Origin of the sequence: Streptomyces sp. HSG2 (assembly GCF_016598575.1) — a bacterium.
Taxonomy (GTDB): Bacteria; Actinomycetota; Actinomycetes; order Streptomycetales; family Streptomycetaceae; genus Streptomyces.
In genome coordinates, this window is the sequence record NZ_CP066801.1 from 3,692,116 (window position 1) to 3,807,458 (window position 115,343).

The window sequence follows — 115,343 nt, forward strand, 5'->3', positions numbered from 1 at the left end:
CTCCGTCGTGATCGTCGTCGAGCGGTCGTCCCCGCGCCTGCGGGGGTAGCTCCCGCGCCGGACTATGGGGCCTGACGGCGGGCACGTCGTCCCCGCGCCTGCGGCGGTAGCTCCTCGTGCGGTTCCGCTCGCGTACCTCCGAAACAGTCGTCCCCGCGCCTGCGGCGGTAGCTCCCGGTCGCGGGCGCAGATCGAGACGGCCCGGGAGTCGTCCCCGCGCCTGCGGGGGTAGCTCTTCGCCTCCGTGCTGGGGTGTGCGCGAAGCACCGTCGTCCCCGCGCCTGCGGGGGTAGCTCCTCCGCGACGCTGGACCAGGGGGACCCGGTCGAGTCGTCCCCGCGCCTGCGGGGGTAGCTCCAGGCCGGCCGGTACGCGGGCTCCGCAGGCCGGGTCGTCCCCGCGCCTGCGGGGGTAGCTCGAGGATGACGCCGAAGACGATCACCCAGGACAGGTCGTCCCCGCGCCTGCGGGGGTAGCTCGCGTGTCCCCTGCCCGCACGGTGTACGAACCGGGTCGTCCCCGCGCCTGCGGGGGTAGCTCCTTCCCCTGCGTTCCACAGTTGAGCGGGGTTCTCGGGGGTGCGGCAGGGCATCGGTGCAGGTCAGACGGTTGCGTCTAGTGCGAAAGGCCGAAAACGCCTAGTGGCACGATGTGGTGACCCCATGCCTGCGAACTGCAATGATGTGCGTATCGTCTAGCGGCATGTACGTGAAGACGACGTCCCGGCGGAACAAGGACGGGCAGACGGTCCGGTATCTGCAGCTGGCCCACAACGAGTGGGACCCGGCCGTGGGGCGTTCGCGTACGAAGGTGCTGCACTCCTTCGGCCGGGAGGACGAACTCGACCGCGAGGCGGTGCGCCGACTGGTCGGCGCGCTGTCGAAGCTGCTGGACCCCGCGTCCGCGCTGTCGGCGACCGGCTCGACAGACCTGTCACTGATCGGTTCCAGGCCGTGGGGCGGGGTGCACGCGCTGGACGGACTGTGGCACCGGCTCGGCCTCGACGCTGTCGTGCACCGCCAACTGGCCGGGCGGCGGCTGGATCCGCGCGTCGAGCGGGTGCTGTTCGCGCTGGTCGCCAACCGGGCATTGGCCGCCTCCAGCAAGCTCGCCGCGACCGAGTGGATCGCCGACGACGTCCACATAGACGGCCTGGAGGCGATCGGTGACGAAGCCTGCTACCGGGCCATGGATTACCTGCTGGCCATCGAACCGGCCCTGGCCAAGGAGGCGTGCTTCCAGGTCACCGACCTGCTCAACCTGGAGGTGGACCTGCTGTTCTTCGACACCACCTCCACGTACTTCGAGACCGAGGACGCCGACGATCCTGTCGTCCGCGACGACCGCGGCGAGCGCCTGGCCGCCGACGCGACGGCCGAAGACGCGGTGCGGCACGACGGGTTCCGCACCCACGGCAGGTCCAAGGACTCCCGCGACGATCTGCCCCAGGTCGTCATCGGCATGGCCGTCACCCGGGACGGGATCCCGGTGCGGGTGTGGTCCTGGCCCGGCAACACCGGTGACCAGGCCCTGATCCGGCAGGTCCGCGACGACCTGCGCGAGTGGACGCTGTCGAAGATCGTGTGGGTCGCCGACCGCGGCTTCACCTCCGCCGCCAACCGCCGGGCGCTGATGCGCGGAGGCGGCGGCTACATCATCGGCGAGAAACTCCGCACCGGATCACCCGAAGTCCGCGCCGCCCTCTCACGACAGGGCCGCTATGCGACCGTGCGCGACAACCTCCAGGTCAAGGAGGTCAACATCGGAACCGACGACCGGTTCGTGATCTGCTTCAACCCCGACCAGGCCACCCGCGACGCCGCGATCCGTCAGCGGATGGTCGCCCAGCTCACCGAGGCGATCGAGGGCACTGACAAGCTAGCCAGGCCCGAACGCGACAAGCTGGCCGGGATGTTGTCCACCAAGCCCGGCCTGAAACGGTTCTTGCGCACCACCCCGGGCGGGCTGCTGCGGGTGGACAAGAAGAAGATCGCCGCCGAGGCCAACCTCGACGGGAAGTACCTCCTGCGCTCCTCCGATCCGAAGCTGGCGGCCGAGGACATCGCGCTGGGTTACCAACAGCTCCTGGAAGTCGAGCGCGGCTGGCGCGATATGAAGCAAATTCTCGATCTCCGCCCCGTCTACCACCGCCGCGAAGACCGCATCCGCGCCCACGTCCTGCTGTGCTGGCTCGCCCTGCTCCTGATCCGCGTCGCCGAGACCTCCACCGGCCAGACCTGGAACCGCCTGCGCGCCGAACTCCAGCGCCTGCACGCGGTCACCTACACCGGCCCGGCCGGGACCTTCCGTCAGTCCACCGACCTCACCAAGCCCCAGCGCGACATCTTCACCGCCCTGAACGTCACCCCGCCCAAGAAGATCATCGATCTGACCACAGGCCGCTGACCAGGCACTATCCCCCCGCCTAGTGACACGCCATCTCGGCGTGCTCACAGGCATTTCCGCAGGTCAACCCACGTTTCCGTTCCCTACCCGACACCACCAACTGTGGAACTCAGGCTTCCACCACTTGGCCATGGGTCACTCCCCCCGGTCGTCCCCGCGCCTGCGGGGGTAGCTCCTCACCCTCTAGCGTCCCCTCATACGTCGGCATGTCGTCCCCGCGCCTGCGGGGGTAGCTCCATGGAGGAGGCCCGTGGGCGCACCATCCTCCTGTCGTCCCCGCGCCTGCGGGGGTAGCTCCAGGTCCGGGTCTCCCTCGTCCTTGCAGATGGCGTCGTCCCCGCGCCTGCGGGGGTAGCTCCGCTGTGATCACCTTCTGGTCCACTGCCGACGGGTCGTCCCCGCGCCTGCGGGGGTAGCTCGCCGGGGGCTACGCGGATGTGCACGTTCTGGGTGTCGTCCCCGCGCCTGCGGGGGTAGCTCGGCGGTGATGTGCTTCTTCGAGGTCTCGCCGTCGTCGTCCCCGCGCCTGCGGGGGTAGCTCCCGGGTCACCCAGCCGTACCGAGCGCCGTGGAGGTCGTCCCCGCGTCTGCGGGGGTAGCTCCCCGACCCCGACACCGTCGTGTCCACCGACGACGTCGTCCCCGCGCCTGCGGGGGTAGCTCCGTCACACCCGCCTCCGCCCGGACACCGACAGGGTCGTCCCCGCGCCTGCGGGGGTAGCTCCGCCCACCCGTTCCTGCTCCCACCGCCCGGCACGTCGTCCCCGCGCCTGCGGGGGTAGCTCCGCCCACCCGTTCCTGCTCCCACCGCCCGGCACGTCGTCCCCGCGCCTGCGGGGGTAGCTCCTCCATGACGGGGGCGACTCCGGTGGCGAAGGCGTCGTCCCCGCGCCTGCGGGGGTAGCTCAACCACGGACATGGCTCCGATGGCGAGCGCGATGTCGTCCCCGCGCCTGCGGGGGTAGCTCCCTTTGATCGGTGGGGCCGGAGCATGAAGAGGGGTCGTCCCCGCGCCTGCGGGGGTAGCTCGGGTGCGGCGTCGACCGTCCCCGGGGTGGCCGCGTCGTCCCCGCGCCTGCGGGGGTAGCTCGCTCACGGCGACCGACGTCTGTGCGGGCGCCCCGTCGTCCCCGCGCCTGCGGGGGTAGCTCACGGACGCGGGCTTTGGCTTGTTCTTTAACCTCTGGCCTCGAACAGCGCGTCGTACGAGGTCACTCACCTGTGGATTCGCCGGACAGGCGGACGGCCTTCGCATGATCCTGCGTTCCGCCAAGGAAACAGATTCATACGAAGGCCGCAGGGGTGAGTGTGCTCGACGACGGTGCCCGGCGTGAGGCGTTCGACTTCACGTCACACTTCCGGGAAAACTTCTACGCGTGCCTGACCCGGCGCGGTGACACCCTGTTCGAGCTCGCGGACGCGATGCTCTGCGAGAACGGGCCCGTCACGTCACCGGTCGACCTCACGCTCCTGGCCGAGCACCGGCGCGGGCACGGCGCCCTCTACGACGCGCTGAACAGCGGGAACATCGACGAAGCCGGGCTGCGCCGGGCCCTGGCGATCCTGCCGCAGCCCAAGGCCGCCGACAACCGCCTCGTCCTGGCGGTCGACGTGACGCACTGGCTGCGGCCGGACGCGCCGTGCTGCCCGGAGCGGCTGTTCTGTCACGTCTACGGACGCTCGGGACGCTCCAGCGATCAGTTCGTTCCCGGCTGGCCGTATTCGTTCGTCGCCGCGCTGGAGACCGGTCGCACCTCTTGGTGCCAGCTGCTGGACGCACTCCGTCTCGGCCCGGACGACGATGTCGCCGAGGTCACCGCCGCCCAGGTCCGCCGCGTCGTGACCGGCCTGATCGAGGGCGGCCAGTGGGAGCCGGAGGACCCCGACATCCTCATCGTCTTCGACGCCGGCTACGACGCCCCGCGCATGGCATACCTCCTGGCCGGCCTGCCGGTCGAAGTGCTGGGGCGGATGCGCACGGACCGGGTGATGCGCCGCCCGACCCCGTCCCTCAAGGAGTACGCCCAGACCTATCCCCAGGGCGGGAGGCCGCCGAAGCACGGCAAGGAGTTCCGCTTCGCCAAGCCCGAGACCCGGGGCGAGCCCGACGCGGAGACGGTGCAGGTCACCGACCGCTACGGCACCGCGACGGCCATGGCCTGGGACCGCCTCCACCCCAAGCTGACCACCCGCTCCGCCTGGATCGACCACACCGGCGAACTCCCCGTCATCGAGGGCACCCAGATCCGTCTCTCCGTCGACCACCTGCCCGGCGGCCAGGACCCCCTCCCGGTCTGGCTGTGGTCCTCGAAGACCGGCATGACCGGCGCGGACGTTGACCTGCGATGGCAGGTGTTCCTTCGCCGCTTCGACCTGGAACACACCTTCCGGATGATCAAACAGACACTCGGCTGGACCCGCCCGAAACTACGGACTCCCCAGGCCGCAGACCGCTGGACCTGGATCGTGATCGCCGCCCACACTCAGCTCCGGCTCCTGCGCGAGGCCGCCGCCGACCTCCGCCGCCCCTGGGAGAAGCCAGTCGCGCCGTCCCGGCTCACCCCGGCCCGCGTCCGCCGGGGGTTTCGCAACCTCCGCCCGCACCTGCACTGCCCGGCCCGCGCGCCGAAACCATCAACGCCAGGACCAGGAAGACCAGTTGGCTCGAAGAACCGACACCCGGCCACCCGTCATGACGTGGGCAAAACGACCAGACGCCCCGAGAGCATCACCGAAAGAAACAGGATGAAAGCTAACAAAGGTTAAATTCCAAGCTTAGGCACGTTGTGATCCAGGGTGGCTGGCCAGTGCCGACGAGCGGGTCCGACACGCTTCGCAGACGGTGGTGATCCACGTGTGGTGCTGGTCGCCGCGGAAGTGGGGGCGTCCGGGGGCTCCGCACAGCTCGCATGTGTGCTTTGAGGCGGTTTCGGCGGAGTCGGTGAGGGCGGTGGCGTCATCCATGAAGCCGCCGTCGTACTCGCCGGCCTCGTCGAAGCGGTCCGCGATGTAAATGTGCAGGGCACCGAACCTGATGGTGAGGCTGTCGAGTTGGTAGTCGGGGGCGAGGGCGAGCAGGTCGTGGTGGAGCTGGTCGAGCAGTGCGGTCCAGCCGGGCCCGACCGTGTGAGCCCAGGCGGGAACCTGCCGGTGGCTCCAGATGGAATCGGTGCTCTGGTCCGTCATGTGCCACATCTTGGCGTGTGGCTCTGACATCGGGGGCGGACTGCTTCCCGGTGATCTTTACGCGGTCTGGAGGGCTGCGGATGGCCGTGCGTGGGGTCGGGCTGACATGCTGCGGCGGTTGTCCTCCCCCGGTTCGGTCGGGGGAGGACAACCGCCGTTTGCGCTGATCAGAGCTCTCCGCTCGTCATGGCCTGCCGGAACATGGACCACTCTGCCGCGTCGAACCGCAGCGGTTCGAGGTGGGTGTTCTTCGAGTCCCGCACAGCGATGCCGCCTCCGGGGAGGTCGGTGATCTCGACGCAGTTGTGTTCCGGTCCGCTGGCCTTGGCCTTGCGCCAGCGGGCGGCGGAGAGGTCGTGCGCGTACAACTCCGCCTTGGCTTTGTTCACTTCCGGTGCCCTTCTTCCATCTGTGCGATTCGTGCGAGTGAGTCCTCCACCGACAGGGCCGCGGCACGGATGCGGTCGACCGCGCCTGTGAAGGGTTGCGTGCCGTCGCCCTCAACGTAGGTAGCTCCGCTGAGGTTTTCCAACAGCACGACATCTGGGGTGGGGCCCGGGAAGCTGACCAGGCCGAAGCCGCCGAAGATCCCGGGGTGGGCGGTGGAGTCCAGCGGCATGAGCTGGACGGTGACGTTGGGCATCTCTGCGGTGTCCAGCAGCTTGCGCAGCTGTTCGCGCATGGTGGCTGGCCTCACCTCGAACCGGGTGTGCAGCGCGGCCTCGTGGATGATGACCCACAGTTGCAGGGGATGGCCAGGCCTGGTCAGCACGGCCTGGCGGGCTTGGCGGACCTCAGCGAGTGCCGCGATCTCCTCCGGGGTGCGGGAGTCGCTGGTGGCGGTCATCGTCTCGCGTGCGTAGGCGGCGGTCTGGAGCAGGCCGGGAACGGCGAGAGGTGCCCACTCGCAGATGCGCTCGGCGTCGTCCTCCAGCGAGATGTAGTCGGCGTATGCCGGGGAGACGACGCCGCTGTAGGTCTGCCACCAGCCCTTCTTCCCGGCGTCCTTGGCCAGGTTCTCCAGGGCGGTGAACACCTCCGTGTCCTTCACTCCGTACGTCTTGAGCAGGCCGGTGACCTCGTTCGGGCGGATCTGCTGCCGGGCGTTCTCGATCTTCGACAGCTTCGGGACCTTCCACCCCATGGCGACGGCGGCGTCCTCCAGCGTCATCCCGGCGTCGTTGCGGAGCTTTTTGAGCGTCTGGCCGAGGCGTCGGCGGCGGACGGTCGGCACCAAGGGGGAATGCGGCATATTCGCAGTCTGGCACCGCGCCAGGCCGCAACACGACCCGGTTTCAAGGATTCCTTCACCGGATCGGGTCGAAAGGTTGCGGCCCGATCGAGAAAGGGTACATGTTCGTGGGAAAGGAGCGACGCTCGGTCAACTTACCGTAGCTGTGCGCTACTTGATCCATTGCGGCCGTGGGTCGCGGGTGGGGAGGCTGCCGTGTTCGTGGTGACGCAAGCGCAGGCCGCGGCGAGTGCCGGGTTCTACTTACGGGCCCGGCCGACTGGCTTCGCCGTGCATATGAATGCCTCGGCGGCCCACCTGCGCAGGGTGCGTGAGTTGGCGGACAAGACGCTGTGCGAGGCCGGTGTGGACACCGGCACCAGCGCGAACGTGCAGCTGGTCGCCTCCGAGCTGATCGGGAACTCGGTGCGGGCCTGCGGGGACCACGTCCCCCTGGTCGTCGAGGTCGACGCCGAGGAGGACGGGGTGTCGGTGAAGGTCCACGACCCCGAGCCGGAACTGCTGCCCAGCCGCCGGCCGGTCGCGCTCGACGATGGGGAGGCCGAATCCGGCCGGGGGCTGGGCCTGGTGGACATTCTCGCCCCCGGCTGGCAGGTCCTCCCCACGCCGGTCGGCAAGCAGATCGTGTGCAGCCTTCCATACGACGAAGGAGACGGCCGTGCCTGAAGTCCCCGCCGAACAGCTCCCGTTCCGGGTCGTGTACGACGCGGCGGCCCGCGAAGTGGTCGTGTGGATGACCTTCGGCAACGGGCCGAAGCAGACCACGCGGCGCAAGACGTTCCCCTCGCTGGAGGCGCTGGCCATCGCCGTGGCCGGGCACCGGTACGAAGCCTTCCTGCAGAGCCGTCTGGCGAACACGCTGGTCCAGGCGGCCGTGACGCATCTGGGTGCGGACCCGTCCCGGCTGGAGGCCGCGGTCCGTGCCCTGTCGGACCCGACGAGCACCATGCCGCTGGGCACCCTGCTGTACGGCTCATCGCCCGGTCCGGCGGGACCGCCGCCGGCCGACGGGTGAAGAGGCCGACGGCTGCGGTCATCGGCTCCTGCCTGTCCGGGGTGTCTGCTCCCCGGACAGGCAGGGCCGCCTGGACCAGCGGCGGCGGGTGAACGGTGCCCGGCCTGCTGCCGCTTCCCGCGAGCCGAGCGCGGCTCACGGCAGTGGCCCCGCCGCTTCCCCCGTGCATCGGGCGGCGGGGCCGCCCTGCCCCTCGTACTTTCACCGCCGCCCGCCCCAGCGCGGGCTGTAGCTCTGCCGTCCGCCGATCGAAGGAGGGCGTCATGCCCCGTTCTGTGCACTCGTTACCGTCCGAGAGGATCGTCATCCTCGGGGCCGGGCCTTGCGGCCTGGCCTGCGCGGACGAACTGAACCGGCTTGGCCACCGCGCCTGGACGCTGCTGGAGGCCGCTCCTGTACCTGGCGGCCTTGCCGCGTCTGTGGTAGATCCGGCCGGCTTCACCTGGGACCTGGGCGGGCACGTGGTCTTCTCCCACTTCGGCGAGTTCGACCGCCTGCTGGCCGAGTTGTTCACCACCGACGAGTTGCTGCTTCACGACCGGTCCTCCTACGTCCGCTTCCGTGACCGGTGGGTGCCCTATCCCTTCCAGCAGCACCTCCACCACCTCCCGGCCGAGGACGCCGAGGCGTGTGTGCACGACCTTCTGCTCGCCTGCCAGCGGCGCGAACAGGGGCTGCCCGCCGACGCGGACTTCGCCACCTGGCTGCAAGGGATGTACGGATCGGGCCTAGTGGAGCGGTTCTTCGGCCCGTACAACTCCAAGGTCTGGGCGATGACGCCCGAGCAGATGGCCTCCTCTTGGGTCGCCGAGCGCGTCGCCCCGGTCGATCCCGGTGAGGTCTTGGCGGCCTTCTCGGGCACCGCCCCGGCCGCCCGGCGGTGGGGCCCCAACGCCACCTTCGCCTTCCCCGCCAGAGGCGGCACCGGGGAGATCTGGCGCCGGCTGGCCGCACGTCTCGACGGCGGCCTGCGGACGTCAGCCCGTGCGGTCGCCGTCGACCCGGCGGCCCGTATCGTGACGCTCGCCGACGGCGAGCGCATCGGCTTCGATCACCTGGTGGCCACCGGTCCACTGGACCGGCTGGTCGCCATGACCGTCAGGGCCCCGGCCACGGTGTGGGAGGCGGCCGGACGGCTGCGGCACACCACGGTGGCGATGGTCGGCCTCGGCTACCGGGCCCCCACCACCGATGAGCGGTCCTGGCTGTACTTCCCGCAAGCAGAGGTGCCGTTCTACCGGGCCACGAACTTCAGCAAGTACGCGCCTGCCCATGTCCCCGGCGCCGACACGCAGGCGTTCAGCGCGTGGATGACCGAGACCTCCATGCTTCCGGGCACCCGCCTGGACTACAGCCGGTTGATCCGCGCCTGCGACCAGGCTCTGCGGCGCCACGGCCTGGTACCCGAGCACGCGCCGCTGGCCAGCACTCACCTGGAGCTGATCGAGCACGCCTACCCGGTGCCCACCCTGGACCGTGATGAGGCCCTGGCCGCGGTGGTGCCGTGGCTGCAGGCCCACGGGATCTATCCGCGGGGCCGGTTCGGGACCTGGCGGTACGAGATCGGCAACATGGACCACGCGGTGAAGATGGGCATCGACATCGCCCGCCGCCTGGTCAACGGCACCACCGAGGAACTCCTCACCCCGGCCGACGGTGCCGTTGCGGTGGCAGGGGGCCGGGCGTGAACGGCCGCAGCAACGAGGCGATCCCGTTCGCCGGGCACCGCTTCCACCTCCACACCGACGAGACCTTCCGCATCGACCAAGGCGTCCACCTGCTGAACTTCGCCCCCGAGACCGCCCCGGCCCCGCTGTGCGGGCAACTCACTCAGATCCGCGTCCATCACAGCGAAGACATCTTCCGCGACCGCACGGCCCGCCTGGCCGGTGCACCGTCGGTGAAGGTGGTGCCGTTCCGCGGCGAGCCGTACCAGCTCTCCCGGATCGGGCAGGTCTGCTGGTGGCGGCCCGACCCCACCTCGCACCTACCCCCCGACCACCTGTACACCAAGGACCCGACGGGGCGGCTGCACATCGTGCTGCATACGGGAACCGATCACGGCGAGCGGTATGCCCTGCGGGTGATACGCGAGGTCGTCCTGCGCTGTGCCGAGCACCGCGGCTGGACCGCCTTCCATGCCGCGGCCGGCGCGGTCGACGGGCACGGGGTGCTGATCGCCGGGGCGTCCGGGGCGGGCAAGACCACCGTGCTCACGGCCCTGGCCGCCCACCGCCGCGCCGACCTCATCGGCTCCGACCGTGTGCTGGTCACCGAGTCCGCCGCGAGTGTGGTCGGGGTGCCGATCTCGGTGAGGATCGCCGGCGGAACCCTGTCCGCGCTCGCCCCGAACCGGAACCTCCCGCCGCACAGCGTGCTGCCGACCGATTTCGGCGCCGCCCGCAAAGCCTCGTGCACCCCGCACGACTTCGCCCACGCCTTTGCCGCCCACGTGCGGGAAAGCGCCCCGCTGCGGCTCGTCGTCCTGCCCCGGCTGAGCGACGACGACCAGGAGGTGAGCATCGCCTTCCCCTGCCCGGCGGCGGCCCGTGAAGCGCTCGCCGCCGTGTGCTGCACGCCGCATGACGAGGACTGGCTCCACCCGTGGTTCGCCGACCGCTCCCGCCCCGTGGGCGAACTGGCCCGCCAGGCCGCCGATCTCATGGACGACCTGGTCGCCAGAGCGCCGGTGATGACGGTGACGGCCGGAGTACACACCCCGCACCTGCTGGGACGGATCGCCGACGCCGTCACCCGGAGGCTCCCGTGATACCCAAGCGCATCGCACTGGTCGGCCCGGTGGCGTCCGGCAAGTCCACCCTCGCCGCCGCCATCGCCGCCCACAGCGGCCTGCCCCACCTCGACCTGGACGAGCTGTTCTGGAGACCCCGATGGACCCCGGTCGACCCGCCGGTCTTCCACGCCCACGTCCGTGACGTCTTGGCCGCGGACACCTGGATCGCGGACGGCAACTACGACGGCGAAGCCGCCGAGATCCTGCTGGCCCGCGCCGAACTCGCCATCTGGCTCGACCTGCCGCTGCGGATCTGCCTGCCCCGGCTGATCCGCCGCTCCCTTGGCCGGGCCGCCACCCGGCAGGAGCTGTTCGCCGGGAACCGGGAGACCTTCGGCCACCTGCTCGCCCGCGACTCGATCCTGTGGTGGGGCCCCGCCCACCACCACCGGCACCGCCGCCGCTGGGCGACGCGCCTCCACCCGGACCGGGCAGGTGGCCTGCCCGTCATCCGCCTCGATCATCCCCACGCCGTCGCCGCCCGGCTGCAATCCCTCGGTCTGCTCGCCCCGAAGGAGGCATGACCTGCCGTGATCGCCTCAGTCGTCCGCGTGCCCTGGCACACCGCCCACGGCGGCTACGACCGCCTTCTCGATCACCTTCCCGAAGTCCGCCGCATCACCCCGCCCACCGGCCCGCTCGCGACCAGGACCGCCCGTGCCGCCCACCGCCTGCTCGCCCGGAACTGCCCGCTGCCCTTCTACCCGGCCGAGCACTTCGCCACCGACCTGCGCCTGCTGGCCTCCCACAAGGCCGCGCACGTGCTGTACGGGGACGAGCAGTACTGGTTCTCCCGTCGCCGACTCGGCCTGACCGCCGTCACCTACCACCAGCCGCCCGCCCGCCTCAAGCAGCTCCTGCCGCCCGGGACATGGCGGAAGCTGGCGTCGACGGCCGAGCACATCGTCGTCCTCGACCCGCACCAGCGGGCGTTCTTCACCGACCTGGTGCCCCGCGAACGCGTGCACCTGGTGCCCCACGGCATCGACACCACCGCCTTCACCCCACCGCCCGCCCCGCCGGCTTCGGGCCGGCCGCTGGTGCTGACGGTGGGCTGGTGGCTGCGGGACTGGGACGTGGTGGACGCCGTGCACGAGCGGCTGCACCGCCGCTACGGCGACGGCGTCGAGCTGACCGTCGTCACCCGGCAGGCCCGCAGCCGGCTCTGGCACCCGGCCGCCCGCGTGCTGGAAGGCGTCAGCGAACAGACCCTGATCGGCCTGTACCGGCGGGCCGCCGTGATGCTGCTGCCACTCCTCGACGCGACCGCCAACAACGCGCTGCTGGAGGCGATGGCATGCGGCACCCCGGTGGTCGCCACCGACGTCGGCGGCATCCTGCACTACGCGGGCCAGGGCCGGGCGGCCCAGCTCACCCCGCCCGGGGACGCCGATGCGGCCGCACAGGCGGTGGAGAAGATCCTCGCCGAGACCGGCACCGCCGCGCACGCGGTGCGGCGGGCCTTCGCCCGCGAACGGGCGGAGCTGTTCGCCTGGCCCCTGGTCGCCGACCAGATGCGCGGTGTCTACCGGCTGATGGAGGACGAGCGGTGACCGCGACCGGGGTGTGGCTGCAGGCCGCGGTGCCCGTACTGCTGACGCTGCTGCTGGCCCGCGCGGTATGGGCCTTCATCGCAGTGGAGGTGTCCGCGAGGTGGCTGCTCGCCTCCGCCACCCGCACCACCCCCACCGCTCCGGCGCCCGTGCCGTGGCTGGTGGTGCTGCTGCCGATGCTGCGCGAGCAGACGATCGCCGCGCAGACGGTCGCCGCGTTCACCGCACTCGACTACCCGCCAGGCCGGGCCGCCGTCGTGGTCATCACCACCGAACGCGAAACCTCCGCCCGCGCCGGACACCGCGGCTGGCTGGACACCCTGACCGCCTCCGCCCCTGTGGAGGCCCGGCAGTTGCGGGGCCTGTTCCCCGCCGCCCGCTGCCGCGAGGTCGCCGAGACGGTCAACGCCGCCCGGCCCGCGGACCGGCTGCGGGTGCTGACCGACCTGTTCGACGCCGAGCCGACCACCGCCGACATCGTGGCGGCTCTCGCCGCCGACCCGCCGGGCGGCGGGCTGCCGCTGGTGCACCTGCACCAGCCCGATGTCGGCGGGCGCAAGGCCGGACAGCTCAACTTCGCCCTCGACCGCCTCAAGCAGGTCCTCGGCCCGCTCGGCTGGAAGGAGGACGAGCACGCAGGCGACACGTACGCGGTGGTCTACGACGCCGACGCGGTCCCCGACCGCCGCACCCTTCAGGCGTTCGCCGCCGAGGCCGCCGCCCACCGGGCCCGCGCGGGCAGGGCCCCCACCCTGATCCAGCAGCAGCGGCTGCCGCTGCTGGCCCGCCGCCCCTTCCCCGTCGGCCCGGTCGGTCTGCTGCTGGCCGGGGAATGGGTGTACCAGCTGCGGCGCTCGCTCGGCATCGAACTCGCCCGCGTCCGCCTGCACCGCTTCCTGGCCGCCTCCCGGCTGCCGGAGACGGTGCGGATGTGGCTGCGGCCGATGGTGTACGCCGTGGGCTGCGGCATGGCCGTCCACCTCCCCGCCGTCCGCACGCTCGGCGGCTTCCCCGAACCGATGGAAGACCTCGGCACCGGGCACCGGCTGTCCCTGCTCGGCGCCGACCTCACCACCACGTCGGTCGCCGCCCTGGACGAGCCCTACACCGAGCCGTCGGGGCTGACGAACCTTCACGCCCTTGCCTTCACCGCCTCCGCCCGACCCGACCGCCACGCGGCAGCCGTCGCCCACCTGCCCACGGCTATCTCCCGCCGTGCCAAGGCAGTGCTGGTGGCCCGGGAGTGGGCGGACGAGGCTGCCTGGCTGATCGGCGCCCCGCTGGCCGCGGCAGCCGTCGTCTCCGCCTGGTGGGCCGGACCGGCCTGGACGGCCGTCGCGGCGGCCGGGGTGCTGCTGCACGGCCCCGTGACCACCGCCCGACTGCTGTCCCTGGCCCCGGCCCTGCACGCGGCCGTCACCCCACCGCCCACTCTGGCCCCCTTGCCCCGGACATCCTCAGCACACCCGTCCGCCCTGGTCGCGGCCAGTCCGCTCCAGCCGTTCGTACGGCTGGCCGGGCCCTGGCGGCTGATCTTCACGAAGGCCGCCGGACGCCACCGCGGTTTCGGCAAGACTGAGCGCTGACATCTCCTTCCCCGACCGCGACCGAGAGTTGGAGCCCCCTGTGGCCGAACCCGTCACCCCGACCATCCGCACCTCCGCCAAGGCCGTCGTCCTCCACCACGGCCGCGTCCTGCTCCAGCGGGCCAACTGGGAGGGCCAGGACTGCTACTTCCTGCCCGGCGGCGGCCAACACCCCGGCGAACCCCTCGACCAGACCGCCCGCCGCGAGGTCCACGAGGAGACCGGCCTGACCGTCACCGTCGATCGGATGCTGTGGCTGCGCGAGTACGTCGGCGCCAACCACGAGCACGCCGACACCGAGGCCGGCACCCACCGCATCGAAGCGATCTTCCACTGCACCCCCGAGGGCGACCCCGGCCGGCTCGGCGGACACGCCGAAGACGAGGTGCAGACCGGCCTGGAGTGGGTGGGGCTGGAGAAGGTGCCCGGCCTGAACCTGCTGCCCCACGCACTGCGGCAGCTGATCGCCGCCCTCGCCACCGGGCAGCCCTCATCCGGCTACCTCGGCGACGTCGCCTGAGCCCCATGGCGGCGATCAACGGCCGGATCCCGGACGGCGCCCGGGAGATCACCACCGGACAGGCCAACCGCGTCTGGCACATCAACGACCCCGTGCCGTACGTGCTCAAGCACTACAGCGACCCGGCCCGCGCCGCCAACGAGGCCGCCGCCCTCGCCCTCCTCGCCCAGCACCAAGCCCCGGCCCCCAAGCTCCTGGGGGCCGACCCGGGCGCCAGACCGGCGTGGACCGCGCAAAGCGCGGTCCACGCCGAGCCCGTGACCACCGGCCGGCTCCTTCACGAACTCGCCATCCCCCTGGCCGCCGCCCACCGCATCCCCGGCACGTACGCTGGACGGCTCGCCGGAGCCCGGCGCCACCGCACCTGGCGCGACTACCTGCACAACCGGCTCGACACCTACACGGCCGCCGCCCCCGACCTCACCCCGGCCGCGGCAGCCCTCCGCCGCGAACTCGACGCCACGGACACGGACACCGAACCCAGGCTGCTGCACCACGACCTCCAGCCGGGACACCTCGTCCGCCTGCCCAGCGGCAGGACACTCCTGCTGGACTGGGAACTCGCCGCCTTCGGTGACCCGCTGTCCGACCTCGCCCGCCTCGCCGTCCGCCTCGACCTGCCCGACCCCATGGACGTGCTCCACCTCGCCCACCAGCCCGATCCGGCCGCCGCCCGCCGAATCCGCCTGTACTGGCGCATCCACCAGTTCGCCGACGCCGCCCTCAGCACCGATCCGGCTGTACGACCACGCGACCGGGCTCGCCTTTCGTGAGGGCACAGGCCGGGCCCTACCGTCACCAATGCGAGTGAAGCTCTGCCCCACTCGGGCGGCTGCCCCCGAGGCGACGGCGTACGGAACGACGAGATTGTCGGCCCTGTTCTCCCGAAGCTGCGGCGAAGTGACAAGTAGCTCTCTGTAGCGGATCTGGGGTGTGCTTGCCAGCGTTTTTGATCTTCTGGGCTCATCGGGGGCCGTGCTCGGCGAGGTTGGTCCGGTCATGACGACCGGAAGGAGTCTGGGGTGCGGCAGGAGTGGGAGCCGAAGGACCTGATCGAGGTCTGGACGCTGCTGGAGGAGGACCAGGAGCGGCTGCGGAACAACCGTGTACGAGATGAAGCGGCTCGGCCGCGACGCCGCCGAACTCACCGCGCTCGCCGACCCCCTCACCGCCCACGGCCTGGTCCTGGAAATGCTCGCCGGACCGCTGCCCGGCATCTACGATCCGACCGGGCCGGGGAAGCTGCTGTTTGCCTTCTTCGCGGCGATGGCGGAGACCGAGCGGGAGAACATCCGCGAGTCGACGCTGGAGGGTCTCGACACCGCGGCCCGCAAGGGCAAGCACGGCGGCCGGCCGCCGGTCATCACCGACGACATGCTGCACACCGTGCTGCGGCGCCGCGCGGGAGGCGAGTCCGTCGAGCAGATCCAGCCCGACCTGATCATCCCCAGCGGCAAGCGCAAGGGACAGAACCCGTCCGTCGCGAGCATCTACCGGGCGCTGGCCGAGCACGCCGAGCGCGAGGCGTACCCCGAAGCCGTCGCCCAGGCCCGCGCCGACTTCGCCGCCCTCCAGGTCGGCGAAGTCCCCGGACCCCGCCCCGCTGTCCCTGACCTAGCGTCACGCTGATTACAGGGAGTTACTTGTCACTTCGCCGTAGCTTCGGGAGAACAGGGCCTTGTCCAGGGCACAACTGTGCAACCACACCAGTTCAGAATCGAGAGCGGGTGTACGGACCGATAGCTCCATGCCCCCAGCACAGCGCGGTCGGACAGCCTCCTACCACTTCGCGTGAAAACCCCGCAGGTGAGAGCGCCAACAGCTACCCTGCCCGCCAACCCGAGCGCTCAGCCCCGCCACCTCAGCGGCTCAACCGCCAGCTGAAGGAATCAGTCTCAGAGTGCGGAACGTGAGCTCTTGTCCGTTTCGTGATTGAGGGTTGGGGAAGGACCGCTGGTCGTGGGTTCGGGGTGGCCTTCAGGTCTCGGGGCGGGTGAACAAGCCGGGTTCAGGTTCGACGAGGATGCCGCGGCTGACCAGGCGTTTCAGTTTGGAGCGGATGCCTTCGGTGTTCTTCGGGAGGGTCGGCAGGTCGAGGGCCTGGCAGAGGTCGCGGGCGCGCATCGGTCGGCCCTCGTCGGCCAGGGCGGTGAGGATCTGCTGGTAGGCGGGGTGGTCCGGGATGTCGGGGCGGTCCGGCTCAGTGGCGGGTGTGGGCAGTGGGAGAGCGAGGAAAGGGTCTTGCGGGTGATGCGCAGGTTCTCGCTCTCCGCGTCGATCTCGCCGAGCCGCACTCTGAGCTCCTCGATGCGGTCCCGGAACTGCCCGGCCTGGTCGGCTAGTTCACGCTCGCGGGTTTCGATGTGTTCCAGGATGGCTTTGACCTGTGGGTTCTCGCTCACGTGGTCCTCCAGGAAGCGAGGGTGGCTCCGGTGAGTCGGCGGCTCATCACGGAGGTCATCGCCCAGAAGACGCGGGATCGGGAGGAGGCGGGCCGGTGTTCGTAGTCGCGTACGAGACGGCGGTAGAACATCAGGATCCCGTTCGTCTGCTCCACGATCCACCGCTTGGCCTGCACGACGAAGCCCTTGCCGGCCGGGTTGCGCTCGACGATCTCGACGTCGATGCCCACGTTCTTGCCGTGATCGACGACCTTCTTCTTGAAGCCCTGGGGCCTTGACCCCGGATCCTGGACACCCGAGACACTTGGATCTTGAAGGTCCAGGAGAACGGATGTCCCGTGGTCATGAAGCACTACCCGCCTGAGTTCAAGGCGGACGCGGTCGCGCTGTACGAGTCGCGGCCCGGGGCGACGATCAAGTCGGTCGCCGCTGATCTGGGGGTCAACCCGGAGACGCTGAGGAACTGGATCCGGGCGGCCGGTGCCGCCCGTCCCCGTGGCCGCCGCCCGGAGGGTCCGGCGGTGCCGGAGTCTTCGCTTCAGGCAGAGCTCGCCGCCGCGCGGAAGAAGATCCGCGAGCTGGAGGAGGAACGCGAGCTCCTGCGGAAGGCCGCGAAGTATTTCGCCGGGGAGACGCGCTGGTGAACCGCTTCCAGTTCGTCTGCGACCACCAGCGCCGATACGGCGTGAAGCGGTTGTGCCAGGTCCTGGGCATCGCCCGCTCCAGCTTCTACTACTGGCGCCGGACCGCACCGGACCGGGCGGCCCGCCGGGCGGCCGACGCCCAGCTCGCCGCACGGATCCAAACCGTCCACCGGGAGTCGGACGGCACCTACGGTGTCCCCAGGATCACCGCCGAGCTCCGCGAGGACGGTGAGCGCGTCAACCACAAGCGCGTCGCCCGCCTCATGCGCACTGCCGGTATCGCCGGGACGCGCCTGCGCCGCAGACACCGCACCACGGTCCCGGACCCGGCCGCCGCGAAGGCGCCCGACCTGATCGGCCGGGACTTCACCGCCACGGAGCCGAACACCAGGTATGCCGGCGATATTACGTATCTCCCGCTGGAAGGTGGGAAGTTCCTCTATCTCGCCACGGTCATCGACCTCGCCTCGCGCCGCCTGGCCGGATGGGCGCTGGCCGATCACATGCGGACCGAGCTCGTCACCGATGCCCTGGACGCGGCGATACGGACCCGCGGCAGCCTCGCGGGGGCCGTCATGCACAGCGACCACGGGGCGCAATACACCAGTCGGGCCTTCGCCCACGCCTGCGCGAAGGCCGGTGTCCGCCAGTCCATGAGCGCGGTCGGCAGCTCGGCGGACAACGCGCTGGCCGAGTCCTTCAACGCGACGTTCAAGCGGGAAACCCTCCAAGGCCGCAAGAGCTGGTCCAGCGAGCGCGAAGCCCGGCTCGACGCCTTCCGATGGCTGAACCGCTACAACACCCGACGCCGCCACTCACGACTCGGACAACGCAGCCCGATCGCCTACGAGACGGCACTCGCCGCAACATCAACTACGCTGGCTCAAGCCGCATAGCCCGTGTCCAGGATTCGGGGTCAAGGCCCCTGGTCGACCAGGGCTTCAAGAAGAAGGTCGTCGATCACGGCAAGAACGTGGGCATCGACGTCGAGATCGTCGAGCGCAACCCGGCCGGCAAGGGCTTCGTCGTGCAGGCCAAGCGGTGGATCGTGGAGCAGACGAACGGGATCCTGATGTTCTACCGCCGTCTCGTACGCGACTACGAACACCGGCCCGCCTCCTCCCGATCCCGCGTCTTCTGGGCGATGACCTCCGTGATGAGCCGCCGACTCACCGGAGCCACCCTCGCTTCCTGGAGGACCACGTGAGCGAGAACCCACAGGTCAAAGCCATCCTGGAACACATCGAAACCCGCGAGCGTGAACTAGCCGACCAGGCCGGGCAGTTCCGGGACCGCATCGAGGAGCTCAGAGTGCGGCTCGGCGAGATCGACGCGGAGAGCGAGAACCTGCGCATCACCCGCAAGACCCTTTCCTCGCTCTCCCACTGCCCACACCCGCCACTGAGCCGGACCGCCCCGACATCCCGGACCACCCCGCCTACCAGCAGATCCTCACCGCCCTGGCCGACGAGGGCCGACCGATGCGCGCCCGCGACCTCTGCCAGGCCCTCGACCTGCCGACCCTCCCGAAGAACACCGAAGGCATCCGCTCCAAACTGAAACGCCTGGTCAGCCGCGGCATCCTCGTCGAACCTGAACCCGGCTTGTTCACCCGCCCCGAGACCTGAAGGCCACCCCGAACCCACGACCAGCGGTCCTTCCCCAACCCTCAATCACGAAACGGACAAGAGCTCACGTTCCGCACTCTCAGAAACCGAGTCGGCGGAGCTGTCTGGGGTCGCGCTGCCAGTCCTTGGCCACCTTCACGTGCAGGTCGAGGAAGACCGGCGTCCCCAGCAGTGCCTCGATGTGCCTGCGGGACCTCACGCCGACCTCCTTCAGTCGCTTGCCCTTGGGGCCGATGACGATGCCCTTCTGGCTCGGGCGCTCGATGAAGAGATTGGCGTGGATGTCCAGCAGCGGCCTGTCCGCCGGCCGGTCCTCGCGGGGCAGCATCTCCTCGACCACCACGGCGATGGAGTGCGGGAGTTCGTCGCGCACGCCTTCGAGCGCCGCCTCGCGGATCAGTTCGGCGACCATGACCTGTTCCGGCTCGTCGGTCAGGTCGCCCTCCGGATACAGGGCGGGGCTCTCGGGGAGCAGCGGCACCAGGAGATCGGCCAGCAAGGAGACCTGCTTGCCGCCGGTGGCCGAGACCGGCACGATCTCGGCCCAGGTGATCCCCAGTTCCTGCCCCAGCCGGTCGACGGCGATCAGGCGCTCGGCCAGGGTCTTGGCGTCCACCAGATCCGTCTTGGTGATGATCGCGATCTTGGGTGTCCTGCGGATCCCCGCCAGTTCCTTGGCGATGAAGCGGTCACCGGGTCCGATCTTCTCGTTCGCGGGCAGGCAGAAGCCGATCACGTCGACCTCGGCCCAAGTGGTGCGGACGACGTCGTTCAGCCGCTCGCCCAGCAGGGTGCGCGGCTTGTGCAGCCCGGGGGTGTCCACCAGGATCAGCTGTGAGTCCGGACGGTGCACGATGCCGCGCACGGTGTGCCGGGTGGTCTGCGGCCGGTTCGAGGTGATCGCCACCTTCTGCCCGACCAGAGCGTTCGTGAGGGTGGACTTGCCCGCGTTGGGGCGGCCCACGAAGCAGGCGAAACCGGCCCGGTGGACGGCCTCGGCCGGATCTTCGGATGACTGGGTGCGGACGCTCATGGCGCCCATTGTCCCTGATCCGCCGAGCGCGCCGCACCGCCGCTTCCTCGCGCCCCCCGCGTCCGGGCTGCCCCCGCCGTCCCGGAGGCCCGCCGCCGGGGCCCGGAGGGTCGACCGGGCCGTCGGGGGGCGCGGGACGGCTAGGGGAACGCCGGACGGATCAGTCGAAGACGAACGGACCCGGTGCCTGTGGGCCGGTGGCCGTGCAGGTGATGGTGATGAAGCCGAAGACGGTCATCTTCAGCGTGCCGCCGAAGGCCTCCAGCGAGTCGCCGGGGGCGACGGTGCCGGAGAGCGGCCCGACGGTGACACTCTCCCCGGCCGCGATGGCCGGATTCTCGGTCCCGCCGAACCGTGCGGTTCCGCCGTCCCCGGTGACCATGGTCAGCTCGGAGACGATCGAGTCCTCGCCGAGCGCGATGGGCGCGCTGATCGCGTCCGCAGTGAGGGTGACGGTGGCAGAGGTGCCGTCCTGGGTCGCGGTGAGCGTGCTGGCTCCGCCGCCCCAGCTGCCGCAGTCGGCCGTGATCGTCGCGGTCTCGGGGGTGACGGCGTGGGCGGTGGGGGCGAGGGCGAGCCCGGTGACCGCGAGGGTCCCGGCGGCCAACGCCGCACCTGTTCCGATTCGCTTGCGTCTCATCGGGTCCGGCTCCCTTCCCGTAGCGGGAAAGACGTTTGGGGACGGGGTGACGGACCGTCCGTCACCCGCGGACGCGTGGAACGCGACGTGAGGGGGCGTTTCTGACGGACCGTCGGAACGACTGGGTCCATTGACGCGTCCGGGGCCGGACCCGACAAGGGCGAAATCCGGCCCCGGACGGAACGGCTCGCCGCTCCGTCGCCGTCCAGGCTCCCCGTCCGTCCGGTGTCGCCGCTCGTCGCCGCCGCGCGCACCGCCCGGCCCGTCCGGCGTCAGCCGGCCGTCGCCGCCGCGCGCACCGCCCCGTCCGGCCCCGCCAACAGGACGGCGGTGGCGGGGCCGCCCAGGTCCCTTACCGCCGTCAGGTCCTCGGGCGCCGCCCCCGCGGCCTCCGTGACCACCGCCGCGGCCTCCAGGGACGTGGCGCCGGAGGCCACCGCCATCGCCACCGCCGTGCGCAGCGCGCTCAGTCGCAGCGACTCCAGGGCGACCGTTCCGGCGACGTAGGTCCGCCCCGTCTCGTCGCGCACGGCCGCGCCCTCAGGCACGCCGTTGCGGGCCCGCGCGGAACGGGCCAGCGTGACGAGCTTGCGATCCTCCGGGGAGAGGTCGGCGCTGTCGGTCATCGGGTCTCTCCTTCGTGGATGCCCCGGCCCCGGGTGGGGGAGGCGGTCGGAGACCGAGCATACGGAGCGTCGCGAGGCCGTCCCTGTCGGGGACCTCCCCGGTCGGGGCCGTCCGACGTCCGCCGACGGATCGACTTCGTCGACGGACGTCAGGGACGGTCCAGGCGCAGCCGCTCCGCACGTGGCAGGCCGGCCACCACCAGGTCGTAGGAGTCCTCGACGAGTTCGCGGACCAGGCCGTCCGCGAGGCCCCCGCCCACCGTGACGGTGTTCCAGTGTCGCTTGTTCATGTGCCAGGCGGGGATGACGAGGCCTTCGTGATCACGGCGCAGCCGGATCGCGTCGTCGGGATCGCACTTGAGGTTGACGGTGAGGGGGCTCGCCTCGACGGGCGTCAGGGCGAACATCCTCCCCAGCACCTTGAAGACCCGGTGCTCCGGGCCGAAGGGGAACTCCTCCCGCGCGGCCTCGAAGGACAGACAGAACGCGCGCAGTTCCTCGGGTGTCAAGCCGGCTCCTCCCCACCGGAGGGGGCCGTCCGCTCGACCGGCTCCGCCAGTACCGTCACGATCTTGTTCCGGCGGCCGGAGGCCGCCTCCGCGGTGAGCCGCAGCGTACGGCCGTCGGGGAGGTCGACCGTGGAGGACGCGCCGGCGATGGGGACCCGGCCAAGCGCCTTCGCGAGCAGTCCGCCGACCGTCTCCACGTCCTCGTCGTCGTACGCCTCCAGGCCGTAGAGGTCGCCCAGGTCGCCGATGTCCAGGCGCGCGGTGACGCGAAACCGGGCCTCCCCCAGATCCTGGACGGGGGGCAGTTCGCGGTCGTACTCGTCGGTGATCTCGCCGACGATCTCCTCCAGGATGTCCTCGATGGTGACGATGCCGGCGGTGCCGCCGTACTCGTCGATCACGACCGCCACGTGGTTGCGCTGTTTCTGCATCTCCCGCAGCAGGTCGCCCGCGTTCTTGGTGTCCGGCACGAAGTGCACCGCCCGCATCGCGGTCGACACCACGTCCCGCTCCGCGTCCCGACTGACGTGCGTCCTGCGGGCCAAGTCCTTGAGATAGACGATCCCGACGACGTCGTCCTCGTTGTCGCCGGTGACCGGAATCCGGGAGAAGCCGGAGCGCAGGGCGAGGGAGAGCGCCTGCCGCACCGTCTTGTGACGCTCGATCGAGACCAGGTCGGTGCGCGGCACCATCACCTCCCGCACCAGGGTGTCGCCCAGTTCGAAGACGGAGTGCACCATGCGCCGCTCCTCCGCCTCGATCAGCGATTCCCGCTCGGCGACGTCGACCAGGGCCCGCAGTTCCGCCTCGGAGGCGAAGGGGCCCCGCCGGAAGCCCTTTCCGGGAGTGAGGGCGTTGCCCAGGAGGATGAGGAGCGAGGGGATCGGCCCCATGATCCGGGCCAACGGCAGCAGGACGTACGCCGCCGCCGTCGCCGTGTTCAGCGGGTGCTGTCGGCCGATCGTGCGCGGGGAGACGCCCACGGCGACGTAGGACACCAGCACCATCACGGCGATGGCGACGAGCAACGCCGCGACCGTGTCGGAGATCTCCTGGAGACAGGCGTAGGCGACCAGGGCCGCGGCGGCCATCTCGCAGGAGACCCTGACCAGCAGGGCGACGTTCAGATAGCGGGTGGGGTCCTCGGCCACCCGGGCCAGCTTCTCGGCGCCCCGCCGTCCGGAGCGCACCGCCTCCTCCGCCCGGAAGCCGGAGACCCGGGCCAGTCCGGCCTCCGCGCAGGCGGCCAGCCACGCCACGACGATCAGCGCCACGGCCCCGACGATCAGCGGCGGGTTCATGAGACGGTCGGGGCCGGCGAGGGGCCGACCAGGCCCCTCTCCGCCCGCCAGCCGTCCACGATGGCCGACTGGAGACCGAACATCCGGGCCTTCTCGTCCGGTTGCTCGTGGTCGTAGCCCAGCAGATGCAGCACGCCGTGGACGGTGAGCAGGTGCAGCTCCTCGTCCATGGTGTGCCGCGTAGGGGCCTGACTGCCCTGCCGCTCGGCGACCTCCGGGCAGAGCACGATGTCGCCGAGGAGTCCCTGGGGCGGCTCCTCCTCGTCCTTGGCCGGCGGGCGCAGCTCGTCCATCGGGAAGGACATGACGTCCGTGGGACCCGGCAGGTCCATCCACTGGAGGTGGAGCTGTTCCATGGCGTCGGCGTCCACGACGATCACCGAGAGCTCGGAGAGCGGGTGGATGCGCATCCGGGCGAGAGCGTAGCGGGCGATGTCGAGGATCGCCGACTCGTCGACCTCGGTGCCGGACTCGTTGTTGACGTCGATCGACATGGTGGTACTGATCTACTTCCCTTGGGGTCGCTTGCCGGTCGGCTTGGCGCGGTGCTGGTGACCAGCGCCGGTGCCGGGCCGGCTGTCGTACTGTTCGTACGCGTCGACGATACGGCCCACCAGCTTGTGCCGGACCACGTCCTGCGACGACAGCCGGGAGAAGTGGACGTCCTCCAGCCCCTCGAGGATCTCCTGGACCTGACGCAGACCGGACTTCTGGCCGCCGGGCAGGTCGACCTGTGTCACGTCGCCCGTGATCACGATCTTGGAGTCGAAGCCGAGTCGGGTGAGGAACATCTTCATCTGCTCGGGGCTGGTGTTCTGCGCCTCGTCCAGGATGATGAAGGCGTCGTTGAGCGTCCTGCCACGCATGTACGCGAGCGGCGCGACCTCGATCGTCCCGGCCGCCATGAGCCGGGGGATCGAGTCCGGGTCGATCATGTCGTGCAGCGCGTCGTAGAGCGGACGCAGATAGGGGTCGATCTTCTCGTAGAGCGTGCCGGGCAGGAAGCCGAGCCGCTCGCCCGCCTCCACGGCGGGTCGGGTCAGGATGATGCGGTTGACCTGCTTGGACTGGAGCGCCTGCACCGCCTTGGCCATCGCCAGGTAGGTCTTGCCGGTACCGGCGGGGCCGATGCCGAAGACGACCGTGTGCGCGTCGATGGCGTCGACGTACCGCTTCTGGTTCAGCGTCTTGGGGCGGATGGTGCGGCCCCGGTTCGAGAGGATGTTCTGGGTGAGGACCTGCGCCGGCGTCTCCGGCCCTTCCTCTCCGCCCTTCCCGTTCGCCTTCAGCATGGCGATCGAGCGTTCCACCGCGTCCTCCGTCATCGGCTGTCCGGTGCGCAGCACCAGCATCATCTCGTCGAACAGGCGCTGGATCACGGCGACGTCACCGGCGTCGCCGACCGCGCTGATCTCGTTGCCCCGGGCGTGGATGTCCGCGGCGGGAAAGGCCTTCTCGATCACACGCAGGAGAGAGTCCCCGGACCCCAGGACCGTCACCATGGGGTGTCGGGCCGGGATCGTGATCCGTGCTGTGGCCGGCCCTCGCGAGGAGGGCTGGGCTGTGGGTGTCTGAGTCATGGGCCGGCGCTCGGGGCCTGCGGATCCTCCTCTGCGGCTGGGCCGCGTGACCGGGGCGGACTGATGTCTCCAGCGTACGACCCCGCGTGCGCGGTGCCGAGTCGTTTTCGCCCGGGAGAGCGCCCGCCCGGGGGCTCCGGACGGGTGCCCCCGGTGGCCGCCGCCCCGGCCTTGGTGGGCGGCGGAGATCCCTAGCGGAGCCTCAGCACCCCTCGCCGAGCACCCGCGCGATCAGCGTCCGCTCCTCCTCGGTCAGGTCGGGGTCGGCCGCGTACACCGTCGCGCCGTCGACCGTGATCCGGTAGCCGAAACCGTCCGGCACGCCGACCGGCGGCGCCCCCGCTCCCGACGCCACCACCCGCCGCGCCAGGGCGTGCCACTCGTGCGCGTCCGCGAGGCCCGCGGTGTCCACCTCGGCCAGGCGCTCCAGCCCCGCGAAGCCTCCGCTGCGCCGTACTCGAATCCGCATGGTCCGTGTGTAGTACGCGGCTACGCAGGCCGCACCCCCACCCCCTCCCACGCCTTGTCGACGGCCTCCCGCTCCTCCGCGTCGCCGTAGCGCCGGCGGGCGGCCTCCAGGGTCAGGGCGGCGAACTCCGCGAAAGAGGCGTCCTGTCGAAGCTCCCCGCAGGTCAGCACGTCGTACCAGATCCGCCCGGCGCGCTCCCAGGCATGCCCGCCCAACTCCGTCGCCAGCAGATGGAACGCCCGGTTCGGGATACCCGAATTGATGTGAACACCGCCGTTGTCCCGCCCGGTGCGCACGTAGTCGTCCATCGACCCGGGCTGTGGGTCCCTGCCGAGGACGTCGTCGTCGTAGGCCGTGCCCGGTTCCTTCATCGAGCGCAGTGCCACCCCCGACACCCGGGGGGCGAGCAGCCCCGCGCCGATCAGCCAGTCGGCCTCGGCGGCGGTCTGCCCGAGGGCGTACTGCTTGACCAGTGAGCCGAAGACGTCCGACACCGATTCGTTGAGCGCGCCGGACTGGCCGAAGTAGGCCAGGTTGGCGGTGTGCTGGGTGAGTCCGTGGGCCAGCTCGTGCCCGATGACGTCGACGGGGAGGGTGAAGTCGAGGAAGATCTCCCCGTCCCCGTCGCCGAACACCATCTGCTCGCCGTTCCAGAAGGCGTTGTTGTACTCGCGGTCGTAGTGCACCGTCGCCCGCAGGGGCAGCCCGGCGCCGTCGACGGAGTCCCGGCCGAAGACCGACGACAGCAGCGCGAACGTGGCACCGAGGCCGCCGTAGGCGCGGTTGACGGTGGCGTCGCCGCCCGGTTCGTCGCCCTCGCCGCGGACCCGCCGCCCGGGCAGGGCGGTGCCGCGCAGCGCGTCGTACACCGTCCTGCGCGGGGCGGCCCGCTCGGACTCGGGAGGCGGGAGCGTGCCGCCGGCCCCGAGCACCGTGGTCAGTCGTCGGTGGGTGCGCTCGTAGGCGTCGCGTTGCAGCGTGCGACGCGCGGGCCCGGCGACGACGGGGTCCTCGGCCTGGGCCAGTCGGTCGAGGACGTGGGGAGGCACGATGGCGCAGAAGACGGGCTCGAAGTCCCCGTGGGAGGTCATGAGAAAAACCCTTGCACTGAGTGACCGAACTGTCACGACCCGCAACCTTGATCGGTGAACCGTGTGCCCGATGGGGGTGTCGAGCCTCCGCCGGTGGTATGGAAGGTCCGATTCGTCATCGAAGGGGACTTGGGCAAGGTTTTGCCCGACTCGCGTCGGTGGTCCCGCATACTGATACGGGCCCACGCGTCGCCTGTCGCTCCGCTAGGCTGCGCGACACCATGTGTTTCGGGCTGCTTCTTCTTAGTCGCCGCGGCGAGGGCCTGTAGTCCAGGTCGACCCCCTCCCCGCGGAGATCGGCGTCGCCGTCGGCCGTCCACCCGGATTCCCGCGTCACCGCGGGCACCCAGAGGAGCCCCGCCCCATGGCCAACCGTCAGCAGCCCAGCCCCATGCCCATCGGCAAGTACCGGGGCTACGAACAGATCGACCTCCCCGACCGCGCCTGGCCGCACCGGCGGATCACCCGGGCGCCCCGTTGGCTCTCCACCGATCTGCGCGACGGCAACCAGGCACTGATCGACCCGATGTCGCCCGCTCGCAAGCGTGCCATGTTCGACCTGCTGGTCGAGATGGGCTACAAGGAGATCGAGGTGGGTTTCCCCGCCTCCGGGCGCACGGACTTCGACTTCGTCCGCTCCATCGTCGAGGACCCCGACGCCATCCCGGAGGACGTGACGATCTCCGTGCTGACGCAGGCCCGTGAGGACCTGATCGAGCGCACGGTGGAGTCCCTGAAGGGCGCCCGGCGCGCCACCGTCCACCTCTACAACGCCACCGCCCCGGTCTTCCGGCGTGTGGTCTTCCGGGGTTCGCGCGCGGACGTGAAGCACATCGCCGTCGACGGCACCCGACTGGTCATGGAGTACGCGGAGAAACTCCTGGGCTCGGAGACGGAGTTCGGCTATCAGTACAGCCCCGAGATCTTCACCGACACCGAGTTGGACTTCGCGTTGGAGGTCTGCGAGGCGGTGATGGACGTCTGGCGGCCCGGACCCGACCGGGAGATCGTCCTCAACCTGCCGGCCACCGTGGAGCGTTCCACCCCGTCCACCCACGCGGACCGCTTCGAGTGGATGCATCGCCATCTGTCCCGCCGGGAACACGTGGTCCTCTCCGTCCACCCGCACAACGACCGGGGGACCGCGGTCGCGGCGGCCGAACTTGCGCTGATGGCCGGGGCCGACCGGGTCGAGGGCTGTCTGTTCGGCCAGGGCGAGCGCACGGGCAACGTCGACCTGGTGACACTGGGCATGAACCTCTTCTCCCAGGGGGTGGACCCGCAGATCGACTTCTCCCGCATCGACGAGATCCGTCGCACCTGGGAGTACTGCAACCAGATGCAGGTCCATCCGCGCCACCCCTACGTCGGCGATCTGGTGTACACGTCCTTCTCCGGCTCGCACCAGGACGCGATCAAGAAGGGGTTCGACGCGATGGAGGCGGACGCGGCGGCGCGCGGTGTCACCGTCGACGACATCGAGTGGGCCGTGCCCTACCTGCCGATCGACCCCAAGGACGTCGGTCGGTCCTACGAGGCGGTCATCCGCGTCAACTCCCAGTCCGGCAAGGGCGGCGTCGCCTATGTCCTGAAGAACGACCACAAGCTGGACCTGCCGAGGCGGATGCAGATCGAGTTCTCGAAGATCATCCAGGCCAAGACCGACACCGAGGGCGGCGAGATCACCCCGGCCGACATCTGGAGCGCCTTCCAGGACGAGTACCTGCCCAACCCGGAGAACCCGTGGGGTCGAATCCAGGTCAGGAACGGGCAGAGCACCACCGACCACGACGGGGTCGACACCCTGGCGGTGGAGGCCGAGGTGGACGGCGAGCCGGTCACCCTCACCGGCGCGGGCAACGGCCCGATCTCGGCGTTCTTCGACGCGCTCCAGGGCATCGGCGTCGACGTGCGCCTGCTGGACTACCAGGAGCACACGATGAGCGAGGGCGCCTCCGCCCAGGCCGCCTCGTACATCGAGTGCGCGATCGACGACAAGGTGCTCTGGGGGATCGGAATCGACGCGAACACCACCCGGGCCTCACTGAAGGCGGTCGTCTCCGCCGTCAACCGGGCAACGCGCTGACCAGCCGAATCAGTGCTCTCGGATCCCGCCCGCCGGACACGCCGGGGGCGGGATCCCGTCCGATACCGGCCAAGGCGGCGTCAAGGGCCCTCCGTCGCCCCGGCCGCGGGGCTGACTCCGCCTCCCGGATGTGGCTAACATCACGCCAACGCGGCGACATCGCCGCGTCGCTACGGAGGTGCGACGTGCTGCCTGGACGGGGACGAGACGGTCGAGTCGCTCCGTCGTCGCGCCTCCTGGGTACCCGCACCTCCTGGACGCGCGTGGGCGGCGGCGAGTTCTTCTGCCCGTCCTGCGGAGGCGACCGCGCCTACCGGCGCCTCACGGGCCGCCGCCGGCTCACCCTGTTGGGGCTGCCGCTGCTGTCGCGCGGCGCGTGCGGTCCGGCGGTCGAGTGCGCCGTGTGCCGCCGACGTTTCGGCACCGAGGTCCTGGACCATCCGACCACGGCCCGCTTCGCCGCGATGCTCCGCGACGCGGTGCACACCGTCGCCCTCGCCGTGCTCGCCGCCGGCGGCACCCGTTCGCGCACCGCCCTGCGGGCCGCGGCCGAGACGGTGCGCGCGGCGGGTTTCGACGACTGCACGGGAGAGCGGCTGGCCGCCCTGGTGACGGCGCTCGCCGCCGACACCGGCCGCTTCCAGGGGGAGCCGTGCGCACCGGGTCTGGCCATAGAACTGCACGAGGCGCTCGACCCCCTCGCCCCGTACCTCGCCACCCCCGGCCGTGAGGCCGTGCTGCTCCGCGGTGCCCGCATCGCCCTGGCCGACGGCCCCTACACCCCCGCGGAGCGCGAGACCCTGGTCACCGTCGGCGCGGCGCTCACCATCCCCTCCGGCGACGTCGCCCGCCTTCTCGCGGCCGCCCGTACGCCTTCCTGACCACCCGCCGCTTCCGGGCGCCACCGATCGGCCGGGCGGCGTCCCGATGCCGTCCCACCGGGGCTGCCGCGTGGCGATCGTTCGCCGGGCCACGCTCCGTCGCGCCCGAGGAGCGGTCCTCGGGAGTGGGGGAGAATGGGGGTCATGACACTCTTCCGCGACGACGGCGTCGTGCTGCGCACCCAGAAGCTGGGAGAGGCGGACCGGATCATCACGATTCTGACCCGGGGGCACGGTCGGGTCCGGGCAGTGGCACGGGGCGTGCGGAGGACGAAGTCGAGATTCGGGGCTCGGCTGGAGCCGTTCTCCCACGTCGACGTGCAGTTCTTCGCCAAGGGCGGTGAGCTGGTCGGGCGCGGCCTGCCGTTGTGCACGCAGAGCGAGACGATCGCGCCCTACGGAGCCGCGATCGTCGCCGACTACCCCGGCTACACCGCGGGTACCGCCATGTTGGAGACCGCCGAGCGCTTCACCGACCACGAGGGGGAGCCCGCCGTGCAGCAGTACCTGCTGCTGGTCGGTGGACTGCGAACGCTGGCCCGGCGGGAGCACGCCCCGGGCCTGGTGCTGGACGCCTTCCTGTTGCGTTCCCTCGCGGTCAACGGCTACGCGCCGACCTTCGGCCCCTGCGCGAAGTGCGGGATGCCGGGGCCGAACCGCTTCTTCTCCGTCGCCTCCGGCGGCTCCGTCTGCGGCGACTGCCGGGTGCCCGGGAGCGTCGTGCCCTCGCCCCGGACCCTGCAACTCCTCGGGGCACTCCTTGCGGGAGACTGGGAGACGGCGGACCGTTGCGAGCCGCGATACGTCCGCGAGGGCAGCGGACTGGTATCCGCCTACCTGCACTGGCACTTGGAGCGAGGTCTGCGCTCCCTGCGCCATGTGGAGAAGACCTGACCCGACCCCTGGCGCGGGCGAGACCGAGGAGACGAGAGACGAGATGGCCGGACACGGGATCCTGGGGCGGCGACGTCGGAGCTACGGGACACCGGAGCCGCACCCTTCCGGCGCGCGCCCCCCCAGGCTTCCCCGGGAGCTGGTGCCGGGCCACGTGGCGATCGTCATGGACGGCAACGGCCGTTGGGCCAAGGACCGGGGGCTGCCGCGCACCGAGGGGCACAAGGTCGGTGCCGAGCGGGTGATGGACGTCCTCCAGGGCGCCATAGAGCTGGGCGTGTCCGACATCTCCCTCTACGCCTTCTCCACGGAGAACTGGAAGCGGTCTCCCGAGGAGGTGCGCTTCCTCATGAACTTCAACCGGGACTTCATCCGCAAGTCACGCGACCGCCTCGACGAACTCGGTGTCCGGGTGCGCTGGGTCGGAAGGATGCCCAAGCTCTGGAAGTCGGTGGCCAGGGAACTCCAGGTCGCCCAGGAGCAGACGGCGGGCAACGACCGGCTCACGCTGTACTTCTGCATGAACTACGGCGGAAGAGCGGAGATCGCCGACGCGGCGCGGGCGCTCGCCGAGGACGTCCGCTCCGGAAGGCTGGACCCGGCCAAGGTGACCGAGAAGTCCTTCGCGAAGTACCTCTACTACGCGGACATGCCCGAGGTCGACCTCTTCCTGCGGCCCAGCGGCGAACAGCGCACCTCCAACTTCCTGCTCTGGCAGAGTGCCTACGCGGAACTGGTGTTCCAGGACGTCCTTTGGCCGGACTTCGATCGCCGGGATCTGTGGCGCGCCTGCCTGGAGTTCGCCTCCCGCGACCGACGCTTCGGTGGGGCCGTGCCGAACGAGGAACTGCTCGCGGGGGAGAACCCTCCGCGGTAGGGGTGGCGATCGTCGCCGGGCCCGTCCGGACCTCCGCTCCGGCGACTCGGACGAGGCGGGCCCGAGGCCGCACGGCTGCGAAACGGGTGCTCGGCCGCGTGTCCCCCGTGCCCTTCCCCCGTCCGCGGGGAGGGGCCGCGCACACTGGCCAGATGTCCGAGATCTCCCCGCGGGACGTCCGGCAGACGGCGGTGATGGGCCTGCTCACCGTGGTCGCCGGAGCCGTCGACGCGATCAGTTTCCTGACCATGGGAAAGGTCTTCTGCACGCTGGCCACCGGGAACGTGCTCTTCCTGTCGTTCGCGCTCGCCGGGGCGGGCGACGTCCCGGTGGTCCGTCCGGCCGTCGCCATCGCCGGATTCCTGCTCGGCATCGTGCTGGGCGCGTATGCCGCCCGTCGCCTCCGCTCCGCGCGGCGGCCGTGGTTCGTGCTGGTCCTGGCCGGCGAGGGGGCGTTGTTGGCCGCGGCGGGGGTGGTGGCCCTCGCCCGCTACGGTCTGGAGTCGCCCGGCGACCGGCCGGACGGCGACCTCGTCGGGATGGTCGCGTTCGCGATGGGGGTGCGGGCGGCCAACGCCCTCGCGGCGGGCGTGCCGGGTATGCCGACGTTGCTCAGCCAACCCGCCCTGGCGTCCCTGGTGGGAGACCTGGTGACCCGGACGGGCCGCGACGGGCGGACATCGCGCCGGCGGCTGGCCCGCGGTCGGTGGGGCGCCACGGTGGGCGGGATCTTCCTGGGCGGTGTCCTCGGCGCCCTGTTGCTGGTGCCCCTGGGGACGGGGAGGGCGCTGCTGGTGGTGGCCGGGGCGGTGCTGCTGCTGGCGGCGCTGGCCGAGGTGTTCCGACGGGCGGAGAGCCCCTCCTGAACCTCGCCCGTGTCGGGGCGGGCCCGTCGGTGGCGGTCGGCGCGCCGGTCAGCCTCGTCTCTCGGCCGCCGCGCACTCCGCGCAGGTGCCGAAGATCTCCACGGTGTGCTGCACGTTGACGTAGCCGTGCTCGGCGGCGACCGCCTCCGCCCAGCGCTCCACGGCGGGCCCCTCCACCTCGGCGGCCTTCCCGCACGAGCGGCACACCAGATGGTGGTGGTGGTCCCCGCTGGAGCAGCGGCGGTAGACGGCCTCGCCCTCGGCGGTGCGCAGGACGTCGACCTCGCCGGCGTCGGCCAGGGACTGCAAGGTGCGGTAGACGGTGGTCAGACCGACGGAGTCCCCCTTGTGCTTGAGCATGTCGTGCAGCTCCTGGGCGCTGCGGAACTCCTCGACCTCTTCCAGGGCCGCCGCCACGGCGGCGCGCTGCCGGGTGGCCCGGCCCTTCACGGGCGGTCCAGCGGTGGTCACCGGTTGCCTCCTCACGTCTGCTCCTGCCGGATCATTGTGCCGGCCCGCCGACTTCGCGGTCAGGCGCCGGCTTCGCCCCCCGGCCCCCGAACGGCCGGCACCAGGCACTCGGCCGGGTCCGGCGGCGGTTCCTGCGCGGCGGCGGTCCGCGCGCGTCGCCTGGCCAAGGGTGCGGCGAGCGCGCTCAGTGCCAGGAACGCGGCGATGGTGAGCAGCACGATGGTCGCACCGGGCGGTACGTCCTGGTAGTAGGACGTCACCGTGCCGCCAAGGGCCACGCTCACGCCGATGGCGACGGAGATCGCGAAGGTGGCGGCGAAGCTGCGGCCGAGCTGCTGAGCGGCGGCGACCGGCACCACCATGAGGGCGCTCACCAGCAACAGGCCGACCACGCGCATGGCGACGGTCACGGTGACCGCCGCGGTGATCGCCGTCAGCAGGTTGAGGGCCCGCACCGGAAGCCCGGTGACCCGGGCGAACTCCTCGTCCTGGCTGACCGCGAAGAGCTGGCGGCGCAGTCCGAGGGTGACCAGCATCACGAACGCGGCCAGGACGCAGATCGCGGTCACGTCGGAGGAGGAGACCGTCGACAGCGAACCGAAGAGGTACGAGGTGAGGTTGGCGTTGGAGCCGCCCGGAGCGAGGTTGATGAACATCACGCCGCCCGCCATGCCGCCGTAGAAGAGCATGGCGAGGGCGATGTCCCCGCGGGTGCGCCCGAACCAGCGGATCAGCTCCATCAGGACGGCGCCGACGACGGAGACCAGTGTGGCCATCCAGACCGGCGACCAGGAAAGCAGGAAGCCGAGGCCGACCCCGGTCATGGCGACGTGGCCGATGCCGTCGCCCATCAGTGTCTGGCGGCGCTGGACCAGGTAGACGCCGACCGCGGGCGCGGTGACGCCGACCAGGACGGCGGCGAGGAGGGCCCGCTGCATGAAGGCGTAGTTCAACATTTCCATGGTCAGCTCAGCAGTCCGGTGCGGATCGGCCCGACGTCCGCCGGGGCGTGGGGGTGCACGTGGTCGTGGCCTGGCAGGGCGTGCTGGCCGACCGCCTCGGGGGGCGGGCCGTCGTGCAGGACGCAGCCGTCCCGCAGGACGACGGCACGGTCGATCAGCGGCTCCAGCGGGCCCAGTTCGTGCAGCACGAGCAGGACGGTGGCGCCGGCCGCCACCTGGCGGCGCAGGGTTCGAGCGAGCACCTTCTGGCTGGCCAGGTCGACGCCGGCCATAGGTTCGTCCATGATCAGGAGTTCCGGCTCGCCGGCGAGGGCGCGGGCGATCAACACGCGTTGGTGCTGGCCGCCGGAGAGGGCGTCGACGAGGTCTCCGGCGCGGTCCGCCATGTCGACCAGGTCCAGTGCCCGTCGGACCGCGTCGCGATCGGCGGCGCGCAGTGGTCCGAAGCGGGTCCGGGAGAGTCGGCCGGAGGAGACGACCTCGGTGACGGTCGCGGGGACACCGGAGGCGGCCGTGGTGCGCTGTGGGACGTAGCCGACGCGTTCCCACCGGCGGAAGCGTCGCCGGTCGGTGCCGAACAACTCGACCTGCCCCGCGGACAGCGGGACCTGGCCGATGAGCCCCCGCACGGCCGTGGACTTGCCGGAGCCGTTGGCGCCGAGCAGCGCGACGACCTCACCGCGTCGCACGGTGAGGTCGATGCCTCGCAGGACGGTGCGGGAGCCCAGTTCCGCGCGGACCCCGCGCATGGCTATGACGGGTTCCCCGTCCGATCCGCCCATGGATTCCTCCGGTCTGTCGTTCACGTGGCGCCCAGGGCCTTCCGCAGGGCCGTGAGGTTGGATTCCATCACCGCGAAGTAGTCGTCGCCCCGGGAGGCGTCGGTGATGCCCTCCAGGGGGTCGAGGACGTCGGTGCGCAGGCCGGTGTCCTCGGCGAGGGTCTTGGCCGTGCTGTCGCTGACCAGCGTCTCGTAGAAGACGGTGGTGGCCCCGGCGTCCTGGGCGGTCCGCTGCAGTTCCTTGATCCGGGCGGCGCTCGGCTCCGACTCGGGGCTCAGCCCGCTGATCGCCTCCTGGGTGAGACCGTAGCGCTCGGCCAGGTAGCCGAAGGCGGCGTGGGAGGTGATGAACACGTCCGAGGCGCGGTCCTCCAGCCCCTCGGCGAAGCTCGTGTCGAGGGCGTTCAGCTCCTCGACCAGCGCGGCGGTGTTGCTCTCGTAGTCGGCCGCGTTGTCCGGGTCGGCCTTCTCCAGCGCCTCGCCCACGCCCGTGGCCACCTCGGCGTACCGGACAGGGTCGAGCCAGATGTGCGGGTCCTCGCCGTCGAGTGCGGAATCGTGGTCGTGACCGTCCTCGTCGGCGTGCTCGTGCTCGTCCGCCTCCTCGTGGTCGTGGTCTTCCGTGGTGCCGTGGACCTCCAGGGAGGTCAGCGTGGTGGCGTCGATCTTGGTCTCGATCCCGGACTGGGCGATGGCCTCGTCGACCGAGGGCTGCAGCCCCTTGAGGTAGACGGCCACGTCGGCGTCCTGGAGCTGCGCGGTCTGCTTCGCGCTGATCACCAGGTCGTGCGGCTCCTGGCCCGGCTCGACCAGGTCGGTGACCGACACGTGGTCGCCCCCGATCCGCTCGGCCAGGAAGGCCATGGGGTAGAAGGAGGCGACGACGTCGAGTCGGCCCTCGGTGTCCGCGCTCGCGTCCGCCGAGTCGCTCCCGCATGCGGAGAGGAGGGAGAGGGCGGTGGCAGCGGCCACCGCTATGCCGGATATCCGTCGTCGTCGCGCGTTCATGAGTGTCATTTTCAACGAATCTGGAAACGGTTGTCAACAAGCGTCCGGGGACCTTTCCGGCGATGCCGGACGACGCGGGAAAAACGCCGTCGGGCGGCGGTCCGTACGGCCTCGATTTGGTCGCGGGGGAGACCTCGCCGGTACCCTGAGGCCTTCGCTGGAAGCATCTCGCTCCGTCGCCCGTCGTCGTAATGAAGAGAGCACCGTGGCCGCCGACAAGATCGACACCATCGTCAGCCTGAGCAAGCGCCGTGGCTTCGTATTCCCGTGCAGTGAGATCTACGGCGGCCAGCGGGCCGCCTGGGACTACGGCCCGCTGGGTGTCGAGCTCAAGGAGAACCTCAAGCGCCAGTGGTGGCGCTCCATGGTGACCTCCCGCGAGGACGTCGTCGGCATCGACTCGTCCGTGATCCTGGCCTCCGAGGTCTGGTCGGCCTCCGGCCACATCGACACCTTCACGGACCCGCTCACCGAGTGCACCTCCTGTCACAAGCGTTTCCGCGCGGACCACTTGGAGGAGGCGTACGAGGAGAAGAAGGGGCGCGCCCCGGAGAACGGCCTGGCCGACATCAATTGCCCCAACTGCGGCAACAAGGGGCAGTTCACGGAGCCCAAGCAGTTCTCCGGCCTGCTCGCCACCCACCTCGGCCCCACTCAGGACAGCGGCTCCGTCGCCTACCTCCGGCCCGAGACCGCCCAGGGCATCTTCACCAACTTCGCCCAGGTGCAGACCACCTCCCGACGGAAGCCGCCGTTCGGCATCGCCCAGACGGGCAAGTCGTTCCGAAACGAGATCACGCCGGGCAACTTCATCTTCCGCACCCGGGAGTTCGAGCAGATGGAGATGGAGTTCTTCGTCAAGCCGGGCGAGGACGAGCAGTGGCACGAGTACTGGATGGAGCAGCGCTGGAACTGGTACACGGGCCTGGGGCTCCGTGAGGAGAACATGCGCTGGTACGAGCACCCCAAGGAGAAGCTCTCCCACTACTCCAAGCGCACCGCCGACATCGAATACCGCTTCCGCTTCGGCGGCAGCGAGTGGGGCGAGCTGGAGGGCGTGGCCAACCGAACCGACTACGACCTGGGCGCCCACTCCAAGGCGTCCGGCCAGGACCTCTCCTACTTCGACCAGGAGGCGGGCGAGCGCTGGACCCCGTACGTGATCGAGCCCGCGGCCGGCGTCGGTCGGGCGATGCTCGCCTTCCTCCTCGACGCCTACGTCGAGGACGAGGCGCCCAACGCCAAGGGCAAGATGGAGAAGCGCGTCGTCCTGCGCCTGGACCCGCGCCTGGCGCCGGTGAAGGCCGCGGTGCTGCCGCTCTCCCGCAACCCCGAGCTGTCGCCGAAGGCGAAGGGCCTCGCGCAGACGCTCCGCGGCCACTGGAACATCGAGTTCGACGACGCCGGCGCCATCGGCCGCCGCTACCGGCGACAGGACGAGATCGGCACCCCCTTCTGTGTGACGGTGGACTTCGACACGCTGGAGGACGACGCGGTCACCGTGCGGGAGCGCGACACGATGAAGCAGGAGCGCGTCTCGCTGGACCGGATCGAGGGCTACCTGGCCGCGCGCCTGATCGGCGCCTGACGGAGCCCCGCACCAGGCGGGCCGACGGCCCCCGACGACGGACCGCCTCGGTCCGCCGGCGGGGGCCGTCGCCGTACCCTCGGCGCCTCGGTCCGCCGGTTTCCTCCGGCCGTGGCGTGTCGCCGGGGGCCGGAAGGCGAGCCGGGGCACGGCCGCCGTGCCGGCGGTGTCACCGGGATGAGCGTCCGGCGTGCGACACGCGAGGACATGACGGAAGGTGAGGCTCTCGACGGCGAAATGGTCACGGAGGACGGTCATGGCTCAGCAGTGGTCGACACGCACGCTCCCGAAGCCCCTGCGCACAGCCGTCGCGGCGGTGCGGAAGGTGCCGGGGGCCGGGACGGTCGGCAGGGCGACGGGGGCGGTGCTCGACCGGGTGGGGGCCGTGTCGCCGCGCGGTCGGCGGGTGGCCGTCTACACCGGAGCCGGCGCCTTGGGCATCGCCGGGATCGTGGAGTGGCCCGTGGCGGTGACCGGTGCGGCCGTGGCGTGGCTGACCCAGTCCCGGTCCCGTGACGCCGACGATGCGAGCGAGGCCGCCGCCCCGGAAGGAGCACGGCCCGGGGGTGAATCGCGTCGGACCGGGGCCCCCGGAGCCGACGGGTCCTCCTCCCGGTCCGCGTCGGCCCGGCGGACGGCGCGGGCGAGGACCACCGAGGCGGCGAAGCCCGCCGCCGTGTCCCCGGGACGGCGGAAGACCCCGGCGACCCCGGCGGCGAAGACCTCCGCGGCCAGGAGGGCCACGGCCCGCCGGACCACCACCGAGGCCGCGGCCGAGCCCCCCGAGAGAGGGTCCGAGGCGAGGAAGGCCGCGACCGAGCGGGCACCCGCGAGGAAGACCGGCGCCGTAAAGACGACGGCGAGGAAGACCACGGCCGGGAAGACCGCGTCGAAGGCCGGTCCCGCGAAGAGCGCCACGGCGAGGAGGACTCCGGCCGAGCGGTCGCCCGCGAAGAAGACCGGAGGGGGCGGGACGACCGCGAGCAAGGCGGCGGCGAAGCGGACCGCCGGCGAGCCCACCCCGAGGAAGAGCACCGCGAAGAAGGCCTCCCCCGCGAAGGCCGCCCCCGCCAGGAAGACGACATCCGCGAAAAGGGCCACCCCCGCCAAGCGGACCCCCGCACGCCGCGCCCCGGCCAGGACCGGAGGCAGCGCCCGCGGGACCGGGGCGGCCCGGTCCCGCACCCGCCGACCGAGCGGGAAGGCGGGCTGAGGCCCCGATGGCAGGAGGACGGGGAGTGCTCACGCTGGCCCCAGGGGCACTCGCCGGAGCGGTGTCGGCCGGGCCGCGGCTGGCCGCCGGCGCCGTGGCGCCGGCGATCGGCGTCGTCGCCGGCACCGCGGCCGGCGCCGCGCGGGCCGGGGTTCGCGGCGCGGACTTCGCCGCACGGGCCGGCAGGGCGGCCCGCGCCGCCCTGCCGGGGCGCGGGGACGCGCACTGGCGGGCGGGCGCCCGCGCGCACCTGGCGCTGGCCCCCACCACCTCCACGCGTGGGGCAGCCTCCGAATCCGTCGCCTCGTCGGCCGCGCGGGCCGCGCGCGAGCTGGCCGAACACCCCGACGTCGCCTTCGCCTACTGGGACGCGGGGCTGACCCGGATGGTGGTGGCCGCCGCCGGGGACACCGTCGACGGCGCCCTGGTCTGCCGGGCGGAGCGGATCGCGGCGGCGCACGGGCTGGTCCGCCGAGCCGAGGGCCCGGCGGACCAGCCCCCCCATCCCGGCGACCCGACCCCGGTCCGGGTCGCCGGGATCGCGCTCGTCGCCGACATCCTGGGCGTGGCCGCCGGGCTGACCGGATCCACGCTCCGACTGCCGCCACTGCCCCGGATGTGCACCGCTGTGGCGACATCGCTGCGCGAGAACCCGGCCTTCCGCGCCTGGCTGCGGTCGCGCCTGGGCGCACCCCGCCGGGACGTGGCGCTGGCGGTGGCGAACGCGCTGGTGCACGGAGCCGGACAGTCGCCCGTTTCGCTGGTCCTCGACGGTGCCCTGCGGGCCTGGCAGCTCGTCGAGGCCCTCACCCGCGTCGCCGCCTTCGAGTCCATCCACGACACGCTGTGCGATCCGGCCAGGGTCGGTCCGCCCGCCGCGCCGTCGCCGCGCCCCGCCCCGCGCGTCGCCCCGGCCCAGGAGTACGCCGCCAACGCGGCCGCCGGCAGCGTCGCGGGCGCGTTGGCCACCCTGCTGGTCAAACACGATCTGACGGAGGCGGCCGAGGCGGTGCTGGCCGGTTCGCCCAAGGCCGCCCGATACGGACCGGACGTGTTCCGCACCGTGCTGAGCGCCGCGCTCTGCCGCGGCGGCGTGCTGGTGCGAGAGCCCGAGCGGTTGCGGCAGTTGGAGATGGCGCGCGTCCTCGTGCTGCACGCCGGCGCGCTCCGGCTGCCGGGGCGGGACGCCGACCCGTGGGCCGAGGTGGTCCTGGACGCGGCGCGCCGGGCGGGACTGAGGGTCGTCATGGTGCGCGACCCCGCGTCCGACCGCACGGACTTCGCGGGCCTCGCCGACCACGTGGTCGACGCCGGGCGCCCACTGAGGGATGTGGTGGAGGCGTCACGCGAGGAGGGCGGCGTGATCACCGTCGTCCGCCCCCTGCCGGGCGACGATCCGACGGTGGTGGAGGGGCTGCTCGGCGGCGACCTGGCGGTGGCGCTGGCCGACGGCCCGGCGGCGGTGGCCTGGGCGGCCGATCTGATCGCCCCGCACGGGTTGTCCGATGTCTGGCGGCTGCTGCGGGCCGTGCCGGCGGCTCGGCGGGTCGGCCGCCGCTCGCAGACCCTGGCCCGCTCCGGTGCCGCGCTGTCGGGACTGCTCGTCGCGGTCGGCGAGGCGCGGCGGCGACGCGGTCGGGCCCTCGTCGGGCTGCCGACCGGGCGCCACACGCCCGTGGACGTGGGCGCGGGGGCCGCCCTGTTCACCGGGGTCCGCGCGGCGCTCGGGGTGGCCTTGGCCCGCACCCCTCGCCCCCGGCCCCGGGTGGCCTGGCACACGCTCGACCCGGAGGGGGTCCGTGACCGGATCGACCGACTGCGAGGACCGGGGCCGTCCGCCTCGCGGGAGTGGGCGGGGCGGGCCCGCGGAGCGGTCCGCCGAGCGGGACGGGCCCCGGTACTGGCCCCCGTGACCTGGACCTGGCAGTTGGGCCGTGCGGTTCGGGGAGAGCTCGACGACCCCCTCACCCCGGTGCTCGCGGTCGGTTCGGCGGCCGAGGCCATCCTCGGCTCCGCCGTCGACGCGCTGCTCGTCGTCGGCGCCCTCGATCTGAACGCTCTGGTCGGCGGATTCCAGCGGTTGCGCGCGGAGCGCGCGCTGGCCGGGCTCCTCGCGCGGCAGAAGCGCCGGGCGCGGCTCGTCGTCGGCGAGACGTCCGGGGTGCCCTCGGTGCCTCGCGTCGTGGAGGCCGCCAGGCTGCGCCCCGGCGACATCGTCGAACTGGAGACGGACGACGTGGTGCCCGCCGACGCCCGGCTGCTGTGGGAGGACGGGCTGGAGGTCGACGAATCCGCGCTGACCGGCGAGTCCCTCCCGGTGGGCAAGTCGGTGGAGCCCGTGGCGAGCGCCCCGGTCGCCGAGCGACGCTGCATGGTCCACGAGGGCACCACGGTGGTGGCGGGCCGAGCCCGAGCGGTCGTGGTGGACGTCGGGCCGGACACGGAGGCCGCCCGCGCGGTCGCGCTGGCGGCGCGCGCCCCGGCCGCCCCCGGCGTCCAGGCCCGGCTGCGGGAACTCACCCGCAAGGCGCTGCCACTCACGCTGGCGGGCGGCGCCGCCGTGACCGGGTTGTCGCTGCTGCGCGGCGCGCGGGTGAGGAACGCGGTCAGCGGCGGTGTGTCCGTGGCGGTGGCCGCCGTGCCCGAGGGGCTGCCGCTGGTGGCGACGGTGGCGCAACTCGCCGCCGCCCGCCGCCTCGGCCGCCGCGGGGTCCTGGTCCGCACCCCGCGCACCCTGGAGGCGCTCGGCCGCATGGACACCATGTGCTTCGACAAGACCGGCACACTCACCGAGAACCGGTTGCGCCTGGTCAGAGTGGGCGGCGCCGACGGCGTCGTCCGCCGGCCGGGCGAGGCCGGGGCCGCATCCACCGTCCGCGTGGCGGCCCGCGCCTGCCCCAGGCTCGACGGTGACGGTGGCCGCCGCCCCCGGCACGCCACCGACGGAGCCGTCCTGGACGCCGCCGGAGCCGACCCGGGGTGGGTCCAGGAGGGCGGGCTCCCCTTCGAGACCTCGCGCGGCTACGCCGCCGCCGTGGGACGAGAGGACGGCCGACCGCCCGTCCTGGTGGTCAAGGGCGCCCCGGAGACCGTGTTGCCCGCCTGCGTCGGCATGATGGACGACGCGGAGCGGACGGCGCAGGCGCTGGCCCGCCGCGGCCTGCGGGTCCTCGCGGTCGCCCAGCGCCCCCTCACCGAGGGGGAGGAGGCGGAGGAGGTCCTCGAACATCCTCCGGGCAAACTGGAGTTCACCGGACTGGTCGCGCTGTCCGACGTGCCCCGACAGACGTCACCGGCCCTGGTGCGCGGCCTTCGCGAGGCAGGGGTCCGCCCCGTGGTCCTCACCGGCGACCACCCGCAGACGGCCCGGGCCGTCGCCGCCGAACTGGGCTGGCCCGAGGACGCGGCCGTGATCACCGGGGACGAACTGGCGGCCGCGGACCGGGCCGGGCGCGCGCGGATGGTCCGCGACGCCGATGTCGTGGCACGGGTGGCTCCCGAACAAAAGCTGCTCGTGGTGGAGGCACTCCGGGACGCGGGCCGGGTGGTCGGCATGGTCGGCGACGGCGCCAACGACGCCGCCGCCATCCGTGCCGCCGACATCGGCGTCGGCCTCGACACACGGGGCTCGGCCGCGGCGCGCAACGCCGCCGATCTGGTCGTCGCCGGCACGGACCTGCTGGTGCTCACGGAGGCGATCCGGGAGGGCCGGGCCCTGTGGCGCAGCGTCGCCGACGCCATCGCGATCCTCGTCGGCGGAAACGCCGGGGAGGTCGGCTTCGGTCTGCTCGGCACGGCCCTGGGAGGTGCGGCGCCGTTGTCCACCCGGCAGATGCTGCTGGTGAACCTCTTCACCGATCTCTTCCCCGCCATGGCGGTGGCGGTGACCCCGCCCGAGGAGGACGAACCGGAGGAGGGTGCCGGCGGGGGCGGGGCACCCGCCGCCGCCCCGCTCGGCACGACGGTGCTCGGCGCGCCCCTGGTCCGCCAGATCCGGCACCGCGCCCTGACGACCTGCCTGGGCGCCGTCGTCGCCTGGCTGCTGGGAAGGCTCACCCCGGGCACGGAGCGGCGTGCCACGACCATGGCCCTGTGCGCGGTGGTCGGCACCCAGCTGGCCCAGACCCTCACCGACCGCAGGGGCAGCCGGTTGGTCCGGGCCACCTCCCTGGGGTCCGCCGCCGCCCTGGTGGCCCTGGTCCAGACCCCGGTGGTCAGCGCCCTGTTCGGCTGCACCCCCCTCGGCCCGCTGGCCTGGACGGCCGTCCTCGTCGCCATCGCCGTCGCCCTGGCGGGCCAGCGCGCGGTGCCCCGGGTGGAGGAGGCGCTGGCCCGGTGGTGGCCTCGGGCGGTCGATCGGCTGCCGGAGCCGCTGCGCCTGGTCGCGGGGTGACCGGTGGCGGGTCCGCACCGCCGGCCCCGGATGCCGGCCGACCTCGGGACGGGCCCGGGCGCCGGGGCACGGCACACCGGGAACGCGGCACCCGAGGGGCACGGCACAATGGGGGGATGTCCACGCTCCTCGCCCCTCCCCTCCTGCGGATCGGTCCGCACCTGGTCGGTCCGCCCGTCGTCCTGGCCCCCATGGCGGGGATCACGAACGCGCCGTTCCGCACCCTGTGCCGGTCCTACGCCGAGCGTGGCGCGACGGAGGGGCCCGGGAGCAGGGGACTGTTCGTCAGCGAGATGATCACCAGCCGTGCCCTGGTCGAGCGCAACGAGCGCACCATGCGGCTGATCCACTTCGACGCGACCGAGCGGCCACGCTCGATCCAGCTGTACGGCGTCGACCCGGCCACCGTCGGCAAGGCCGTCCGGATGATCGCGGAGGAGGACCTCGCCGACCACATCGACCTGAACTTCGGCTGCCCGGTGCCGAAGGTGACCCGGAGGGGCGGTGGCTCGGCGCTCCCCTACAAGCGGAACCTGCTGCGGGCGATCCTCCGCGAGGCCGTCGCCGGAGCCGGCCACCTCCCCGTGACGATGAAGATGCGCAAGGGCATCGACGACGATCACCTCACCTATCTCGACGCCGGTCGGATCGCCGTCGAGGAGGGCGTGACGGCGGTAGCGCTGCACGGGCGCACCACGGCCCAGCACTACGGCGGCACGGCCGACTGGGACGCCATCGCCCGGCTGAAGGAACACGTCCCGGAGATCCCGGTGCTCGGCAACGGCGACATCTGGTCCGCGGACGACGCGTTGCGGATGATGCGGGAGACCGGCTGCGACGGCGTCGTGGTCGGACGGGGCTGCCTCGGGCGACCCTGGCTCTTCGCCGACCTCGTCGCCGCCTTCGCGGGGGTCACCGACCACCACCGGCCCGACCTGCGCGAGGTCGCCGAGGTGATGGTGCGCCACGCCACGCTGCTCGGCGAGTGGCTCGGCGACCCCTCCCGGGGCGTGATCGACTTCCGTAAGCACGTCGCCTGGTACCTGAAGGGCTTCGCGGTCGGCTCCGAGGCGCGCCGGAGGCTGGCGATCACCTCCTCGCTCGACGAGTTGCGGGCGGGTCTGGACGAACTGGACCTCGACCAGCCCTGGCCGGCCGGGGCGGACGGCCCACGCGGTCGTACCGCCGGCAACAACCGCGTGGTGCTGCCCGACGGCTGGCTGCGCGACCCGTACGACTGCGCGGGGGTCGGCGAGGACGCCGAACTCGACACCTCGGGTGGCTGACCGGGGCGCGGTCGTGGCCCTCGGTCACTCCCCGCTCGGCCGGGAAGTCGAGCCGTACGCCGTCAGGAACCGGTCCCGGAAGGCGTCCATCCGCCACACCGGCGCGTCGCCCGCGGGGCGGAGACCCTCCGTCCACTCCCAGTCGGCGATCCGGTCGAGCACCGACGGGTCCCTGGCCACGATCGTCACCGGGACGTCCCGGCTCGCGTCGGGTCCGGTGACCCGGGAGCGCGGCTGGTGGTCGCCGAGGAAGACGAGCACCGTGTCGTCCTCGCCGTGTCGTCGAAGCCACTCGGTCAGGCTGGTGATCGAGTACTCCACCGACTCGCCGTACTCCTCACGGGACAGGGTCGAGTCGGCGATCACCTTCGCCGGGTCCTCGCCGGCCTCCTCGATCGGGCCGAAGATCCGCCCGTCACCCAGCTCGTCCCAGTCGACCATGCGCGGGATCGGTGCCCAGGGCTGGTGGCTGGAGGTCAGGATGACCAGTGCCATCAGGTCGCGTTCCCGCTCCCGGCCGTGTTCCAGGCGTTGGAAGGCGTCCAGGGTGTACTGGTCCGGCATCGTCGACCAGCTGAACTTGGGCCCCCGGTACCCCAGCTCGAAGGCGTCGTACACCTGGTCGAGGCCGTAGAACTCGGCCTCGGGCCAGGCCTTCTGCACGCCGGGCATGACCCCGACGGTGTCCCAGGCCCCCGTCTCGCCGAACGCCTTCGTCAGGCTGAGACGGTCGCCGGCCATGACCGTGCGGTAGCGCTGCTGGTTGTCGATCCAGAGGCCGGACATGAACGTGGAGTGGCCGAGCCAGCTGCCGGCGCCGAACGTCGACGAGGTCAGCCAGCCGCTCCGCGCCCCGAACCCCGCGTCCGTCAAATCCCGGTCTGCCTCCTCCAGCGCGCGCCCCACCCCGGGCGCGATCAGCGGGTCCTCCAACGCGGTGCGGCCGTAGCTCTCGATGAACGCGAAGATCACGTCCTTGCCGCGCAACTCGGTCAACAACGCGTCGCCGGGGGTGGCTCCGAAGGTGTCCCGGCCTGCCTCCCGCGCGAACGCCGCCTCGTCGCGCAGGGTGTCCACGGTCGTCTCCACATGGCGCTCGACCGCCGAGGCCGCCTGGTCGGCGGCGAGCGGTGCCCCGAAGAGTTGCAGGCCCAACGCCGAGGCGGTGACCCAGACCGTGCCGGCCGCCAGCGTCGCACGGGCCGCCGGCGCCCGCCGTGCCGCGATCCTCACGGTCAGCCGCGCCGCCGCCCACGCCATGAGGGCGGGCAGCAGCAACACGAGCGCCACGGCTCCGACGGCCGCCAGGACGGCAGTGCCCCCGCCCATCGAGTCCGCGACGAAGGACTGCGCGTCGTCGAGCAGGCCCCAGTCGAGGACCGGATTGAATCCTCGCCCCAGGTACTCGTGGAAGCCCAGGTCCAGCAGGTTCAACAGTGTCAGGGTGCCCAGGACGGCACCGGCGAACGCCGCCGCCGGAACCCGGGCCCGCCGGGGCAGCGCGGGCAACAGAACGGCCGCAACGATCGCCTCGCCGGGGATCCGCAGGAACGCCGTCGCGCGCAGCTCTTCGAGAGTCCCGGGCAGCAGCAGCGAGGCGAGGAGCAGCGAGGCCGCGAGCGTCGTCGCGCACGCGCCCCGCACCCGAGCGGCCGAGGGCCGTAGGCGGGGCGGCCACGCGCGCGCCGCTCCCGCTGCCCGCCGCCAGGGCGACGATGCCCCGATCCGCTCACGCCGCTCCCCCTCGGCTCGGTTCGCGGACTCCTCCGCTGAGGACTCCGCGTCCGGCGCCCCCGCGGGGGAGTCCGCCGATCCGTCGGAAGCGGGGACGCCCTCGGGCGTCCTGCGCGGACGAGTGAAGACTGGCACCCGAAGGTCCTCCGTACGAGCCCGGTGCGGCGACTTGGTCGTCCTCCCGTACGGCCGGCTCGTCGACTTCGTTCAACCACGCCGTCGGGCCGTGCGACCCGGGCACCATCCTGCCGTCGACCCGAGCCGCGCGGCGCCCCTCACGCGCCGTCGCGTGGGCGGTCGCCCTTCCCTCGGCCCGCCGGGCGGGACCCGGCGGCCCGGAGGCCGGCGCGGGACCCGGCCCTCAGCCCCCGACCGCCGTCAACAGCGCCAGCGGCGCCGCCGCCGACCGGGACTCCCGCCCGCCGGCGTAGGGGGCGGGGACCGGCTCGCCGTGCGTGTCGCGGGCGTATCCCGCGAGGACCTCGGGCAGCCGATCCCCGGTGGCGCCGGCGGCCTCCACCAGGGCACGGGTGACGGTCCTGGCCTCGTCGTGGAGGCCGTAGCGCGCCAGACCGAGCACGATCAACGCGTTGTCGTGCGGCCACACCGACCCCCGGTGGCTGGAGAGCGGGTGGAAGGCCGGTTGCCCGGCGGCCAGCGTGCGCACCCCCCATCCGGAGAAGAAGTCCGCCTCCAGCAACCGCCGGCCCACGGTCTCCCCGTACTCCTTGTCCAGCAGCCCCGACCAGAGCAGGTGCCCGGCATCCGAGGCCAACGCGTCCAACTGCCGTCCCTCGGCGTCCAGGGCCAGCGCCGGGAAGGAGCGCTCCCGCATCCAGAAGTCGTGCTGGAAGCGGTCGCGCAGATCGGCGGCGGTCTGCTCCAGCAGCGTCGCGTACACCTCGTCCGCCCAGACCGCGCGGGCGAGATGAGCGGTGCGGCGCAGCGCGTCGTAGGCGTACCCCTGGGCGCCCGCCGCCGTCACCGGACCGGAGGGCCTGGTGCCGTCGGCCGCGCAGATGGCGTCGGGGGAGTCCTTCCAGTTCTGGTTGGCCGGGCCTCCCCGATCGGCCCGGTGCACCAGATAGCCGCGCGAGGTGAGTCCCCCGTGCTCCAGCATCCAGTCGACCGCGGCCCGGGCGTGCGGCTCCAGACGGCGCGCCGTCCGGGTGTCACCCGTCCGCTCCACGTACGCGCCCAGCAGCACGAGGAAGAGCGGGGTGGCGTCCACCGAGCCGTAGTAGCGGCGGAACGGCACCTGCCCGAAGTGCGCCAACTCGCCATGGCGCACCTCGTGCACGATCTTGCCGGGCTGGGCGACCGACTCCCCGTGGACGCCGGTCGCCTGCGCCGCCGCGAGCGCCAGCAGGGTCGCGGCGGCGGGCCGCGCCCGGTACGGAAGGAGGAACAACGAGGTCAGCAGGGCGTCCCTCCCCAACAGGGTGAGGAACCACGGCGCGCCGGCGGCGGGGACGCTCAGGTCCTCGCCGTCCGGTCCGCGCGCCGGAACCTGGAGGGCGGCCAGGTCGACGAGGCCTCGCGCGCAGGCGGCTCCCAACTCGGGCCAGTCCGCCGGGAAGGCCACGCCGTGCGTGAACTCGTCCGCACGGGCGCGGTGCCGGCGGCGGAGGGCGGCGGGCGAGCGTGGCACCCGCAGCGCTCGCCCCTCCCCGTGCGGTCGGGCGAGCACGCGCAGCGTCACCTCCGCCGAGCCGTACGGCGCGAGTTCCCGGGTCCAGACCAGGCGCCGGGCCCCGGTGCCGGTCTCCTCGACGGCGTCCGGCGCGGGCTCCGCGGTCACGGTGGTGGTGGACCGCCACACCCCTCGTCGATAGGCGAACTCCACACCGTCGTCCAGGACGTGGCGGGAGCGGACGGCACCGGTCTTGACGTACGTGCGGTGGTCCGCGCGCAGCTCGAACTGGTCGGCGAAGTCGGCGTCGACCGTGACGGCGAGCCGGACCTCGGTGGGGGCGGCCCGGTTGCCGGTGAGGCGCAGGACCTCCACGAACGAGCACTCGCCGACCGCCTGTTCCCGGAAGACCGTGTAGGCGGGGGGCTCCTGCCCGCCCCCCCTGGGCACCAGCACGCAGCGCGTCCGGTCGGTGTCGGCGACCGGGACCAGAGTCTCCGGTACCGTGCCGTCGACGGTGAGTTGCCAGCGACTGAGGTGCCGGGCGTCCCGGACGAACATCCCCTCGGGAGGCTCGCCGTGCCGGGCGCCGACGGCGCCCCCGATGTCCCTGATGTCGCCCCGGTCGTCCACGGCGGCGAACGTGCCGCCGTGCACGATCAGATGGTGTCGGTCCGTCATCGGGCCCCTCCGTCGGTCTCCGCGGCGCCCGGCTCGTCGGACGCTCCCTCGTCGTGCGTCAGATCCAGGGCGAGCGCGGCGGTCCAGCCGAAGCCGGACGCCCCGTGCGGCTCTTCGGTCCGGGGGTGCAGGTACTCCGCGTATCCGGAGGAGTCGGCCAGCTCCACCACCGCCGTCCGCAACGTGTCCGCGCGCTCCCGCTCGCCGTGGGCGCGCAGGCCCCGCTCCAACAGCCAGGCGGTGTTGAACCAGGCCGGCCCGCGCCAGTAGCGGCGCGGGTCGAAGGAGTCCCCGAGCAGGTCGTAGCTGGGCGGGAGCCGGGTGGTGGCGCCCACCCCGAAGTGGGGCCCCGTGAGCGTGCGTACCAGCGCGCCGACAACGGGGCGGGGCAGGGTCGGAAGCACCAGCGGCACCAGCCCCGACACGCCCCGCTCTCCGATCAGGTGGCCGCCGACGAGGTCGCGGCAGCGGAACTGGCCGGCCGCCGGGTCCCAAAGTCGCTCGACGAGCGCCGCGGTCAGTCGTTCCGCGCGGGCGTGCCGACGGGCCCCGGACAGGCCCAGGCTGTCGGCGATGTGACCGAGGGCGTGCTCGGAGGCGATGAGGAGCGCGTTGAAGGCGGGGTCCTCCACGGCGAACCCCCTCGCGCGGGCCCGCCGGTGGCCGTCCCGGTAGCCGCCGTCCCGGTAGTGGGTGGCGAGACGGACGTAGCGTCCGTAGTCGCGGTCGGTGGGTCGGTCCGGCGCGGCCCCGTGGTCGAGGTCGGCCCGACGGAAGGTGTGGGCCGGGGCCGGGGTGACGCGGGCCAACGGGGCGTCCCAGCAGGGGCTGTTGTCCATCCCCTGTTCCCAGGGGTGGACGACCGCGGCCAGGGACCCTCCGCCGAGGTCGCGATGGCGCAGCAGATAGCGGTGCCAGGCGGCCAACCGGGGGTGCGCCCGCGCCAGGAACCCTCTGGCCTGGGACAGCTCCGGGTCCGCCCGGTGGACCAGCCAGGCGGCCAGGGCGTGCACGGGCGGCTGGACGATGCCGGACGTCCGCTGCCCGGTCGGGGCGCCCGCCGCCCGGCCCGCCGCGGCGGACCGCCAGAAGCCCGGACCGGGGAAGTAGGAACCGTCGGGGACGGCGGGGTCGAAGACGATGTGGGGTACGCGCCCGTCTCCCCACTGCGCGGCGAGCAGCGTCTCCAGCTCCGTCTGGGCGCGGAGCGGGGAGACGTGGCGGAGCCCGATCGCGATGAACGCCGAATCCCACGACCACTGGTGCGGGTACAGCCTCCGCGAGGGGACGGTGGAGGCCCCGGTCCAGTTGTCGGCGAGGACCCGGGCGGCGCGTCGGCGCCGCCCCGGTCCCGGAGGGAAGGCCGCGGCGGGAGGGACGCCGGAGCGGCCGGGAGGCGTGGTGGTCGGTCGGGTGCCGGTGTGTCGGTCGGTGAGTCGGGCGGTGCTGTCCACTCGGGCTCCCCGGAAGGCGTCCGAACGGCCGTGGTTCGGCCGCCGTTGGTGTGGAGTTACGTCTACTTAACACGCAAAACTCAATATGTAGGGCAGACTTGGGAAACACAAGGGGGTGCGCATGGTCGGGTCGAACGGGATCGGAAGCGACACGCGCGAAAGCGCGCCGGGTGGTGCGCCGGTGAGCGCCCGAGGCGCCCGCCGCGCCGGTGGCGGGACGAGCGCGGGCGACCTCCTGGATCTGGTGCGCGGCGGTAGCGCGACCACGCGCGGGGCGCTCCAGCGGACCACCGGACTGTCCCGTGCCACCGTCGGCCAGCGGCTGGACCGGCTCTTCCGCGCCGGCTGGCTGCGCGAGGGCGCCGGCGGGCCTGTCGACTCGCCGACGGGTGGCAGGCCCTCGATCACCCTGGAGTTCGACGACCGGCACGCGGTCGTCCTCGCGGCCGAGTTGGACACCCGGCACGCTCGCGCGGCCGTGCTCTCGCTGAGTGGCGAGGTGCTCGCGGAGGACGACGGCGCGCTGGTGGTGGAGGACGGGCCGGAGCGGGTCCTGGAGGAGCTGGGGCGCCGCCTGGCCCTGCTGCCACCGAAGGCGGGACGCCGCGCGTCGGAGGTGTGCGGCGTCGGGCTGGCGGTTCCGGGGCCGGTCGACCACCGGACCGGGCGGGTGGTGCAGCCGCCGATCATGCCGGGTTGGGACGGCTACGACATCACCGGCCGTCTGGCGAGGGCCTTCGCCGATCGGGTCGGGTCGCGCGTGCCGCCCCCGGTGCTCGTCGGCAACGACGCCGACGCGATGGCGTACGCGGAGCAGCGTGTCGGATACCCGGACTGTCCGGCATTCGTGCTGGTCAAGGTCGGCACCGGCATCGGGGCCGGGGTGGTCGTGGGCGGCGCCGTCTACTCGGGCGTCGACGGCGGTGCCGGAGACATCGGGCACATCCGGGTTCCCGGCGGCGCGCGGGCCCTGTGCCGCTGCGGCTCGTTCGGGTGTCTGGCGGCGGTGGCCGGCGGCGGTGCCATCGCCCGCAGGCTCACCGAGGCCGGGTTCCCGGCGGAGTCGGGTGCGGACGTGCGCCGCCTGCTGGAGGCCGGGCACCCCCGGGCCGCGGCGTTCGCCAGGGAGGCGGGACGCGATGTCGGCGAGGTGTTGGCGACCGTGGTGACCCTCCTCAACCCCGGCGTCCTGATGATCGCAGGTGATCTGGCCGGCACGCCGTTCCTCACCGGCGTGCGGGAGCTTCTCTACCAGCGGGCGCTGCCGAGGTCCACGGCCCGACTGGAGGTCGTGACCTCGCGTCTGGGGGAGCGGGCGGGCCTCGTGGGCGCGGGGCTGCTGGTGGTGGAGTGGCTGTACGCGCCGACCCGGGTGGAGGAGAGGTTGCGGGCGCTCGGGGTTTGACGCGGGCGTTTCGGATCGGTGTCGCGTCCGGCCTCGCGTCCGCATGGTGACATCTTCGCGAGTGTGGCAGCGTGATTATCACCACCCCTGATGGGGCTTGCGCTCAGATGAGCGGACAGGAGGGGAGTCCACTTCTCCAAAGGGTGGCACTCAGTGCCACCCTTTGATCGTTCATCGAGCAAACTCAGACGTGACGAATTACGCTCACATGAGCAAGGGTCGCGTGTCGGTGGAGCTGATCCGTTCAAGAGGTGAAGGTAGTTCCGTTCGGCTGTCCGCCCCGTCCCGACTTTCGAACCGCTGGCCGGTGCGGGGTTACAGGCGCATGACGCGCCGGTGGACGTACCCATGGGCCTTTGATCTGGGTACATTCCTCGCCGTCAGGGCAGCCATCGCGTCCTCGAGGAGTCAGACCCGTGTCGGAGAACAAAGATCCCCGCGTAGCCGAATCGGGCGGGACCGTTGACGGCGTGAAGTTCGTCTACGACTTCACCGAGGGCAACAAGGACCTCAAGGACCTCCTCGGCGGCAAGGGAGCCAACCTCGCCGAGATGACCAACCTGGGTCTCCCGGTGCCACCTGGCTTCACCATCACCACCCAGGCGTGCAAGGTCTACCTCGACAGCGGTGAGGAGCCCCCGGCCCTGCGTGATGAGGTGAGCGCCCACCTGGCGGCCCTGGAGAAGACGATGGGCAAGCGTCTCGGGCAGGCGGACGACCCGCTGTTGGTCTCCGTACGCTCCGGCGCGAAGTTCTCGATGCCGGGCATGATGGACACCGTCCTGAACATCGGCCTGTCCGACACCTCCGTGCAGGGCCTGGCGCGGCAGGCCGGCGACGAGCGCTTCGCCTGGGACTCCTACCGGCGCCTCGTGCAGATGTTCGGCAAGACCGTCCTCGGCGTCGACGGGGAACTCTTCGAGGACGCCCTGGAGAAGGCCAAGGAGGCCAAGCGGGTCAAGGTCGACACCGAACTGGAGGCCGCGGATCTGAAGAAGCTGGTCGCCCGCTTCAAGAAGATCGTCAAGGCCGAGGCGGGCCGGGCCTTCCCGCAGGACCCCCGCGAGCAGATGGATCTGGCCGTCAAGGCCGTCTTCGACTCCTGGAACGGCGAGCGGGCCAAGCTGTACCGGCGCCAGGAACGCATACCGCACGACCTCGGCACCGCGGTCAACGTCTGCTCCATGGTCTTCGGCAACCTCGGTCCCGACTCCGGCACCGGTGTGGCCTTCACCCGCGACCCGGCCTCCGGCCACCAGGGCGTCTACGGCGACTACCTCCAGAACGCGCAGGGCGAGGACGTGGTGGCGGGCATCCGCAACACCGTCCCGCTGGCCGAGCTGGAGTCGATCGACAAGGACTCCTACGACCGACTGACGCAGATCATGGAGCGGCTGGAGAACCACTACCGGGACCTCTGCGACATCGAGTTCACCATCGAGCGCGGTCGGCTGTGGATGCTCCAGACCCGCGTGGGCAAGCGCACCGCCGGCGCGGCCTTCCGTATCGCGACCCAGCTCGTGGACCAGGGCCTCATCGACGAGGCCGAGGCGCTCACTCGCGTCAACGGAGCCCAGCTCGCCCAGCTGATGTTCCCCCGTTTCGACGAGGACGCCACCGTGCGGCAGGTCGGTCGCGGCATCGCCGCCTCGCCCGGCGCCGCGGTCGGCAAGGCGGTGTTCGATTCCTACACCGCCGTGAAGTGGTCCCGGTCCGGCGAGAAGGTGATCCTGATCCGCCGGGAGACCAACCCGGACGACCTCGACGGCATGATCGCGGCCGAGGGGATTCTCACCTCCCGGGGCGGCAAGACCTCGCATGCCGCCGTCGTGGCCCGGGGCATGGGCAAGACCTGCGTCTGCGGAGCCGAGGAACTGGAGGTCGACACCAAGCGACGGCGCATGACCACCCCCGACGGACACGTCGTCGAGGAGGGCGACCTCGTCTCCATCGACGGCTCCTCCGGCAAGGTGTACCTCGGACAGGTGCCGGTCGTGCCGTCGCCCGTCGTCGAGTACTTCGAGGGCCGGATGCACCCGGGCGCCGACGACGCGGACGAACTCGTCGAGGCCGTCCACCGGATGATGGCCTTCGCCGATCGCAAGCGTCGGCTGCGGGTGCGGGCCAACGCCGACAACGCCGAGGACGCGCTGCGTGCCCGCCGCTTCGGAGCCCAGGGCATCGGGCTGTGCCGCACCGAGCACATGTTCCTCGGCGACCGCAGGGAACTCGTCGAGCGGCTGATCCTCGCCGACACGGAGGCCGAGCGCGAGGAGTCGTTGAAGGAACTCCTGCCCCTGCAGAAGGCGGACTTCGTCGAGTTGTTCGAGGCGATGGACGGTCTCCCGGTCACCGTCCGCCTGCTGGATCCCCCGCTCCACGAGTTCCTGCCGGACATCACCGAGTTGTCCGTCCGGGTCGCCCTCGCCGAGTCCCGACAGGAACCCCACGAGAACGAACTCCGCCTGCTCCAGGCCGTGCACCGCCTGCACGAGCAGAACCCGATGCTCGGCCTCCGCGGCGTCCGCCTCGGCCTGGCCATCCCCGGACTGTTCACCATGCAGGTCCGCGCCATCGCCGAGGCGGCGGCCGAACGGAAGGCGGCCAAGGGCGACCCACGCGCCGAGATCATGATCCCGCTGGTCGGCACGGTCCAGGAACTGGAGTTGGTCCGCGACGAGGCCGACCACGTGATCGCCGAGGTCGAGGCGACCGCCGGCGTCCGGCTGCGACTCGCCATCGGAACCATGATCGAACTGCCTCGCGCGGCCCTGACCGCCGGGCAGATCGCCGAGGCCGCCGAGTTCTTCTCCTTCGGGACCAACGACCTCACCCAGACCGTGTGGGGCTTCAGCCGGGACGACGTCGAGGCATCCTTCTTCACCGCCTACCTGGAGAAGGGGATCTTCGGAGTCAGCCCGTTCGAGACCATCGACAGGGACGGCGTCGGCTCCCTGGTGGCCGCCGCCGCGGCGGCCGGCCGCGCCACCCGGCCCGACCTGAAGCTGGGCGTCTGCGGCGAACACGGCGGGGACCCGGAGTCCGTCCACTTCTTCCACGAGGTCGGACTGGACTACGTGTCCTGCTCGCCCTTCCGTATCCCGGTCGCGCGCCTGGAGGCCGGGCGCGCCGCCGTCACCTCGGAGGGCAGCGACCACCGCTGAACCCTCGGGGCACCCGAGCCCCGGAGCCGCCGTCTGTCACCCGACCACCCTCACCGATCGGCGGCGGCTCCGGACCACGAAGAGAGGGCGGCGCCCGTGCGGGGGCGCCGCCCTCTCCGCTCGCCGCACCCTCCGGGTGCCGGGGCCTCGGGCCGGAGACGGGTGTCAGCCGCGGAAGGGGCCGGTCACCTCGTAGGTGATGCCGCCCGCCGAACCACCGGTGGTGCCGCGCTGGCTGGAGAAGTACAGCCGGTCGCCGGCAGGGGAGAAGGCGGGGCCGGTGATCTCCGAGCGGGACTGTCCCTCCACCCGCAGGAAGGGCGCGACGACCTCGTCCGGTGTGATCACGCAGATCTCCATGTCGCCGCCGTCCTCGGCCACGAACAGGTCGCCGGAGACGGAACCGGTGACGTTGTCGACCCCGGTGAGCGGAGCCGAGCCGCCCGCCACCAGCGAGTCGTCGTAGGCGAGCCCGTAGGTGCCGGCGGCCGGGTCGAGGCGCCAGACGCGGTCGTCGCCCTTCGTGGTGAACCACACCGTGTCGTCGGCGTAGTGACAGCCCTCGCCGCCGTCGAAGGACTTGGCTCCGGAGACCTGGGTCCGGGTGCTCCACGGGAAGCCGTCCGGGTCGGGGACGTCGGCCCAGTCGAAGGTGCCGCTCGTGCCCGACCCCCCGACCAGCGCCTGGAGCCTGCCGGAGGAGAGGTCTCCCCAGGAATCCGGAACGAAGCGGTAGAAGCACCCGTCCGGCTCGTCCTCGGTCAGGTAGATCACCCGGCGCACCGGGTCGGCCGCCGCCGCCTCGTGTTTGAAGCGGCCGAGCGCGGGGCGTCGCACCGCCTCGGCCACACCCCACGGGTCGGCCTCGTGGACGTGGCCGCGCGAGACCTCCTCGCAGGAGAGCCACGTCCCCCACGGGGTGCTGCCGCCGGCGCAGTTCTGTCGGGTGCCGGACAGGATGCGATAGGCGGCGGTGACCACGCCGTCGGCGGAGAAGCGCACCGCGCTCGCCCCGCCCGACGTGAGGGTCTCCGCGTTGGAGACGTAGATCCAACCGGTGCCGTCCGCGTAGCACGCTCCGCCGTCCGGGGCGTCGTGCCAGGTGTACGAGGTGCCGGGGACCACGTGGCCCGAGCGGGCGATCACCCGGCTGGTGAAGCCTTGGGGAAGCCGGATGCCGTTCGCGTCGGGTGAGCCGGGGGGCCCGTAGGGGCCCGGGCCGGGCTGTGCGGGGTCGGCGTGGGCCGCGGTGCGCCACAGGGTGCCGCTCAGCGCGGCGGTGGTTCCGCCGAGGGCGACCGCACGCAGCAGGGTACGACGTTCCACTCTCGCTCCACAGATGTCGTGACCGCCCCTCCGCCGGGCGGCGGCGGGGTCGCGCGGGGAGCGAGCCTAGGCGAACGGGGTGGCCGTGGCGTGGACGCGCCGTGACGCGCCGTGGTGCGGGCGCGCCCGCGTGCCTCGGGTTCGCGCGGTGTCCTCCGATCGGCCCACAGGGCGTCCGCCGCGGCGGGGGCTGGACGGTCGACGTGACCACGGGTCGCCGCTTCCTACGGTGAAAGCACTGACATCGCCGAAGGGCGAAACTCCAGACACGATCCGAAGGGACCGAACGTGACCGACTTCGACACCACTCTCTTCCAGGGCATTCCCGAGACGCTGGCCGAGGGCGACATCGGGGTGGCCCCCGAAATGAGCATCATGGTTGCCGACGCCTTCGCCGCCGCGCAGGTGACGGTGGCGGCCGGTCACGCGCTGATCGGCAGTCTGGTGGACGCGCTCGGAGGCTGAGCGCGCACGAGGTTCGAGTACGAAGGGGCGCCGTCGCCAGCGCCCCTTCGTCATGTCCGGGTCGTCCGCCCTCCTGAGCGAGGAGGGCCCGGCGCGGTCCGCACCGACGCTCGCGCGGCGCACGCCGTTCGCGAGTGGCGGGCGGGTCAGCGGGTGGCGCGACGCTTGCGGGCCGCGAACACCAGGCCGCCGCCCGCCAGCAGGATCGCCGCGCCGCCGGCCGCGAGGTAGGTGGTGGCCGAGTCCGATCCGGTCTCGGCCAGGTCGACGGCGGCCTGGTCGTCCGTGGCCGCGGAGTCGCCGGCGGTGCCGCTCTCCTCGGTGTCCGCGCTCTTCGTGGTGTCCTCCCCTTCCTCGGAGCCCCGGTCGGTGGCCGGGACGAACCCGGCGGGCGGGCGGTCGCAGCCGACGCCGTCGCCGTCCCGGTCCAGGTGGCTGCCGTAGTGTCGGTCGCCCTCGGGGATGTTGCTGTACCCGCTGTCGTAGGCGGTGGTGCAGTTGGGGAAGGGGTGTGTGCCGTCATGGGCCACGGCGGTGGCGGGCACCGCCGCCACGGCCAGCGTGGCCACCGCCACGGCGAGGGACGTGCGCAGTGGGGTCGGGATGGTCGTCACGGGTTCTCCGGTGATCGTGTGCCGAAAGTCGATAGGTGTGCACGGAGCGCAACCACGAGGGACGAGCCTAGGGAGGGCGTGTCGCACTGTGGGCGGTTGGCGGCCCCTGTGACGTAAACGTGACGTGACTTGTCGGTAACCCTGTGCCATCGGTCGCCTGTTGGCGCCCCGCGTCCACGACGCCTCCGGCGGCGGCCGCCGCCCGCCGTCGCCGTCCCGGCGTCAGTCCTCCCCGCCGGCCTCACCGGCACGCCCGCTCGACGCGCGTCGCGCGGTGGATGTGTCGCACCCGTCGGACGTCTCGCGCGCGTCGAGGGGGCGCGCCGCCAACTCGTAGGTCGCCACCCGCACCGAGTCGTCCTCCAGGCACTCTCCCGTGATCAGGTCGAAGCGTTGTCTCAACAGCGGTGAGGAGACGTAGGGACGCCCGCGGTGGGTTCCCGTCAGGCCGCGCGAGAGGACCGCCGCGCCGGTGAACGGGTCGTGGTTGTCGATTCCGTACAGCCTCCCGGCGCGGTCGGTGAAGACGGCGGCCTGGCGACCGTCGGGCAGCAGCGCGGCGACCCCTCGACCGGGCAACAGGTCGGCGATCGGACACACCGGGAGCCACCCGTCGGCCAGTCGCAGGCGCACCCAGGGTTCCGGCGCCGGACGGCGGGCGGAGTGTTTCGCGGGCCGGGCGCCGGTCGGCTGCGCGTCGGACCCCGGGGGCGTCATCGGCCGGCTCCGGAGCCGGCCGCCGCGGTCCGTGGCTCGTCGGCGTCCGTCGGGCGCGAGTCGGGCCTGATCTGGTCCCGTTCGGGGAGGAACGCGATCGACGGGTCCGGGGTGCCCGGCGCGTTGACGAAGGACACGAAGCGGGCCAGTCGTTCCGGGTCGGCGAGGGTCTCGGCCCATTCGTCGCGGTAGTGCGCGACGTGCGTCGCCATCAGCGCCTCCAGTTCGTCGCAGATCCCGAGGGAGTCGTGCACGACCACGTCGCGCACGTGGTCCAGGCCGCCGGGCAGACGTTCCAGCCAGGCCGAGGTGCGTTCCAGTGGTTCGGCGGTGCGGATGTAGAACATCAGGAAGCGGTCGATCAGCCGCACCAGGTCCGCCTGGGCGAGGTCGCGCGCCAGCAGGTCCGCGTGGCGGGGAGTGGCCCCTCCGTTGCCGCCCACGTACAGGTTCCATCCCTCCGAGGTGGCGATCACGCCGAAGTCCTTGGAACGCGCCTCGGCGCACTCGCGGGCGCAGCCCGACACGGCCGACTTCAGTTTGTGCGGGGCGCGCAGGCCCCGGTAGCGCAACTCCAGGTCGATCGCCATCCGGACGGAGTCCCCCACCCCGAACCGGCACCAGGTCCGCCCGACACAGGATTTCACCGTGCGCAGCGCCTTGCCGTAGGCGTGGCCGGACTCGAAGCCGGCCTGGACCAGTCGGGCCCAGATCCGGGGGAGTTGCTCGACACGCGCGCCGAACATGTCGATGCGCTGCCCTCCGGTGATCTTCGTGTAGAGGCCGAAGTCCCGGGCGATCTCGCCGATCACGATCAGCTTCTCCGGCGAGATCTCGCCGCCGGGGACCCTGGGCACCACGGAGTACGAGCCGTTCCGTTGCAGGTTGGCGAGGAAGTGGTCGTTGGTGTCCTGGAGCGCCGCCTGTTCGCCGTCCAGCACGTAGCCCCCGGCGCCGATCGTCGGGGCCAGCGAGGCGATGACGGAGGCCACGGCGGGTTTGCACACCTCGCAGCCCTCCCCTCCGCGTGCCTCGGGGCGGCCGTGCCGGTCCAGCAGATCCCGGTGGGACGTCACCCGCAGCGCCCGGACGATCTCGTACAACTCCTCCCGGGACTGTCCGAAGCAGCCGCACAACCCCCGGTCGATGTCGGCGCCGCCGGCCTCCAGCGCGTGCTCGACGAGTCGGCCCAGCGTCTTCACGCAGGATCCGCAACCGCTGCCGGCGCGGGTCCGCGCGGTGACCTCGCGCACCGTGGCGCACTCCGGCGGGTCCACCACGCCGAGGACGGTTTCCTTGGTGACGTTGTGGCACGAGCAGACGACGGCGTCGTCCGGCAGCGAGGCCGGGCCGAGCGTCGCGGGCGCGGACCCGCCCGCCGGCAGAACCAGCGACTCGGGGGCGACGGGCGGCACCGATCCGGTCAGCGCGCGCAGCGTCCCGTACGTCTCCGCGTCGCCGATCAGCACGCCCCCGAGCAGCGCGCCGTCGCGCCCCACGACCAGCCTCCGGTACAGGCCGCTGCGCGAGTCGGAGTAGACGACCTCCAAGTGGTCCGGATCGGTGCCGTGCGGGTCGCCGAAGGACGCCACCTGCACGCCGAGCAGTTTCAGCCTGGTGGAGGTGTCGGCGCCGGTGAAGGAGACGTCCTCGGCGCCGGCGATGGCCGCCGCCGCGGTGCGGGCCTGCTCGTATCCCGGGGCCACCAGCCCGTACACCCGCCCGTCGGCGGCCTGGGCGCACTCGCCGATCGCGAACACCCGGGGGTCGCCGAGGCTGCGGCACCGCTCGTCCACGGCGATGCCGCCGCGTTCGCCCACGGTGAGCCCGGCTCGACGGGCCAACTCGTCACGAGGACGGACCCCGGCCCCGAACACCACCAGGTCGGTCGCGAGTTCGGTCCCGTCGGACAGGGTCATGCCCACCACGGAGCCGTCGGCCCCGGTGACGACGCGTCGGGTGCCGCGTCCCGCGTGCACGGTGAGACCCATGCCCTCCACCGTGCGAAGCAGGGTCGCCCCTCCGCCCTCGTCGATCTGCGCGGGCATCAGCCGGGGGGCGAACTCCACGATGTGCGTGTCCAGTCCGAGGTCCCTGAGTGCTCCGGCCGCCTCCAGGCCGAGGAGCCCGCCACCGACGACGGTGCCGGTGCGCGCCCGTGCGCGCGCGTACTCCTCCAGGGCCAGGAGGTCGTCGAGGGTGCGGTAGACGAAGCACCCCGCGGCCTCGCGGTTGGGGACCGGGGGCACGAAGGGGGTGGAGCCGGTCGCCAGGACGAGCAGGTCGTAGGTGACCACCCGACCGGACCGGGTGGTCACCCGGCGGGCCCGCCGGTCGACGGCCTCGACCGGGTCGCCGAGGGAGAGTTCGACGCCGTGTGCGGCGAGGAACGCCGGGTCGCTCAGGGACAGCTCGCCGGGTGTGGTGCCGGAGAAGTACGAGGTGAGTCGGACGCGGTCGTAGGCGGGGCGGGGTTCCTCGCCGAGGACGATCACGCGGTGCGTGTCGGTGAGGCCGCGCTCGGCGAGGGCCTCCAGGAAGCGTTGGCCGACCATGCCGTGGCCGACGAGCACGATCGTGGGGCGGGAGCCGGTGGGGGGCGCCGTCCTGGGCATCAGGGGCCTCCGTGGTCGGTGGGCGGGTGCAGCGGGTCTTCGCCGGTGGCCGGGAGCGGTTCTCGCGCCTCCCAGGCGCGGATGAGCGCGTCCCCGGCGTCGAGGTCGCCGACGAGGACCCCGCCGGCCGGCCGGTCGCCTCGGACGACGACCTTGCGGTAGCTGCCGCGCGTGGCGTCGGCGAACCGCACCACGTGGTCGCCGGGGCCAGCCTCGACCTCCCCGAACGCGACGAGGTCGAACGGCACGGGCGCCCTCGCGGGCGAGGGGCGCCCCGCGTCCCCGGTCCGTTCCCTCCGAGGCGCCGCGACGGCCGCCGGCGCGCCGGCGCGGGTTCCGGTCCTCGTCGCCGGGGGGAGCGTCAGCCGGGTGGGCGGGCGACTGCCCCGGTAGCGCGCGCCACCGTCGCCCGAGAGCAGCGCGGCGAGCGTCGCCGCCTGTTCCAGCGCGGGCACCGCCGGGCCGTAGGGGGTGCCCGCGTGCTCCGCGCAGTCGCCCAGAGCGTGGACGTGGGGGTCGGAGGTGCGCAACGCGTCGTCGACGAGGACGCCCCGCCTCACGGCCAGACCCGCCTCCCGGGCGAGCTTCACGCGCGGGCTCGCGCCACAGGCGAGCACCGCCAGGCGGGTGTGCAGGAGCCGCCCGTCGGCCGTCTCGACCGCGCGCAGCGCGCCGTCGACGGTGCGTACGCCCGTCACCGCGGCGGAGGTCCGTACCTCGACGCCCAGACGCGCCAGGTGGCGACGCACGAGCCCCTCCGCGGTCGAGTCCAACCGGATGCCCAGGAGCCTGGGGGACCGCTCCACCACGACGACCCGGGCGCCCCGCGCCGCCAAGGCCCCCGCCGCGGTCACGCCCAGCGGCCCGCCGCCCACGATCGCCACCCGGCGCCCCGCGCGCGCCGCGCCGGCCAGTCGGAGGCAGTCGTCGAGGGTGTGGAAGGGGTGCAATCCGGCGGGGAGTTCGGGGCCCTCCCCGAGACCTCGCAGGGTCGGCACGGTCGGAGCGGATCCGGTGGCCAGGACCAGGGTGTGGTAGTCCACGACGGAGCCGTCGGCGCGACGCACGGTCCTGTCGCACGGGTCGACGCGGGTCACCCGGCCATGCCGCAGTCTCTCGGGGGACGGCAGGGCGATGACCTCCGGGGGGTAGGTTCCGGCCAACACCTCGGTCAGCAGGACCCGGTTGTAGGGGCGGGGCCGTTCCTCGCCCAGGACGGTCACGGGCGTGCCGAGGCGGTCCAGTCGCCGGGCGAGGGCGATACCCGCGAGACCCGCCCCGACCACCACGACACGCTGCTTCGGGGACATGTCGTCCAGCCTGCTCGGCCGTTGTTACCCGGCGACATCGCGGCCGTTTCCCGGGGGGAACGGCGTCCTCCGAGTCCCCGACACGTCGCGGTGAGGCCGCGGGCGGCCCGGCGAGGGCGTCGAGTCCGTCCACGGCGTTCGGCGGTCGGACCGTCGCGGGTCGCGGCACTCGACCCGCCGCGGCGACGCGAGCCCCCTCCCCTGGGACGCCGTCGAGGGGGCGCCTCGTCAGGAAGACTCCGGTTCATGGGGTGTTCACCCGATCCGTCGGTTCCCGGAGGGTTCGCCGCGCTCCGTGAGGGGCGTGGGCGCGAAGGGGGCGGCGAGGCCGCGGCGCGTGTCGACCGTGCCCCGGGGCGGTTCGGTAGGGCCGACCGGGCCGCCCGGCGGGGCCCTCCGGCGCGCCCGGTGGCCCTCGTGGCGGGGGGTGGGTGGGAGTCCGGAGTACCCGGATCGCATACAACTTGTCCATGACAAGCAGTCATCGCACGGCCCACGCTGCGTGTTGTCACCTGAATGAGACCTTCGGCTACCTAGCGGTAACTGCTTGCCGTGTGTCACTTTCTCCGCGCCACCGGCCGGTGCCACTCCCCATTCCCCCACTCACACCACCGCCCCTCGACGGGTGAGGTGTGTCCGAACGCTGGAGACAGCCCTATGAAGCGCTCCGCTCGCATGGTCGCCATCGGTGCCGTGGTCGCCGCCGTCACCCCCCTCCTGGCCGCGTCGCCCGCCCAGGCCGACACGCGCAACCCGGTCCTCTTCGTGCACGGCCTCAGCAGCTCGTCCAGCACCTGGAGCACATGGGTCGACAAGTTCAAGGCCGACGGGTACGACTCCTCGGAGCTGCACACCTGGTCCTACAACTGGCGGCAGTCGAACAAGACCACCGCCTCGCAGCTCGCCACGAAGGTCGCCCAGGTCCGCGCGGCCACCGGTGCGGAGAAGGTCGACATCGTCACCCACTCCATGGGCGCCCTCAACGGCCGCTGGTACGTCAAGTACAACGGCGGCACCTCGTACGTCGACGACTTCGTCTCGGTGGCCGGCGTCAACCACGGCACCAACTTCAGCGTCCTGTGCTCCTTCTACACCTCCTGCTGGGAGATGGTGGCGGGCAGCGGCTTCCTGAGCACGCTCAACTCCGGTGACGAGACCCCCGGCGACGTCGACTACCTCGCGCTGTACTCGTCCTGCGACTTCCTGATCAACCCGGACACGTCCGCCAAGCTGGACGGCGCGACCAACGTCAACGTGGGCTGCGTCAGCCACAACGACATGAACGACGACTCGGGCAACTACACCAAGGTGCGGGACTTCATCGCCTGACGCCCGCCCTCCCCGCTCGCGCGCCTCGGCGCCCCGGCCTCGTCTCCTCGGGCGCGGCCGGGGCGCCGAGGCGTTTCCCGCCCCGACGGGGGTGGCGGGTCGCGGGCCTTCCGGGGGCGTCGCCGGTGAACCTCATATGTTCCTCAGAGGCATGGCCACCTCGCAGCCGCCTCCCTAATGTCGTGATCATGCCCGAGATAGCGCTGACCACGGTCGCCTTGCTGTGCCTGGCGGCGCTCGTCGCCGGGTGGATCGACGCCGTGGTCGGTGGGGGCGGGCTGTTGCTGCTGCCCGCCCTGCTGCTCGGACTCCCGGCCGGCACCCCGGCCTCCCACGCGCTGGGGACCAACAAGGCCGTCGCCATCGTGGGCACCGCGGGCGCGGCGGTGACGTACGCCCGCAAGGCGCCGGTGGACGTGGGCACCGCGGTCCGTATCGGACTCGCCGCCCTGGCCGGTTCCTCGGGCGGCGCCTTCCTCGCCGCCGGGATGAGCACCGACGTGCTCAAGCCGGTGATCATGGTGGTGTTGCTGGCCGTGGCCGCCTTCGTGATCCTCAGACCCTCCTTCGGCACCGCGCCCGCTCCCGGCCCCGCCACTCGCCGACGCAGGATCGCCGCCATCGGTCTCGCCGGCGTCGGCATCGGCTTCTACGACGGGCTCGTCGGCCCCGGCACCGGGACGTTCCTCGTCCTGGCGCTCACCGGCCTCCTCCACCTCGACCTGGTGACCGCCTCGGCCACCGCCAAGATCGTCAACTGTTGCACCAACGCGGGAGCGCTCGCCATGTTCGCCTGGCAGGGCGCGGTGCTGTGGCAGCTCGCCGCGCCGATGGCGGTGTTCAACCTCGCCGGTGGCATGCTCGGCGCGCACACGGCGCTCAAGCGCGGCAGTGGCTTCGTCCGAATCGTCCTGTTGGTCGTCGTCACGGCGCTGGTGGCGAACCTCGCCTACGAACAGTGGCTCGCCTAGGCCGACACGCCCGCCCGGCCCACCCCTGGACGGCGTTTCACCCGCGTCGGGTGATGAACCGGTTCGCCGCCGGAGCTTGACTGCGTCGAGAGGGGGTCAGGGCGGTCGGTGACACCAGGCGACCCGCCCGCGCCCCGGCGTGGCACGGCGAAGGAGGAGACCCGGTGAACGAGCTCGACCTGCACCTAGAACTGGAGACGCCCGAGATCGAGGTGCTCCCGGACGCGCAGTCGCCGGCCTCCACGGTCGGCACCGGATCGTCCGTCAGCACCATCGGAGGGACCGCGGGGACCATCGGCACGGTCGGCTGCGGCTGACCCGCCGGGACCGCCCGCCCCGCCGCGCGGAAGGGGCGGGCGTCGGGCGCGGTCGCGGAGCGCCCACCTCACCGGCTGCCCGTCAGGTGGGCGAAGACGACGACGTTGCCCCGGTAGCCGGTGGTGCGTGAGTATCCGCCGCCGCAGGTGATCACCCGCAGCTCGGGGCGGCCCGCCGAGCCGTACACCCGCTCGTCGGGGAAGTCCCGTGTCGGGTGGACCTCGACCGCGTCCACGGTGAAGACCGCCACCGAGCCGTCCCGCCGATCCACCTCGATCTCGGCGCCCTTCCGCAGCGCGCCGAGACGGTAGAAGACGGCGGGCCCCTCGGCGTTGTCCACGTGCCCGGCGACGATCGCGGTGCCCGGCTCACCGGGCGTGCTGCCCGCCTCGTACCAGCCGGCCAGGTTCTCCTCGTCCTCGGGCGGGGCCTGGAGTCCGCCGGACTCCGTCAGGCCCAGCCCCGTCAGCGGCGCGTCCACCTCGATGGCCGCGACCCGGATCCGCCGGGGTGGCGAGGAGGACAACGCGGGCGCCGAGGAGGCCCGACGGGCCCGCCCGTCGCGGGCCTCGGTGGCCGCCGGCTGCGGTGGTTCGCGCCCCGGCCCGACACCCAGCAGCCAGGCCCCCGAGCCCAGCGCGACCGCGGTGAGGGCGGCTATGACCGTGTTGGCGACCCCGCGCATGGCGACCCCTCTCCCTTCGGCTCCCCGCGCTCCGTCGGACCCGTGAGGGGTGGGCCGACGCGAACGTGGGACGTGCGGTACCGGTCGGACGGCCGACGAAGAGCCGTCGCCCCCTCAGGGCCCGTCCCCCTTGGCGCGACGGTGCAGGAGCCAGGTCCCCCCGGCGGCGGCCAGGGCCAGGGCCGCCAGACCGGCGGCCGTGCGCGTGGGATCGGGTCCCAGGGCGCCACCCACCCCCGTCGGCACGCTCCCGCGCGGATTCACCCGGGCGGACACCGGCGTCGGGGTGACCACGAGGTCGCCCACCACCCTCCGGCCCCCGACGGCGCACTCGGCGACGATCTCGTACGTCCCCTGCTGCGCGCTCGGCGGCACGCGGAAGTGCCCGACCGCCTCACCTTCACGCTCTCCGGGCGCCAGGGTGAAAGGACCCGCGCCGACCGCGCCGGCGTCGCCCGCGGCCGTGCCCCCGGCGCCGCAGTCACCGGTCGTCACCTCGGCCCGTTCGCCGGGGACGACCGAGGACGGGAGGACCTCCAGACGGCCCGTGTCCGCGCCGGATCCGTACGCGGGAGCGGCGACCGTGCCCGCCACCGCGACGGCGAGGGCGGAACCGGTCAGCAGTCGGGCGATACGGCGCATCGGGGCTCCTCGTGCTCTGCTCGGCGGGTCTCGCTCGGGGCGCGGCCGGTGACCGGCGGCGCCCCGCGTCCCCGAGCAAAGTGACACCGGGGACGGCCCGCCCCCCGGGCAACGCGCCGTCGCTGCGGTGAACGGGTGCCCGGCCGGCCCGCCGTCGCATGGCGAGCGGCACAGGAGAGCAGGTCAACGGCGTGCTACGGGGAGGCGGGAATGCACCCGAAGGATGCGCCGGGCCCGAGGGCGAACGGGTGACCCCGCCGCCGGACCCGCCACCCTCGGCCCCGCGCACGGTGAGATCCCGTACCCGGTGACACGGGGACCCCGGCGGGTCCCCGACCCAACGCCGGATCAACCGTTCCGACCCGTGGCCTCCCGCCGCTCCGTCACCTCCACGCGAACCGCGCACACCTTGAACTCCGGCATCCCCGACGTCGGGTCGAGCGCCGGATTGGTGACCGTGTTGACGCGGCCCTCGCCGGGCCAGTGGAACGGCATGAACACCGTGTCGGGCCGGATGCCGGGGGTGACCCGGGCGGGGGCCACCACCCGGCCGCGCCGCGACACGACCGTCAGCGAGTCGCCTTCGGCCGCGCCCAGACGCTCCGCCAGCCGCGGGTGCACCTCCACGAAGGGGCCGGGCGCGGCGGCGTTCAGCGCGTCGATCCGCCGGGTCTGCGCGCCCGACTGGTACTGGGACACCACCCGCCCGGTGGTCAACAACACCGGGTAGGTGTCGTCCGGCTCCTCCGCGATCGGCCGGTGGGACACCGGCGCGAACCGCGCCCGGCCGTCGTCGGTGGCGAACCGCTCCAGGAAGAGCCGGGGCGTGCCCGGGTGGGTGGCGCGAGGCCCGCCCTTCCCGGGCGGTCCGCCCGTCGTCGCCGCGACGCCCCGCGCCCACTCACCGCCGGTCGCCCCGCCCTCCCCGGCCGCGCGTTCCCCTTCCGCCGGTCGCGCGCGTCCCTCCCCGTCGACGTCGGCCGGGCAGGGCCAGAACACCCCGCCCTCCTCGGCCAACCGGCGGTAGCTGATACCGGAGTAGTCCGCGGGGCCGCCCGCGCTCGCCCGTCGCAGCTCCTCGAACACCTCCTCGGGGTCGGTGGGGAACTTCTCCTCCAGTCCCCGCCCACCGCCGAGTCGGGCGGCCAGCCCGTGCAGCACCTCCAGGTCGCCGCGCACCCCGGGTGGCGGGGCCACGGCCCGCCGACGCAGCAACACCCGCCCCTCAAGGCTGGTCGTGGTGCCCGTCTCCTCCGCCCACTGCGTCACCGGCAGCACCACGTCCGCCAGCGCCGCCGTCTCCGACAACACCACGTCGCACACGGCAAGGAAGTCCACAGAGCGCAGCCGCTCCTCCACGTGGGCGGCCCGGGGCGCGGACACCACCGGGTTGGACCCCATGACCAGCAGCGACCGCACGTCGGTGCCGAGGGCGTCGAGCAGTTCGTAGGCGCTCCGTCCGGGGCCCGGCAGCGACCGGGGGTCCACGCCCCAGACCGCCGCCACGTGTCGCCGGTCCCCGGGATCGGTCAGACTCCGGTAGCCGGGCAGCTGGTCCGCCTTCTGCCCGTGCTCTCGTCCGCCCTGCCCGTTGCCCTGCCCGGTCAGGCAGCCGTATCCCGACAGCGGCCGACCCGCGCGGCCGGTCGCCAGGCACAGATTGATCCAGGCGCTCACCGTGTCGGTGCCCTTGGCCTGCTGCTCGGGCCCCCGCGCGGTCAGCACCATCGCGGCGGGCGGCGCGCAGAACAGTCGCACCGCCTCCCGCAGCCGCGGCGCCGGAACCCCCGTGACGCGTTCCACGTATTCCGGCCAGTGCGCCATCGCGGCGGCCCGCGCCTCCTCCCAGCCCGAGGTACGCCGCCGCACGTACTCCTCGTCCACCCGCCCCTCGGCGACGACGAGGTGCAGCATCCCGAGCGCGAGCGCCAGGTCGGTGCCGGGCCGGGGCGCCAGATGCAGGTCGGCGCGCCGGGCGGTCCTGGTCCGCCGCGGGTCGACGACGATCAGGGTGCCGCCGTTCTCCCGCAGCCCGTCGAAATAGCGCAGTGCCGGTGGCATCGTCTCGGCGGGGTTGGCGCCGACGAGCACCACACACCCGGTCCCGGACACGTCCTCCAAGGGGAAGGGCAGCCCCCGGTCGAGCCCGAAGGCCCTGACGCCGGCCGCGGCGGCGGACGACATGCAGAACCGCCCGTTGTAGTCGATCTGCGAGCTGCCCAGCGCCACGCGAGCGAACTTGCCCAGGGCGTAGGCCTTCTCGTTGGTCAGTCCGCCGCCGCCGAACACCCCGACAGCGTCGGGCCCGTGGTCGGCGCGAGTCCGGGCGAGCCGCGCGGCGACCCGGTCCAGGGCCTCCTCCCAGGTCGCCGGCACCAGAGCACCGGCGTCGTCGCGTGCGAGCGGGCCCGTGAGACGGCCGGCGGGGGCCAGCAGGGCGGGCGCGGTCGCGCCCTTGCCGCACAGCGCCCCCCGGTTGACGGGGAAGTCCACCCGCTCGGACACCCCCACGCTCCCGTCCGGGGTGGGGGACAGGTTCATCCCGCACTGAAGGGCGCAGTACGGGCAGTGCGTGGGCGTCGCCCCGGTCGTCGTCGGCATCCGCCCACCGTGCCGGTGCGCTGTTACACGACCGGGCGGCCTCCGTTACGGCAGTCCTAAGCCTCCCTCGCCGCGCCCGTCCGGCCGCCGTGAGCGGCCCCGGGGACGCCGTTACGCCCGCCCCCGTCCCCGACCCCGCCCGACGGGATGTCCGGGCTCGCGCGTACTGTCGGGGTATGGCAGGAACCGCACCCGCATGCGCGTCACCCCTCGGCGTGCCCCCGGGGTACGATCCGGCGTCGATCGACCGCTGGGCCCCCGAGCCGGACAAGCGGCCCGGTCGCACCGCCTTCCAGCGGGACCGCGCGCGCGTTCTGCACTCGGCCGCGCTGCGTCGCCTCGCGGGCAAGACGCAGGTGGTCACGCCCGACGCCACCGGCCCGGTTCCGGCCTGGGACGCGAGCCCGCGCACCCGGCTCACCCACTCCCTGGAGTGCGCCCAGGTCGGGCGGGAGCTCGGCGCTGCCCTGGGATGCGACCCCGACCTGGTCGAGGCCGCCTGCCTGGCGCACGACCTGGGCCACCCGCCCTTCGGGCACAACGGCGAGCAGGTGCTGGACGAGTTCGCCGCCGACTGCGGCGGCTTCGAGGGCAACGCCCAGTCCCTGCGCCTGCTGACCCGCATCGAGCCCAAGCGCTTCACCCCAGAGGGGCCCGTCGGCCTGAACCTCACCCGTGCCGCCCTGGACGCCGCCACCAAGTACCCCTGGGCCCGAGGCGGACACCCCACCCGACCGGAGTCGGCGAAGTTCGGGGTCTACGAGGACGACCTGCCCGTCTTCCGCTGGCTCCGCGAGGGCGCGCCCGAGGGCCGCACCTGTTTGGAGGCGCGGGTGATGGACTGGTCCGACGACGTGGCGTACTCGGTGCACGACCTGGAGGACGGGCTGCACGCCGGGCACATCGACCCCGGGTGCCTGCTCGCCGACCCCGAACGGGAGGCGGTCTTCGCCGTCGCCGTGGAGCGGTACGCCCCCGAGGGCGCCGACGCGGCGGAGTCGGCCGCGGCCCTGGACCGGCTGCTCGCCCAGGAGTGGTGGCCGCACGGATACGACGGTTCGGCGGGCGCGCAGGCCCGGCTGAAGGACGCCACCAGCCAGCTCATCGGCCGCTTCTGCACCGCGGCGGAGAACGCCACCCGGGCGGCGTACGGGGGCGGCCGACTCACCCGGTACGGCGCCGAGCTGGTGGTGCCCCGGGAGACGCGGACGGAGTGCGCGGTGCTCAAGGCGGTCGCGCACCGGTACGTGATACAGCGCGCCGAACAGGAGCGGCTCCGCGCCGATCAGCGCGTCGTGGTGGCCGAGCTCGCGGAGGCGCTCGCGGCCCGGGCCCCGTTCGGGTTGGACCCGCAGTTTCGGGCGCTCTTCGCCGAGGCCGGGGACGACCGGGCGCGCAAACGGGTGATCGTCGACCAGGTCGCCTCACTCACCGACTTCGCGGCGCGAGCCCTGCACGCGCGCCTCGCCGCGGATCGGTGACTCCCGGGACTGACCTGTTCGGGCCATCCCCCCTTCCCGCCGCCCGCCGGGTGCGGGACGCTCGCTGGTGGCGAAGATCCGGACGAGGAGGCAAGACGTGGTGGACGCGGACCAGACATTCGTCATCGTCGGAGGTGGCCTGGCCGGGGCCAAGGCCGCCGAGACGCTGCGCGACGAGGGGTTCACCGGCCGGGTGATCCTCGTGTGCGACGAGCGCGACAACCCCTACGAGCGCCCGCCGCTCTCGAAGGGGTTCCTGCTGGGCAAGGAGGGCCGGGACGCCGTCTTCGTCCACGAGCCCGCCTGGTACGCCGAGCACGACATCGAACTGCACCTCGGTCAGACGGTGGTCGGTATCGACCGCGACGCTCGCACGATCCACTACGGCGACGACGGCACCCGGATCCGGTACGACAAGCTGCTGTTGGCCACCGGTGCCGAGCCGCGACGCCTGGATGTGCCCGGCACCGGTCTGGCCGGCGTGCACCACCTGCGACGTCTCGCCCACGCGGAGCGTCTGAAGGGTGCCCTGGCCGCGCTGGGCCGGGACAACGGGCATCTCGTGATCGCCGGCGGCGGATGGATCGGCCTGGAGGCCGCCGCCGCGGCCCGGGAGTACGGTGCCGAGGTCACGGTCGTGGAGCCGGAGCCGACCCCCCTGCACGGTGTGCTCGGCCCCGAGCTGGGCGGCCTGTTCGCCGAACTGCACCGGGCGCACGGCGTGCGCTTCCACTTCGGGGCGCGGCTGACCGAGATCGTCGGAGAGGACGGCGCGGTCCTCGCGGCCCGCACGGACGACGGCGAGGAGCACCCGGCGCACGCCGTGCTCGCGGCGATCGGCGCCGCCCCGCGCACTTCCCTCGCCGAGGCCGCCGGTCTGGAGATCGCCGACCGGGAGGGGGGCGGCGGCGTCGTCGTCGACGCGGCGCTTCGGACCGCCGATCCCCACATCCACGCCGCCGGCGACGTGGCCTCCTTCCCGCACCCGCTGTTCGGGACTCTCCGCGTGGAGCACTGGGCCAACGCCCTCCACGGCGGTCCCGCGGCGGCCCGCGCCATGCTCGGCCGCGAGGTCTCCTACGACCGGATGCCCTACTTCTTCTCCGACCAGTACGACCTCGGCATGGAGTACACGGGCTGGGCGCCGCCGGGGTCGTACGACCAGGTCGTGATCCGCGGGGACGCGGGCAAGCGGGAGTTCGTCGCGTTCTGGCTGCGGCGGGGCAGGGTCCTTGCCGGGATGAACGTGAACGTGTGGGACGTCACCGAGCCGATCCGGCGGTTGATCCGGGCGGGCGACCGGGTGGACGCCGAGGCGCTCGCCGATCCGCACCGCCCGCTGGAGGACCTGGCGCCCTGACCCCGCCCGGGCTCGCGCCCCGCGCCGTGTCCGCGTCGGCGGGCCCCGTTCCCGCCTCGGTTCGCGCTCGCCCCGGCCGGCCCGAGGGACCGGGGGTGTCCGCGTCGCCCCGTAGACTCTCCCCGTGGCGGGACGGATCAACGACGAGGACGTGAAGGCGGTTCGGGACGCGGTCCCGATCGACGCCGTCGTGTCCGAGTACCTGCAACTGCGCAACGCGGGCGGCGGCAACCTCAAGGGGCTGTGCCCGTTCCACGACGAGAAGTCGCCGTCCTTCCAGGTGAGCCCCGGCAAGGGGCTGTTCCACTGCTTCGGCTGCCAGGAGGGCGGCGACACCATCACCTTCGTGATGAAGGTCGACCACCTCTCCTTCTCCGAGGCGGTCGAGCGGCTCGCCGGCCAGGCCGGGATCACGTTGCGCTACGAGGAGGGCGGATACAACCCGGCCCACCAGCGCGGCGAGCGGATCCGCCTGATCGAGGCCCACAAGGCCGCCGCGGAGTTCTACGCGGAACGGCTGGCCGAGGCGGCCGAGGGCGAGATCGGTCGGGTCTTCCTGGCCGAGCGGGGCTTCGACCAGGCCGCCGCGGTCCGTTTCGGCGTCGGCTACAGCCCGCAGGGATGGGACCACCTGACCCGGCACCTGCGCGGCCGGGGTTTCACCGACCGGGAGCTGGTCGTCTCCGGCCTGTCCCAGGAAGGCCGCCGCGGCCCCATCGACCGGTTCCGCGGCCGACTGATGTGGCCCATCCGCGACATCGGAGGCGAGGTCGTCGGTTTCGGCGCCCGCAGGCTCCACGACTCCGACACCGGCCCCAAGTACCTGAACACCCCCGAGACCCCGGTCTACCGCAAGTCCCAGGTCCTCTACGGCATCGACCTGGCGAAGAAGGACATCGCCAAGACCTCCCGCGCGGTGGTCGTCGAGGGCTACACCGACGTCATGGCCTGCCACCTGGCCGGGGTGCCGACGGCCATCGCGACCTGTGGCACCGCCTTCGGGACCGAGCACATCAAGATCCTGCGCCGACTGCTGATGGACAACGGCAGCGCGCGTGTCATCTTCACCTTCGACGGCGACGCAGCCGGGCAGAAGGCCGCCCTGAGGGCCTTCGAAGACGACCAGAAGTTCGCCGCCGAGACGTACATCGCCGTCGCCCCCGACGGCATGGACCCCTGCGACCTGCGCCTCGCCAAGGGGGACCGGGCCGTCGCGGAGCTGGTCGAGCCGCGCACCCCGCTGTTCGAGTTCGCCCTCCGGCAGATCGTGGGCCGCTACGACCTGGACACCCCGGCGGGTCGCGCGGCGGCCCTGGACGAGGCGGCGCCGGTGGTCGCCCGGATCAAGAACACCGGGGCCCAGCACGAGGTCGCCGTGCAGCTGGCCGGGATGCTCGGCATCCTCGACACCCAGTTCGTGGTCAAGCGGGTCGCCAGGATCGCGCGGTGGGCCCGCGAGCGCGGCGGCCGACCGACGCCCGGCGACGGCCGGCCCCGTTCCGGCCCCGCCGCCCCGCCCCCCGAGAGGCCGGCCGCGCCGCGCGGCCCCGCGCTGCACCTGCGCAACCCGGTCCACGCGACCGAACGCGAGCTGCTGAAGCTCGCCCTTCAGCGACCGGAGTTGGTGGCGCCCGCCTTCGACGCCTACGGGGTCGACGAATTCACCGCCCCGCCCTACGCGGCCGTCCGGCAGGCCGTGTCGGATGCCGGTGGCACCGAGACGGGCGCGGCCGATCCGCCCGACTACCTGGTCCGGGTCCGCGAGGCGGCCCCCGACGACACGGTGCGCGCCATGGTCACCGAGCTGGCCGTCGAGTCGATCATGCTGCCCCGGGGTGTCAAGGACGTCGACGCCGTCTACGCGGGAGCCCAGTTGGTCACCGTGCGCCGGCGCGCGGTGGCACGGCGGATCGATGAGCTGCACAGTGCGCTGACCCGCGCCGGACAGTTCGGGGACCCGGCCGAGGCCGCGGCCGTCCAGAACGAACTGATGGTCCTTCAGCGCTACGACCGGGCCCTGCAGGAGCGAGGACCCGCCGCACTGTGACCACCCCGCGGTCACGACCCGAACGCAAAAAGTCACCGCACACCCCTCGTGGGGGTGGCGCGACGTGCCCCACACTGGGGTTCGGTACCTGAGTCCTCGGAGCGTGGCCGGCCCGCCCTCGCGACGGTCCCGAGCCCGCGGTTCCGCCTCTCTTCTCGGGGCGCGGACGGCGGCGAGGCCCCCGCTCCGACCCCGTGTCGCCGCCGTCCGTCTCGGCGGCGTTCATCCTGGAGGTCGCCCCCCGTGCAGACCCGGACCCTCACCCAGACAGAAGGCCGCCCCGGCGCGGCGGCACCGGCCGCCGAGACCGGGGCGCCGCTCGCGGTCCCCGCGGGCGAACGGGCCGGGCTCCGCCCGACCCCGGTAGGGCCCGCGTCACCGCGCGGACTGCCGGTCGAACCCGCCCCCCTCGTCGGGCGGGAAGCCGAGCCCGAACAAGGTTCCGGCGGGGTTCGCGCCGTCGTGGAGCCGAGCGCCGAGCCGGCCGGCCCGGTCTCCGCCCGCGCCCAGTCCGCGGGGCCCTCCGCCGATCTCTTCCGCCAGTATCTGCGAGAGATCGGACGAGTCCCGCTGCTCACCGCGGCCGAGGAGGTCGAACTCGCCCGCCGGGTGGAGGCGGGCCTGTTCGCCGAGGAGAAGCTGGCGGGCACCCCGGACCTCGACACCGGGCTCGCCCACGACCTGGACCGGCTCGTCGTCATGGGTCGGGTGGCCAAGCGCCGCCTCATCGAGGCCAACCTCCGGCTCGTCGTCTCCGTGGCCAAGCGGTACGTCGGACGCGGGCTGACCATGCTGGATCTGGTGCAGGAAGGCAACCTGGGCCTGATAAGGGCGGTGGAGAAATTCGACTACGCCCGCGGCTACAAGTTCTCCACCTACGCGACCTGGTGGATCCGGCAGGCGATGTCGCGGGCGCTGGCGGACCAGGCCCGCACCATCCGGGTCCCCGTCCACGTGGTCGAACTGATCAACCGGGTGGTGCGGGTCCAGCGTCGCCTGACACAGGAACGCGGCTGCGAGCCGACGCCCGAGGAGGTCGCCGCCCACCTCGACCTGCTCCCGGAGAGGGTGGGCGAGGTGCTGAGGCTGGCCCAGGAACCCGTCTCGCTGCACGCTCCGGTGGGTGAGGAGGACGACGTCGCACTCGGCGATCTGATCGAGGACGGCGACGCCGCGAGCCCGGTGGAGTCGGCCGCCTTCCTGCTGTTGCGCGAGCACCTGCACGCCGTCCTGACCACTCTCGGCGAGCGGGAGCGCAAGGTCGTCCAGTTGCGCTACGGCCTCGTCGACGGCCGCCCGCGTACCTTGGAGGAGATCGGCCGCCTCTTCGGGGTCACCAGGGAGCGGATCCGTCAGATCGAGTCCAAGACGCTCGCCAAACTGCGCGACCACGCCTTCGCCGACCAGCTCCGGGGGTACCTCGACTGAGAGCGGCGCCCGGGGCGACACCCTCCGCCCCTCCTCCCGGCCGCGGGCGTCCCCAGGGCGCCGGCGGCCGGTCGTCGCTCAGTCGACCTCGGCGACCGCCTCGGCGAACTGCGCCCGGTAGAGCCTGGCGTAGGGGCCGCCCGCGGCGAGGAGGTCGGCGTGGCGGCCCTGTTCGACGAGGGAGCCTTCCTCCATGACCAGGATCGTGTCGGCGTCACGGACGGTGGAGAGTCGGTGGGCGATCACGAACGACGTGCGCCCCTGCGACAGCTTCGCCATGGCCCGCTGGATCAGCACCTCCGTGCGGGTGTCCACCGACGAGGTCGCCTCGTCCAGGACGAGGATGACCGGGTCGGAAAGGAACGCCCGGGCGATGGTGACGAGTTGCTTCTCGCCCGCGCTGATGCCCGAGCCCTCGTCGTCGATCACCGTGTCGTAGCCGTCGGGCAGGGTGCGGATGAACCGGTCGGCGTGCGCGGCGCGAGCCGCCTCCTCGATCTCCCCGCGGGTGACCTCCCGTGCGGAGCCGTAGGCGATGTTCTCGGCGATCGTGCCCCCGAACAGCCACGCGTCCTGGAGCACCATGCCGATGCCGGAGCGCAGTTCGTCCCGGGACATCCGGGCGATGTCGACGCCGTCCAGGGTGATGCGCCCCGCTGTGACCTCGTAGAACCGCATCAGCAGATTGACGAGCGTCGTCTTGCCCGCGCCGGTGGGGCCCACGATGGCCACCGTGTGCCCCGGCTCCACCGTCAGCGACAGGTTCTCGATCAACGGCCGATCGGGGTCGTACCGGAAGGAGACCTCCTCCCACCGCACCCGGCCGACCGGCTCCGCGGGCCGCTGGGCCGGCCGCGGGTCGGGACGCTGCTCCTCGGCGTCCAGCAGCTCGAAGATCCGCTCGGCCGAGGCGACGCCGGACTGCACCAGGTTCGCCATCGACGCCAACTGGGTCAGCGGTATGGAGAACTGGCGGGAGTACTGGACGAAGGCCTGCACGTCCCCGATCGTCATCGAGCCGGACGCGACCCGCAGTCCGCCGACCACGGCCACCAGCACGTAGTTCAGGTTGGAGACGAACATCATCAACGGTTGCATCACACCGCTGGTGAACTGCGCGCGAAAGCCCGCCCGGTACAGCGCCTCGTTCTCCTCGGCGAACCGTCCGGCCGACTCCTCCTCCCGGCCGAAGACCTTGACCAGGGAGTGACCGGTGTACATCTCCTCGATGTGGGCGTTCAGCTCTCCCGTCGCGTGCCACTGCCGCACGAAGTGCGGCTGTGCCCGCTTTCCGACCCGGGTGGCGACCAGGAACGACAGGGGCACGGTCACCAGGGCCACCAGCGCGAGGATCCAGGAGACGTAGAACATCATCGCCAGCACGCCGAGGATCGTCAGCACCGAGTTGATCATCTGCCCCATGGACTGCTGGAGGGTCTGTCCGATGTTGTCGATGTCGTTGGTCGCCCGCGACAGCACCTCGCCGCGCCGCACCCCGTCGAAGTACGACAGCGGCAACCGCGACAGCTTCGCCTGCACCTGTTCGCGGAGCCGGAACACGGTGCGGTTGACCGCGCGGTTCACCAGGCGGGTGCCGGCCGCCATGAACAGCCCGGCCAGCACGAACGCGCCGAGGGCCGCGAGGAGCACCGCGGCGACGGCTCCGAAGTCGATGCCCTGACCGGGGGTGAAGTCCGCCCCGCTCAGCATGTCGGCGACGCCGTCCTCCCCTCGCGCCCGCATCGCCTCCAGAACCTGTTCCCTCGTCGCGCCCTCGGGCATGTCCCGCCCCACGACCCCGGCGAAGACCAGGTCGGTGGCGTTGCCGAGGATCTTCGGCCCGATCACGTTCAGCCCGACCCCGGCCACCACGCACACCAGGAGCGACACGAGCGTCCACCGCTCCGGCCGGAACTGCGACATCAGCCGCCGCCCGGAACCGACGAAGTCCATCGAGCGTTGGTCCGGTCCGCTCCCGGACATCATCCTCGCCGCCGACCCGGCCATCAGACGGCCTCCGCTTCCGTCAGTTGGGAGAGCACGATCTCCCGGTAGGTCTCGTCCGACGCCATCAGCTCCCGGTGCCGGCCCACCGCCACCACCCGACCCTCGTCGAGGACCACGATCCGGTCCGCGTCCCGGATGGTCGCCACGCGCTGGGCCACGATGACGACCGTCGCCCCGGCGGTCTCCCGGGCGAGCGCCGCGCGCAGAGCCGCGTCGGTCGCGTAGTCGAGGGCGGAGAAGGAGTCGTCGAAGAGGTAGACCCGGGGGCGTTGCACCAGGGTCCGGGCGATGGCCAGCCGTTGGCGCTGGCCGCCGGAGACGTTGGTGCCGCCCTGGGCGATCGGCGCGTTCAGCCCGCCCTCCAGCCGCTCCACGAACTCCCGGGCCTGCGCCACGTCGAGGGCCTCCCACAGCTCCTCGTCGGTGGCGTCGGGGCGTCCGTAGCGCAGGTTCGTCGCCACCGTGCCGGCGAAGAGATAGGGCCGCTGCGGCACCAGCCCGACCTCGCGGGTCAGCGTGCCCGGGTCCAGTTCCCGCACGTCCACCCCGCCCACCACGACCTCGCCCTCCGTCACGTCGAACAGGCGGGGGACCAACCCGAGCAGGGTGGACTTGCCGCTGCCCGTGGAGCCGATCACGGCGGTCGTCTCGCCCGGCCGGGCCGTCAGATCGACGGCGGAGAGGACGGGCTCCTCCGCGCCGGGATAGCGGAACCCGGCGCCCCGGATCTCCAGGTGCCCACCACGCGGCAGAGCGGTGACCGGAGCGAGCGGCGGCACCACGCTGCTGTCGGTGTCCAGCACCTCCTGAATCCGCTCGGCGCACACCTCGGCGCGCGGGATCATCATGACGACGAAGGTGGCCACCATCACGGACATCACGATCTGCATCAGGTAGGCCAGGAAGGCGGTCAGCTCGCCGATCTGCATCCCGCCCCCCGAGATGCGGTGCGCGCCGAACCACACCACCGCGATCGAGGACAGGTTCACCACCGTCATCACGACCGGCATCATCAGCGCCAGCAGGTTCCCGGCCCCCAGGGACACCTCGGTCAGCTCGGTGTTGGCCGCCCGGAACCGCCGCTGTTCGTAGCCGTCCCGCACGAAGGCGCGGATCACCCGGTTGCCGGTGATCTGCTCGCGCAGCACCCGGTTCACCGTGTCCAACCGCTCCTGCATGGCGCGGAACAGCGGTCGAAGTCGCTTGACGATCACCGAGACCGGGACGACGAGGACGGGCAGGACCGCCAGCAGGACGCCGGAGAGCGGCACGTCCAGTCCCAGGGCCATCACCACCCCGCCCACGCACATGATCGGCGCCGAGACCGCGAGGGTGAAGGTCATCAGCGCCAGCATCTGGACCTGCTGCACGTCGTTGGTGGTCCGGGTGATCAGCGACGGGGCGCCGAAGTGCCCGACCTCCCGAGCCGAGAACGTCTGGACCCGGTCGAAGACCGCCGCCCGCAGATCCCTGCCGACCGCCGAGGCCGTGCGGGCGCTGTAGTAGACGGCCGCCATGTTGCAGACGACCTGCGCGAGGGAGACGCCGATCATCACGGCGCCCTGGGACAACACGTGGCCGGTGTCCCCGAGGACGACACCGCGGTCGATGATGTCCGCGTTGAGCGTGGGCAGGTACAGGCCGGCGCCGGTCTGCAGGAACTGCAGGGCCACCACCAAGGCGACGGTCTTCTCGTAGGGCCTGAGACTGGCCCGTAGCAGTCGTATGAGCACTCTGGTCTTTCGGCGTCGTCGGCGGCGGGGCCCGGGTCGTCCCCGCCGGCCCCCATAGTCGCGCATCCCGCCGGGGCGGCTTCAACCGATTAAGCGAATGGGGTGCGGCGGGTCGGCGGACGCCATTCCCCCGGACGAAGCCGTACGAGCCGGACGGGTCGCCCCGGCGCCGAGGCGCCACCCCTCGCCGGGTCGCCGAGGAGAGGGACGTGAGCCCCTCGATGCCCTCGCGGACGGCCTCGCCGCCACCGGGCGGGTCCCTCCGCCCTACGGCCGCAGCGCCCCCGGGTGGACCTGCTCCCGCACGGAGACGAACTGCTGACGCACCGCCTGGCCCACCGCCAGGTCGTCGCCGGGATCCAACACCTGGGCCACCGCTCCCCGCCAGGCCGGCGGCGTGCGCGAGTCCAGGGTGCCCTGGGACACCCCGAGCGCCCAGGCCGCCTGTCTGGCGGCGCCGATGGCCGCGTAGTCCGCGGGCTGCGGCACGACGACCTGCGCGCCGAACAGCGAGGGGGCCGCCGACCGCACGGCCGGCAGGCCGGCCGCCGCGCCCAGCAGGAAGATCCGGCGCACGTCCACCCCCCGACCGCGCAGCACGTCCAGGGCGTCGGCCAGGCCGCAGAGCATCCCCTCGAACGAGGCGCGCGCCAGGTGCTCGGGCTTCATCGACTCGCGCCGCAGCCCGGCCAGGGTGCCCGCGGTGTGCGGCAGGCTCGGCGTCCGTTCCCCCTCCAGGTAGGGGAGGAGGACCAGACCGTGCGAACCCGGCGTCGACCGCGTCGCCAGCTCGGACAACCCCTCCAGGTCCGGCACCCCGAGCAGTTCGGCGGTGCCGCGCAACGTCCGCACCGCGTTCTGCGTGGTGACCACCGGGAGGTGCATCCCCGTCGCGTCGGCCAAGGAGGTGATCATGCCCGTTCCGTCGACCAGTGCCTCGGGGTGCACCGCCATCACCGACCCCGAGGCCCCGAGTGAGATCACCGCGTCCCCGAGGCCGATGCCGAGTCCGAAGGCGGCGGCCATCGTCTCCCCGGTCCCTGCCGAGATCAACAACCCCTCCGGAGTCCGCCCCGCCGCCTCGGCCGGACCGATCACCTCGGGAAGCATCGCCGTGTGGCCCAGGGCCAGCTCCACCAGATCGGCCCGGTAGGCCCCGCTCGCGGCGGACCAGAAACCGGTGCCGGACGCTCCGCCCCGGTCGGTGGTCCGCCGCACCGGACGCCCCAACAACTGCCAGACCAGCCAGTCGTGGGCCTGGAGGAGGATGGCGGTGCGGGCGGCGGCGTCGGGTTCGCTCCGGGCGAGCCACCGCAGCTTGGTCACCGGGTGCGCCGCCTGCGGGACGCAGCCCACCGCCCGCGCCCACGCCTCGCGCCCTCCGAGTGCGTCGATCAGGTCCGCGGCGGCGACCTGCGCCCGCTTGTCGCCGCCCACCATCGCCGGTCGCACCGAGCCGCCCTGGGAGTCGACCGGCACGATGGCGTTGGCCTGAGCGGAGACGCCGATGGCCTGCACGCCCTCCAGCAGACCCCCGCCCGCCGCCTCGCCGAGGGAGAGCAGCCACGCCTGGGGGTCGATGTCGGAGGGGCGCCCACCGCGTTCGGGACCCTCCAGCGGGTGCGGGGCGTGGCCCTGCCGCAGTACGGCCCCGGTGTCCGCGTCACAGACGACGATGCGAGTGAAATCGGGTGCACTGTCCAACCCGGCGACTATCCCCATGGCGAAAATTCTGCCGCACCGGGAGGCGTGCCGTGCCCGAGGCGGCCCGGGCGACGAGCGCGTGGTGGGGCGGACGGCGGGGCGTGCTCGCGGACTCGCTCAGGACTCGCCGGTGCCCCAGTCGTCCCTCGGGCGGCCGTTCCCGTCGCTCTCGCGCAGGGACCGCATCCGCTCCGCCACCGACTCCGGCATCCTGGCGCCCACTCGGTCGCTGACCGCGTGGTAGGCCTTGTCCGCGTAGTGGCGCCCCTGGTGGGCCGCCGAACCGGCGGTGTTGCGGACGGTCGGGTTCCGCGCGAAGCGGTCGGCCGCCTTCCTCAGCTGCTCGTAGCGCTCCCGCCCGGCACGCGTGCCCAGCACGAAGCCCACGGCCAGCCCTGCGACGAACGTGAGGCGGTAACACATGACGACCACCCTTCCCTGAGTGTCAGCGGCGCCGGGAGGACCGATTGGCGGAGCACCCCCCTGCTTGCGCTAATGTATGTGTCGCGGCGAGAGCGCGCCCCCCGGCGGAGGTCCGGGGAGGTACGTCCGTCGCGACGAGGCATTCCTCCGTAGCTCAATTGGCAGAGCAGCCGGCTGTTAACCGGCAGGTTACTGGTTCGAGTCCAGTCGGGGGAGCTCGGTCCTCCGTAGCTCAATTGGCAGAGCAGCCGGCTGTTAACCGGCAGGTTACTGGTTCGAGTCCAGTCGGGGGAGCACGCCGAACAAGGACCCCGACGGGGTCCTTCTTCTTTTGGTGGTGGTGACTCGGGAACCGCGTCGCGGGCTGGAGGGTCTTCAAGGTCATCGTGGTGCCGAGGGAAGCCGACCAGCCGGAGCGGGAGATCGTATGACCGGCTATGCTGCGGCAGACGACGCGCACACATGTACGCGACACGCCGCGATGGGGCGGTAGCTCAGCCGGTTAGAGCAGCGGACTCATAATCCGTCGGCCGTGGGTTCGAGTCCCACCCGCCCCACCATCGTGTGCCGGTCCAGGACCGTCTCACCCGCGTCGGAGCCGAGAACTTCGCCGACCCGGGGACTCCCAGGGGGCCATGGAGATCGTTTTCCCGCTCTCGTGCGGGAGCCACGCCCCCGTCGACCGGGCCCGACTCCGGCGCGGACACGCCCTCCTCGACGCGGCGGTCGGCGATTCGGGGCCGTGATCGGTCGGCGGGACGGTCCGCTCGGACCTTCCGAACGGACCGTCCCCCGTGGTTCAGTCCCGCACGTCGAAGCCGTGGGCCTGGCCGAGGCGGGTCAGGGAGTCACGGCCGGGGATGCCGTCGGCGGCTCCGCCGGGTGCGGTGCTCGCGCCCGGGTAGAGGCGCTGCTGCCAGCGGGAGTAGGCCCGCACGGTGTCGCTCCCGTAGTGGCCGTCGAGCCGCTGCCTGGCCAGCAGCCCCTCGTCCACCAGGGCGGCCTCCACCGTCCGCACGCCGCCGTAGGTGACGGGTGTCCCCGCCGCGGACGGGTCCGTCCGGGCGGCGGCGCGCAGCCGGGAGAGGTCGACGACCGGTCGCCTCGGCGGAGGGAGGGCCGGGCCGGACGCGGCCCCGCCCAGTCTGGCGCCGATCCGCTGCCGCATCGAGTCCATGGTGAACCCTCTGGGGTCGATCTTGCCGGGTTGCCACTCCAGGTGGCCGATCACGCTCCTCTCGTTCCAGCCGTGGTGGCGGCAGATGGCTGCCGCGGCCCGCTCGATGGCCTCCAGTTGCGCGGCGGGCCAGGGGTCCTGGCCGTCGCCGAGGTTCTCGCACTCGAAGCCGTAGAAGTGCCGGTTGCCGTCGACGGTCGCCTCGTCGTCCGGCGGCAGGGCCCGCTCCGCGATGACGGCCTGGAGGACGTCGTCGTCGCCGAGGCCGGCGTGGTTGGCTCGGCCGTAGCCGATCAGGTGGACGCGGCCGTCCTTGGTGATGACCCCCTGGGCGAGCGGGCCGGGCAGCCCCGCGTAGCCGCGGCGGCAAAGGTCGACGGTGTGCGCGGAGCCGCTGGTGACGGTGTGATGGATCATCACGCCGTGCACGGGCCCCCAGGGACCCACGTGGTTGCGGTGGTGGGCGGGCCAGTCGCCGACCTCCACGACGGTCAGGCCCTCCGAGAGCAGGGCGGACAGGAACGTGGCCGAGGCCATGGGTGTGGCCATGAGTGAGACCTCCGGAATCGGAACGGCCCCGCACCGGTCCGGTACGGGGCTTGACGGGTCGAGGACCCGGGGCTACCTCGTCACGCGCCATGTCGGCCGTCTGCGGCCCGGAGCGGTCGGCGGGAGGTCCGCCGTGCGATCCGCTCCCGACCGGTACGTCCTTCGGACGGCGTGGGGCCCCGCGCTCCGGGGTGTCGCGCCCGGGGTCCGACGTGCTCGGGGGGACCGCTGGGGTCGACGTGGGGGGAGGCGGCGGGGGTGATGTCGCCGGGTGGGGACCCGGCGAGCGCGTGTCCTTTATCACGATCTGCCCAACGAAGTCCGGCGAATCGCGTCACAGGGGGTGATGTGTCTTCATATCGATGTTCGAGTCGGCGACGCTGCGCGGACCGCGCGTGGCCGGATTTCTTCGAATGTGATGTGCCGGGGTCACCCCGGCCGGACACCGTGCCGCCGAGCCGGGGTGCCGGGCGTCAGAGCGACGACCGCCAAGTGGCGCTGGTCCCGCGCCCGGAATCGTCGGAGACGGTCAGCCGCACCCCGGCCGGGCCGTTCGGGAGGGGCGCGGTCACGTCGACGACCACGTCGATCCGGGTCACGCCGGCGCGGCGGCTCGCGGCGCCGAGAAGACGTCGCAATTCGGCCATGAGCGCCTCGGCCACCTGATCGGAAACCCGGCTGTCGACAGCGCCGGTGAAATGGACGGAGGGCGGGAAACCCAGCCGGGCCGCCACCTCCGTCGTCTCCCCCAACACCCTGCTGCGCAGTCCGGCGTACCGGCGATCCGGGTCCTGCTGGAGGGACATGATGGTCGTGCGGACCTCCTGGACCGTACCCCGCAGGTCCTCCATCGCCCGGCTCAGCGTCTCGCGCACGCCCTCCTCGGTGTCCGGCCGTCGCTGGGCGGACTCCAGCATCAGGCCGGTGGCGAAGAGGCGCTGCACCACCAGGTCGTGCAGATCACGGGCGATGCGCTCGCGGTCCTCGTAGACCGCCAGGCTGCTTCGACCGCGCCGGGCCTCGGCCAGGACCAAGGCCAGGGCGGCGTGCGCGGCGAACCGCGTGGCCAGGGATCGCTCCACGTCCGTGTAGGGACGGTCGCCCCGCCGTCGGGGCAGGGCGAGGGTGCCGATCAGCCGCCCCTCCGCCCGCAGCGGCAGCATCATGCTCGGCCCGAACCGATGTCGGACCTCGGTGGTCATCCGCGGGTCGGTGGCCGAGTCCTCCACGAAGACCGGTTCGCCGGAGAAGAGTTGTTCGAGGACCGGGCTGCCGGGCGCGATCGTCGCGCCGACGAGCCCGCCCGGATCCTCCGGGGCCGAGGCGGCCACGATCGCCATGCCGCCCTCCGCGGTGGGTTGCAGCACCACCCCCGCCGCGGCCCCGGCCAACTGCCGGGCCCGCTCGGCGACGGTCGACAACGCGTCGTCCGCCGGACGGTCGTCGAGCAACGCAGTGGTCACCGCCGCCACGCCCTCGATCCACCGCTCCCGCTGCTGCGCCGTCTCGTACAGCCGGGCGTTGCCGATCGCGATGCCCGCCTGGGCGGCCAGCAGACCGGCGACGCGTTCGTCCTCGGCCGTGAACGGCCCGGCCGCGCGCCGCCTGGTCAGCCGCAGCTCGCCGAACTCCTCGTCTCCCACCGGGACCGGGACCGCCAGCGCCCGAGGGTCCGCCGCCGGAGGAGCGGTCGGGCCGGTCGTCGCCCTCACCCGGGGCGGGTCCCGCGGCCCGGGGCCGGGAACGAGGAGCACCGCGTTCGCCGCGCCCGTCAGTTCGGCGGCGCTCTCCACCAGTCGGCGCAGTGTGGCCTGCAGGTCCAGCCCGCTCCCGATGGCCAGCACCGCCTCCAGGAGCGGCCTCAGCCGTGACTCGTGCACGGGCGGGTCGCCGTCCGTACCGGAGGGGCACACCGGCGGGGTCAGGCCGCGGTCGGGGTCGGCGCCAGGGGTTCCACCCGGCCCTCGACCATCGCGCCCAACCCCTCGACCGCGCAGACGTCGGGACGGTCGGCGATGTGGACCGGCATGCCGGTGGCCTGGCGCAGCATCTGGTCGAAGCCGGGCAGCAGCGCGCTGCCGCCGACCATCGTGATCCCCCGTTCCGCCAGGTCGGCGACCAGGTCTGGCGGGCAGTCACGCAGGACCTTGCCGATCCCGTCGAGGACTCCCGTCAACGGCGTCTGGATCGCCTCCCGGACGGCGGCCGTGTCCACCCGCACGCTCCGCGCCAGCCCGGTGGCGACGTCCCGGCCGTGGATCTCGGTGGAGGCGGGTCCGTGCGGGGTGAGCCCGTTCCCGGACAGGGCCAGTTGCAACGGGCGGACGGACTGGCTGGGCAGGACCAACTCGTGTCGGTGACGCAGGAGCTGAACGATCGCGTGGTCCACGGCCTCGCCACCGACCGGAAGCCGCGCCGCCGTGACGATCGAACCCAGCGACAACACCGCCACCTGGGTGGCGTGCGCACCGCACACCATGATCATGCTTGCTTCGGGGCGTTCCACCGGAAGCCCGCAGCCGACGGCGGCGGCGATCAGCGTGTCCACGAGTTCGACCCGGCGCGCCCCGAGCCCCACCAGCGTCTCGACGGCCGCGCGTCGTGCGAGTGGGTCGGCGTCGTGCGGGGTGCAGGCCGCGGCGCGCAGGCGAGGCCTGCGGCGCAGAGCGCGGCGGGTCTTGTCGCCCAGCAGGTGGCGCAGCATCCGCTGGGCCATCTCGATGTCCACGACCGTGCCGCCGCACACCGGTCGGACGACACGGATGTATCCGGGGGTGCGACCGGTCATCTTCTCGGCGAGTTCGCCGACCGCGATCAGCGCGCCGGTCCGGGTGTTGACGGCGGCGGCCGACGGCTGGTCGACGACGAGGCCCGCACCCTTGACGTACACCCGGGTCCGCGCCGCGCCGAGATCGACGGCGAAGTGGCAGCGACGCAGATGCTCCAGACTGGCGGTCATGACGGACCCTCCCGAGCGCACGGACCGTGAGGCCGGTCGGACGGCCGGCCTCCCTCGCATGGTGCGGGAAGGCCCGGCTCGGCGCCCCCCGAGGGGGGCCGTGAGGGGGGCCGCCGAACGGGCGGGGGTCTTCGGGGCCGCTCCCGGTCCGCCGCCGGGACGGCGGACGGCCGGGCGCCGTCCCGGCGGCGGGCGGGGCAGCCACCGTCAGGGGCGCCCGGTGCCCCGCGCCGACCGCCGGCCCTCACGGCCGCGGGTCATGGCGCGCGCCGCCGCGTCAAGGAGCGATCACGAGTGAGGCCGGGCGGCCGTCACGGGGTGCGCAGCGCACGCTTCAGGACCTTGCCCATGTCGTTGCGGGGCAGGGACCCCAGGTGGCGGACCTCGCGGGGGCGTTTGTGCGGGGCGAGGCGTTTCGCGACGTGCTCGCCGAGTTCCTCCGTCGACGGCGGCTCCTGAGCCGCCGCCGGCACCACCCAGGCCACGATCCGTTCCCCGAGATCGGGGTCGGGCTCCCCGGTGACGGCCACCTCCCGTACCCCGGGGTGCTCCAACAGGACGTTCTCGATCTCCCCCGCGCCGATCTTGTAGCCCGCGCTCTTGATGAGGTCGGTGGTCTGGCGGCCGACGAGCCGGACGGCGCCGTCCGGCTCGCGCACCGCCATGTCGCCGGTGCGGAACCACCCGTCCGAGGTGAAGGCCGCCGCGGTGGCGTCGGGTCGGTTCAGGTAGCCGGTGAACAGGTTCGGTCCGCGGACCTGGATCTCCCCGACGGTCCCGTCGTCCTCGCGGCCGAAGGGGGTGCCGTCCTCCGCGACCCGCCGAAGCTCCACCCCCGGCAGCGGCGGGCCCACCGTCCCCGGCGCCGGCACTCCGTCGGCCCGCACGCTGGTGTTCATCAGCGTCTCCGTCATCCCGTACCGCTCGACGACGCCCCTGCCGGTGGCCTCGACGATCCGCCGGTGGTCCCGCTCCGGGAGGGCCGCCGATCCCGAGACCAGCAGCCGGGCCCCGGCGAGCGCGCTCACCAGTCCCGGGTCGTCCGGGAGCGCCTCGGCGATCCGGTGGTACATGGTGGGCACGCCGAACAACATGGTGGCGCCGGAGCTCAGTTCACGGGCGACGCCCTCGGTGCCGAAGGGGGCCAGGTGGCGTACCGTGCCGCCGCGCCGCAGCGGTCCCAGGACGCCGAGGACCAGGCCGTGGACGTGGAACAGGGGCAGCCCGTGCACCAGGACGTCGTCGGCGGTCCAGCACCAGGCGTCGGCCAGGGCGTCGAGCGTGGCGGCCACGGCCCGGCGCGGGATGACGGCGCCCTTGGGCGGTCCTGTGGTGCCGGAGGTGTAGACGATCAGCGCGGGATCGGTGTCACGGAGGGCGGAATCGGCGAAGTCGGTGGACCGCGGACCCGTGGCCCGTACGTCGACGTCGGCGCGGGGCAGGCCGGCCGCCGGCGCGGGGAGCGCTTCCCCCGGGGCGGCCAGCAGGAGCGAGGGCGCGCTGTCCTCCAGTACGTGACGCGACTCCCGCTCTCCCGAGCGGGGGTTGAGCGGCACCACGGCCACCCCGGCGAACAGCGCGCCGACGACCGCGACGGCGGTCTCCGGCGTCGGCGTCGCCCACACGGCGACCCGGCCGGCACCGCGCACCCGCTCGGCGACGGCGTCGGCCGCCGCGCCGAGCCGCGCGTACGTCAGGGACCGCTCGCCGAAGCGCAGCGCGATCCGCTCGTCGGAACGGTCGCCCGTCAGGGCGGGAAAGAGGGAGGGCACACGGCCTCCTCGCGTTGTCGGCGGACACGGGACACCCCCGTTCCTACACCGTCCCGGGGTGGCGGGCCCAGGGGGGGCGTGCCCGACGTCGGCGGGCGGGCCGGGCGCCTCAGCCCCCAGCCGCTCGGAGCGCCGCACCGGGGGCGTCGGCCAGCAGTCGGCCGGTCGCGGCGACGACGGTGGCGCGGTACCGCGCGTGTCGTTCGGCGGACCACGCCGTGCCGTCGGCGTCGGCTGCCGGGCCGCCCGGGGCGCCGAACCAGGACTGGGCGAGGGACAGGACGAGCGTGAGGACGTCGACGGGGTCGATGTCGGCGGCGATCCTGCCCGCCCGTTGCTCCTCCGCCACCAGCGCGGCCTTGCGCCGGTACGCGGCGGCCTCGGCGGCGGTGACGCCGGGTCGCTCCAGCTGCTTCCAGGCGACCAGTCGCATCAGCGCGGGGCGCTCGGTCAGGTGGTCGAACAGCGCCCCCGCGTATCCGGGGAGGTCGGTGGCGTCGAAGCCGACGGCCTCCGCGCCGAGTTCCATGGCGCGGCGCAGGATCAGGTCGAAGAGCTGCTCCTTGTTGCCGAAGTACACGTAGATGAGGCGCTTGTTGGCTCCGGCGGCCTCGGCGATGCGGTCGACGCGGGCGCCGGCGATCCCGTGCTCGGCGAACTCGTCGAAGGCCGCGTCGAGGAGGCGTGCCTTCGTCGCGCTGGAATCCCGTGCCATGGTGAACATCCTACCTAGTAACTATCCGGTTATTGACAAGTCTGCCAGGGTGGGGGCACGATGCACCTAACGAGTTAGTTACCTTCTGGGAGCGGAGCACGGCATGGAACAGCGCGCACTGGGGTCGCAGGGCCTGGTGGTCGGAGCCGAGGGTCTGGGCTGCATGGGCATGAGCGCCTTCTACGGCGCGATCGACGAGACCGAGGCGCTCGCGACCATCGACCGGGCGTTGGAGCTCGGGGTGACCATGCTCGACACCGCCGAGGGGTACGGGCCCTTCGTCAACGAGCAACTGGTCGGCAGGGCGGTCGCCGGTCGTCGGGACAGCGTGGTCATCGCCACCAAGACCGGCCTGGAGTTCCTCGACGACGGCACTCCGGTCGGGCTCAACGGCAGCCCCGAGTACATCCGCCGGGCAGCCGACCGCTCGCTCCGACACCTCGGCACGGACCGGATCGACCTGTACTACCTGCACCGGATCGACCCGAAGGTTCCCGTCGAGGAGAGCGTCGGGGCCATGGCGGAGCTCGTCGCCGCGGGCAAGGTCGGCTACATCGGCCTCAGCGAGGCCGCCGCCGCCACCATCCGCCGCGCCCACGCCACGCATCCGCTGACCGCCGTGCAGACCGAGTACTCCCTCTTCGAGCGCGGTCTGGAGAGCGACGGCGTGCGGGACACGCTCCGCGAACTCGGCATCGGCCTCGTCGCCTACTCGCCGCTCGGCCGGGGCTTCCTGTCCGGGGCGATCACCTCCACCGCGGACTTCGCCGAGGACGACTACCGCCGCACCGACCCCCGCTTCCAGGGGGAGAACTTCACCCGCAACCTCGCCGTGGTCGAGGAGGTCCGCCGACTGGCCGGGGAGAAGTCCGTCAGCCCGTCCCAGCTGGCCCTGGCCTGGGTGTCGCACCAGGGCGCGGTCCCGATCCCCGGCACCAAGCGCCGCCGCTACCTGGAGGAGAACGTCGCGGCGTCGGAGATCGCCTTCTCCGACGAGGACCTCGCCGCCATCGAGGCCGTGGCGCCGCGCGGAGTCGCCTCCGGCGACCGCTACTCGCCCGCCTTCATGGACATGCTGAACGGCTGACCCCGGCCCGCGCGTCCCCCGGACGCCGCCCGTCCGGCAGGAAGAGGACGGAGTTGACGTACCGGGGGCCCGAGCCGAAGGGAAGGACCCGTGGGAGCAGACCCCGCTCGGTCACCCAGGACGTGGCCGCCTGGTGGGACTCAAGTGGGAAGGACGCCAACGGCACCCAGGTGCTCCCGGGGAGGACCCAGCCCGAGTACCCGAGTCCCGCCAGGTCGTCCACCACGATGTCGATCGGCTGAATCCGGGCCTCCAGTTCGACGAGGAGCGCGGGCCGGTCGCGGGCGAGCAGCCCCGAGGCCCCCCGCAGGACCGCGCGTTCGCCGCCGTCCACGTCGACCTTGACGAAGGCCACGTCGACGAGGCCCAGGTCGTCCAGGGCCACGCACCGGACGGCGAGCGCGCGGGTGTGCAGGTCGCGCCGGACCAGCGAGGAGACGCCGCGGTCGCCGCGGTCCCCGGGCGGCAGCCACAGCCGGGCCGGACCGGGCCGGTCGGACGCGGCGGCGTGGACCACGCGGACGTTGGCCGGCGCCCCGGAGGCCAACAGGCGGGCCAGGTGGGGGACCGGCTCGACGGTCACCACCCGTTCCGCGAGCCGGGCCAGCCGATGCGTCCAGGGTCCGTACCAGGCCCCCACGTCGACGGCGGTACCCGAGCCGGGCGGGCACAGCTCCGGCAGGCGGGCCAGCTCCGGTTCGCAGCGGGGATACACGGCCCTGGCCGCGGCCGCCACCCACCGCCGGGGCAGGAACGGGGCCAGCCGGGCCGCCGGCGTGCGCCGCGGAGCGGTCCCGTCGCTCACGAGCCGGCCCGGCGCAGCAGTTCCTCGTGTTCGTCGTCGCCGACTCGCTCCCCGCAGGTCGGCAGGAGCTGCGGTATCCCGTCGAGCACCGGATACCGCAGTCGCAGCCGGGGGTTGTAGAGCGCCTCGCCCTCGCGGGCGCCCTCCGCGACACCCTCGTCGGCGGGGAGCAGGCGCAGCGGGCCCTTGTCCAGCGGGCAGACCAGGATCTTCAACAGGGGGTCGTCGGCGTTCAACGCGAGGTCAGCTCCTTGGCGGTGACGGGGGCCCCGGAATCGGGCCCCGGTGCGGGCAGGGTCAGCAGCACGACGAGCCCGAGCAGCGTGCCGCCCAGACGCAGGGCGAGAAGGGCCGGATCCTCCGGCAGCGCCTCGCCGAAGGCGAGCGTGCCGACCACCGCCGCGTAGAGGCAGGACACGGTCGTGCACACCGGCACGATCAGGGAGGCGCGGCAACGTTGCAGTGCGGCCTGGGACATCACCAGGCCCAGTGCCCCGGTGACGAGCAGGAGGTACGGATAGGGAGACCGCAGAACGACCGGGACCACCGCCCCCCAGCCCCCGTCGGTCGGCTGATGCCCGGAGAGCCCCTTGATCGCCAGGGAGCTGACGCCGTACACCAGACCCACGGCCACGCCGTAGACGACACCCGAGGGCGGCCCGCGCCTGCTCCGCCGCTCGGCCACGACGTACAGCGCCACCGCGACCGACAGGCAGGGCCCGCACACCACGAGCACCAGCGGGTACGAAGCACCCGCGCCCACGGTCTCCCCGCCTCGGTCCAGGGACAACACCACCATCAGCAACGCGCCCAGGATCGCCGCCAGCGCCCACCGCTCCCGACGAGTGGTGCGCTCGCCGAGCAGTCGCGCGGACAGCAACACCAACAGCACCAGCCCGGAGACGAACAGCCCCTGCGCGGCGGCCATCGGCAGGGTGCGGTAGACCACCAGTTGGGCGGCGAAGCCCGCGGCCAGCGACAGGGCCCCGCAGATCCACAGCGGACTGCCCAACACCAGCCGCAGAAGCCGGCCGGGCCGGCGGACGCTCACCCGGGGCATCGCGGACAGCGCCCGCTTCTCCAGCACGAAACCCGTGCTGTAGAGGACGTTCGCCGACAGGGCGGCGGCCACTCCCCACCACATCCCGGCCGCCCTAGGCCCGGCGGGCGTGCAGCAGGAGGATCGACGCCATCGGCGCGCGTGTCGTCGAGACGAGTCGGTCCAGCGGGCGCAGCGGACGCGGCACCCCGTGGAAGGGCGCGCCCGAGAGGCCCACGACGTGGAAGCCGGCCGCCGCGACGAACTCCCGCAGCGCGCGCGCGGTGTACAGGCGCAGGTGCCCGACGACCTCGGACCCGGGACGGCCGTGCACGGCCCGCAGGCTGACCTCGGAGAACACCGGCTGCACACCGGCGGCCAGCAGCACCCGGTTGTACCAGGCGGCGAGGTTCGGAGTGGACAGCAGCAGGTGACCGCCCGGACGCAGGACGCGGCGGATCTCGTCGAGCGTCGCGTCGGGGTCCACCAGGTGTTCCAGCACCTCGCCGAACAGGACCGCGTCGGCGGAACCGGTGGCGAACGGCATTCCGCCCGGGCCCAGTTCGCCCCGCACCACGTACGGCAGCCGGGTGCGTGCGCGTCGCAGGGCGTCCTGGGACCAGTCCACGCCGATCAGGCGGTGCCCGGCGAGGTGGGCAAGGGCGTGCGCGGCGGCCGTGCCGTCGCCACAGCCGATGTCGAGGACGGTGGCCGGCCGTTTCGCGCCCCGGAGAGCCCTGGCCAGTTGGGCGGCCTGGAGGCGACTGCGGGGCGTGCCGGAGGCGACCGGCACGGTGGGGTTCTCGTAGAAGTCGCGCAGCTCCGTTCGGGGCGAGGACGCCGCGGTCACGAGGCGGCCTCCGTGGCGGCGAGGTGGTGGGCGAAGAGGTCGCCCACGCGGGCGCCGTCCTCGTCGCCGAGGACACTGCGCGACCAGCGCACCGACAGGTGCAGGAGGCCCCCGGTGGAGGCGGTGGTGAACGTCAGACCGCGTGGGGCGCGGGCCGGCGCCGACAGCCAGACCGCGCGGGCCCGCCCGGCCTCCTCCCCGAAGTCCAAGGGGTAGGGGACTCGGCCGATGTTGCTCAGGAGGGTGGTGGAGGTCCACGGACCACAGGCTCGGCGCACGGCACGGGTGACGACCGCGCGGCAGGCCACCGGGGCCCACGGGGTGGTCAGCAGCGCCGCGCCGCGACCGAGTTGGGGGCGGGGACGCGCCTTGAGGTCGCGGGTTCGGGCGGCCGTGCGTCGCAGCAGGTCCGGGAGGGTCGGGAACCTCAACTCGGCCACGGTGAAGGGAACGTCGACGAGACGGGTGCCGTTGCCGATGGGCATCCCGGAGTCCCGGGGACGGTCGTCCACCGGCATGGTGATGCGCAGCGGGCGGGGGCGGGCGCCGTGTTCCCGGTTCCACTGGGCCACCGTCAGGGCCGTGGCCACCATCAACTGGTCGTTCACGGTGTATCCGGCCCCCGCCGGTCGGCCCGGGAGGGCCAGTTCGGCGACCAGGACACCGTCGCCGGGGGCCGCCCCGGGGGCGCCCGGGGCCACGCGGGCCGGCCGGGACCAGGGCGCGGGGGTCGCGAGATCCCGCACGACCGGGGGGCTCTGCGCGACGGCGCGGACCGGGTGCGCCGCGGGGGTGTTGTCCCGCCCGCCGTACAGCTCGGCGGTGGTGGCGAGCAGCCGCAGGCAGGCGGGGCCGTCCAGGGCGGTGTGGTTGATGCCGAGCAGGAGCACCGTTCCCGCCTCGCCCGCCACCACCTCCAGCCTGATCGGTGGCGCGGCCGACAGCGGCGGCACCCGGGCGAGGGCGCGGGCGCGGGCGTCCCCGAGGGCGTCAGGACCGGGTGGGGCCACGCGGACGACGTCGACGTCGGCGGTGTCCGTCAGCTCCCACTCGTAGCGGCGCCGGAACCAGGGCCCCTCGGCCTCCCGCATCAGGGCCCGAGGGTGGCGTTCGAGCGCGCCCGCGAAGGCCTCGCGGAGCCGTGCCGGGTCCAGCGGTCCCGGCAGACGGATCTCGATGTGGATCGTCTCGGGCTCCCGCCGGTGGTGGCAGTGGCGGCTGATCTCGTCGACCACCGGGAACGGGACCCGCGTCGGCGCGGTGCTCACGATCGTCCACCCCCCGCGTCCGCGGCCGGACTCTCCACCGGTCGGTCCGGCGCGCCCCCGTCCGCCTCGTCGTCCGAGGCGGGCTCCGCGGCGCCGCCCAGGCCCGCGACGGCCGCGAACAGGGCGACGAGCGCGAGGAACTGGGCGGTGTGCCCGAAGGGCCCCGCGCCCGTGTCCGGCGGCTGCCCGGCGCCGAAGGCGGCGGCGAGGCCGGCTCCGGCCATGGCGACGAAGGCGAGGGGTGCCAGGATGGTCGGGCGCCACCTCGCCGCCACCGCGAGGACCGGCACGAGCAACGCCCACCACCCGGCGATCACCACGCCCACGGCGGTCGCCGCCACCGCGCCGAGCCAAAGTCCGGGCGGTGCCGGCGCCGAGAGCGGGGACCGCGCCGAGGGCTCCCGGCGTCGCCACAGGGCCAGGCCCAGCACCGCGACGATCCCGGCGGCGGAGCCGGCCAGCCCCGCGTGGTAGACGACGGCGGGCTCGTAGGTGAGCGTGATCGTGCCGCCGGCGCCCTCGGGCACGAGCCAGCCCTGCTGCCAGCCGTCCAGGCGGACCGGGGTCAGCTCCCGGCCGTCCAGGGTGGCCTTCCAGCCTTCGTTGACGTTCTCGTAGGTGGTCAGGTACGCGGCCGCTCCGGCGTTCACCCGGACTTCGCGTCGGTCGCCGGACCAGTCGCCCACCTCGGCGGAGCGGTCGACCGCGGTGGGGGAGAGCGCGCCCCGGGTCAGGGTCAGCTCGGTCAGCGCCAACGGCCCGGCGTCACCGCCCTCCAGCCGGTGTTCCCCGGCCGGCAGCCGCACTTCCGCGTCCGGCCGGCCATCCTGGCACAGGGTCACCTCCACCGGCCGTCGCTCGGTCAGGTCGGCGACGGTACCGCGCAACCCGGTCTGGTAAAGCCCGCCGTCCAGGGCGAGGTCGGGGCCGCTGCCGCAGGGCAGGGTGAACTCCCGGTCGGGATCGGCGGGCGGCGTGCGGTAGGCCTCCAGAGCGGGCAGGTGCGCCTCGGCAAGGCCCACCGGGAGCTGGAGTCGCTCGTCGGCGACGGGGTTGTGCAGGGTCAGCGGCGCCGTCCCGGTGATCGTGACGTCGAGCCGGTCGGTGGTCAGGGGCCCGAAGACGACGCGACCGTTGGGGTCCACCGAGGCGACGGCCGCGCCGTCCGGGGAGCCGATCTCCACCTCGGTGGGCCGGGTGGTCAGGCCGCCCGCCGCGACCAGCACGAGTTCGCCCACCGGTACCTTGCCCTCCCAACTCAGCCGGAGGGTCGGTCGGTCGCCGGCGATCCACGCCGTGGTCAGGTCGCCGTCGGTGAGGTTGCGGGCGTCCAGCCCGGGGCCGAGCCGGGCGGTGGAGTCGGCGGTGGCGGTGATCCTGGCGGGCTGGTCCGGCGCCACCTCGTACAGCAGTCGGTCCAGTTCGGCCCCGGGCACGGCGACCGCGTGCGCCTTGAGTGTGAAGGTGCCCTCGGTCGTCGTGTCGAAGCGGCGGTGCAGGCCGGTCTCGGTGCCGACCGGCGACAGCCCCGTCGGGTCGGCGGCCCGGTGCAGCGAGACGACCTCGTTGGGGCTCTCCGGCCCGGTGGCGTCGGTGGGCAGCCGCAGCAGCCGCGTGACCTGGACGTCGGGCAGGGCGATCTCGGTGAAGCCCGCGCCCGTCAGACCGGGCTCGCGGGCGGTGGACTCCACGATCGTCAGCCGCATCCAGCCGGTGGCCCCCTCGGGGGCCCGGACCTCCTGGGTGGTGCCGTCGGCCCGTAGGAAGCTGCTGCGGGAGCCCTGCTCGGTGTCGACGCGGACCCGCGTGGGTGCCGCCCGCACACCGTCCTGGGGAAGTGGCGTGACGTCCAGCGAGGCGGGCATGTCGTACGAGCCGTCGAAGGCGATCCGCAGCCACTGTCCGGCGGGCGAGTCGGGTGACCCCTCCGCCCAGGCCGTCCCGGGGTTCCCGTCGAAGGCGTGCACCGGGTCGTACTGCGGCAGGTGGAACAGCCAGTTGCCGTAGGAGGACGCGGTGACCGAGCGGGCGCCGCGCAGCTCCGCCACCGTCTGATGGTCCACCCCCTCGACCGGCAGGATCTGATGGGGCGACTCGCCGGGGTCCTGAGTCGCGTCGGGCGCGTTGCGCTCGCCGCGGGTGTACGTGTAGGACGTGTTCGCGTTGACCAGACCGAAGCGGGTGTCGGCGCGCCGCAGCCCGTCACCGGTGATCCGCGCCGCCGGGGTGTCGACCCCGGGATGGGCGTCCCCGGTCAGGACGGTGGGCCGGCCGCGCAGCTCGCCGGCGAGCGGGAGCAGTGCCTCCGGGCCGCCGGAGACCACCGCCGTGTCGGCGACGGGAGTCAGGCCGGCCCTGCCCGGGAGCGGCACCTCCGGGTCCGCGGGGCGGTAGATCTCCACCGCCCGCCGGCTCGGGAACAGCCCCTCGACCTGGAGAGGGGTGTCGTCGGCGATGACGCCCAGGGTGGTGGCCGGGCCGATCCCGGTCACCCGCTCGTAGCCGGACTGTTCGAGAGCCCGGACGACGGTGGTCGTCGGCACGTGCCCGATCCGGTCGGGGTCCAGGTCGTTGCGGACGACGACGTGGTGGATTCCGGCGCGGCCCAGGTAGTCGGCCAGGCCGGGCACGGCCCCGCCGGTCATCAGGGCCTGTTCGACGGCGTCCATCGCCCGGCGGTTTCCGGGGGTGCCGAAGGGCACGTAGTCACGCTGCGCCCAACGGGACTCGGCGAGGACGTCGAGCGGCTGGTCGATGGGGGAGCCCCAGGTGTAGAGGCCGTGCGCGGTGGCCGGGACGACCAGGGCGCGGGAGTCCGGGGCGTTCTCCGCCAGCCACTCGGCCGTCGTCCGCCAGTGGTCGGGCAGCTCGCGGAAGGAACCGGGGCTCAGAATGGAGCCGTTGAGGTAGGGCCACAGCAGGCCCGGCAGTACCAGCACGGCCGCCAGCGCCGGGAGGACCCCGCGGGCCCTGGGGACGCGGGTCCGGGCGCTCCGGGCCGCCGCCGCCACGGACACCAGGTGGGCCAGTCCCAGGGACAGGGCCAGCGCCGGTCCGGTCTGGAACTTGTAGATGTTGCGGAAGGGGGCGAGCGGGCCGTCCAGCCAGTCCCGCACCGTCGCGTGGAAGGGCGCGCCGAACGCCCCGCCGTACCCGGCCAGCAGCACCAGCGCCGCCACCAGCACCGTCAGGACCAGCCAACGCCGTTCCGGCAGATCCCGGCGGGCGAGGCCGGCGAGGCCGATCGCGGCGGCCAGCGACGAGCCGACGACCACGAGCACCGAGGAGACCACCGTCCACCCGGCGGGCAGCCAGGCCTCGTCGAAGTGCAGGTAGGCGACCCAGTTCCCGGCGCCGCGCAGCGCCTCCGCCGCCGACATGGTGGAGGTCGTCGTCTCGGCGTTCTCGATGAAGGGGAGGAAGTTCTCCCCGTACACGCCGAGCAGCAGCAGGGGAATCCACCACCAGGCGGTGACCACCGCGACCGCCGGCACCCACCAGGCCAGCAGTCGCCGCTTCCGGGGTCCGGGCGGCCGGGTGAGCAGGTAGAGCCCCACCGGGAGCAGCGAGGCGAGTGTGGAGGCGGCGTTCACCCCTCCCATGAAGGGGACCAGCAGTGCCGAGCGCAGGGCCGCGACGCGGGGGGCGTACCGGGTGTCGGCCAGCGGCAGCAACACCCAGGGGAGCAACGCGCCGGGGAGGGCGGCGGCGGAGGTGGAGCCGACGACGATGGTGAACAGCGGCCACAGCGCGTACACCGCCGCGCCGAGCAGCCGGGTCGTCGAGTCGCCGATCCGCAGCCGCTCCGCGAGCCGTGACGCCCCCCAGAAGGCGGCGGTCACGATCAGGGACAGCCACAGGCGTTCGGCCAGCCAGACCGGCACCCGCGCCAGGTCGGCCAGCCAGTAGAACGGGAGCATCGGCCACAGGTACCCGATGTACTGGTCCTGGAGGCCGCCGAAGCCGCTCTGACCGTGCCACAGCGTCCCCAGGTCACCGAGGAAGCGGCCCGGGTCGACCGTCACGCCCAACTTGGTGTCGAACGTCTGCCGCCCCGGACCGGCCGCCACGAAGAGGGCGAACACGACGACCCAGAAACCCCACAGCCAACGCCTGGAACGCGGGCGGTCCGGGGGCCCGGCCGTGTCCGTGCCGGGGGACGTCGCCGCCGGAGGCGGAGTCTGGACTGTGGTCGTCATAGGGATTCCCGCCGGAGGATGAGGAGGAGGTTCCAGGTGGCGAACTCGCGGAGGCCGGGGACCTTGACGACGGCCTCGGCGAGGAACGGCCAGTAGCGGCTGCGCGCGGAGACGACGTGGACGCCGCGCAGGGAGCGCACCTGCCGCAGGGTGGTGCCGACGTGGACCGGGAAGAGGTTCTCGCCCAGACGGTGTTTGGCCTCCTGGCCGGTCCGACGTCCGTAGCGGGCGCGGGCGCGGTCCGCCCCGAGGTAGTGCCAGGGTGCCCACTCGTGCCCGCCCCACGGCGACAGCCAGTTGGTGAAGGCGACGTAGATCAGCCCGCCGGGCCGTGTGACGCGGACCAGTTCGCTGAGGAAGGTGCCGGGATCGGCCACGTGTTCCAGGACGTTGGAGGAGAAGGTCACGTCGGCGGCGCCGTCGGGCAGGGGTAGCAGGTAGCCGTCGGCGACGACCGTCCCCGGGGGAGGACGCTCGCCCAGTTCTCGCCGGTCCGGTTCGAGGAGGAACGCCCGCGCTCCTCGCCGTCGGAACTCGGTGGTGAAGTGGCCGGCGCCGCCGCCGACGTCGGCCACGGTGCGACCGGCCAGCGGTCCGCCGTACCGTTCGAGCTGGTCGGCGGAGTCCCGGGCGAGCAGGTCGTAGCAGCCGGCGGGATCGTCCCGCTCGTGACGGAAGGCACGGAACAGGGCGAGGGACCGGCGTATCGACGGATCACGGAGGCCGCTGGCGCTCATGGGGTGAAGCCCCTCACCGCCTCCGCCGCGACGGCGCGGAACTGCCCGACCGTGCGATGCCAGCGGAAGGAGGCGGCCCGCTCCCGGGCGGCCCGGCCCATCCGCTCCCGGCGTCGCTCGGACAGGGCCAGCGCGCACCAGGCGGCGGCGAACGAGGATTCGCCCCGCGCGAGGACGCCCGTCTCGCCGTCGGCCACCGAGTCCCGCAGCCCGGGGACGTCGAAGGCGACGGTCGGGGTGGAGCGGGCCGCCGCCTCCGTCACCACCAGGCCCCAACCCTCCACGGCCGAGGGGTGGAGCAGGAGCCAGGCGGCGCAGAGCAGTCGGTGCTTCTCCGCCTCGTCGACGTGGCCGGCGAAGGTCACCCCGGGGCCGGCGAGCCGTTCCAGGCGCTGCCGCTCGGGGCCGTCGCCGACGACTACCAGGCGGCCCCCGGTGACCGGACGGACCCGCTCCCACAGTCGCAGCAGCAGGTCGACGCGCTTGTACTCGACGAGGCGTCCCACCGCCACGAAGAGGGGTTCGGTGGAACGGCCGGTGTGCGGCCCCGGCTCCTCGACACCGTTGTGCACCACCCGGATGCGGTCCCGCTCGACGCCGAGGGCGCGCAACTCGTGCTCCGTGGAGGGCGAGACGGCGACGAGCATCCCGGGGCGGCGGTCGCCGGACAGCGCCCAGTGCTCCAGACGTCGGCCGAGCCGCGCCGCCGGTGCCAGCGGGCCGCGGAACCGCATCCGCCACAGGTCGGTGTGGACGTGGTTGACCAGGCACAGCGTGGGACCGCGGTGCCACAACGACGCCAGGTAGGGCATGCCGTTGCACACCTCCACCAACAGGTCGGTCTCTCCCACCTGGCGGGCCAGCACGGACCGCGCGCGCAGGAAGTGGCCGTAGGCGCCGCCCGCCGAGACCACCCGGTAGTCGCGCGGGGTGGCGGGTCCGCCGCAGATCAGCGTGACCTGGTGGCCGAGGTCGGTCAGCCCGCCGGCGAGACGGTCGACGAGCAGTTCCGAGCCTCCGGCCGCGGGGTTGTCGAGGTCGCGGTGGGCGAGGAAGGTGATCCGGCGCGGATGCGACGGTCTCGCCGGTGGGTGCCTCCGCGCGCCGGGTGGCGCGGCGCGCGGAGGGGAGGGCACGTGCCGGGGCATGGGAGCTCCAACTCGTCTCGGGTGCGGGGCACACGGGGGAGAGGGCGGTGACGGGTGGTGGTGTGGCCGGGCGGCGGCGGTGGGGCCGGGGCGCGCTGTTCGCGGAGGGCGGGCGGTGGACGGCGAGGCGAGGACGGGCGGACGGGTGTGCGCGGGTGGGGTGGACAGTTTTCGCCCGCCCGTCACCGAGGGCTACTCACCGATGTGACAAGTTTCCGCATTGTTTCGGCCGACGCGGCGTCACTTCCTGTCCCGGGAAAGGGATCAATCAGCGCCATGCGGGCGGAGGCGGTCGTTTCGACCGCGCGCCGCCAGGACGCCGGCGATCAGCACGAGCACCAGTCCGGTCGCGGTGGCGGAGATCGGCAGGGTCCACCCCACCAGACGCAGCAGGGCGCCGTCGGCCCGCGCCTGGTCGACCGCCTCCCGCTGGGTCCCCTCGGTGAACGCGACCTTCCGGCTGTCCAGCAGGACCACGGCGTCCTCGTCGGTACCCGGGGCCCGCAGCGTGCGGCGCGGCCCGGTCTGCGCGTAGAGGACCCGGCCGGTCGCCTGGTCGACGACCAGTTCCACGCCGTGGTTGGCGTACCACTCCTCGGCCAGCACCTGCGGTCGATCCGGCGTGTCCAGCAGACTGCCCGGGACCAGCCGCGTGCCGGTCCGGGTCGCCGGGACCGTGCCGGTGAAGCGCAGCCCCTCGTAGCCGCGGATCTCCGCGCGCCCCTCGTAGCGGAGGGTCACGGTGGACCCCAGGGTGTTGTCCCACCACGCGTAGGACCGTTCCCGCACGTCGAAGGGGAACTTCAGATAGGCCTCGCCCTCGAAGTACGGCTCCTCGCCGCAGCAGTGCACCGGCCGGTTGGTTCGCCGGTCGGTCACCCAGCGGTGCGGGGTGAAGTCCAGCGCGTCGTGCGGGTCGGCGGCCGGCAGGGACGCGTCGGTGTCGACGGAGGTGGTGATGTCCCAGACGGCGGCACCGCCGGCCTCGCTCTCGGCGACGTCGCCGCGCACCCGGTGGGTGATGGTGATCCGCTGATCCGGAACCGTCTCCACCCGTTCCAGGTCGAGGACGCTGCCCGTCCCGGTGTAGACGGCCGTGGTGTCGATGTCGATCGGGTTCACCGCGGCACGCGGTTTCACATACCAGACCAGCAGCGGGGCCAGTACCAGAAAAAAGGTGCCAAGACCCAGTGCGAGCAGGGAAAAGGGGATGGATGTACGGCGCATCCGGGCGCTCCAGGAAGGGAGGGAAGAACGTGGCGGCAACGTGCGCGATCGTTATGGGCCGGGAACCGTAGGCCGCTCTTGACGTGCTGTCAATGCTTGTCGACACTGACCCTCACGAGGCGGTGTCGAGCAGGGCACGTCGCGCGTCCGGTGGCGGGGCGGCGCGGTGGAGCCCTTCTCGGGTCCGGGCGCGCGGCCCGGACCGGCGGCGGCCGGCGCCTCGATGAGGGGCCGGTGCCCGGGTGGGGCAACCGCGGAGGTCCGGGCGCGCACCGCGCGCGGGTCCGGCCGACCGCGCGTACGACGACCCTTTCCCGAGAGGTGACCCATGCCCCGAATCCTCGCCGCCGCCCTGACCGTCGTGTGCGCCGCCGCCCTGGCCGTGGGCGCGGCCGTAGGCGTCGTCTCCCTGCTGGAGGCCACCCCCGAGCAACCCGGCACCCCCATGATCACCTACGAGCACGCCGACCAGGCGGGCTGACCTCGTGTGCGCCGCCCGTCCCGGGGTCGTGACCGCGCCCTCGGCCTGGCGGGAGGTTCCGCCCGACCGGGTCCGCCGCTTCGTGGCGGGCGCCCTGGGCGAGGCGCCCGCGCTCGCCGAGCAGATCCTCGACGAGATCCGACGCGAGTATCCCCGTCTGGACCTGCCTCTGGACGCCTCCGGTGAACCGCTGGCCCTGCTCGGCATCCGTCGGGCGATCGAGTCCTTCGTGGCGCTGCTGGAGCGTTCCGCGACCGGTCGAGCCTCGGACGTCGAGTCCCCGGTGGTTCCGCCCGAGGTCTTCCAGGAGTTCGGTCGCGGGGAGGGGTTGCACGGTCGCTCGCTCGATTCCCTCCAGGCCATCTATCGCCTGGGGGTCCGGTTGGCGTGGCGGCGTCTGGCGGAGATCGGTCAGCGGGTGGAGATCCCGGCGCCGGCCATGTACGAACTCGTGGACGCGGGATACGAGTACCTCGACGGATTGGTCGACCAGTCCGTCCGCGGTTATGCCGAGGCGGCGGCCCGAGAGGCCGGGGAGCGGCTGCGCCTGCGGCGTCGGTTGATGGAGATGCTGCTGGGCGACCGACGTCGCGGGGATGGTGTCGAGGCGCTGGCGGAGCGCGCCGCGGGGGTCGGGTGGGCGCTGCCGCGTCGGGTCGCCGTGGGGGTGCTGTTGCGCCCCGCGCGGGAGGCCGTCGCCCCCGCCCTCGGCGAGGACGTGCTGCTCGACCTGGAGTACGAGCGGCCCCGCATGGTCGTGCCGGATCCGTACGCCGCCGGGCGTCCGGAGCTGCTGCACCGCGCGCTGGCCGGCTGGTCCGGCGCCGTGGGCCCACCGGTCCCGCTGCGGGACGCGGCCAAGTCGCTCCGCTGGGCCGAGGTCGCGGTGGGGCTGATGGAGCGCGGACTGCTGCCGTCCGGGGAGGTGCTGCACTGCACCGAGCACACGGAGGCGCTGGTCCTGCTCCAGCCGGAGGAACTTCTCGACGACCTGTCCCTTCGCTGCCTGGCCCCGTTGACCCACTGCGGCCCGACGCACGCGCGCCGGCTGGCGGAGACGCTGCTGGCGTGGCTGGAGACGCGCGGTGGCGCCCCGGAGGTCGCCGCGCGACTCGGCGTCCATCCGCAGACCGTCCGCTATCGACTGCGGCGGATCCGGGAGCTGTGGGGCGGCGAGATCGATGATCCCGACCGTCGCTTCGAGCTGGAATTGGTCCTGCGCGCCCAGCGGTTGCGCGGCGAACTCGGCGCGACGGACGCCGAACGCCCCGGGCGCTGACCGCTTCGCCGGAACGTGGAGTCGTGGCCCGCGACGCCCGTGCTCGGCCTGGACGAGGCCGTGGAGAAGCGCCGCGTTCCGCCGAGACGGGAGCGGAATGACCGGCACGAGGGAAATGATCACCCGGTGATGAGCGGGGGGTAACATGACCCGCTTCATACCCCTGTTTTACTTTTTCATCAGTTTATCTGGATAGCATTCCATCAATTCGGAACGCCCCGAAAAGATCTCCGCGGCAGGCGTATCAGGTGTGTCCAGTCCAGGAAATCGGCGAACGCGTGCCGCTTCGGCGGAACCCGTTCACCAGGAATCCACGGACGTGCCGGGGAAACGAACGAAAGGTTCAACGACCGCAATGAAGCGTCGTACGCGTGCCCTCGTCGGTGCCCTCACCGCATCGACCTCTGTCCTCACCCTCGGGTTCCTCGCGACCCCCGCCCAGGCGGCCGGGGTTCAGGTCACCAACCTGGAAGGCGTGATCAAGAATCAGGTCGGGATCCTCACCTACGCCAAGACCGACCGCGTCACCAACTCCAACACCAGCGTCGAGGTCGTCGGCGACCCCTCGGTGAGCCTCGGCGACCTGTGGTTCGTCGGCACCTCCACTCTGCGCAACACCACCGACGACGCGCAGACGATGTCCAGCGAGAGCTTCACCAAGACGATCGAGGACACCGTCACCACCTCGGTGACCAAGGGCCTGGAAGTCTCCAACACCGTCCAGGCTTCCGTGGACATGGGCGAAGTCCTGCACCTGGGCAACGAGCTGACCACGACCTGGAACTTCAGCGAGGAGAACAGCCACGCGAACTCCGAGAGCGTCAGCTACACCGCTCCCCAGCAGGACATCGTCGTGCCCGCTCACACGACGGCCACGGTCACGGTCCGACTCCAGCAGGCCATCGCCACCGGTGACGTGGCGCTCTCCACCGACCTCGGTGGCCAGTACGAGGGATGGCAGTGCAGCAGCGGCTCCTGCGCCTCCTCCTACAGCCCGCTGTACTCGACCATCAAGAGCATCCAGGACAGCGGGAAGACCTGGGCCAACACCCCGGCCCCGGCGCTTCCCTCCGGCTTCACGCTGAACACCGGCAAGCAGGCCCTGAGCTTCGAGGGCGCCGGCACCTACAGTGCCACCTACGGAGCCAACTTCGACGTCAAGGTGTCCATGGCGCCGAACAGCGACGAGGGCGAGTCCGCCTCCTCGTACTCGCTGACCGTCCCGGCGGTCTGACCGACGCGTCGGCGGGAGACCCGACGGGTCGACCCGCCCGGGCCCCGTCCACCACCCCGAGCGGTGGACGGGGCCCGGGGCCTTGGTGTGGCGCCGGGTCAGGAAGGCCCGTCGTCCAGTCCCGCCGCCCGGCGCTCGGCCCGCGTCAACGGCGGCCCGGTCGGCGCCGGTCGCAGGGGCCCCACCACCGCCGCCGACAGCACCCCGGGCGACACCAGCACCTCGGCCCGCCGCTCCAGGGACATCACGTCCGTCAGGCGTCGCGCGACCCGCCCGTTCCCGGTGGCCGTGCGGACGAGCCGGTCGACGTAGGCCGCCGTGATCCGCTCCCGCCTCGAAGGGCCGTCGGGCGTGGCACCGGGGAAGAACACGTCCTGCCCCACCGCCAGGTCCCAGGCCGCGCCCGCCGGTCGGGCCACCGCGCGCTGCGCCGCCCGCGCGATCCCCGGAGCCCCGAACCCACGCCGGCGCAGAACCGACCGCAGGCCGACCGCGCCCCGCGCGGCCACGGCCATGCCGTGCCCGTACACCGGGTTCAGCGCCGCCAACGCGTCGCCCAGGACCACCACGTTCTCCGGCCGCCGGGCCAGGCGCTCGTAGAAGCGGCGGCGGTTGGCCGTGGTCCGGCTGACGGAGACCTCTCCCAGCGGCTCCGCCCGGGCGATCAGGTCGCCGATCACCGGATGGCGCAGTCCCTCGCGGGCGAACGCCACGAAGTCCTCGCCCGACGAGGGAGGTTCGCCCCCGCGCGTGCCGAAGAGGGTGACCAGCCACCGGCCGTCCTCCACCGGCAGCAGGACACCGCCCCGCCCCGGTCCCCCGGACCTCGGGTCCGCCTGCACGCTCACCAACGGGAACCCCCCGCGGGCCGCCTCGGGGGCACGGTAGAGGCGGCTGGCATAGCAGAGCCCCGCGTCGACGACCCGTTCCCGGGGGGCGGGCGCCCCCAACTCCGCCAGCCACCCGACCATCCGGGAGCCGCGACCGGTCGCGTCCACCACGAGACCCGCCTTCAGCGCGCGCTCCCGCCCGTTGCGCTCCCGCACCCGCACCCCGGTAACCGCCGTCGCGTCGCCGATCAGCCCGACCGCCTCCGCCTCCTCCACCAGCGTGACCCGCTCCTCGGCCAGTACCCGGGTCCGCACCGCGTGGTCCAGCAGATCCCGGGTGCAGAGCAGCATCGAGTGCGACTCCGGCCACCGCCGGTACCAGCCCTGGGGGGACAGCATGGCGATGTCCGCGGTGACCGCCTGCCGGTGGGCACCGTGCCGCCTCAGCCAGGTGGTCACCCCGGGCAGCAACTCCTCCAGCGCCCGCCCGCCGCCGGACCACAACTGGTGCGCGTGGCGCGCCTGGGGCAGGCCGCGGCGAGGCCGTGGGCCCTCCGGGAGCCTGTCGCGTTCCAGCACGGTCACCCGGTCCACGAAGGGGGCCAGCGCGCGGGCCGCGAGCAGCCCGGCCAACGAACCGCCGAGGACCACCGCGGTGGGGGATGGCTCAGTCATCTGCGGACACACACTCCGATGTAGTCGCGGTACGACGCCGTACCGCCTCGATCTCTTCGGGTCGGGCGAGGGCACGGGAGGTCGCCCCGATATCGCCCAGCAGGTCGGCCGTGTCGACCTCGTCGCCGTGGCCGTCCGGGGGAGCCCCGTCGGCGCGCCCGACGGCGTCCAGGACGGCCACGGCGGCGGCCAGGGCCTTGGCTCGGTCCGGGGGGAAGCCGAGGTCGAGCGCGGCCCGGTGGGCGCGGTGACGTCCGCGTTCGTCGATCTTCCGGGCGAGCCCCAGCAGCACGTCCCGTATGAACGTCTCCCGCCGGATGAGACGCAGCTCCGGAGTGGAACGCAGGACGAAGGGGACGCCGGCACCCGACGCCGACCGCGTCAGCCGGTACAGCGGGCCGAGTTCCCGGTGGGCGACCCCGACCAGCCGACGGTCGTGCAGGTACTGTCCGGTCTGGGGCAGGATGAACCCCAGGGCGATCACGATCGCGGAGACGCAGGCAACCGGCGGCGCCAGATCGGTGCTCAGCCAGTCCAGATCGCGCCCCGCCCAACGAGCGCCCACCGCAGTGAGTTTCAGGGCGTCGAAGACGAGGTTGAGGGCGTATCCGGCGCCCAGGAACCGCAGGCCCCACCGGAGCCAGGCGTCGAGTCCGTCGGTGCGGGCCCAGTTCCACACCAGCCAGGACGTGATCAGCACGGCGACGGTGTGAGCCAGCAGGTAGAGCAGGATCTCCTCGCGCATGAACGGTGTGTTCGCGTAGTACGTGTCCAGGTCCCGCACGCGTTCGACGGGCACGTCGGCGAGGGCGAACAGCACCCAGAGGGCGACGATCACACCGGAGTAGACCGCGACGACCCGACGCATGGCCCGACGGGTGGACGCCGAGCGTTCGGACAGGCCGTTGCGCCAGGCGATGATCAGCAGGAGGCAGGAGGCGCAGAACGCCGTGATCAGCGAATAGCACCACGGCGCGGCGAAGTTGGGGATGCCGGTGACCCGGTTGGTCCACGCGATGGTGGTCGGCGCGACGAAGACGAACACCGTGCAGGCCAGCAGCAGCAGACCGCCGACGGCGCGCAGGAGCGGGTCGCGCCAGAGCCGCACGATCGTCGGGAGTTTGATCGTCAGCGCCGCGGCCAGGACAAGGGTCGGTATCCAGAAGGAGATGCGGAACCCGCTCGCGAGGTCGGTCGGTGCCGACCCGACGAGGATCCCGCCGGTCGTGCTCGCGGTGTTCACCGGCGGGCCCCCCCGCGCCCGCGATACCCGAGCGACCGCTGCACCGGGCCCGGGGGGACATCCGTTCCCCCGCCGGGCAGCAACGGACGCAACCGCGCGGCGAGTCGGTGGCCGAACTCCTCGGCCTCCGCCTCCTCCGCCTCCCGGGATCCGCTGCGGGCGGCGGCGACCAGCGCCGTGACCCGACCGTCGACCCGAGCGGCGGGCCCTTGGAGGCCGTGACGGTGGCCGACCCGCATGTGCCACAGCTCGTGCCCCAGGATCACCAACCGCTGGACGTCCTCGGCGCGTTCCTCCACGATCACCAGGTCGAAGTCCTGGAAGGCAACCCAGACCCCGGTGACCTCGATCTCGTCCGGGAAGCGGTCGAAGCGCAACTCGACGGGTCGTCCCCGACGCCTCGCCATCTCCGCGCACACCGCCGCGCACAGCTCGCGCCCGTCCCGAAAAGGACGCGGACGGTCCCGCACCGCGCGGTCCAGATCGGCGAGCAGCGCGCGCATGGCCGCGCCCCGGCGCGGCCGTCCGAGTGCGGCGGCGGCCCGGGCCGCACGCTCGCGCGCACTCGCCATGCCCATCGCTCCCTCCCCACCACCCGTCGGCGGCGTTCCGAGATTACGCGTCCGAGTCCCGGCGCGTCAGGAGATCAGGGGACCAAGCGTGACGGCCCGTGACCGCAGCGACGTCGGCGCCGGACCTCGGTGGGGAACCAGCCTCCCGGTGCCACCACGGTGGCCCCGCAGGCGCCCTCACGGCCCGGTGGCCCCCGCGGCGGGCACCGACGGCCCCCCGGCCGCCGAGGCGAGCGGTCGCACACGCACCTCTCCGGGACCGGCGGGGGAGTCCCCGTCCGAGAGGACGGCCAGGGCCAGGGAGTTCTCGACGCCCCCGCCACGCAGCGGGCCTCCGGGCAGGGGGATCGTGTGCGGGGGGCCGCCGCCCACGTACTGGCCCAGGTTCCAGCCGTTGAGGAAGACCTGCACGCGATGGGTGCGGCGGGCCGGGGCATCCGCGAACTCCAGCCCGAACGACGCGTCCACCCCGTCCGGGACCCGAGTGCGGAAGGAACAGCGGTACCAGGTGACCCCTTGGCGCGGACGCGCCGAGGACGGATCCGCGGGCTCCCAGTCGGCGTCGTCGTACCCCGGCAGGTGCCATCCCGCGTGCTCGCCGTGCAACCCCCCGGTGTTCAGTGGTCCGCGCACACGGTCCGGTGCCGCCGCCCCCCTCAGTCGCCACCGGACCGCCGGCGTCGCCCCCTCGAACGCGGCACCCATCAACCCGCGGGCCGCCGTCGGGTCGCCGCGACCGTCGTCGTCCGCGTCGTGGCCCATCGGGCGGGTCAGGACCGACAGGACGCGGGACGTGCCCGCGTCTCCCCCCGGGGACCGAGGCACGGCGAATCGCACGGTGTCGATCCGGGTCCTGCGGCCCTCCCCGGCGTCCTTGGCGTCCGGCATACGTCGGACCCCCAGGGGTCTCCCGTCCAGCCAGGCCATCAGCAGACCGTCCGTCCCCGCCGCCCAGGTCAGCGAGATCGCCGCCGGCTCGGCGGCACCCGTCAGCCGGCCCCGATACCAGACGTCGCCGACATGGCACCCGTAGTCGTCGGCGAAGAGCACGGGGTTCCCGTCCGGAACGGGCGTGCCGCTCGTCGACTCCCGCGACTCGGCGACGGTCCAGTCCGCGTCGTCGAATTCCGGTGCGGACTCCGGGTTCTCCTCCCGCCGCCGCCATCCGGTGAGCGCGGGCACCGGGATCGGCGGGGGCGCGCCGGGCGGGCGCGCTGCCGTGATGCTGCCGTCCAGCCCGCGCTCGGGGATCAGCGGAGCGCCGTTCCACTCCACGTCGGTGACGCCGTACGGACCCCATACCTCCACCCCGAGATCGTCGGTGCTGTCGCCGGTGAGCCGGAGAGTGTGGCCCTCCACCGACGCCGAGCGCAGCAGGGTCGGACCGTAGACGAGGAAGGTGCCGTCCGGGGTGGCGCAGGGCCACAGCCGCAGCGAGGTGGCGTCGTCGGCGAAGAGCAGCAGCAGGGTCCGATCCGACCCGCCGCCCCGGACCCTGACCCTGGTCAACCCGCCCTCGCCGAGCGGCGCGGTCACGTGCAGGCGCCCTTGGGCGTAGGCCCAGGCCGCTTCCAGGTCCAGGCGGGTCGGGGTCGGTTCCTCGGAGCAGTCCACTGCCACGTGCGCGGGCTCGCCGCGCCGGCCGACGAAGACGGCCACGTCCCAGCGTCCGGCGGAGAGCAGCGCCATGGGCTGCGCGGTGCTGTACGCCAGTCGACGCCGCCCGCCCAGGGACAGCCCGGCGACGAGCAGTCGGGCGTCGCCCGCCGGGACGGTGACGGGCGACGCCACCGGTGTACCCGGCAGGGAGGAGGTGACGGCGGAGCCGGACGGGTTGCGCAGCACGTACGCCCGGGTGTCGGACCCCGGGTCGGTCAGCGCGGTGACCTCCAGGCGCGGGTCCGCGGGGTGGACCGGCGAGGCGGGCTCCATGCCCGTCAGGCCGGGGACGTGCCGCAGCAGGTGACCCAGTTGGTGGGTCGGGGCCAGGATCTCCCCCGGCCCCCGTGCGGGGTCGATCGCCGTTCCCGCCGCGTGGACCGTGCCGGCGCCGGCCGCCGGCGACCACCCCCAGGACAGACCGCCGTAGGCCGGCGAGACGGCGGGCCGATCCGGCTCCCGGGCGAACAGCCCCAGTCGGCGGAGTCGCTCGCCCGCCGCGCCGCCTGCCGGCGGGAGCGCGGCGTAGCCGGTGACGAGAGGCACGTCGACGCCGTCGGCGCGCACTCGGTGACGCAGATGATCGCGGTACCCGCGATCGGCGGTCTCCTCCAGTTGGTAGAGGAGGACCGTGCCGCCTCCGTGGGTGTGGAGGTGCGGGGCGACCACGGCGTTCACCGCGGACAGCCAGGCGTCTACGTGCCGGAGGTAGTCGGGGTCGGTGGTCCGCACCCTCGCGCCGCTCGTGGCCAGCCAGGCGGGGAGGCCACCGGCGTCCTGGTCGGCGCCGAGGTGGGGTCCCGGGCGCGGGATCACGTAGAGCCCCTCCTCCGCCGCAGTGCGCAGGAACAGGTCCAGGTCGCGGACCCCCGTGAAGTCGTGCCGTCCCGGGGAGGGGCAGTGGTGGTTCCACGCGACCGGCACGACGACCGCGTTGTATCCGTGGGCGCGCGTCCGCTGGAGGACGTCCCGCCACAGGTGCGGGCTCGGCAGTCGCGAGGGGGAGAACTCGCCGGGCCGGAGCGGCTCCCGGCGACCGTCGACCAGGACGGTGTGGCCGTCCCGGACGACCCGGTGGCGGCGGCCGTCGGCGGTCGGTCGGGCGGGCGGCACGCGGCCCACCGCCGCCGGTCCGGCGGCTCCGGGAGGCACGGCCGCCGTCGCGCCCACGCTGCCGCGCAGGGCGAGACCGAGGACGGTGGTGCCGGCGAGCGCACCGAAAGTCCGCCTGGTGAGCTCCACGGGGGCGCCTCCTCTTGCCGTACTCGTCGCGTCCCCGGTCGTCCGCGCGGGTTCACGCGCTGTTCACGCTCGCGCCCATTGTGTACGTGCCCCGGTCCGTCGCTCGCACGGACCCGTCCCTCGGTGCGGCGGTGGTCTGGGACCGCGCGGTGGAGCCGGTGGCTCGTGGGTCCGGCGGGCGAGCCGCCTCGCGCCGAACACCCGGTGTGCGAAGCGTCTCCCGGGGCGGTTCGCCGGGAGGGGGCCGAACCCTCGGCGGACTACAGCTGGGCCCAGGCGAAACCGCTCAGCAGGACGGCCGTACCACCGATCTCGGTGACGACCAGCGCTTCGCGGGCACCGCGCATGCGGGACTTGAGGTCACGCATCTGGTTGTCGGTGCGGGCCTGGACCGCGAGCCGCACGTAGCGCGCGATCGACACGGCGAACATGCCGACGACCGTCGCGGCGGCGGCGACGTTCACCGGGGACGGCCAGCCCGAGAACTGGACGAGCGGTGCCACGATCGACGCCGCCGCGAACGAGTACATCAGTCCGGCGTTGTGCGCGACGTCGACGTAGCGGTGGGCCGTTCCGGCCGGCGACGCCATGGACTGCTGCCACTTCCAGACACCGAGGGCCAGCGAGGCCAGGAAGATCAGTCCGGCGGCGAAGAGGACCCAGGCGGTTTCCTGACGGATCATGCGGAACCTCCGAGAGACGGGGACGGGGGAAGCCGGCCGTCGACGGGGCGGACACGATCGTCGCGCGCCGTGTGGACGGCGTGGGGCACGAGGTTGCTTCCCCGGCCGGGGCGCCCGCTCCCCTCCCCGGACCGCCCGTACCGTCGTGATTCGCGGGGGCCTTGCCGTCGCCCGGAGCCGACCGGTCCTCCGGTCCGGGGCGGCCCCGGGCGTTTCACGCCTGGTTGTGAGGGTGTGAATGGCCGAGCCTCCGTCTGTGCGACCGCCGGGGCGGCGGCGTACCTTCTGGCTCGCACACGTCGTGCACGGGATTTTCACAGACTCCGCACGGTCCACCCCCACGCACCGGAATGGGAGAATCATGGCCGGAGGCATCCTCCTGGGCGGCGCCGTAGCCGCCCTGCTCACCACGGCACTGCCCGCGCAACAACCCGCCGACGCGTTCGACGACCCGCCGCCGGACAAGATCATCATCAAGGTGGCCACGGTGAACGGCTCGGGTTGTCCCCAGGGCACCGCGGCCGTCGCCGTCTCCGACGACAACACCGCCTTCACCGTGACCTACAGTGACTATCTGGCCCAGGCCGGCGGCAACTCCTCGCCCACGGCCTTCCGGAAGAACTGCCAGCTGAACCTGTTGGTCCACGTCCCGCAGGGCTTCACCTACGCCATCGCCAGCGCGGACTACCGAGGCTTCGCCTCTCTCCAGCCCGGTGCCTCGGCCGTCCAGCAGGCCTCGTACTACTTCCAGGGGTCCCCGAACACCGAGTACCGCAGCCACCCCTTCGCCGGGCCCTACAACGACAACTGGCAGGCCACCGACGACACCGACTGGGCCCAACTGGTCTGGGCACCCTGCGGAGTCCAGCGCAACTTCAACATCAACACCGAGATCAGGGTCAACGCGGGCGACGACCCCGACAAGGTCAGCTTCATGACGATGGACTCCACCGACGGGGACATCAGCACCGTCTACCACATGGCCTGGAAGGAGTGCCCGGCCGACTGAGGCGCCGGACTCCGCGCCCCGCCTCCGACGGCTCCCGGACGGCGCGGGGCGCTCCGCGGCCGACGCTCCGCCGGCGCTCCGGGCGCCCGCCGACGGTCCCCTGTCCCGGAGCCCGGCGGAGCGGGAGCGACGGCGGCGGGATCAGCCCGTCCGTCCCTGGCCGGGAGCGGTCGTGTGCTCCTGGCCAGGGACCGCCCCCGCCGGGCTCGGCCAGCTCTGCGGCCCCGGCCAGCCGGTCGCCGGGGCGGTCCGCAGGCCGTCGCTGCCCCGGACCTGCGCCGCCGTGAGACCGCCGCGGGCCGGGACCCCGGCCGGTGTCGGCGCCCCGGCGGGCAGGGAGGTCGGCGGCGGGGGAATCGCGGCGGGGGCCTGCGCCATGTGTGTCTGGTGGCCGACCCCTACCGGCGGGGGAGGCGGCGCGGGCAGCGCGGCCTGGGCCTGGTGTCCGGCCACCGGAGCGGCGGCCGGGAGCGGCATCCCGTTGGCCCCGGGCAGCCCCGGCATTCCGGTGGCGGCACCGGCCAGTTCCCGCATCCCGCTCCCGTTCGTCTCGTTGACGAGCCGGTCCACGGTCGCGGTCCCCGAGGTGTAGCCGGCCCCGGCCTGCTCTTGGCCCCCGGCGTGCCTCGTCCCGTAAAGGACCTCCTCCAGCCCGGCCACGAGCCGTCGCACGTCGGCCTCGGGTCGCACCACCAGGCGCAGGAAGCGACTGGAGGAACCGATCTTGTTGCCGCACTCGCGGACCAGGACCCGGTGTTCGGTGAGCAGCCTGTCCCGGACCACGGTGCCCTCGGCGCCCAGCGGGAGGCGCACGAAGAGGAAGTTCCCCTGCGAGGGGTAGACGGTGAGGCCGGGCAACGACGAGAGTTGGCTGGCCATCTCCAGGCGGTCCCGACGGACCTGGTTCAGGCTCTGGGCGTACTCGGTGCCGTGGTTGCGCAGCATGAACACCACGTGCTCCGCGAAGGAGTTGAGGTTCCACTTCGGCAGCATCGACCGCACCCGTCCGGCCAGCGCCGGGTTGGCGACGAGGTATCCGAACCGGATGCCGTGCAGGCCGAAGTTCTTGCCGAGGCTGCGGAGCACGATCACGTTCGGCCGGAGCATGGCCTCCTGTACCACCGAGGGGTCGGTCTCGGCGTCGGCGAACTCCAGGAATGACTCGTCGATCACCACCAGGTCCCGGTCGGCCATGGCGTCCATGAACTGCACGACCGCGTGCTTGTGCAGATACCCCCCGTCGGGATTGTTGGGGTTGCAGATCACCGCCACTCGCGTGCCGCGCGACCTGATGAACTCGGCGTACTGGGCGAGGTCGAGGGCGAACCCGCCGGACTCCTGGAGCGGGAACATGTCGACCCGCTTGCCGGTCTCCATGGGTTGGTCCGTCCATCGGCCGAAGGTGGGGACGGGTATCGCGAGGGACTCCCGGACCAACAGGTGATCGATCCAGGTGATCAGCTCCGTGGACCCGTTGCCCATCGCCACGCACTGCGGGGGCAGTTGCAACAGGCCGCACAGCTCCGCGGTGATGGTGTCCGCGCCGCTCGGGTAGTAGGTGATGATGTCGCGCAGCCGGCTGCCCATGTCGTCGAACATGGCCTGGGTGGGGAAGTACGGGTTGCAGGGGATGCAGAAGTCGATCGGGCCCGCTCCGTCGCCCTCGCGTGCCAGGGCGGCCATCGACGGGCTGTGCGCCGCGGTGCTGCGGAACAGCGAGGTGACGTTGCCGGCCAAGGGGAAACCTCCGTCTTCCGAGAACCCGCGGGGGAGTGCGAGCCGCCCTTGGGTACGGGGGAGCGCCCGCCGCCGTTCAACGTCCGACGGCGAGCCGGTGTCCACGACACCCCCTGACCGGGGCCGGGCGGTCCCTTCCCGCGCGGCGCGTCGCGGCGCGCTCCCGCCGTCCGGGTGGGAGCGGTTCACCCGCCCGGCGCCGCCCGGGGTTCCCGGCAAGATCGCCCTGGACTAGCCTGTGGCGGTCATGGACTACTGCGGCCCCTGCCGGCGACACCTCAACGGCGCTCTCGTCTGCCCGGGGTGCGGTACCCCGGCAGCCTCCGCGTCCTCCGCCGCCGACGGCCGCGGCAGCGTCGTGGACAGCCGGCCCGACGCCCGTCCGTCGGCCGCCACCGTCGCCCGGCACGACGGGGCGCGGGGCGGAGGACGGTCGACCGGCGAGGGGCGGGACGCGCGGGCCGGCCGAGCCTCGGTGGGCCACCCGCCGCGCGGGTCCGGCCCCGACCGGTCGCGGGCGGCGCGCGGTCGTCGTCGGCGCGGCGTGGTCCTCTCGGCGGCGGTCGGGCTGGTGCTGGTGATCGGGGGCGCCGCCTTCGCCGAGTTGCGCGGCGGTACCTCGCAGGACGTCCGGAGCCCCGTCGCCGCGCGCGGCGGATCGCCCGTCGGCGATCCGCCGGTGACGCCGACCGCGGGCGCCTCCGACCCGCCGGTCGGTTCCACCGCTCCCGCCGCCTCGGCTCCCGCCGCTCCGAGTCTCCCGCCGAGCGGCACCCCTCAGGCCACCGCCTCCCCGGTCGTCTCCGAGGAGCCCACGCCGTCGGAGACGCCGGACGACGCCTCGCCCACCTCGGCCCCGGCGGTCCCCGATTCGGTGGAGGCGCCGGAGCCCTCCCCGTCCCCGACGTCCCCGACCGGGGCGGAGGTCACCCCGGAGGAGGAGACCCCCCGGCCGACCTCGCCGCCGGTCTCCTCCGCCGCGTCCACCGGGCCCGCGACGGCCCCGGCCGACCAGGCGCCCACCTCGGCGGCGCCCGAACCCTCCTCCGCCGAGACCTGTCGGCGCCTCCTGTGGTGGTGTCTGTGAGGTTCTCGCCGTGCACCCGCCGAGGGGGAGCCTCCCGGACGTGGAGTCCTTCCGAGCCGGGTGGCGGCCGCGCGGAGTCACCCGTTCGCACCCGAGTCCGTGCGGGCTCCGGTGGCGTCGCTTGACGAGAATCGCGGAGGGGCTCGGACGCGAGGATCGGTTCGAGCGACCCTCCCGGTTCTCCGGTCGTCCCGTGGGCGGGACATGGGCGGGTCCGCCCGGTGAACCGCCGGATCACCGTGCCGACTTCGCTTTCCGGAGGACTGTGTGACTGTTCGTCGTGTCGTGAGAGGGACAGGTCGTGGTGGCGCGCCGCCTTGCCGCTTCTCGGGTGTGAGCCGGAGATGGGCATGCCTGCGTGCCATGGTGGCGGGCCTGGTGTTGGTGGCCGGCCTGTCCCTGCCGATGATCTCCGCCGGGTCCGCGTACGCCGTTCCGGCCGGCACCTACGCCTACGTCGCCAACGAGGCGGAGGACACGGTGTCGGTCGTCGACACCGCCACCAACACGGTCGTGGACACGGTGCCGGTCGGCGACGGTCCGCGTGGGGTGGCGGTGACGCCCGACGGAACACTGGTCTACGTCACCAACTTCGCCGGGGACACGGTGTCGGTGATCAGGACGTCCGACGACACGGTGATCGCCACCGTGCCCGTGGGTTCCGGTCCGCGCGGGGTGGCGGTGACCCCCGACGGCGCCTTCGTCTACGTCGCCCTGAGCCTCGGTGCCTCGACAACGGTGATCAGGACGTCGGACAACACGGTCGTCGACACGGTCGCGGTCGGCCCCGTTCCGATCGCCCTGGCGGTGTCTCCCGACGGCGCCTTCGTCTACGTCCCGAGCGTCCCGTTCGGCACGGTGTCGGTGATCAGGACGTCGGACAACACGGTCGTGGACACGGTGCCGGTGGGAGCGGGCCCGCGCGGGGTGGCGGTGACCCCCGACAGCGCCTTCGTCTACGTCACCAATTTCAACGGGGACACGGTGTCGGTGATCAGGACGTCGGACAACACGGTCGTGGACACGGTGCCCGTCGGGGTCGGTCCCGCCGGGGTGGTGGCCAGCCCCGACGGCGCCTTCGTCTACGTGGCCGACGTGACCGCCGGTACGGTGTCGGTGATCAGGACGTCGGACAACACCGTTGTCGACACCGTCCCCGCCGGGATCAGCCCCCTCAGGTTGGCGGTGACCCCCGACGGCGCCTTCGTCTACGTCACCAACCCCAACGCGGACACCGTGTCGGTGATCAGGACGTCGGACAACACGATCGCCGCCACCATCGCCGTCGGCGACAACCCGTTCGGGATCGCGATCGCCGTGGTGGTCTCCCCGACCCTGAAACTGGTCAAGCTGACCACAGGGGGCAAGTTCGAGCGAGGTCGCACCGGCACCTACAGTCTGACGGTGACCAACACGGGCGACGGTCCGACCGACGGCAGCACGGTCACCCTCACCGACACCCTCCCCGCCGGACTGGAGCCGATCGACCTCTCGGGCGACGGATGGACCTGCACCCTGGTCCCGCTCGCCTGTACCCGTGAGGACGTTCTCCAGCCGGGGGCCGAGTACCCGCCGGTCACGCTCACCGTCCGCGTCGCCGAGGACGCGCCCAAGCGAGTCACCAACATCGCCACCGTGTCCGGCGGCGGTACGACCGCCACCGGAACCGCCACCGCCGACACCGGAGTCGGGGGCAGGAAGAAGCACGCCGAGCCCAGGCCCCCGCACCCCCGCCCCTGATCGAGCCCGTCTCGACCGAGGCGTGCCACCGGCACGGGACCCGGGACCGGGCCCGCGGAACCGGGTCGGTGCCGCGTCGGGGGTGAGCCCCCGGCGTGGGGCGGCCCCGTTCCCCGACCGGTCTCGCCTCGCCCGACGCGCGGCTAGCCGGGCGAGCCCGCTCCGGAGTCCGAGCCACCCGGCTCGGACTCCGGAGCGGGGAGGACGGCCGCGCGGGCGGCACGTTCGGCGCCGGTCTCCTCACCGGCCTCCAGCACGCGCCGCAGCAGGGTGCGCAGCCGCGCGCGCTCCCCGTCGCTCAGGCCCGCCAGGGGTTCGTGGGCGAAGCGGAGCGATTCGCGGAGCCTCCGGGCCGCGCGCAGCCCTTCCTCCGTGGCCGCGGCCACCTTGACCCGTCGGTCGGCGGGGTCGGGTCGGCGCTCCGCGAGGCCGCGTGCCTCCAACCGGTCCACGATGCCGGTGACGTTCGACGGCTCGCACCGCAGGCGCCGGGCCAGCTTCCGCATCGGTGTCGGCTCCAGGGCGAGCAGCCCGAGCAGCCGGGCCTGCGCCCCGGTCAGCTCCTGCTCCGCCGCCGCCCGCTCGTAGTCGCTGTGGAAGCGGACGACGACATCGCCGATGAGTTCGACGACCTCCAGAGTCAGCGCGTCCGGAGGGGCGCGATGGGGGGTGGGGTCCATGTGTCCACGGTACAGGTATTTGACATCCTGAAACATCTCCCGGCATCTTTGTTTCAGGCACTGAAACACACGTGCTCGCCGAGACACGACGTTCGAAAGGCCGCGCCATGACCGAGTCTCCCGCCCTCCCCGCCGTCAGCCGCGAGTGGCACCTCCTGAGCCGCCCCGTCGGCTGGCCCACGGCGGAGGACTTCGGCCTGGTCGAGGCTCCCATGCCCACCCCGGGAGAGGGCCAGGTGCTGGTCCGCAACCGTTACCTCTCCGTCGACCCC

92 protein-coding genes, 3 tRNA genes, 4 pseudogenes and 2 CRISPR repeat arrays (2 of these 101 only partly in view) are annotated in these 115,343 nt (G+C 73.0%); of the genes and pseudogenes, 44 read left to right on the plus strand and 55 right to left on the minus strand.

The genetic code is table 11. From position 1 onward, the window contains the following. Window positions 1-540: a CRISPR direct-repeat array (repeat unit 28 nt; unit sequence GTCGTCCCCGCGCCTGCGGGGGTAGCTC); it begins 1,257 nt to the left of the window's first position. 162 nt (window positions 541-702) lie between these two features. Continuing rightward, window positions 703-2,406 carry an IS1634 family transposase gene (locus JEK78_RS15920; RefSeq protein ID WP_200259808.1) on the plus strand — a complete coding sequence of 568 codons (1,704 nt, stop codon included), beginning with the start codon at window positions 703-705 and terminating at the stop codon, window positions 2,404-2,406. A gap of 147 nt (window positions 2,407-2,553) precedes the next feature. Further along, window positions 2,554-3,557: direct repeats of the CRISPR family, unit length 28 nt; unit sequence GTCGTCCCCGCGCCTGCGGGGGTAGCTC. Window positions 3,558-3,708: 151 nt separating this feature from the next. Continuing rightward, the gene (locus JEK78_RS15925; protein ID WP_200259811.1) at window positions 3,709-5,172 is read left to right on the plus strand and encodes an NF041680 family putative transposase; all 1,464 of its coding nucleotides are present in this window, start codon (window positions 3,709-3,711) and stop codon (window positions 5,170-5,172) included. A gap of 9 nt (window positions 5,173-5,181) precedes the next feature. Here the strand turns inward: JEK78_RS15925 and JEK78_RS15930 are convergent, their stop codons facing one another. The 3 genes from JEK78_RS15930 to JEK78_RS15940 form a co-directional block, all read right to left on the minus strand. Continuing rightward, window positions 5,182-5,592: a hypothetical protein gene (locus JEK78_RS15930; RefSeq protein WP_200259814.1), complete on the minus strand. Its 411-nt coding sequence runs from the start codon at window positions 5,590-5,592 to the stop codon at window positions 5,182-5,184. Window positions 5,593-5,759: 167 nt separating this feature from the next. Beyond that, window positions 5,760-5,981, minus strand: coding sequence for a DUF397 domain-containing protein (locus tag JEK78_RS15935; RefSeq protein WP_200259817.1), 222 nt, complete (start codon window positions 5,979-5,981; stop codon window positions 5,760-5,762). Continuing rightward, window positions 5,978-6,844 (minus strand): helix-turn-helix transcriptional regulator, encoded by an 867-nt coding sequence (locus JEK78_RS15940; RefSeq protein ID WP_200259820.1) that lies wholly within the window; start codon window positions 6,842-6,844, stop codon window positions 5,978-5,980. Before JEK78_RS15940 ends, JEK78_RS15935 begins: the two co-directional genes overlap by 4 nt. A gap of 195 nt (window positions 6,845-7,039) precedes the next feature. Here JEK78_RS15940 and JEK78_RS15945 point away from each other — a divergent pair, with 195 nt between their 5' ends. From JEK78_RS15945 to JEK78_RS15990, 10 genes are all read left to right on the plus strand, one after another. Beyond that, entirely contained in the window at window positions 7,040-7,510 is a 471-nt protein-coding gene (locus JEK78_RS15945; protein WP_242483097.1) for an ATP-binding protein, read from the plus strand. Beyond that, a complete protein-coding gene (locus JEK78_RS15950) occupies window positions 7,503-7,859 on the plus strand; it encodes a hypothetical protein (RefSeq protein ID WP_200259823.1) in 357 nt (118 codons plus the stop codon). Before JEK78_RS15945 ends, JEK78_RS15950 begins: the two co-directional genes overlap by 8 nt. Window positions 7,860-8,122: 263 nt before the next feature. Further along, window positions 8,123-9,547 carry an FAD-dependent oxidoreductase gene (locus JEK78_RS15955; RefSeq protein ID WP_200259825.1) on the plus strand — a complete coding sequence of 475 codons (1,425 nt, stop codon included), beginning with the start codon at window positions 8,123-8,125 and terminating at the stop codon, window positions 9,545-9,547. Continuing rightward, a complete protein-coding gene (locus JEK78_RS15960; RefSeq protein WP_200259828.1) occupies window positions 9,544-10,629 on the plus strand; it encodes a hypothetical protein in 1,086 nt (361 codons plus the stop codon). The genes JEK78_RS15955 and JEK78_RS15960 overlap by 4 nt, the downstream gene beginning before the upstream one ends. Then, on the plus strand, window positions 10,626-11,177 hold the full coding sequence (locus tag JEK78_RS15965) for a hypothetical protein (RefSeq protein ID WP_242483098.1): 552 nt from the start codon (window positions 10,626-10,628) through the stop codon (window positions 11,175-11,177). Before JEK78_RS15960 ends, JEK78_RS15965 begins: the two co-directional genes overlap by 4 nt. 6 nt (window positions 11,178-11,183) lie before the next feature. Beyond that, entirely contained in the window at window positions 11,184-12,206 is a 1,023-nt protein-coding gene (locus tag JEK78_RS15970) for a glycosyltransferase family 4 protein (protein WP_200259831.1), read from the plus strand. Next, window positions 12,203-13,792 (plus strand): hypothetical protein, encoded by a 1,590-nt coding sequence (locus JEK78_RS15975; RefSeq protein WP_200259833.1) that lies wholly within the window; start codon window positions 12,203-12,205, stop codon window positions 13,790-13,792. The genes JEK78_RS15970 and JEK78_RS15975 overlap by 4 nt, the downstream gene beginning before the upstream one ends. 40 nt (window positions 13,793-13,832) lie before the next feature. After that, window positions 13,833-14,312, plus strand: a complete 480-nt coding sequence (locus JEK78_RS15980; RefSeq protein WP_200259836.1) for an NUDIX domain-containing protein — start codon at window positions 13,833-13,835, stop codon at window positions 14,310-14,312. Between the two features lie 5 nt (window positions 14,313-14,317). Continuing rightward, window positions 14,318-15,085, plus strand: coding sequence for a phosphotransferase (locus tag JEK78_RS15985; RefSeq protein ID WP_200259840.1), 768 nt, complete (start codon window positions 14,318-14,320; stop codon window positions 15,083-15,085). A 340-nt stretch (window positions 15,086-15,425) separates the two neighbouring features. Next, window positions 15,426-15,941, plus strand: coding sequence for a recombinase family protein (locus JEK78_RS15990; RefSeq protein WP_242483420.1), 516 nt, complete (start codon window positions 15,426-15,428; stop codon window positions 15,939-15,941). 348 nt (window positions 15,942-16,289) lie between these two features. Here JEK78_RS15990 and JEK78_RS23440 read toward each other — a convergent pair whose 3' ends face one another. Further along, complete coding sequence (locus JEK78_RS23440) at window positions 16,290-16,436, minus strand: hypothetical protein (RefSeq protein WP_200262033.1); 147 nt, start codon at window positions 16,434-16,436, stop codon at window positions 16,290-16,292. A gap of 274 nt (window positions 16,437-16,710) precedes the next feature. Next, window positions 16,711-16,983: pseudogene (locus JEK78_RS16000) on the minus strand (IS5/IS1182 family transposase); the annotation flags it as partial. Between the two features lie 69 nt (window positions 16,984-17,052). Here JEK78_RS16000 and JEK78_RS16005 point away from each other — a divergent pair. The 3 genes and pseudogenes from JEK78_RS16005 (at window position 17,053) to JEK78_RS23445 (ending at window position 18,986) form a co-directional block, all read left to right on the plus strand. Beyond that, window positions 17,053-18,254 (plus strand): IS3 family transposase gene (locus tag JEK78_RS16005; RefSeq protein WP_200259843.1). Its coding sequence is split into 2 segments (ribosomal slippage): window positions 17,053-17,344 and window positions 17,344-18,254, totalling 1,203 coding nucleotides; the frame shifts between segments, so codons are not numbered across the junction. 29 nt (window positions 18,255-18,283) lie between these two features. Beyond that, window positions 18,284-18,565: pseudogene (locus tag JEK78_RS16010) on the plus strand (restriction endonuclease); the annotation flags it as partial. A 274-nt stretch (window positions 18,566-18,839) separates the two neighbouring features. After that, on the plus strand, window positions 18,840-18,986 hold the full coding sequence (locus tag JEK78_RS23445; RefSeq protein WP_200262033.1) for a hypothetical protein: 147 nt from the start codon (window positions 18,840-18,842) through the stop codon (window positions 18,984-18,986). A gap of 79 nt (window positions 18,987-19,065) precedes the next feature. Here JEK78_RS23445 and era read toward each other — a convergent pair whose 3' ends face one another. The 9 genes from era to JEK78_RS16060 all read right to left on the minus strand — a co-directional run bounded on the left by era (window position 19,066) and on the right by JEK78_RS16060 (window position 26,235). Then, window positions 19,066-20,019, minus strand: coding sequence for a GTPase Era (era, locus tag JEK78_RS16020; protein WP_200259846.1), 954 nt, complete (start codon window positions 20,017-20,019; stop codon window positions 19,066-19,068). A 160-nt stretch (window positions 20,020-20,179) separates the two neighbouring features. After that, on the minus strand, window positions 20,180-20,659 hold the full coding sequence (locus tag JEK78_RS16025; protein WP_200259849.1) for a hypothetical protein: 480 nt from the start codon (window positions 20,657-20,659) through the stop codon (window positions 20,180-20,182). 272 nt (window positions 20,660-20,931) lie between these two features. Next, window positions 20,932-21,285, minus strand: coding sequence for a cytidine deaminase (locus tag JEK78_RS16030; protein ID WP_200259852.1), 354 nt, complete (start codon window positions 21,283-21,285; stop codon window positions 20,932-20,934). A gap of 149 nt (window positions 21,286-21,434) precedes the next feature. Further along, the gene (locus tag JEK78_RS16035; RefSeq protein WP_200259855.1) at window positions 21,435-21,794 is read right to left on the minus strand and encodes an MmcQ/YjbR family DNA-binding protein; all 360 of its coding nucleotides are present in this window, start codon (window positions 21,792-21,794) and stop codon (window positions 21,435-21,437) included. Then, complete coding sequence (locus JEK78_RS16040) at window positions 21,791-23,095, minus strand: hemolysin family protein (protein WP_200259858.1); 1,305 nt, start codon at window positions 23,093-23,095, stop codon at window positions 21,791-21,793. Before JEK78_RS16040 ends, JEK78_RS16035 begins: the two co-directional genes overlap by 4 nt. Next, on the minus strand, window positions 23,092-23,589 hold the full coding sequence (gene ybeY, locus JEK78_RS16045) for an rRNA maturation RNase YbeY (RefSeq protein WP_200259860.1): 498 nt from the start codon (window positions 23,587-23,589) through the stop codon (window positions 23,092-23,094). Before ybeY ends, JEK78_RS16040 begins: the two co-directional genes overlap by 4 nt. Window positions 23,590-23,601: 12 nt before the next feature. Continuing rightward, complete coding sequence (locus JEK78_RS16050) at window positions 23,602-24,675, minus strand: PhoH family protein (protein ID WP_200259863.1); 1,074 nt, start codon at window positions 24,673-24,675, stop codon at window positions 23,602-23,604. A 202-nt stretch (window positions 24,676-24,877) separates the two neighbouring features. Continuing rightward, window positions 24,878-25,144, minus strand: a complete 267-nt coding sequence (locus JEK78_RS16055) for a protealysin inhibitor emfourin (protein WP_200259866.1) — start codon at window positions 25,142-25,144, stop codon at window positions 24,878-24,880. A 20-nt stretch (window positions 25,145-25,164) separates the two neighbouring features. Beyond that, window positions 25,165-26,235 carry a M4 family metallopeptidase gene (locus tag JEK78_RS16060; RefSeq protein WP_200259868.1) on the minus strand — a complete coding sequence of 357 codons (1,071 nt, stop codon included), beginning with the start codon at window positions 26,233-26,235 and terminating at the stop codon, window positions 25,165-25,167. A gap of 364 nt (window positions 26,236-26,599) precedes the next feature. Between JEK78_RS16060 and leuA the strand changes: the two genes are divergently transcribed. The 5 genes from leuA to JEK78_RS16085 all read left to right on the plus strand — a co-directional run bounded on the left by leuA (window position 26,600) and on the right by JEK78_RS16085 (window position 31,839). Further along, entirely contained in the window at window positions 26,600-28,321 is a 1,722-nt protein-coding gene (gene leuA / locus JEK78_RS16065) for a 2-isopropylmalate synthase (RefSeq protein WP_200259871.1), read from the plus strand. Window positions 28,322-28,506: 185 nt separating this feature from the next. Further along, window positions 28,507-29,202 carry a TerB family tellurite resistance protein gene (locus tag JEK78_RS16070; protein WP_200259874.1) on the plus strand — a complete coding sequence of 232 codons (696 nt, stop codon included), beginning with the start codon at window positions 28,507-28,509 and terminating at the stop codon, window positions 29,200-29,202. A 144-nt stretch (window positions 29,203-29,346) separates the two neighbouring features. Then, entirely contained in the window at window positions 29,347-30,096 is a 750-nt protein-coding gene (gene recO, locus JEK78_RS16075) for a DNA repair protein RecO (RefSeq protein ID WP_200259877.1), read from the plus strand. 43 nt (window positions 30,097-30,139) lie between these two features. Continuing rightward, the gene (locus tag JEK78_RS16080; RefSeq protein WP_200259880.1) at window positions 30,140-30,973 is read left to right on the plus strand and encodes an isoprenyl transferase; all 834 of its coding nucleotides are present in this window, start codon (window positions 30,140-30,142) and stop codon (window positions 30,971-30,973) included. Window positions 30,974-31,125: 152 nt separating this feature from the next. Then, entirely contained in the window at window positions 31,126-31,839 is a 714-nt protein-coding gene (locus tag JEK78_RS16085) for a YoaK family protein (RefSeq protein WP_200259883.1), read from the plus strand. 48 nt (window positions 31,840-31,887) lie between these two features. Here the strand turns inward: JEK78_RS16085 and JEK78_RS16090 are convergent, their stop codons facing one another. The 4 genes from JEK78_RS16090 to JEK78_RS16105 are packed head-to-tail and all read right to left on the minus strand — an operon-like array spanning window position 31,888 to window position 35,061. After that, window positions 31,888-32,310 (minus strand): transcriptional repressor, encoded by a 423-nt coding sequence (locus JEK78_RS16090; protein WP_200259886.1) that lies wholly within the window; start codon window positions 32,308-32,310, stop codon window positions 31,888-31,890. Window positions 32,311-32,369: 59 nt separating this feature from the next. Next, window positions 32,370-33,272, minus strand: coding sequence for a metal ABC transporter permease (locus JEK78_RS16095; RefSeq protein ID WP_200259889.1), 903 nt, complete (start codon window positions 33,270-33,272; stop codon window positions 32,370-32,372). A 2-nt stretch (window positions 33,273-33,274) separates the two neighbouring features. Beyond that, the gene (locus JEK78_RS16100; protein ID WP_200264206.1) at window positions 33,275-34,054 is read right to left on the minus strand and encodes a metal ABC transporter ATP-binding protein; all 780 of its coding nucleotides are present in this window, start codon (window positions 34,052-34,054) and stop codon (window positions 33,275-33,277) included. 20 nt (window positions 34,055-34,074) lie between these two features. Then, entirely contained in the window at window positions 34,075-35,061 is a 987-nt protein-coding gene (locus tag JEK78_RS16105; protein ID WP_200259892.1) for a zinc ABC transporter substrate-binding protein, read from the minus strand. A gap of 205 nt (window positions 35,062-35,266) precedes the next feature. Here JEK78_RS16105 and JEK78_RS16110 point away from each other — a divergent pair, with 205 nt between their 5' ends. After that, window positions 35,267-36,649 carry a glycine--tRNA ligase gene (locus JEK78_RS16110; RefSeq protein WP_200259894.1) on the plus strand — a complete coding sequence of 461 codons (1,383 nt, stop codon included), beginning with the start codon at window positions 35,267-35,269 and terminating at the stop codon, window positions 36,647-36,649. 414 nt (window positions 36,650-37,063) lie between these two features. On the opposite strand, the gene JEK78_RS16115 is transcribed toward JEK78_RS16110, so the two are convergent. Further along, a complete protein-coding gene (locus JEK78_RS16115; protein WP_200259897.1) occupies window positions 37,064-37,750 on the minus strand; it encodes a hypothetical protein in 687 nt (228 codons plus the stop codon). Window positions 37,751-37,869: 119 nt separating this feature from the next. Here JEK78_RS16115 and JEK78_RS16120 point away from each other — a divergent pair, with 119 nt between their 5' ends. Further along, on the plus strand, window positions 37,870-42,255 hold the full coding sequence (locus tag JEK78_RS16120; protein ID WP_200259900.1) for a cation-translocating P-type ATPase: 4,386 nt from the start codon (window positions 37,870-37,872) through the stop codon (window positions 42,253-42,255). A gap of 116 nt (window positions 42,256-42,371) precedes the next feature. Further along, window positions 42,372-43,541, plus strand: a complete 1,170-nt coding sequence (gene dusB / locus JEK78_RS16125) for a tRNA dihydrouridine synthase DusB (RefSeq protein ID WP_200259903.1) — start codon at window positions 42,372-42,374, stop codon at window positions 43,539-43,541. A 24-nt stretch (window positions 43,542-43,565) separates the two neighbouring features. Here dusB and JEK78_RS16130 read toward each other — a convergent pair whose 3' ends face one another. The 3 genes from JEK78_RS16130 to JEK78_RS16140 all read right to left on the minus strand — a co-directional run bounded on the left by JEK78_RS16130 (window position 43,566) and on the right by JEK78_RS16140 (window position 49,043). Further along, window positions 43,566-45,185, minus strand: coding sequence for a CDP-alcohol phosphatidyltransferase (locus JEK78_RS16130; protein ID WP_200264207.1), 1,620 nt, complete (start codon window positions 45,183-45,185; stop codon window positions 43,566-43,568). 451 nt (window positions 45,186-45,636) lie between these two features. Beyond that, window positions 45,637-47,589, minus strand: coding sequence for a glycogen debranching N-terminal domain-containing protein (locus tag JEK78_RS16135; RefSeq protein WP_200259906.1), 1,953 nt, complete (start codon window positions 47,587-47,589; stop codon window positions 45,637-45,639). After that, a complete protein-coding gene (locus tag JEK78_RS16140) occupies window positions 47,586-49,043 on the minus strand; it encodes a hypothetical protein (protein ID WP_242483099.1) in 1,458 nt (485 codons plus the stop codon). Before JEK78_RS16140 ends, JEK78_RS16135 begins: the two co-directional genes overlap by 4 nt. Before the next feature lie 181 nt (window positions 49,044-49,224). Between JEK78_RS16140 and JEK78_RS16145 the strand changes: the two genes are divergently transcribed. Beyond that, on the plus strand, window positions 49,225-50,448 hold the full coding sequence (locus JEK78_RS16145) for an ROK family protein (RefSeq protein ID WP_242483100.1): 1,224 nt from the start codon (window positions 49,225-49,227) through the stop codon (window positions 50,446-50,448). 416 nt (window positions 50,449-50,864) lie between these two features. Further along, window positions 50,865-53,612: a pyruvate, phosphate dikinase gene (gene ppdK / locus JEK78_RS16150; RefSeq protein ID WP_200259911.1), complete on the plus strand. Its 2,748-nt coding sequence runs from the start codon at window positions 50,865-50,867 to the stop codon at window positions 53,610-53,612. A 165-nt stretch (window positions 53,613-53,777) separates the two neighbouring features. Here ppdK and JEK78_RS16155 read toward each other — a convergent pair whose 3' ends face one another. Then, window positions 53,778-54,938 carry an alkaline phosphatase PhoX gene (locus JEK78_RS16155; protein WP_200259913.1) on the minus strand — a complete coding sequence of 387 codons (1,161 nt, stop codon included), beginning with the start codon at window positions 54,936-54,938 and terminating at the stop codon, window positions 53,778-53,780. 288 nt (window positions 54,939-55,226) lie between these two features. Here JEK78_RS16155 and JEK78_RS16160 point away from each other — a divergent pair, with 288 nt between their 5' ends. Next, window positions 55,227-55,403, plus strand: coding sequence for a hypothetical protein (locus tag JEK78_RS16160; RefSeq protein WP_200259916.1), 177 nt, complete (start codon window positions 55,227-55,229; stop codon window positions 55,401-55,403). Window positions 55,404-55,549: 146 nt separating this feature from the next. On the opposite strand, the gene JEK78_RS16165 is transcribed toward JEK78_RS16160, so the two are convergent. From JEK78_RS16165 to JEK78_RS16180, 4 genes and pseudogenes are all read right to left on the minus strand, one after another. Continuing rightward, window positions 55,550-56,017 carry an excalibur calcium-binding domain-containing protein gene (locus JEK78_RS16165; RefSeq protein WP_242483101.1) on the minus strand — a complete coding sequence of 156 codons (468 nt, stop codon included), beginning with the start codon at window positions 56,015-56,017 and terminating at the stop codon, window positions 55,550-55,552. A gap of 327 nt (window positions 56,018-56,344) precedes the next feature. Further along, window positions 56,345-56,650 (minus strand): annotated as a pseudogene (gene nirD, locus JEK78_RS23455) (nitrite reductase small subunit NirD); the annotation flags it as partial. An 80-nt stretch (window positions 56,651-56,730) separates the two neighbouring features. Beyond that, entirely contained in the window at window positions 56,731-59,349 is a 2,619-nt protein-coding gene (gene nirB, locus JEK78_RS16175) for a nitrite reductase large subunit NirB (RefSeq protein WP_200259925.1), read from the minus strand. Next, window positions 59,349-60,659 (minus strand): FAD-dependent oxidoreductase, encoded by a 1,311-nt coding sequence (locus JEK78_RS16180; RefSeq protein ID WP_200259928.1) that lies wholly within the window; start codon window positions 60,657-60,659, stop codon window positions 59,349-59,351. The genes nirB and JEK78_RS16180 overlap by 1 nt, the downstream gene beginning before the upstream one ends. A gap of 657 nt (window positions 60,660-61,316) precedes the next feature. Here JEK78_RS16180 and JEK78_RS16185 point away from each other — a divergent pair. The 3 genes from JEK78_RS16185 to JEK78_RS16195 all read left to right on the plus strand — a co-directional run bounded on the left by JEK78_RS16185 (window position 61,317) and on the right by JEK78_RS16195 (window position 63,276). Beyond that, window positions 61,317-61,988, plus strand: coding sequence for an alpha/beta fold hydrolase (locus tag JEK78_RS16185; protein ID WP_200259931.1), 672 nt, complete (start codon window positions 61,317-61,319; stop codon window positions 61,986-61,988). Between the two features lie 188 nt (window positions 61,989-62,176). Then, the gene (locus tag JEK78_RS16190) at window positions 62,177-62,959 is read left to right on the plus strand and encodes a sulfite exporter TauE/SafE family protein (protein ID WP_200259934.1); all 783 of its coding nucleotides are present in this window, start codon (window positions 62,177-62,179) and stop codon (window positions 62,957-62,959) included. A 164-nt stretch (window positions 62,960-63,123) separates the two neighbouring features. Beyond that, complete coding sequence (locus tag JEK78_RS16195; RefSeq protein ID WP_200259937.1) at window positions 63,124-63,276, plus strand: thiocillin family RiPP; 153 nt, start codon at window positions 63,124-63,126, stop codon at window positions 63,274-63,276. A gap of 68 nt (window positions 63,277-63,344) precedes the next feature. Here the strand turns inward: JEK78_RS16195 and JEK78_RS16200 are convergent, their stop codons facing one another. From JEK78_RS16200 to JEK78_RS16210, 3 genes are all read right to left on the minus strand, one after another. Then, the gene (locus JEK78_RS16200; RefSeq protein WP_200259940.1) at window positions 63,345-63,962 is read right to left on the minus strand and encodes a class F sortase; all 618 of its coding nucleotides are present in this window, start codon (window positions 63,960-63,962) and stop codon (window positions 63,345-63,347) included. A gap of 114 nt (window positions 63,963-64,076) precedes the next feature. Next, the gene (locus JEK78_RS16205) at window positions 64,077-64,604 is read right to left on the minus strand and encodes a hypothetical protein (RefSeq protein ID WP_200259943.1); all 528 of its coding nucleotides are present in this window, start codon (window positions 64,602-64,604) and stop codon (window positions 64,077-64,079) included. A gap of 348 nt (window positions 64,605-64,952) precedes the next feature. Next, window positions 64,953-67,205, minus strand: coding sequence for a molybdopterin oxidoreductase family protein (locus JEK78_RS16210; RefSeq protein WP_200259946.1), 2,253 nt, complete (start codon window positions 67,203-67,205; stop codon window positions 64,953-64,955). A 176-nt stretch (window positions 67,206-67,381) separates the two neighbouring features. Between JEK78_RS16210 and JEK78_RS16215 the strand changes: the two genes are divergently transcribed. From JEK78_RS16215 to JEK78_RS16230, 4 genes are all read left to right on the plus strand, one after another. Continuing rightward, complete coding sequence (locus tag JEK78_RS16215) at window positions 67,382-68,686, plus strand: deoxyguanosinetriphosphate triphosphohydrolase (protein ID WP_200259949.1); 1,305 nt, start codon at window positions 67,382-67,384, stop codon at window positions 68,684-68,686. Window positions 68,687-68,783: 97 nt separating this feature from the next. Next, window positions 68,784-70,046, plus strand: coding sequence for an FAD-dependent oxidoreductase (locus JEK78_RS16220; protein ID WP_200259952.1), 1,263 nt, complete (start codon window positions 68,784-68,786; stop codon window positions 70,044-70,046). Between the two features lie 124 nt (window positions 70,047-70,170). Then, entirely contained in the window at window positions 70,171-72,093 is a 1,923-nt protein-coding gene (gene dnaG / locus JEK78_RS16225) for a DNA primase (RefSeq protein WP_200259955.1), read from the plus strand. A 243-nt stretch (window positions 72,094-72,336) separates the two neighbouring features. After that, window positions 72,337-73,521 (plus strand): RNA polymerase sigma factor, encoded by a 1,185-nt coding sequence (locus tag JEK78_RS16230; RefSeq protein ID WP_200259958.1) that lies wholly within the window; start codon window positions 72,337-72,339, stop codon window positions 73,519-73,521. Between the two features lie 78 nt (window positions 73,522-73,599). Here the strand turns inward: JEK78_RS16230 and JEK78_RS16235 are convergent, their stop codons facing one another. From JEK78_RS16235 to JEK78_RS16250, 4 genes are all read right to left on the minus strand, one after another. After that, a complete protein-coding gene (locus tag JEK78_RS16235) occupies window positions 73,600-75,528 on the minus strand; it encodes an ABC transporter ATP-binding protein (RefSeq protein WP_200259961.1) in 1,929 nt (642 codons plus the stop codon). Next, a complete protein-coding gene (locus JEK78_RS16240; RefSeq protein WP_200259964.1) occupies window positions 75,528-77,261 on the minus strand; it encodes an ABC transporter ATP-binding protein in 1,734 nt (577 codons plus the stop codon). The genes JEK78_RS16235 and JEK78_RS16240 overlap by 1 nt, the downstream gene beginning before the upstream one ends. Window positions 77,262-77,528: 267 nt before the next feature. Continuing rightward, window positions 77,529-78,983, minus strand: a complete 1,455-nt coding sequence (locus tag JEK78_RS16245; protein ID WP_200259967.1) for an FGGY family carbohydrate kinase — start codon at window positions 78,981-78,983, stop codon at window positions 77,529-77,531. Between the two features lie 99 nt (window positions 78,984-79,082). Then, window positions 79,083-79,388: a YtxH domain-containing protein gene (locus JEK78_RS16250; RefSeq protein WP_200259970.1), complete on the minus strand. Its 306-nt coding sequence runs from the start codon at window positions 79,386-79,388 to the stop codon at window positions 79,083-79,085. Window positions 79,389-79,531: 143 nt separating this feature from the next. Between JEK78_RS16250 and JEK78_RS16255 the strand changes: the two genes are divergently transcribed. From JEK78_RS16255 to JEK78_RS16265, 3 genes are all read left to right on the plus strand, one after another. Next, window positions 79,532-79,604 (plus strand) — tRNA-Asn (locus JEK78_RS16255). A gap of 5 nt (window positions 79,605-79,609) precedes the next feature. Further along, window positions 79,610-79,682, plus strand: a tRNA-Asn gene (locus tag JEK78_RS16260). A 189-nt stretch (window positions 79,683-79,871) separates the two neighbouring features. Continuing rightward, window positions 79,872-79,948 (plus strand) — tRNA-Ile (locus JEK78_RS16265). Window positions 79,949-80,187: 239 nt separating this feature from the next. On the opposite strand, the gene JEK78_RS16270 is transcribed toward JEK78_RS16265, so the two are convergent. The 5 genes from JEK78_RS16270 to JEK78_RS16290 form a co-directional block, all read right to left on the minus strand. Then, window positions 80,188-81,114 (minus strand): N-acetylmuramoyl-L-alanine amidase, encoded by a 927-nt coding sequence (locus tag JEK78_RS16270; RefSeq protein WP_200259973.1) that lies wholly within the window; start codon window positions 81,112-81,114, stop codon window positions 80,188-80,190. Window positions 81,115-81,587: 473 nt separating this feature from the next. Then, the gene (locus tag JEK78_RS16275; RefSeq protein WP_200259977.1) at window positions 81,588-82,994 is read right to left on the minus strand and encodes a GAF domain-containing protein; all 1,407 of its coding nucleotides are present in this window, start codon (window positions 82,992-82,994) and stop codon (window positions 81,588-81,590) included. 41 nt (window positions 82,995-83,035) lie between these two features. Next, a complete protein-coding gene (locus JEK78_RS16280; RefSeq protein WP_200259980.1) occupies window positions 83,036-84,073 on the minus strand; it encodes a rod shape-determining protein in 1,038 nt (345 codons plus the stop codon). A gap of 311 nt (window positions 84,074-84,384) precedes the next feature. Next, window positions 84,385-85,845, minus strand: a complete 1,461-nt coding sequence (locus JEK78_RS16285; RefSeq protein ID WP_200259983.1) for an acyl-CoA synthetase — start codon at window positions 85,843-85,845, stop codon at window positions 84,385-84,387. A gap of 109 nt (window positions 85,846-85,954) precedes the next feature. Next, window positions 85,955-86,560: a TetR family transcriptional regulator gene (locus JEK78_RS16290; RefSeq protein WP_200259986.1), complete on the minus strand. Its 606-nt coding sequence runs from the start codon at window positions 86,558-86,560 to the stop codon at window positions 85,955-85,957. A gap of 103 nt (window positions 86,561-86,663) precedes the next feature. On the opposite strand from JEK78_RS16290, the gene JEK78_RS16295 reads away from it, so the two are divergent. After that, window positions 86,664-87,647 (plus strand): aldo/keto reductase, encoded by a 984-nt coding sequence (locus tag JEK78_RS16295; RefSeq protein WP_200259988.1) that lies wholly within the window; start codon window positions 86,664-86,666, stop codon window positions 87,645-87,647. Here JEK78_RS16295 and JEK78_RS16300 read toward each other — a convergent pair. The 9 genes from JEK78_RS16300 to JEK78_RS16340 form a co-directional block, all read right to left on the minus strand. After that, window positions 87,625-88,452: an FkbM family methyltransferase gene (locus tag JEK78_RS16300; RefSeq protein WP_242483102.1), complete on the minus strand. Its 828-nt coding sequence runs from the start codon at window positions 88,450-88,452 to the stop codon at window positions 87,625-87,627. The two genes, JEK78_RS16295 and JEK78_RS16300, sit on opposite strands and share 23 nt — an antisense overlap. Further along, window positions 88,449-88,688: a Trm112 family protein gene (locus JEK78_RS16305; RefSeq protein WP_200259991.1), complete on the minus strand. Its 240-nt coding sequence runs from the start codon at window positions 88,686-88,688 to the stop codon at window positions 88,449-88,451. The genes JEK78_RS16300 and JEK78_RS16305 overlap by 4 nt, the downstream gene beginning before the upstream one ends. After that, window positions 88,685-89,596 carry a DMT family transporter gene (locus tag JEK78_RS16310; protein WP_200259994.1) on the minus strand — a complete coding sequence of 304 codons (912 nt, stop codon included), beginning with the start codon at window positions 89,594-89,596 and terminating at the stop codon, window positions 88,685-88,687. The genes JEK78_RS16305 and JEK78_RS16310 overlap by 4 nt, the downstream gene beginning before the upstream one ends. 10 nt (window positions 89,597-89,606) lie before the next feature. After that, the gene (locus JEK78_RS16315; RefSeq protein ID WP_200259997.1) at window positions 89,607-90,341 is read right to left on the minus strand and encodes a class I SAM-dependent methyltransferase; all 735 of its coding nucleotides are present in this window, start codon (window positions 90,339-90,341) and stop codon (window positions 89,607-89,609) included. Further along, window positions 90,338-91,609, minus strand: a complete 1,272-nt coding sequence (locus JEK78_RS16320; protein ID WP_242483103.1) for a condensation protein — start codon at window positions 91,607-91,609, stop codon at window positions 90,338-90,340. Before JEK78_RS16320 ends, JEK78_RS16315 begins: the two co-directional genes overlap by 4 nt. Further along, complete coding sequence (locus tag JEK78_RS16325) at window positions 91,606-95,808, minus strand: alpha-(1->3)-arabinofuranosyltransferase family protein (protein WP_200260000.1); 4,203 nt, start codon at window positions 95,806-95,808, stop codon at window positions 91,606-91,608. Before JEK78_RS16325 ends, JEK78_RS16320 begins: the two co-directional genes overlap by 4 nt. After that, on the minus strand, window positions 95,805-96,545 hold the full coding sequence (locus JEK78_RS16330; protein ID WP_200260003.1) for a class I SAM-dependent methyltransferase: 741 nt from the start codon (window positions 96,543-96,545) through the stop codon (window positions 95,805-95,807). Before JEK78_RS16330 ends, JEK78_RS16325 begins: the two co-directional genes overlap by 4 nt. Beyond that, window positions 96,542-97,693: a glycosyltransferase family 4 protein gene (locus tag JEK78_RS16335; protein WP_200260006.1), complete on the minus strand. Its 1,152-nt coding sequence runs from the start codon at window positions 97,691-97,693 to the stop codon at window positions 96,542-96,544. Before JEK78_RS16335 ends, JEK78_RS16330 begins: the two co-directional genes overlap by 4 nt. A gap of 264 nt (window positions 97,694-97,957) precedes the next feature. Further along, entirely contained in the window at window positions 97,958-98,920 is a 963-nt protein-coding gene (locus tag JEK78_RS16340) for a DUF3068 domain-containing protein (protein ID WP_200260009.1), read from the minus strand. Window positions 98,921-99,248: 328 nt separating this feature from the next. Here JEK78_RS16340 and JEK78_RS16345 point away from each other — a divergent pair, with 328 nt between their 5' ends. From JEK78_RS16345 to JEK78_RS16355, 3 genes are all read left to right on the plus strand, one after another. Next, on the plus strand, window positions 99,249-99,401 hold the full coding sequence (locus JEK78_RS16345; protein WP_200260012.1) for a hypothetical protein: 153 nt from the start codon (window positions 99,249-99,251) through the stop codon (window positions 99,399-99,401). A gap of 4 nt (window positions 99,402-99,405) precedes the next feature. Beyond that, a complete protein-coding gene (locus JEK78_RS16350) occupies window positions 99,406-100,680 on the plus strand; it encodes a PucR family transcriptional regulator (protein ID WP_200260015.1) in 1,275 nt (424 codons plus the stop codon). A 355-nt stretch (window positions 100,681-101,035) separates the two neighbouring features. Continuing rightward, on the plus strand, window positions 101,036-101,914 hold the full coding sequence (locus JEK78_RS16355) for an ETX/MTX2 family pore-forming toxin (protein WP_200260018.1): 879 nt from the start codon (window positions 101,036-101,038) through the stop codon (window positions 101,912-101,914). 98 nt (window positions 101,915-102,012) lie between these two features. Here the strand turns inward: JEK78_RS16355 and JEK78_RS16360 are convergent, their stop codons facing one another. From JEK78_RS16360 to JEK78_RS16380, 5 genes are all read right to left on the minus strand, one after another. Beyond that, on the minus strand, window positions 102,013-103,419 hold the full coding sequence (locus tag JEK78_RS16360) for an FAD-dependent oxidoreductase (protein ID WP_200260021.1): 1,407 nt from the start codon (window positions 103,417-103,419) through the stop codon (window positions 102,013-102,015). Then, on the minus strand, window positions 103,412-104,635 hold the full coding sequence (locus tag JEK78_RS16365; RefSeq protein ID WP_200264211.1) for an MAB_1171c family putative transporter: 1,224 nt from the start codon (window positions 104,633-104,635) through the stop codon (window positions 103,412-103,414). Before JEK78_RS16365 ends, JEK78_RS16360 begins: the two co-directional genes overlap by 8 nt. Before the next feature lie 23 nt (window positions 104,636-104,658). Further along, window positions 104,659-105,240, minus strand: coding sequence for a toxin-antitoxin system, toxin component family protein (locus tag JEK78_RS16370; RefSeq protein ID WP_200260024.1), 582 nt, complete (start codon window positions 105,238-105,240; stop codon window positions 104,659-104,661). A gap of 171 nt (window positions 105,241-105,411) precedes the next feature. Continuing rightward, complete coding sequence (locus JEK78_RS16375; RefSeq protein WP_200260027.1) at window positions 105,412-108,135, minus strand: beta-galactosidase; 2,724 nt, start codon at window positions 108,133-108,135, stop codon at window positions 105,412-105,414. Window positions 108,136-108,395: 260 nt separating this feature from the next. Then, window positions 108,396-108,818 (minus strand): hypothetical protein, encoded by a 423-nt coding sequence (locus tag JEK78_RS16380; protein ID WP_200260029.1) that lies wholly within the window; start codon window positions 108,816-108,818, stop codon window positions 108,396-108,398. Between the two features lie 361 nt (window positions 108,819-109,179). Here JEK78_RS16380 and JEK78_RS16385 point away from each other — a divergent pair, with 361 nt between their 5' ends. Then, the gene (locus tag JEK78_RS16385) at window positions 109,180-109,827 is read left to right on the plus strand and encodes a DUF4360 domain-containing protein (protein ID WP_200260031.1); all 648 of its coding nucleotides are present in this window, start codon (window positions 109,180-109,182) and stop codon (window positions 109,825-109,827) included. A 141-nt stretch (window positions 109,828-109,968) separates the two neighbouring features. Here the strand turns inward: JEK78_RS16385 and JEK78_RS16390 are convergent, their stop codons facing one another. Next, on the minus strand, window positions 109,969-111,564 hold the full coding sequence (locus tag JEK78_RS16390) for a histidinol-phosphate transaminase (RefSeq protein ID WP_200260033.1): 1,596 nt from the start codon (window positions 111,562-111,564) through the stop codon (window positions 109,969-109,971). 247 nt (window positions 111,565-111,811) lie between these two features. Here JEK78_RS16390 and JEK78_RS16395 point away from each other — a divergent pair, with 247 nt between their 5' ends. Together JEK78_RS16395 and JEK78_RS16400 are read left to right on the plus strand one after the other, a co-directional pair. Continuing rightward, window positions 111,812-112,651: a hypothetical protein gene (locus JEK78_RS16395; protein ID WP_200260036.1), complete on the plus strand. Its 840-nt coding sequence runs from the start codon at window positions 111,812-111,814 to the stop codon at window positions 112,649-112,651. A 333-nt stretch (window positions 112,652-112,984) separates the two neighbouring features. After that, window positions 112,985-114,391 carry a beta-propeller fold lactonase family protein gene (locus JEK78_RS16400; RefSeq protein WP_242483104.1) on the plus strand — a complete coding sequence of 469 codons (1,407 nt, stop codon included), beginning with the start codon at window positions 112,985-112,987 and terminating at the stop codon, window positions 114,389-114,391. A 251-nt stretch (window positions 114,392-114,642) separates the two neighbouring features. Here the strand turns inward: JEK78_RS16400 and JEK78_RS23460 are convergent. Continuing rightward, window positions 114,643-115,071, minus strand: a pseudogene (locus JEK78_RS23460) (MarR family transcriptional regulator); the annotation flags it as partial. A gap of 107 nt (window positions 115,072-115,178) precedes the next feature. Here JEK78_RS23460 and JEK78_RS16410 point away from each other — a divergent pair. Continuing rightward, on the plus strand, window positions 115,179-115,343 hold the 5' end (the start) of the coding sequence (locus JEK78_RS16410) for an NADP-dependent oxidoreductase (RefSeq protein WP_200260042.1). 858 nt of this gene lie beyond the right edge of the window; 165 of the gene's 1,023 nt are visible here — the first part of the coding sequence; its start codon is at window positions 115,179-115,181; its stop codon lies off the right edge, out of view.

Coding starts and splice junctions, on each gene's coding strand:
- JEK78_RS15920 (WP_200259808.1), top strand. CDS start 703: ATGTACGTGAAGACGACGTCCCGGCGGAACAAGGACGGGCAGACGGTC.
- JEK78_RS15930 (WP_200259814.1), bottom strand. CDS start 5,592: ATGACGGACCAGAGCACCGATTCCATCTGGAGCCACCGGCAGGTTCCC.
- JEK78_RS15940 (WP_200259820.1), bottom strand. CDS start 6,844: ATGCCGCATTCCCCCTTGGTGCCGACCGTCCGCCGCCGACGCCTCGGC.
- JEK78_RS15955 (WP_200259825.1), top strand. CDS start 8,123: ATGCCCCGTTCTGTGCACTCGTTACCGTCCGAGAGGATCGTCATCCTC.
- JEK78_RS15985 (WP_200259840.1), top strand. CDS start 14,318: ATGGCGGCGATCAACGGCCGGATCCCGGACGGCGCCCGGGAGATCACC.
- JEK78_RS15990 (WP_242483420.1), top strand. CDS start 15,426: ATGAAGCGGCTCGGCCGCGACGCCGCCGAACTCACCGCGCTCGCCGAC.
- JEK78_RS23440 (WP_200262033.1), bottom strand. CDS start 16,436: ATGCGCGCCCGCGACCTCTGCCAGGCCCTCGACCTGCCGACCCTCCCG.
- JEK78_RS23445 (WP_200262033.1), top strand. CDS start 18,840: ATGCGCGCCCGCGACCTCTGCCAGGCCCTCGACCTGCCGACCCTCCCG.
- era (WP_200259846.1), bottom strand. CDS start 20,019: ATGAGCGTCCGCACCCAGTCATCCGAAGATCCGGCCGAGGCCGTCCAC.
- JEK78_RS16025 (WP_200259849.1), bottom strand. CDS start 20,659: ATGAGACGCAAGCGAATCGGAACAGGTGCGGCGTTGGCCGCCGGGACC.
- JEK78_RS16030 (WP_200259852.1), bottom strand. CDS start 21,285: ATGACCGACAGCGCCGACCTCTCCCCGGAGGATCGCAAGCTCGTCACG.
- JEK78_RS16040 (WP_200259858.1), bottom strand. CDS start 23,095: ATGAACCCGCCGCTGATCGTCGGGGCCGTGGCGCTGATCGTCGTGGCG.
- ybeY (WP_200259860.1), bottom strand. CDS start 23,589: ATGTCGATCGACGTCAACAACGAGTCCGGCACCGAGGTCGACGAGTCG.
- JEK78_RS16050 (WP_200259863.1), bottom strand. CDS start 24,675: ATGACTCAGACACCCACAGCCCAGCCCTCCTCGCGAGGGCCGGCCACA.
- JEK78_RS16055 (WP_200259866.1), bottom strand. CDS start 25,144: ATGCGGATTCGAGTACGGCGCAGCGGAGGCTTCGCGGGGCTGGAGCGC.
- JEK78_RS16060 (WP_200259868.1), bottom strand. CDS start 26,235: ATGACCTCCCACGGGGACTTCGAGCCCGTCTTCTGCGCCATCGTGCCT.
- leuA (WP_200259871.1), top strand. CDS start 26,600: ATGGCCAACCGTCAGCAGCCCAGCCCCATGCCCATCGGCAAGTACCGG.
- recO (WP_200259877.1), top strand. CDS start 29,347: ATGACACTCTTCCGCGACGACGGCGTCGTGCTGCGCACCCAGAAGCTG.
- JEK78_RS16080 (WP_200259880.1), top strand. CDS start 30,140: ATGGCCGGACACGGGATCCTGGGGCGGCGACGTCGGAGCTACGGGACA.
- JEK78_RS16085 (WP_200259883.1), top strand. CDS start 31,126: ATGTCCGAGATCTCCCCGCGGGACGTCCGGCAGACGGCGGTGATGGGC.
- JEK78_RS16095 (WP_200259889.1), bottom strand. CDS start 33,272: ATGGAAATGTTGAACTACGCCTTCATGCAGCGGGCCCTCCTCGCCGCC.
- JEK78_RS16100 (WP_200264206.1), bottom strand. CDS start 34,054: ATGGGCGGATCGGACGGGGAACCCGTCATAGCCATGCGCGGGGTCCGC.
- JEK78_RS16105 (WP_200259892.1), bottom strand. CDS start 35,061: ATGAACGCGCGACGACGACGGATATCCGGCATAGCGGTGGCCGCTGCC.
- JEK78_RS16120 (WP_200259900.1), top strand. CDS start 37,870: ATGGCAGGAGGACGGGGAGTGCTCACGCTGGCCCCAGGGGCACTCGCC.
- dusB (WP_200259903.1), top strand. CDS start 42,372: ATGTCCACGCTCCTCGCCCCTCCCCTCCTGCGGATCGGTCCGCACCTG.
- JEK78_RS16135 (WP_200259906.1), bottom strand. CDS start 47,589: ATGACGGACCGACACCATCTGATCGTGCACGGCGGCACGTTCGCCGCC.
- nirB (WP_200259925.1), bottom strand. CDS start 59,349: ATGCCCAGGACGGCGCCCCCCACCGGCTCCCGCCCCACGATCGTGCTC.
- JEK78_RS16180 (WP_200259928.1), bottom strand. CDS start 60,659: ATGTCCCCGAAGCAGCGTGTCGTGGTGGTCGGGGCGGGTCTCGCGGGT.
- JEK78_RS16185 (WP_200259931.1), top strand. CDS start 61,317: ATGAAGCGCTCCGCTCGCATGGTCGCCATCGGTGCCGTGGTCGCCGCC.
- JEK78_RS16190 (WP_200259934.1), top strand. CDS start 62,177: ATGCCCGAGATAGCGCTGACCACGGTCGCCTTGCTGTGCCTGGCGGCG.
- JEK78_RS16200 (WP_200259940.1), bottom strand. CDS start 63,962: ATGCGCGGGGTCGCCAACACGGTCATAGCCGCCCTCACCGCGGTCGCG.
- JEK78_RS16205 (WP_200259943.1), bottom strand. CDS start 64,604: ATGCGCCGTATCGCCCGACTGCTGACCGGTTCCGCCCTCGCCGTCGCG.
- JEK78_RS16210 (WP_200259946.1), bottom strand. CDS start 67,205: ATGCCGACGACGACCGGGGCGACGCCCACGCACTGCCCGTACTGCGCC.
- JEK78_RS16215 (WP_200259949.1), top strand. CDS start 67,382: ATGGCAGGAACCGCACCCGCATGCGCGTCACCCCTCGGCGTGCCCCCG.
- JEK78_RS16235 (WP_200259961.1), bottom strand. CDS start 75,528: ATGGCCGGGTCGGCGGCGAGGATGATGTCCGGGAGCGGACCGGACCAA.
- JEK78_RS16245 (WP_200259967.1), bottom strand. CDS start 78,983: ATGGGGATAGTCGCCGGGTTGGACAGTGCACCCGATTTCACTCGCATC.
- JEK78_RS16250 (WP_200259970.1), bottom strand. CDS start 79,388: ATGTGTTACCGCCTCACGTTCGTCGCAGGGCTGGCCGTGGGCTTCGTG.
- JEK78_RS16270 (WP_200259973.1), bottom strand. CDS start 81,114: ATGGCCACACCCATGGCCTCGGCCACGTTCCTGTCCGCCCTGCTCTCG.
- JEK78_RS16280 (WP_200259980.1), bottom strand. CDS start 84,073: ATGACCGCCAGTCTGGAGCATCTGCGTCGCTGCCACTTCGCCGTCGAT.
- JEK78_RS16290 (WP_200259986.1), bottom strand. CDS start 86,560: ATGGCACGGGATTCCAGCGCGACGAAGGCACGCCTCCTCGACGCGGCC.
- JEK78_RS16295 (WP_200259988.1), top strand. CDS start 86,664: ATGGAACAGCGCGCACTGGGGTCGCAGGGCCTGGTGGTCGGAGCCGAG.
- JEK78_RS16310 (WP_200259994.1), bottom strand. CDS start 89,596: ATGTGGTGGGGAGTGGCCGCCGCCCTGTCGGCGAACGTCCTCTACAGC.
- JEK78_RS16325 (WP_200260000.1), bottom strand. CDS start 95,808: ATGACGACCACAGTCCAGACTCCGCCTCCGGCGGCGACGTCCCCCGGC.
- JEK78_RS16330 (WP_200260003.1), bottom strand. CDS start 96,545: ATGAGCGCCAGCGGCCTCCGTGATCCGTCGATACGCCGGTCCCTCGCC.
- JEK78_RS16335 (WP_200260006.1), bottom strand. CDS start 97,693: ATGCCCCGGCACGTGCCCTCCCCTCCGCGCGCCGCGCCACCCGGCGCG.
- JEK78_RS16340 (WP_200260009.1), bottom strand. CDS start 98,920: ATGCGCCGTACATCCATCCCCTTTTCCCTGCTCGCACTGGGTCTTGGC.
- JEK78_RS16345 (WP_200260012.1), top strand. CDS start 99,249: ATGCCCCGAATCCTCGCCGCCGCCCTGACCGTCGTGTGCGCCGCCGCC.
- JEK78_RS16355 (WP_200260018.1), top strand. CDS start 101,036: ATGAAGCGTCGTACGCGTGCCCTCGTCGGTGCCCTCACCGCATCGACC.
- JEK78_RS16360 (WP_200260021.1), bottom strand. CDS start 103,419: ATGACTGAGCCATCCCCCACCGCGGTGGTCCTCGGCGGTTCGTTGGCC.
- JEK78_RS16370 (WP_200260024.1), bottom strand. CDS start 105,240: ATGGGCATGGCGAGTGCGCGCGAGCGTGCGGCCCGGGCCGCCGCCGCA.
- JEK78_RS16380 (WP_200260029.1), bottom strand. CDS start 108,818: ATGATCCGTCAGGAAACCGCCTGGGTCCTCTTCGCCGCCGGACTGATC.
- JEK78_RS16385 (WP_200260031.1), top strand. CDS start 109,180: ATGGCCGGAGGCATCCTCCTGGGCGGCGCCGTAGCCGCCCTGCTCACC.
- JEK78_RS16395 (WP_200260036.1), top strand. CDS start 111,812: ATGGACTACTGCGGCCCCTGCCGGCGACACCTCAACGGCGCTCTCGTC.